Below are 115343 nucleotides of genomic sequence, written 5' to 3'. Positions count from 1 at the left end.
ATGGTGGCACACTCTTTCTTGATGAAATCGCTGAACTGCCCATTGCGATGCAAGTGAAATTATTACGGGCAATCCAGGAAAAAGCGATTAAGCCTGTTGGAAGCAACCAAGAGAAAAATGTCGATGTTCGCATATTAAGTGCCAGTCATAAAGATTTGATGCAAGCCATCCAACAAGGGAGCTTTCGTCAGGATTTATATTATCGAATCAATGTGATCACACTGTTTGTTCCCCCATTAAGAGAGCGTCAGGAAGATATACCATTATTAGCGAAATCGATTCTTGCCAAATTATGCAAGGGCGAACAACGTCCAATGGTTACTTTAGATGGCGATTGTGTTAATTCGTTAAAGAAATACCGCTACCCAGGTAATGTTCGTGAGTTAGAAAATATTTTAGAGCGAGCAATCGCCCTTTGTGAAAATAACACGATAACGCGAGATGATTTAGATTTGCCCGTTTTAGCCAATCGAGAAGAGGAACCTCTAGACCTTGACGGAACCCTTGATGAAGCGCTGAATGAAAGGGAGCGACATATGATCATCGAAGCATTAGAGAAAACCAAATGGAATCGAACGGCTGCGGCAAAATTGTTAGGATTAAGTTTGCGCACTTTACGTTATCGGATTCAGAAACTAGGAATTGAGTAATTTATGATTGCAAGTGCTCTATAATGTCTCAATCAGAACTTTGCCATATTTTTTTCTTTGCAACTTATTAATATATCAATAGAAATTCAAACATACTTCGTTTTCACGTTGAAAAACGCAGAACCGACGACTACGCTTTTATATAGGGAGTATATCAACTCAAAATCGGGCTGAATTAGGAGACGAGGATGAAAAGTGCAATGTTGTTTGCTGGTATTGGTCTAAGTGCTTTATTATTAGCCGCGTGTGAAAATCAAGCCGAAGAAAAGGTTGACCAAAAGGCTGAGCAATCTTTGGAGTATCAGGATAAATCCATGGGAACAGATAAACAACAAATGAATCAATCCCCCGGTGCTGAGAAGAGCAATGAGTCAAAAAGTAATGACGCCAAAAGCCCTGAAACACCACAGTCTGATGCTAAAATGATGGAAGTAAAACCTGCTCCATCAAGTGATAATGTGTCTAATTGATCAACTTAGATGACAACCTCAAAGTGAGAGATTCATACTTTCATTTTGAGGTTTTTATCATTTTAGTGCTAACAGCCCCCCATAGTTTCTATATTACAAAATTTTTTGATTCGGTCATTTAGTAAGCATTTCAGGCACTTGGTACCACACATCAGGATATAATTTCATTTCAAAAATCCCTCTCCCGCCCTTTGGGCACCCTAACCCCGTTTCCGGGGCGAGGGGAACAATGTGGAAAGTTATAGAGAAGTCCGGGCATATTACCAACGTTAAATGCGTGTTGCTAACAGGATATTTATTAATATTTAGCTTCTTACAATGACATACAGGCCACAATATGGACACAAAATTAAAAATATTGTCTATACTTTAGTTGAAATGCCTTGTCGTGTAAGTGCAAAAATATTTAATTAGAAAAAGTGATGTAACTGTGCTTTTTTAATTTGGACGTTGAGACTTTCAGTAAATCATGCTGTGTGCTGAAAACATGCATAACTGGAAAGTGGTAGAGGGATTTATGAGCAGATCACAAGTATCCTATCAAGTTGTTGCAAAAGCGGCAGAGCGAATAAAGAAAACAGGCCGTCCACCATCCTTAACAGATGTGAGTAAAGCCTTGGGATTATTGGAAGAACCGCCGGAACTTTCTAGCTTGTTGGAGGAGTGGTACCATAATCAGCCTGAGTTTAGGCGCTCAGCTAACCAACCATTAACCGATAATATTCATATTGACTCCACCTTTATCGTTGAAAAAAACATTGAATTAGAAAAGTCATTATCACTTGTTCGTGCTACGTTAGAATCAACCGCGGATGGGATCATGATGGTGAATGGTAAAGGACAAGTGGTTGATTGGAACCAGAAGTTTATTGATATGTGGCGGATCCCATCCCATATGATGGAAGTTGGTACGGAACGGATTAGTTTTGATTATATTTTGTCTCAATTACAAGATCCATCCTCACTCATATCCGACGTTCAATATTTGTATGAAAATCCTGAATGGCAAGGGGAATTACCCGAACTTCATTTTAAAGATGGCCGTGTTTTTGAACGATATACTCAACCTCAACGTATTGGTCATCAGATTGTTGGACGGGTATATAGTTTTAGAGATGTGACCGACAAACGACGCTCAGAAGACTTCCTACGCATTCGAGAAAGGGCGATTGAAGCCAGTTCACATGGTGTGGCGATTATAGATGTTGAATCGGAACCGAACGCTATCATTTATGTCAATAAAGCGTTTCAACGTATCACGGGTTATCGTGAGAAAGAAGCGCTTGGTAAGAGTTTAAAAAACTTACAAGGTTTTAGTCCCACAGATGCTAATTACAAGCGAATGAGCTTGGCGATTCGTGAACATAGAGAAGAGTTTCTAGAAATCGAGTGTCGACACAAAAATGGCAGTAAATATTGGTCTGAAATCAGCTTGTCGCCCGTTAATGAAGCGTCAGATAAAAGAATAAAGCATTTTGTGTGTATTTTAAATGACATCACCGATCGTCGCGAGCTGGAACTACAGTTATTACAGCAAGCAACCCATGACTCACTGACTGAATTGCCCAATCGGGTGCTACTGATTGATAGGGTTGAACAAGCCATTCTTCAAGCAAAAAAACAAAAGTCCATCTTGGCTTTTATGTTTGTTGATTTAGATAAATTCAAAATGACAAATGATACGCTAGGCCATGGTGTTGGAGATAAGTTAATACAACTAATCGCTAATCGGTTATTAATTGCCACTGATGAGTTTGATACGGTTGCTAGGCTAGGTGGGGACGAATTTTTTATCTTACTTAGCAGTGTCAGTACGGAAGAGGAAGCGAAAGAGAAAGCCAATGAGATTTTAAAAAATATTCAAAACCCTGTCCAAATTGACCAACACACTATTACCATCACCGCAAGCATTGGCATATGCTTCTATCCAAAAGATGGTGGGGATTTTGAAACGCTCATGAAAAATGCCGATTTATCCATGTATCATGCGAAGGATAGTGGTCGAAACATGTATAAAGTTTTTGAACCAGACATGAATAATCGTCTAATTAATGTTATGCAACTCGACAATGCCTTACGAGATGCTTTAAAAAATAATGAATTTACATTGGTCTATCAACCGCTCATCGATATTATTAATCACCGAATTATGGGTGTGGAAGCGTTGATTAGATGGCATAGTAAGATTTTAGGGCCAGTTTCTCCCATGGATTTTATTGGTGTTGCTGAAGAAAATGGATTAATTATTGATATTGGTCGATGGGTGCTTGAAACGGCTTGTATGCAATTAAAAGAATGGCATAAACTGGGTTTGAAAGATTTGATCATGGCGGTGAATATCTCTGAGCGACAATTTAAACAAAACAACTTGGTTAATATCGTGGATGAGGCACTGGAAAAAGCAAAGCTTGATTCAAGGTTTTTGGAATTAGAGTTAACTGAGAGTCTATTAATTGAAAATATCAACAGCATCGTCACCATTATGGGCGCTTTAAAAGACCGCGGTGTTGGTTTGTCGATTGATGATTTTGGCACAGGGTACTCAAGTTTATCTTATTTGAAGCGATTGCCAGTGGATAAGTTAAAAATCGACCGGAGTTTTATTAATGACATGGTTTCCGATAAAAATGATGCCGCAATAGCCAAAGCGGTTGTCAATTTAGGTCATAGTCTAAGTTTGACGGTGTTAGCTGAAGGGATTGAAACCAAAACACAATTAGACTTAATTCGAGAGTATTCCTGTGACTATGCGCAAGGATATTACTTCAGTAAACCATTACCCTCGAATGAGTTGATTGACTACATGATGAGTTTTAAAATAATAAAGGATGAGTAAGGAGGATCCATGCAATCTGTGACAATCATCGGTGGAGGCCTAGCGGGTTGTCTGATGTCCCTGTATTTAGCGCAAAGAGGATATGATGTCATTATTTTTGAATCCCGAGGCGATTTGCGACTAACTCCTCATGATTATGGTCGTTCAATCAATATGGCGTTATCTTGCCGTGGGATTACAGCGTTAAACTCGCTTAATTTATTAACAGAAATTAAGCCAATTATGGTGCCAATGCGTGCCCGAGCCATCTATGAACAAGACGGATCAATGACCTATCAACCCTTTGGCAGGACTGCCGATGAATATATCAATTCAATCAAACGAACGGATTTAAACCGGATGTTGCTTGATTGTATTGATGCAAACCAACACATTACTGTGTATTTTGATCATACGTTATCATCCATTGATTTTGATAAAAAATTGTGTCTTTTGAATCATCATAACCATGTCATAGAACACCACTACGACCATTTGATTGGTGCAGATGGCGCGCCTTCGATTGTCCGTGAGAGCTTAACACAGGCAGGAATTGCAAAAGCAACGCGAGAATTTTTACAGCATGGCTATAAAGAATTAACCATCGCAGGACCCGGTGATAAACGTTTTGTACGAGAACACTTACATATTTGGCCACAGGATCAATTTATGCTGTTGGGCAACCCAAATCCTGATCACTCCATTACCGGCAGCTTGTTTCTTGCTGTTGAGGGTAAGCAAAGTTTTGCTACCATTCAAACAGAATCACAAATCCACCAGTTCTTCCGTCAAAATTTCAAGACGATCTATCCGCATATGCCATCATTAGTGGATGAATTTCAAAGCCATCCTGTAGGTTATTTGAGCACTATCAAATGCGCCCCTTGGTTCTACCAAGATCAGTGTTTATTAATTGGTGATGCGGCCCATGGCATTGTGCCTTTTTTTGGACAGGGTATGAATGCTGCGTTTGAAGATTGTCGAATTTTGAATGATTTATTACATCAACATAACGACAATTGGTCAAAAGTACTACCTGCATTTTATAAGCAACGTAAAGAAAATACCGATGCGGTAGCTGCCATGTCCATGGATAATTATGATGAGATACGTCATGATGTATTAGATGACCAATTTGTGTTGCGCAAAGCATTAGAGCATGAGCTAATGAGGCGCTATCCGGAACATTATTTATCCAGGCATGTCATGGTAATGTTTACGAACTTGCCATATAAAGTTGCCCATGAGCAAGCAAAAAAACAACTCGATTTAATCGAGAGGCTGTGCGTTGGTAAGTTTTCAATCGAAGAAGTTGATTGGCAAAAAGTTGATAATTTAATTAAAGAAAATGTCCTTAATACCTATCAGCTTATCGATGCATATCAAACCAGTCATCGACAAGAGAAGCACTATAATTACAAATCTTCATGAGAGCGCTATCATGCTTAAAACCAATCCAGATGAACTCATCGACTACGCAGGTGATTTCAGTCGATTGCATTACCAGATTCCCATAGGTGTGTATCAGCCCAACTTGATTGGCGATTTAGTTAAGATTATTGATGATGCTAATCATTTTCATCATCCTCTCACAATTCGTTGTCAGGGTTTAAGCCAAGGGGGGCAATCAATCGCTCCCAATAACGGCTATGTCCTATCAATGTTGAATTTTAATCAGCTGGATGAAATCAGCGATAATCAAATTTGGGTGAGTGCTGCAAATACCTGGGAGCAAGTTTTAGCGAAAACGCTTCCTCTTCGCTTAGCACCGATGGCTCTACCTTATAATTGTCAGTTATCCGTTAGTGGCGTTCTTTCGGCCGGTGGTATGGGCGCGGGCGCTTTTAAATATGGCCCCATGATTGCTAACGTTTCAAACTTGGAAATAGTGGATGGACGAGGCATGCACGCTATCATTGATCGCCATGATGATCGATTTCATGCAATCCTTGGTGGCCAAGGTAATTTTGGTATCCTTGTTCGAGCCGGTATTCCTTTACGACCGGTCAAATCAAAGGTCAAAACTTGGTTTCTATTATATTATGAATTCAGTGACTTTTTAGCAGCAATCACCCTTGCTAGAGAGCATTTTGATTACATTGAGTCCTTTTGTAGTGCTTCGTCACAAGGTGCCATTGTTTACGACGGACAAAAGAAACCGCTTACTCATTGGCTATATGGTCTGCATGTTTCGCTTGAATATGAGGGTAATGAGCCAGACGATGAGGTGGTGTCAGTATTGAGTCCTTGCAAACGATTGCACCAACAATCAGAAACGATTGATCAATACTTTTTACGTCACAATCATCGTTTTGATGCCATGCAAAAGCAGGGATTATGGTCAATGATGCATCCTTGGTATGAATGCTATATTGATCAACACACGCTCACTGAAGTACTGCCAAATATATTAGCTAAGATTCCCACAGTAATCGCACCTTTAATCCATATTATTCCCATTAAGTTGATTCACTCCGGAATGCTAATGTTTCCCGAAAAAGGCCCCTTGTTTTCGTTTATGATTCTCAATCCGGGTCTGCCGCATTCTTATAAATCGGTTGCCATTGACACAATGAACTGGCTCAATGATATTTTTTTACCATTGGGCGGAAAGCGGTATCTGTCGGGATACCAGGGGGATTTTCTTGAGCCCAAGTGGTGGCAAACCCATTTTGGTGATAAGTTATCCACTTGGATAGCCAATAAACAAAAATATGATCCGAATCATATCTTCACTTCAAAACTATTTGAAAATATGCCCATTCGTTAATTTAGGCATAACTAACAGACTTTAACCACCTATAAATCGATAGCCCACATTAGCCGCAGGCGTAATGCGGGATTGTCTATGACAGTGAGTTGGAACTCACACAAAAACAACTGTCATAAAAATGACCAATATGATTAATTATACAATAATAAAATTAAAAATATAAAAAAATCAATTAGTTGATGGTCAAAAAATAGTCACATATGTTATCCGAAACGTCAAATAAATGACGAATATATGATCAGACTAATCAATAAGCGAGCAAATTACGGAAAATAGCAAGGTATTTTTGGTTAAAGTTGGCACGATATGTGCATTAATTTATACGAACGGTTTTTTTATGTTGGAGAATACCATGAAAAGTATACAAGTTTATATCGATTCAAAACAACAAGAATTTATGAATCATCCATTTTTTAAAGAGTTGGAGAAATTAGATAGCATTGAAGAAATTAGTTACTTTGTGCCAGAGTTAACATTTTGGGCGATGACGTTTCAAGATATTTTGCGTATCAATGAAGAAAAGGTCACCGATCCTTATCTGAAAAAGATTGCTCGCCATCACCGTTTAGAAGATGCTGGGCATGACAAATGGTTCTTGCATGATAAAGCATATCTCGGTAACAAACTAAATAATCAGTGCAAGAATGATGACGTTGCCTGGTTGTATAGCAACGAAACGCAACTAACTCGTGATGCTGCTTATGCCATTATGTCAGAAATCTACAAGTCAGAAGATGAGCGAATCAATATCGCATTGTTGTTAACCCTTGAGTCATCAGGCCATGTTTTCTTTGAAAAAGTGGTTAATCAAGTTAAAAAAACGGGCGAAAATGATAATTTGAAATACTTTTCAAGTACTCATTTAGACGTTGAATTAGCTCATGCAATTTTTGAGGAAGAAATGGAAGCAAAAATGTTCGCCATGAAGGTCCCTGTCGATGTACGTCGACAAGCCTTACAAATGGTAGATCGCTGCTATATTGCCTTCAATAAAATGTTTGATGGTTTATTAACAGCATTAACTCATCGACTCAATGTTGCGCAACAACAAGCAGCCGCAAATCATCCTTATGATGATAAAGTGGAGGTTAAACAAGAGGCTGTTTAATCACGACAACAAATCGATAAAAAAATGCCCCACAAGGGGCATTTTTTTTGATATGATATATGCCAACCTTTTGAAAAAGATTGGTATGAAACATTACTTGCCAAATTGGCTCACACTAACACGAATAACATGGCTTCTTGTGGTATTTTTTTTATTGCTATCAATCTGGCACTTGACGTCTTATGTGCAATACGGTAGAAATCCTAGCCTGGAAACAACATCAGTCAACCCAAATTTGGGTGCTGGTCATTCTATAAATCGAGAACGAATCGTCGCTAGCCCTTATTTTGGTCAATATTTACCGGAAGATGCCAAAGACATTCAGCAAGCCGATCTGGACTTTGTACTAGTAGGGGTGTTGTATTCAGAAAATGTTAAGGATTCTCAAGTGATTGTTCGACAAAGTAATCAAGAAGAAAAATTTTATCATATGAATGATTCGTTACCCGGTGGAGCGGTTGTGAAGAAAATTACAGAAAATTCCGTGATAATTTTGTATGATGGTAAATTACAACAGCTTTCATTACCAAAAGACTCACTGGCTTTTGAACCAAAACCCAAATCATTATTGATTAAGGAGTGAACGTGAAGCGCACATTCATAACGCTGATGACCGTCGTAGCTTTATCGTTACCTTTGTCGGCATGTTTATCGTCCCTTAATCTCGCTGAGGGTATTGCTAGTTTCAAAAAGCAAAATTATCGACAAGCATTCATTCGTTTATTGCCTGAGGCAAACAAGGGTAACCCTGAAGCTCAGTATGCTATCGGTTATATGTATTATTATGGCCAAGGAGTTACTGAGGATCGTGAACAGGCTTTAAAATGGATTCGCTTAGCGGCGCTTGCTAACCAACCTGATGCTATCGTTGCGTTAAATGCCATTAAGAAACAGCCCAAAATAGTTAAGCATTTTGATTAACCTCTACTAGCTTTAACAGACTGATCGATTTTCACATAATCGCATCAATGACCAACCCCATGATGTAGGCAAAATAAATGATTAGCAAAAACATGCCTTGCCAACGGGATAGGTGTTTTTGGTTAAACCAATTCATCGATAGCAAAACCATGGTGATAACAAACATCACGGGGATGTCTCGCCAAAGAACGGTATTGGAGAGATGTGCTGGCCTGATGATGCCAGGGAAAGACATCACTGCTACGAGATTAAAGATGTTAGAGCCTAATATATTTGCAATAGCAATATCATCATGTCCTTTATAACTGGCTATCAATGATGTTGCGAGTTCAGGTATGCTTGTGCCGATTGCGATAATGGTTAATCCAATCACCAATGGGCTAACGCCAAGTATATGAGCAAGGTTTGCTGCGCTGATGACTAGATAATGTGCGGAGATAGCTAGTAAGACTAACCCAATGATAAATGATAGGAAATAAAACCATTGGCGGTGGGTTTTAACAAGCGCTTGATGTTGTTTTTGCACCATTCGTGAGTGAATGGATGAATTTCTTTCCCGATAGACGATAAACACTAACGTGGCGATAAAGGCAATAATAAGCAACGAACCATCAATCACGCCGAGATAGCCATCAATTATCAATAAGTACGTGAACAACATAATGATAAAAAGCAGTGGGTATTCCCGACGAATGATGCCATGTTTTAAAGTTATTGGCTTGAGCAACGCGCTTAAGCCAAGAATCAGCCCGATGTTAGCTATGTTTGAACCAATAGCATTACCCACCGCCATTTCGGTATACCCCTGGCTAGCTGCTGAGATAGCAAACATAATTTCTGGCGCAGACGTCCCTAATGCAACCAGCGTGATGCCTACCATAAAAGGTGACCAATTAAAATGTGCAGCGATACCTGTTGCGCCGTAGATTAGCCGTTCAGCCGAAGCGATTAGCACAATAATACTAATTATCAGTATCGATAAGTTAATTAACATTTGGACGCCTTGTCTTGCAATTAGATTCTGGCTTTATCATACGAAAAATAACATTGAGGCACAATGAAAAGAAATTCATATCATGCTTTCTAGAGTAAATCGAGAAACAGTTGAATTTCATAAATGAATATCTATCCTCATGGTTTTTCGTCGCGGTATTAGTGAAAATCCTCAGAGGTAAAGGCATTCATCCAGGCAGTTGATGTGGACATCCTCTCATTAAATTTTCCGGAATGGTAAATACCTTGGCTCCCAAAACATCGTATTTATCTTTTCTTTCAAATTTTCGGGATGCTCTTGGGCATAACCAGAGTCGATAGCTACTTGAGCTACGGCAAGGGCAATGTCTTTGGCAACTTGTTTTGCATCGTTGAGAGAAGGTAACAGCGGTAAAAAACTATCCTTTTTACTTGGCGCAAATTCAGAAAGAGCCTGGGATGCAGCCCAAATCATTCCTTTGGTTAAACGAGATGCTTGCACAGCAAGAACACCCAGTCCAATCCCTGGAAAAACCAAGGCATTATTGCATTGTGCGATTTCTACAAGCCTATTTTGATACTCCACTGCGGGGAAAGAAGTTCCTGTCGCGATAAGCGCTTTACCATGGCTATATTTAAGGATGTCTGCTGGTGTTGCCTCACACTTTTCATCAGGGTTTGATAATGGGAAAATGATGGGACGATCACAATGTTGAGTCATTGTTTCAACGATGTGTTGTGAAAAAGCACCTGGTTGTGCTGAGCATCCAATTAAAATTGTCGGCTTGATATGTCGAACAGTATCAGTCAGAGAAGGATAGGAATGGGGGGCTTTGTGCCATTTTGAAATTTCTTTTTGTTTGCGAGCATAAGGTCGCTGGGCCCCAGTCAAGTCGGTATCGCTATCGGTGAGTAATCCTTGTTTGTCGATTAACCAAAAGTGGTCGAGGGCTTGCTTTTGCGTTAAACCAAGTCGAATCATGGCATCGACAATTTGATCGCTAATGCCAGTTCCCGCTGAGCCAGCGCCAAACACGACAATACGTTGTTCAGTCAAGGGTCTATTAGTTACGTCACACGCTGCTAGTAAAGCTGCCAATGTCACAGCGCCTGTTCCTTGGATGTCATCATTAAAGGTGCATAGTTGATCTTGAAATTGGTCAAGAATTTTTCGGGCATTGCCTCTTCCAAAATCTTCCCAATGTAAAAACGCCTTTGGAAAATGGCGTTGTATACTGGTAACAAAGTCTTTAATAAACGAATCATAGGCCTGAGAACCGATGCGATTATGACGGCATCCTAAGTACATTGGATCATTTAATAATTCTTGGTTGTTAGTCCCAACATCTAAAAAAATTGGTAACGTTCGGCAGGGGTCAATGCCACCACAAAGGCTATAAACCATGAGCTTAGCAACAGGAATGTCCATGCCACCAATGCCTTGGTCACCGATTCCTAACACCCCTTCACCATCGGTAACCACCACTAAATCAATCTCAGGATTAGAGCGATTATCAATAATATCATCGATGTGATTTTTATCAGAGTGCGCAATATACAACCCTCTTGGTTGGCGATATTCATGGCTAAACCGTTTAACAGCAGTTCCAACAATGGGTGTGTATATGGTTGGCAGCATCTCACCGAGATGGCGAGAAAGCAATTCATAGAATAAAACTTGATTTTTATCGTGTAAATTATTTAAGTAGATGTTCTGTTGAAGACGTGTTTTGTAGCTGGAGTATTGAAAATAGGCTCTTTTAACTTGTTCTTCGAGCGTTTCAACCCGGTTAGGAAGTTTTCCTAAGAGACCAAACTCCTTTCGTTCATCATGGGTAAATGCGGTGCCCTTGTTTAATTGAGGCGTGGTTAATAAAGGCTTTCCCGAAAGGGACGTTTCAAGGACATGTTCGCCAGTTTCTGGATTTTGCACAACTTTAAAGTCAAGCATGGGATAAACTCTGTCGTTTAGATTGAGATATTATATATCTTCTATATAACTTCTGTCATTCTTCCTTGAGCCCAGACAAGAGGTGAAGGTGCTAAAAGAGCGGATGAGGGGTTAATGATTCGAAGTTACAATTTGGATATGTCGCTTATTGTGCTTGAAATGCTAACGAGTAACAAGTGCTAGAGCATAAAAAAATTTGCTTGCAAAATGGTCGCAAGAGAGCATTAACAATGATAATATGGATATTTTTGGTAAACGGTAAGTAGTATGAAATATTGGCTATTAGGCTTCGTGGTTTGCTTGTTAGTAGGATGTAATAAAATAGACAGCCATTATTATTGGCGAAATCCATCTAAACTCAAACAGGCGATGTCCTCCTGCCCGAATAAGCAACCCGCAGGCGTTACATGCGATGAGTTAACGGTAATTGCGAATAAATTTAGTTATCTTGCAGCGGCACTAAAGCAAAATCCGCAGTTATTTGGTTTGCATATTATTGCAATGCAGCAGAATATTTCTGAACAGGAAAAGCAATTAACCAAGAAACACGATGATAAATTAGCGATGGATTTGAAACAAGACAAACAAACGCTAGCGGAATATTTAGCTGTGGTGAGTTATTATGAATCACCTATAGGAGTGAGAGATGAAGATTCTGGTCAGTAACGATGATGGTGTTAATGCCCCTGGTATCCATGCGCTTGCCAAAGAGTTGTCTACTCATGCTGACGTGGTGGTTATGGCACCAGACAGAAACTGCAGCGGTGCGAGTAGTTCGCTATCGCTTCATCAGCCATTAAGGGCACGTCAGCTAGAAAACGGCTATTATTGTGTGGAAGGCACCCCTTCCGATTGTGTCCATCTGGCTTTAACTGGCTTTATTAAACCAAATGCGGATATGGTAGTTTCTGGCATTAATGAGGGGGCTAATCTCGGTGATGATACCCTTTATTCAGGAACGGTAGCAGCCGCGATGGAAGGCCGTTACCTGGGGCTGCCAGCCATTGCTGTTTCAATGGTTGGCCGTGACATTAAACACTATGACACCGCTGCGAAAATTACGGCAAACATGGTGTTAAGGCTAAAGAATCATCGTTTACCATCGCAGACAATTTTGAATATCAATGTACCTGACATGCCAATAAAAGATATCAAGGGTATTCAGGTAACTCGTTTAGGAACGAGGCATAATTCTGCACCGATCATTGAAGATAACGATCCACGTGGGCGACCAATATATTGGATTGGTCCTCCTGGTAGTGAGGCAGACGCAGGTCCCGGAACGGATTTTTATGCGGTGAGTCAGGGCTATGTTTCCGTGACACCATTGCATTTGGACCTAACCAACTATAGCTTGTTTGATCAATTGGGATCTTGGTTGGAGAATATCAATTGGTAAGCTATTTATCCTTTTCAAATCTCTACGACAAAATGATTCAATGGTCGCAGTCCCCTAAAGCAGAGCCATTGCTTTGTATTATATCCTTTGCAGAATCCTCATTTTTCCCTATTCCGCCTGATGTCATGTTAATTAGTATGGGTCTTGCTAACCCCAATAAATCATGGCGATATGCCTTTTTAACATTACTATTTTCGTTGTTAGGTGGCTTATTTGGTTATATCCTCGGCTATTATGCGATGCACTGGATAGAACCATTTTTAATGACAACGCAATATTACGCTGTGTATCAAAATACGTCTCAATGGTTTACTCACTATGGAATATGGGTTGTTTTTGTCGCCGGGTTTTCACCTATCCCTTATAAAGTATTTACCTTGGCGGCGGGTGCTATGGCCATGCCTTTAATCCCATTTTTGGTTGCCTCATTCTTTGGACGGGGACTTCGATTTTATCTGGTTGCGGCATTGATTTATTTTTATGGGAGTAAAATTGATCGTCAAATTCGACAATATATCGATTATATTGGTTGGCTTGTGGTAATTTTACTTGTTATCGGGTATTTTATTTATAAATATTATTAAGTCACTAGCAGACCATGAAGGGCATAGTTCGCGCGATATTATTGCTGGGAGGGTGTGTTCTGCTATGGAGCTGTAGCGAGCAGCCAATGCCAGCGCCTGTTGAAGAGCTGAGGTGGATACCATTCGACAAAAACGCGCCATATCATGTTGTCCGCCAAAAAGATACATTATTCTCCATTGCGTTTAGATATGAAAAAGACTATCACCACGTTGCAAGAATTAATCATATCCAACCACCTTATGATATCAAGCCAGGACAAAGAATACGTTTAACAGAACCTTATCCATTGAAAAAAGCCATATACACGCGTATTGCTTCACAATATAAAAGACCTTTGCCAACAACCAGGCCTGTTAAAAGAACAAAGCAACCCGCCGCCTACCAACAAACCAATGTTGTTTGGCAGTGGCCTTTAAAAGGGAAATTGAGGCAATCTTTTTCGCTTGCCTCTGGTCAAAAGGGCATCGATATTATTGCGAACAAGACACAAGCTGTCAGAGCGGCATCGAGTGGTATGGTGGCCTATTCAGGAGATGGTATTCCCGGGTATGGGCATTTGATCATTGTTAAGCATAATCGACAGTACTTAACGGCCTATGGTCATAATTCGAAAAATCTTGTAAAAGAAGGTCAGAAAGTTACAAAAGGACAAGTTATCGCTTATACTGGTCTAATAAGCTCAAACATGCGTGGCGTGCATTTTGAACTGAGAAAAAATGGAAAGCCAGTTAATCCTTTGAATTATTTAACAAATGGTTGACAATCCATAGGTAAATCGTGCAAAAATATATATGACTGAAAAACTCTTGGCATGGTAGGTTAGGAAACATGGTAAAAAAGAAACAAGCATCAAAAGATAATCTGTCAAAAAAAGACGACGACGATGTTTTAGATCTTGATGACGAGTTAGACATGTCTTCCGACGCCGATGACGATATTGATTTAGAGAGCGATACCCAGGAACCAGAGGAAGTGGAAGCGGAAGCGGATTTCGACAATAAATCCATGTTTCCTTCCTATCAAAAAGGTCGTCAAGCCAGTAAAATAATGGACGCGACTCAAATCTATTTGGGCGAAATCGGGTTTTCTCCGTTATTATCAGCCGATGAAGAGGTCCACTATGCTCGCCTAGCGTTAAAAGGGGATGCTTCTGCTAGAAAACGTATGATTGAGTCCAACTTACGATTAGTGGTCAAAATAGCGCGACGATATTTGAATCGTGGTCTTCCATTACTGGATTTAATTGAAGAAGGTAATTTAGGATTAATGAAGTCAGTTGAAAAATTTGATCCCGAAAGAGGATATCGTTTTTCAACCTACGCAACGTGGTGGATTCGCCAAACGATTGAGCGTGCCATCATGAATCAAACACGTACTATACGATTGCCTATCCATGTTGTGAAAGAGTTAAATGTATATTTACGAGCAGCTCGCGCTCTTACACAAAAATTGGATCATGAACCAACGGCTGAAGAAATTGCTGATATGGTTGATAAGCCTCTCGAAGATGTCGAAAAAATGTTGGGCTTAAACGAAAAAGTTGCCTCTGTTGATACGCCAGTTGGCTACGATGAAAACAAATCACTTCTGGATACCATTGCTGACGAAAATAGCATTAACCCGGCGGAAATGCTGACGGACGAAAATCTCAAAGCGCATATGGAAAAATTATTGGATGATCTCCCTGAAAATCAGCAACAAGTCATTGCACGACGCTTTGGCCTTCGCGGTTTCGAAAAATCCACCCTTGAAGATGTGGGTAAAGAAATCGATCTGACCCGTGAACGAGTTAGGCAGATTCAGGTAGAAGCGCTTAAGACTTTGCGGCAGTTATTAGAAGATTTAGGGTTGAATCAAGAAGATCTATTTTAATTAGCAAGTGTCACCAAACTTGGATGATTCTGATCGCAACGAAAATCGAAAAACCAGTATCCGAGAAAAATGTTTATGCCTCGACCTTGGAATTTTTTGTAAGTCCTTTTTTTCTGCTTAACAGGATGATCCATCGTTCTCAACAAATGTAGCGGATACATGCATAAAGAGTTACCAATATGGTAGATTTGTGATTATAGGTATAGACCCTAATATCACCGTCTTTGGGCTCTCTTCATTAAGACTGTCTCATGGTCTGTCATGACTTCAATTCTTGGACTATGCACATTATTCAGTGTTAGAAAATACCGGTTTGCTTGAGTATGAGTAAGGTGAAGTGGTGGAGTGATAGTTTAACAAGAGAACCTCTCGCTATTATTGGGAAAATAACGAGAGGTCTACTCATTATTCTTCTGTAAGGCGGAAATAGCGTGTGCCAAAATAGCGTTGCAATTTTTTGCGAATTGTACCACGACTGATACCAAGCATTTTGGCTGCTTGAAGTTGGTTGCCGCGTTTCTTTTCCATAACTGCTTGTAATAATGGGGGCTCAACTTCAGAAAGAATCATATCATATAAGTCGGTAACAGGCTTTCCTTTGTTTTCGGATAAGAAATTATTGACTAGGGAATAAACCATATCTTGCAAGCCTTGTTCTTGCGTGGATGTGGTTTGATTATGGGTGTCAATTACATTCATCTTAACTTCCTTATTTTGGTTAAATCATTAAATCCAAATTACTTTCATGGACGAAAGTTACGACAATTGTACACCAAGCCCTTTTGATTATCTAGACTTTTTCTGTATTTTTATCCACTTCGTATTCTTGAGGATCAGGGAGTAAATTATCAATAATTGACTCGATTGTGCAATCGGCAGCTGTGCTTGAAAGTGTCGAATACAAGGCGTTAAATTGTTCAACTTGATTTTCTCTGAAAGCTTCATCATAGACTAGAAAATGCACCATATTACTTAAGGAAGTTGGTTCACAATCGTCTTGAATTAATTCAGGCATTATCATTTTCCCACTGAGAATATTTGCTAAACCAATATAGGGTATTCGTACGAGTTGTGTCGCCGCGCTGTATGTTGCAGCAGAAATTTTATAAACCAAGCAACTAGGTCTACCCAACAAGGCACATTCAAGTGACGCCGTCCCAGATGCAACCACTACTGCTTCAGATAACATCATGACATCAATGGCATGACCATATACTAAGCTTACAGGGAGATTGCCAGGAAGAAGGGATTTTACATAATCAAAATTTAGTGACTTTGCAACAGGAATAACAAAATGAATACTGTCATCTTCTTGCTGGAATTGTTTGATCGTTTCGATAAATACTGGTAATAGCCGTTTTATTTCATTTCGCCTACTGCCAGGCAACATGGCTACTAAGATTTTATTGTCGGGGAGACCAAGTGATTGCTTATCCAATAACGATTTCATCTTTTCTTCCAATTGCCTGATAATAGGGTGGCCGACAAAAGAGACAGGCACTTCTGCCTGCTGATATAGTTCTTTTTCAAATGGCAAAATCACGGCCATATGACTGATGTATTTCTGGATGGTTTTTAGGCGTTTAGGTTTCCATGCCCAAATTTGTGGTGCGATATAGTACAGGATTGGAGTTAATGAAAATCGTCTAATTCTTTTAGCCAATCTTAAGTTAAATCCAGGGTAATCAACCAGTATAATAAGATCCGGGTTTTCAGTTTTAATATGGTTGATGATAAGGTTAAAGGCCTTCTTTATGATAAAAAAGTATCGGAATACTTCGGTTATGCCTGTCACACCATAGGCCGATAAATTAAACAACAATTTCATACCGGCGCGCTGTAAATGGCGGCCGCCTATGCCGGAAAATTTCCAGTCAGGATTTTGCTGTTTTAAAAGACGAACAAAACTAGATGCATGATAGTCGCCTGATTCCTCTCCAGCAATGATGACAATCTTTTTAGGCATGTTCTGTTCGTTCACGAAGTAGCAGCTCTTGGTTAATAAAATGGGTTATTTTATCGGCTGTTTCTAGGGCTGCTCGACCCTCTTCACCAGATACTAGGGGTTTCTTCCCGTGTTCGATGCATTCTAAGAAGGAGCGGATTTCTTCTAATAATGCATCTCCATTCTCAAACGTAGATTCATGCCGTACAATCTCTGGAATACCGGGGAACATTTCGCCTGTCCCTTTTTCAAATACTGCAAATTTCTTATTTTGGAAATCAATTGAAATATAAGTGTTGGCTTGAAAGATACGTGTTTTTCGTTCTGATTTATAGCTGATACGGCTTGCAGTGACATTTGCGACACAATGATTGGCAAAACGAATCCGTGCATTAGCAATATCAATGGAAGGGGATAAAACAGGCGCGCCTTGCGCATCAATGTTAGTGATTGGACTGTCAACGATACTTTGAATGATATCAATATCGTGGATCATCAAATCAAGCACAACATTAACATCAGCACCCCTTGGTTTGTAGGGTGCAAGTCGATGAGACTCGATAAAGAGGGGGTTATCCAAATGGTTATCTAACGCAAGGCGAGCGGCATTAAAACGTTCCATATGGCCGATTTGTAATACGCACTGGTGATGTTGGGCAATTGAGATTAAAGCGGTTGCTTGCTCAATTGTTTCTGTCATGGGCTTTTCAAGTAGCACATGAATGCCTTGCTCTAAACAACTTTTCGCGATTTGATAATGTTGCTTCGTCGTCGCAGCGATGCTAACTGCATCCACTTTACTAAATAAAGTGCGATAATCCACCGTGTAGGGTACGTTTAATTCTTGGCCCACTGCTGCAGCTGTTGTTGGGTTTACATCACACACAGCTACCAGTTCAGTTTTATCCAAAAGTTGATATTTCTGGGCGTGAAATCGTCCTAGGTAACCTACCCCGATGACTGCACAACGAATCATGGTTTTCTCTTTTATTTTTCAGAAATAGCAGATATGATCGCACGCCTATAATAATAAATCAATTATAACCTTTCTTATCAACCGCAGGCTTTGGAGAAGGCCGAAATTATTAAGAGAGGGCAAATAACAAAGGAAGCAGGATGATAGTTGCCGGTGTGGATGAAGCTGGGCGGGGCCCTTTAGCAGGGCCGGTTGTAGCAGCTGCTGTTATTTTACAGACTCAAATTGATGGCATTACCGATTCAAAAGCATTAAGCCATGCAAAACGAGAACATTTGTATCAATTAATAATTGACAAAGCCCTTTCATTTGCACTGGGTATTGTTGAAGCCGAAGAAATTGATCGAATTAACATCCATCAAGCAACGTTGCTTGCGATGAAACGAGCGATAGAAGGCCTATCAATTCAGCCAACAAAGCTATTGATTGATGGTCTTTATGCACCTCAAACATCGATTCCAAGTGAGTGTATTGTGAAAGGTGATTTGAAAGAGACGCTGATAGGTGCAGCTTCAATTATTGCCAAAGTTGAACGCGATCGAATGATGAATAATTTTGATCAGCAATTTCCACAATATGGATTTTCTAACCATAAAGGGTATGCTACAAAAGAACATAAGCTTGCATTGATGAAGCATGGCCCATGTCCAATCCATCGTTACAGTTTTGAACCGGTTATCTATGCTAAAGAGGCGCTATAACTGGCAGAGAGCTAATTCTATTTCGGTATTATCTTTGTGCATCTCACGCATCGACTCAACATCAAAAAGTCGTATGCTTAATCCAAAGTGACCTAGATTGATTTTAGGAATGGCACCATAGTATTTCGCTAATTTAACGGCGATCAAATGGCAATTATTTGCAGGTGGTAGTGCTTGTTGATAGAAACCTCTATCCAATTTAATGACAGAAGATAATGCTGTTTGGCGTAAGATAGATAAGTAGGTTTTTACGGTTTTATGTAAAGGGTGCAGTGCATTTATCCATTTTTCAATCATTTCACGGCGAATGATAGGATCTGCCTCCATCCAAAACTGAAACTGCGGACAAAAATCATTTAAACTCTGGTTATTCGCTGTTAAATTTTGGCGAATGGCGAGCAAGAATAAATCTTCATTCAGTCGGTTGGCAAAATTATGATTCATATTACTGAGATATTGAATCTGTTGAAAAAGTAAGTCGTATAATTCATTGCATATCTTTGTTTGACAGCGATTAAGTAGGTGTTCAACCCGGAGAAACTCTTTCAAAAATCGGCTTTTAAGCTCTGGCTTGTCGACAATGTTTAATACTTCGTTACAATTTAATAAAGCATGATGGTGAATAACGGGGTGTGATTCATTTTGACTGTCCATGATAGACTGGATATAAGATTCGAGTTTCAGCGAAACTTTTGGCAAGAAGTGGGTTGCCAATTCGAATGTCATCATCTCTTTATGCATCAGCAAATCCTTGCTTTGTACTTTATAGTTAGATGTGGCCTATCGATTGAATCAAAACTAGCATAACTGAAACTTCCAGTTTGATGCCTAAACTCTTCGTTCTATCCGATAAATTGTTTCAAAATTTACTTGTCTTTAAACTATCTAATAAAATATAACTCATTTGCCCACTGAACGAGCAGATTTGGTAATCTTTTTATTCAATTTGAAATCTTACCATAAACTATTTGGGGCTTCAAATCAATTATTCATAAAATCAAGGATTTATTGTGTTTTTGTAGTAGACTTCATTTCGATGACGCATTATTTTAATTGCGCAAGAGCGCTGTATTGTTGGTGTAATTGGTTGAGTTGTTCATGCAATGCATCGGTTGATTGATTATTGGTAATAATATCATCGGCTAGTTGGCGTTTAACTGAGTTTGGCGAATGGTTTTTAAGAACAGCCGCGGCCTGTTCATAGCCACAATGGTCTCGTTGCATAATTCGTTTTATTTGAATCGACGGATCGCTTTCAAGCAGTAAAACACGATTAAGATAGGGATAGTCACTGCGTGACTTGAGTAAGGGAATCTCAATGACAACATAGCGTCCTGTAGCGGAAGCTAACTGATCTTGCATTTTATTTCGAATGATTGGGTGAAGCAAATCTTCTAACCATTTTTTTTCAACGGGGTTAGAGAAAATCACGCTGCGTAAAGCTTGTTTGTTCAAATGTCCCTGTTCGTTTAGGATAGACTTGCCAAAATGTTTAGCAATGGCTAAAAATGTTGGCGTGTTTGGCTCTAACAAGGATCGATTAATTTCATCAGCACTGATAACAGTTACGCCTTTGTTAGCAAAAAAATTTACAGCAGTTGATTTTCCGCTAGCGGTGGAACCCGTTACTGCAACGACAAAGGTCATAATTATATTTTCTCGCAAGTAAAAAGTGGAACATTACAGCTTGAAGGCAACTTTGACAAGCGGCGGCATAAATATTCTGCCTTAAGGGTCGATTGATATTGATTGGAATAGGGGCCAGATGGGTATTTTTCACCGTTTGAATCATATGCAAAACATTGCCAATGAGTATTATGCGGGTTGCTCTTGGCAATGCGTTGACAATAGGCACGCTCTACTAGACAACTTGCTGGGTCAGCACTTTTGTGTTTGCAAAGATCCATTGATTTGGAGACAGCAATTTTTACAAATATGTTTTTGACGGAGTAAAAATATCCAAATTTATCCACAGCTGGGCATTCCCACGCCGCATAGACAGCGTTAACTGGTATAAGGCATATCATCAGGATTAAGCGGCTTATCATTAACATCCTTATCGACGAGTTTGTAGGATGGTCCCAAGTAACAGGTCAACAGTACTACCTTCGTTTTTCACCCTCATCACTACGCATACAAACGTTAGAAAAAAGACCTGAAAAATCGTACTAGGTTAATTATAGCATTTAGATGAATGCTTGTGCTTTGGCTTGATTGCGGACAGCATTAATACTTTTTTCAGTAATATCAGCAAGTTGTGCAATAATGTCGCTGGGTGAATTTAAGGGCGGTAACCAATATATTGTCTTTCCAAGTGAACGCATCAATGCTCCTTGTTGTAGTGCTTTTTGGAAGACTTGAAAACCGGGTCGATCAATGGCGATATCTTCTATATCAGCAGCAACCATTGCGCCAAATTGGCGAACATTCGCTAAACAGGCCGTTTTTTCAGCAACATGTTTCATTGCGTTTGCCATTTGTAACCCTAATTCGTTGACATGATTAAATATACCTTCAGATTTTATCGTTTCAATAGTTGCCAGCGCTGCTGCAATGCCAAGTGCATGCCCACTATAAGTATGGGAATGGAGAAAGGACTTGCCGGATTGGAAGTCATCATAAAAACATTCAAAAATAGGATGAGATATTGCCACGCAACTCATGGGTATGGTGCCGGAGGTTAGTCCTTTGGATAAGCAAATCAAATCCGGTTTGATATCCAAATAATCAAACGCCAACCAGCTGCCTACACGCCCAATGCCAGTCATGATTTCATCGGCTATGATGAGAATATCATTTTGTTTTGCCCATCGACATAATCGTGAAAGAAAATCAACCGTATATAATTTCATACCACCAGCTCCTTGAAGAAGTGGTTCGAGAATTAAAGCAATACAGTCCTTTTCGATGGCTTTCAATTGAGGGAGTACACGTTGCCACAAAGTATCACTTGACTCATGTAAGCAGTCATTTTGACTAGTCACATAAGGGATGTCTTCGATGGTGAATGTTGGCAATGATACATGATGAAAAGCAGATTTATACAGTCCAAGATCACTGACAGCTAGGGTGGCTAACGTTTCCCCATGGTAGGCATTGGCTAAATTAACAAACAGTTTTCTTGGATTTTCACGCATTATTTGTTCTTTCTGCATGGCAAGTTTCATGGCGATTTCAACGGCACATGACCCATCACTGGCAAAAAAAACGTGTTGTAAACCTGTAATTTCTTCGATAGTCTGACCAAATTCTGCCAATAAATCATGTGTGCAGTTAGCACTAATGATATGCTCAAATATAGCAAGTTGTGCTTCAATGGCTGATTTAACTCTTGGATGTTGATGACCAAGTGATTTACACCACCAGCTCGATTGAGCATCGATTAACCGACCGAGATTTGTCTCCAAATAGATACCCTTGGCATGATGAACGACGATCGGAGGACATTGTTCGAAATCTTTCATCTGCATGCAAGGATGCCATATATGCTTTAAGTCTCGTTCAATTGTATTCATTGGTAAACCCGGCGAAATTTTTAAGTTGACAAAAAATATTGGCAATTTATCATGCCAAGAACGTAATGCAAAGGAAAAATCATGATTTTCAATGAATCCCAGATAAAGGCAAAAATTACACATTGGTTTGATTTGCCCTTGAATGATTTGCTATTAGAAGCTCAGCTTACACATCGTAATAATCATCGTGCAAATGAAGTAGAATTAGCTACTTTGATGAGCATCAAAACGGGTGCATGTCCGGAAGATTGTGGTTATTGTTCTCAAAGCGGCCATTATAAGACGACCATAGAAAAAGAGAAGTTATCGTCGTTGGAACGTGTGAAAGAGCAAGCTCAGGCGGCAAAAGCGAATGGCGCCACCCGTTTTTGTATGGGCGCTGCTTGGCGACATCTTCCTGATAAAGCCATGCCAGAGCTGATTGACATGATTCAAACGGTAAAATCGCTTGGTTTAGAGGCATGCATGACACTCGGGATGCTTAAATCGGAGCAAGCACATCAGTTAAAAGAGGCTGGACTCGATTTTTATAATCACAATATTGATACGTCTGAAAATCACTATCAAAAAATTGTGACAACGCGAACCTATCAAGACCGGTTAGATACGTTGAAATTGGTGAGAGATGCAGGTATATCTGTTTGCTGTGGTGGCATCATGGGGATGGGCGAAAGCCGCCAAGACAGGATAGATTTTATTACCACACTAGCCACTATGGCCCCCCCACCAGAAAGCGTTCCTATCAACCGTTTAATTCCAGTACCTGGCACACCTCTGGCTAATGCAAAACCACTCGAGAATTTTGAACTGGTTCGAACGATTGCTTGTGCCCGATTAGCCATGCCTAACGCAGTGATACGCTTATCGGCTGGGCGGACTGAAATGAGTGATGAGTTGCAAGCACTTTGCTTTTTTGCAGGCGCAAACTCTGTATTTCTTGGTGAAAAATTGTTAACGTGTAGCAATCCTGAAAAAGAGAGCGATCTCTCATTGTTATCGAAACTTGGATTGGAAGCGAAAGATGGATGTTGTGCAGTCTAATATTGCTGATTTAATTGAAAGTCGGCAACAAAGTGGGCTATATCGGCAACGTAGTATTGCTAATACTAATCAAGGTGGCTTATCGTTTATGACAAATGATTACTTGTCTTTGTCAAAGAATGAGGCTTTAAAACACCATTATGCCCAAGCCTATTTGGATTATCCAACAGGCAGTGGCGGATCACCGGTCAATGGTGGTCGAAGTGAGGCTCATGAACGGTTGGAAAATCGCATTGCGCAATTGACGGGATGTGATACGGCTGTTTTATTTAATTCTGGCTACCAAGCGAATTTAGCGATTTTATCGCTGCTTGGTCGATTAGAAATACCTGTGGTAATTGATAAGGCAATCCATGCTTCTGTCTACGATGGCATTCAATTGGGCAAAGTGGCCTATAGCCGTTTTCGACATATCGATGCTGAGCATCTTGAGAGCAAGCTTTCCCCTCACAAGATGGTCATCACCGAGGGAATGTTCAGCATGAGCGGATTGGTGCCGCCCCTCGATCGTTATCGTGATTTAGTGGCAAAACATCAGTGTGGGTTAATGGTGGATGAAGCGCATTCCTTTGGTGTGCTTGGGCAAAACGGGATGGGAGCTTGTGAACATTTTCAAATCCATCAACATCAAGTACCACTAAGAATGATCTCTTTTGCAAAATCCGCTGCGTCAATGGGAGCTGCCGTTGTTGGGCAAAGTCAATGGATTGATGCGTTAATTCAATTTGCCCGCCCTTATACCTATTCAACAACCATGAGCTCCGCACTCGCACAGGGATTAAACCATACGCTGGACGCAATTGTGGAGGCATGTGATGCGCGTCAACACCTTCGCGCTCTAAGTGAATATTTTAAACAAAAAGCACTCGACTCGGGAATGGCCTGGCGATTTACACTAACCCCTATCAAACAACTTCAACTAGGGTGTGCTGAAACGGCCCAAAAATTTAAAAACTATCTTCACAACCATGACATTCATGCCCAATTAATTCGTAGTCCCACAGTCCCAGTCAAAGAATCAGGCCTTCGCATCAGCTTAAATGCATGCCATAAGATGGCGGATATCGATCGCTTATTTGAAGCTTTGGCTAAGGCGAATGCTTTGATATGATACAACTCTACCAATATGGAAAGGGATTATCTGTTTTATGCTTACATGGCTGGGGGTTTGATCATGCGATTTGGGATTGTTTAAAACCCATCTGGCCTTCTAATTGGCAAATGCTAACCGTTGACCTGCCAGGGCATGGTCTTACACCTTCCATGCCGATGGATTTGTTTACAAATAATCTTCTAAATATACTCCCTCAGTCCTTTTCAATCATTGGTTGGTCGCTGGGCGGCTTATATGCTTTCCATGTCGCCAATCAAGGTGGTAGGCGTATCAACCACCTTGCCGCAGTGGCAACATCCCCTTGTTTTCTAAAGCATAACGACTGGCCTGGCATTGAGCCGGCTGTGCTAACGCGATTTTATCGGCGATATGCCTATGATCCAATAAAAACCGTGCATGATTTTATCGAATTACAATTCCTAAATCATAGCCATCGTCCAATATATCAATATGCCCCCGCTTTACCAACGGATGCAGAATTAGGGTTAACCCTATTAAAAGAAATGGATTTTCGCCATCATATCCAGGGCTATGAAGGCAATGTGTCATTTTTGTTGGGAAAGCAAGATGCGATTGTACCGTCCTCATTAGCCAATGTATTATCTGGAAAATTATGTGTCAATGATGTGAGCATCATCAACCATTGTGGTCATATGCCATTTTTGACACATCCGGATATCTTTATAGACCATATGCAAGAGAGATTAACATGACTACATTCTTCATCACCGGCACGGATACAGGCTGTGGAAAAACGTATGTGACCCGATTATTAATTCACTATTTCCGCAGTTTGCACTTCCGTTGTGTTGGTTTAAAGCCGATTGCCTCCGGTTGTGAGTGGTTGCAAGAGCAATGGGTCAATGAGGATGTTCAGATTCTCATGGGGGCAAACCAATCGAATATGAGTATCAATCAATGGTTATTTAATCAGCCCATAGCCCCGCATTTGGCTGCTCAAGCGGAAGGCATAACAATCAACGCTAAGGATATCCATGCTTTCTTGAACCAGTCACAATATCAAACCTTTCAATTGCGTCTGATAGAGGGTGCTGGGGGATTGATGGTTCCATTGAATGAATCCGAAACATGGATTGATGTTGTTAAATATAGCCAGTTACCCATGATAATCGTTGTGGCTATTCGATTGGGTTGTATCAACCACACACTCTTACTGAATGAGGTTATCCACAAGTACCAATTACCAGTTGCTGGCTGGATTGCTAATAAGGTTGACCCCCAAATGAGCCATGTTGAGGATAATATCCAAGCGATTCAATCGCGAATAAATATACCTCTGATAGCTACCGTTAACCATCACAGCAAACAAATTGATGTGACGCGGATGATGGAGAAAGTCGTTAGTTTAATCTAAAAAACTTGCAAAATGCTATAATTTATATCAACATAGACAGCCTTTTTCTCTAAGTTTTAATCCATGATTGATTTGCATTGTCACAGTACCTATTCGGATGGTTTTTTGAGTGTAACTGCTCTTTCCCAACAAGCATTGTCTCGATCCGTTACCATGTTGGCATTAACAGACCATGATACAGTTGCAGGTGTTTCTGAATTACAACAAATAACCCAAGATAAACCGATAACAATCATCCCTGGGATCGAGATTAGTATTCGCTGGAATAAACACGATATCCATATATTAGGCTTACAGATAGATATTGACAATCCATTGATTAAAGAGGTGGTTGTTGAACAAAAATTGAGACGACGTCAACGAGCTAATTCAATTGCAGAGTCATTAGCTCAACTGGGTGTTCCTGATCCATTAAGAGCGGCCATTGAATTAGCCGGCCATGATCACCTCGCACGTCCACATTTCGCGCAAGTGCTCGTTAATGCTGGGTATGTGAAAGACAGAGCGCAGGCATTTAAGCGTTATTTGAAAAGAGGGCGGCCAGCTTACCATGCATGCCAGTGGATAAGCTTAGCGGAAGCTGTTCATGCGATCAAAGGCAGTGGCGGCATTGCTGTGTTAGCTCACCCGCAAAAATATGGATTGACGCAAACTAAGTTGCGCCAACTCATTGAGGAATTTAAGGATGTCGGTGGTGAGGGGATTGAGGTTGTGTCAGGGAATCAAAATATCGAAGGAATTAAACTAATTGCTGCCTTTTGCCAAGAATATGGTATGCTTGCTTCTTCAGGGTCAGATTTTCACGGTGGACCAGAAACCCAAGTTGGTTTAGGAGGGCAACCAAAGCTACCTGAGAATATACAACCAGTGTGGTCATTGTGGACGACTTAATAGGGGACATGAATGAGTCAATTTTTTGCCATCCATCCGGATAATCCACAGGCAAGATTGTTACGCCAAGCAACTAATCTTATTGAAAATGGGGGATTAGTAGTATATCCGACCGATTCAGGGTATGCGTTAGGGTGTCGGTTAGGAAATAAGAAGGCGCTAGAACGGATTCGTCGTATCCGTCATTTAGACAAACATCACAATATGACTTTGGTATGCCGGGATCTGTCCGATCTTGGAACTTATGCAAAGGTGACTAACCCCATCTTTCGATTGTTAAAAGCTTTCACACCGGGTGCCTATACATTTATCTTAAACGCCACTTCTGAAGTGCCTCGCTTAATGCTTCATCCGAAAAGAAAAACCTTGGGCTTGCGAGTTCCCAAAAATGTAGTGACGCTAGCTTTGCTGGACTGTTTGGAAGCACCTCTTATGAGTACCACATTAATTTTGCCTGGCGCTGAAGTTCCACTCAGTGAACCAGAGGCAATAAGAGATGTTTTAGGAAACCAAGTTGATTTAATCATTGATGGCGGCAATGTGGGTAATGAACCGACAACGGTGGTTGATTTAACAGGGAATTATCCTAGTATCATTCGAGTAGGGGGCGGGGATCCCTCACCATTTAGTTAATCATTAAGCGTAATAAGAGCTAGAAAATAATGTCATCTTTATATTCTGAAAATAAGCGTGTTGTTTCTGGGATGCGAGCGAGTGGTCGTTTGCATCTGGGCCATTATCATGGTGTTATAAAAAATTGGATTGACTTACAAAACCAATATGAATGTTTTTACTTTGTAGCGGATTGGCATGGATTGACGACGAGGTATGATGAACCAGGTTTTATGAAACAAATAATCTGGGATATGGTGATTGATTGGCTGGCTTGCGGCGTGAATCCTGGGCTGGCAACCTTATTTATCCAATCCTGGGTGCCTGAGCATGCCGAATTGTTTTTGCTATTGTCTATGATCACCCCCTTAGGCTGGTTAGAGCGAGTTCCCACCTATAAAGATCAACAAGAAAAGCTGAAAGATAAAGATTTATCAACTTACGGATTTTTAGGTTATCCCGTATTGCAAAGCGCTGACGTCCTTATATATCGCGCTGATCATGTACCAGTTGGCGAGGATCAGGTTTCACATATTGAATTAACGCGAGAAGTTGCAAGACGATTTAATTATATGTATGGAAGGGAGCCTAATTTTGAGCAGTTAGCAATGGATGCTATCAAAAAAATGGGCAAAAAGAATGGCAAATTATATCAAAATTTGCGAAAACAGTTTCAACAAGAAGGTTGTCATGAAAGTTTAACGACAGCCCAAGCCTTATTAGCTCATCAGCATAATCTTTCGATTGGTGATAAAGAACGGCTTTATGGCTATTTGGATGGTACAGGTAAAATAATTTTGCCAGAACCACATCCATTATTGACCGCAAATGCCAAGGTGCCCGGCATTGATGGTCAAAAAATGTCAAAGTCTTATGGCAATACCATTTCGCTACGAGAAGAACCGGCTATTGTTGAACAAAAAATTTTAAAAATGCCAACGGATCCAGCACGTGTGAAGCGAACGGATCCGGGTGAGCCACAAAAATGCCCTGTTTGGGATTTTCACAAATTATATTCCGACGATTCTACGAAAGATTGGGTGCAGACTGGTTGCCGCACAGCAGGCATTGGTTGTATAGACTGCAAACGACCGATTGTTGATGCTATTAACAAAGAGCTGGCTCCCATCCAGCAACAAATAATCGAGTTAGAGCAAGATCCTGGATCGGTAAAAAAAGTCATTGCAGAAGGAAGCGAGTCTGCTCGTGATGAGGCAAATAAGACGTTAAATGACGTGCGTGAGGCAATGGGCATTGATATCTGAACTTGCATTGACTGAGGCAGTTTATATCGATGGTGAGCTCGTTGAAAACTTGCCGTCTGACTTATACATACCACCGGATGCGATGCGCGTATTGCTGGATAGTTTTTCCGGCCCTCTGGATTTGTTACTTTATCTTATACGTAAACAAAATATTGATATACTGGATATTCCAATCGTCAAAATAACAAATCAGTATCTAAACTATATTGAATTGATGGAAGCGCATCGATTTGAGTTAGCGGTTGATTATTTATTGATGGCAGCAACGCTTGCTGAAATCAAATCTCGTTTGCTTTTGCCCAAGTCGCCTTATGAAGAGGAATCGGAAGATGACCCGAGGATGGCGCTGGTTAAGCAGCTTCAAAATTATGAAATAATTAAGCGTGCGGCTGAAATCATCGCTAAACTTCCATGTCAAGAGTATGACTTTCATGCCGTGGATGTTAAAGGACAAGGATTAAGCGACTGGGTGATTCATCCAAACGTCGTATTACCTGCGTTGCAGGAAGCCATGCGAGATGTGTTGCAAAGGCAATCCCATCGAGTGAGTCATCAGATTGTCCAAGAGCCATTGTCAGTAAAGGATCGAATGCAGAGTATTTTAGAAAAAATTAAAACGTCTAAATCACTCTCATTCTATCATTTGTTTACAGCATCAGAAGGGCTTCAAGGATTAGTCGTTTCCATGTTAGCTATCCTTGAATTAGCAAAATCAGGTAGTATACTTATTGAGCAAGAAAGTCCATATGCTCCTATCACAATACAGGCGAGTTTATGATCGAAATCGATATCAAAGCCGTCATTGAGGCTATTTTAATAACCGCTTCTCAACCAGTTAGCGAAGAGACGCTATTAACTATTCTACAAAACAATGGGTCGATATCGCCTGAGCAGATAACACTTGCATTACATCAACTAAAGAGGGATTATAGCGATCGCGCATTTGAGCTGGTTAAACTAGCGAGCGGCTGGCAAATTTTGACAAAAGAGGCCTTTGCACCTTGGATAAACCTGTTTAGGGCTGAAAAGCCGCCAAAGTACTCTGCTGCAACGCTGGAAACATTGGCAATTATTGCCTATAAACAACCAGTGACTCGGGGAGACATCGAAGCAATACGTGGCGTGAGTGTTAGCAGCCAAATATTGAAAACACTCGTCGATAGAGAATGGATTCGAATTAGCGGCTATCGAGATGCCCCTGGTAAGCCAGCATTATACCGCACTACTAGTCAATTTTTAGATTATTTCAAATTACCTTCTTTGCAGGATTTACCTGTAATCGAGGGGATAAATGGGATAGTTGAAGCTGATCAAATTGAAGAAATATACTTATGAGTGAAAAGCAACGATTACAAAAAGTCTTAAGCATGGCGGGGTTAGGCTCCCGTCGAGAAATGGAGAAGTGGATTGAGCAGGGGTGGATTAAAGTCAATGGGACAGTTGCCTCGGTTGGCGACTCGGTTGGTCCAAGAGATAAGATATCTGTTAAAAGCAAGCGCATCAATAATCCATTAGCACGAACCATTAGAACGCGTGTTATTTTATATCATAAATCTGTCGGTGAAATTTGCTCTCGCCAGGATCCAGAGCACTCTAAAACCGTATTTGATAATTTACCAAAATTAAGACAAGGAAGATGGGTGCAAATTGGACGTTTAGACATCAACACCTCGGGTCTCTTATTACTCACAAATGACGGAGAGCTTGCTAATTACTTGATGCATCCCTCTAGGCAGTTTGAACGTGAATATGCCGTGAGAGTTAATGGCGAAGTGACAGAGCAAATGATCAATGAAATGCTTAAAGGGGTTGAGCTAGAAGATGGCCTTGCGCAATTTAAAACAATTACTTATCAAGGTGGTGAAGGTAAGAATCAATGGTATCACGTGGTGCTATGTGAGGGGCGAAATCGAGAGGTAAGGCGCATATGGCAATCACAGGGTGTTGACGTATCCAGGCTAATTAGAATTCGCTATGGGGATATTCAATTGCCAAGAAACTTATCAAGGGGCAAAATGGTCGAACTTGAGCAAAGCCGTGTTGAGAAATTAATGGCTCAGCTGTCAAGTCAGTGATTGTTGTCTTCCTAACTAACGCGATTAAATCACTTTATTCAAAGCATCTTGTAAAGCTAACTTTTCTTCATTGGACAATGGCTTACCATCTGCATTACTGATATGAAAGGTATCTTCAACGCGTTCCCCGGCAGTTGCAATCTTGGCATGATGTAGCTGAATATGCTGTTGATAAAAAACATGGCTAATTGCTGCCAATAAGCCTGGTCTGTCCCCAGTGACCAAAAACAATAAGGTTTGATTCTGCTTTGGATGTAAACTAAATTCAAGGCTGGGCTCAACATTAAAATGGGCTTGTGTGCGGGTTTGTCTGCGTTTAATAATGGATGGGAGGCGCTCCTTCGATTTAAGATAATATGTAAGGCTGTGCTTGATTTTATCTGTTTTTTCCTTCGAGGTTATTTCACGATTTTTTTCATCCAAGATGACGAATGTATCAAGATCAAATTGGTTTTTTCCTGTTGAAATAAATGCTTCTTGAATGGTGCAATGCAGGTTGTTCAAGACAGTTGAAATAATAACAAATCTGTCCTCGCGATGAGGCAGATAAGTGAATACTTCCGTGCCGCCTTGACTATGGTGAGGCATAATCATAACGAGCGGGTATCGCTCACAATCTAATATGGATCCGGTATGTCTTGTTATGATTTCTGGGGATTCATGTAAAAAGTACTTCGTTTTGATTGATTGCCAAAGTGTAAGGATAGCGCTTTTTTGATACCCCATTGCGAGTAACTGGGATAGAGATTGTTGCTGTCTTTCTTCGATAATCACGGATTCATTAATCAATGCGCGTTCATCATGCATCACTTGTTTAGCTGACCGATATAATTCTTTAAGGAGCGAATCTTTCCACGCGGTCCACAAAGCAGGATTTGTTGCACAAATATCTGCGACAGTCAGTAGGTAAAGATAGTCTAAGTAGTCAGGTTTGGGTAAATGTTGACAAAAAGCATGGATGATTTGTGGGTCATAAATATCCGAGCGCTGGGTAGTTTGAGACATCAACAGATGGTTTTCAACCAGCCAAACTAATAAGTCTATTTTGTCATTTTCGAGGGAATGGGATATCCCAAAATCGCTTGCTTCTTTTGCGCCAATTTCGGAATGATCGCCGCCCCTACCTTTGCCAATATCATGGAACAGTGCTGCTAAATAAAGGATGTCCTTGTTAGGCAAATCTGACATTAAACGATAGGCTAGGTTGAATTTACCCTCATAGGCTGGGTCTAGAAATCGTCCGATATTTCGAATGACAAAGAGCGTATGTTGGTCAACAGTATAAACATGGAATAAATCATATTGCATCTGGCCTGTTACATGAGAAAAGCTCTCCAAATAACGCCCGAGCACGCCATATCGATTCATTTGATGGAGTGTTTCATAGGGTGAATTATCTTGCTGGAATAGGGCTAAAAATAATTTTTTTGCTTCGCTCATATTTTTAAAACGACGATTGATCAAATAGAGATTTTGTCGAATTAGGCGAATTGTATTTGCACGTATACCACGTATAGAAGGATTCTTTGCCATGGTATAAAATAAACGTAATAGTACGATCGGGTGTTGGTGGAAGATGTGGGGTTTACAGATTTCAATGTGTTGGTTAGACACTTGTAAGCAATCGTCTATTGGTTTGATTTTCTGTTTTTGATGAAATACGATTGTTTCATTGAATAGTTGTAATAACATTTCGTTTAGCTCACGAGTTCGTTTGATGACATTGAAATAAGTTTTCATTAGTTGCTCAATGGCTAAATTTGCATTGTTGTCTTGAAATCCAAACAATCGAGAGAGTTTAATTTGGTAATCAAATAAAAGCCTTTCTTCCGCTTTTCCAGCTAAGAAATGGAGGCTATTACGTATTTGCCATAGAAAATGTTGGCATTGAACCAATTCTTCATATTCCTTATCATTAAAAAATCCGCAATTAATTCCATCAGCTAATTTTTTGATTCCAAAATGGCGTTTACCAATGCTTAAAATGATTTGCAAATCTCTCAGACCACCTGGACCATATTTGACATTTGGTTCTAAGTTATAAGCTGTTTCACCATATTTTTCATAACGCTTTTTTTGTTCAGACAGTTTTGCCTGAAAAAACGTCTCACTAGTCCACATTTGACTCGGGTGGGTTTGGAAGGCAAGTGAATCCATTAAGTCCCCTTTTCCAGCTAACATTCTCATATCGAGAAGAGAGGAAATCACACTCAAATCGTTTGCAGCCAGCTCAGCAAGTTGTTTTACAGTTGTTATTTGATGACTAATCGTTAAGCCCAAATCCCAGCAATCCTGGATAAAAAGTCCCGCCTTCTGTTTGCCAGTTTCGGATAGATTTTTGCTGCTAAGAATAACCAAATCAACGTCGGAATAGAGCTGCAATTCGCGACGACCATAGCTACCAACTGCCAGTATGCCTATCGCATATCGATTGAGTTGATGTTTTTGGTAAAGAGATACAATCAAATTATCGATATAATTAACCAATTTGGTAGTAAATTGGGGCACTGACAACTGGTGGATTTTTTCTCCCAATTGTTGCTTAAATTGACTGATATGCTTGCTTGGGGATGTTGAGGGCATTGTTTTTTAAAATTATAAACGGTTCATAAAGGATAATAGCTTGGCGAGTTGTTAGCAGCAAGTCTTTGCAACAAAAAGGATAAACAAAATTAAAGCTTCTCCCGGGCTTGATAAGCCCGGAAGTAAGAAAATAATTATATACGCATGGGCGCTATTTTACTGACCATATACTTTTTCCATCTCTTTCAATCGTGCCTGCATCATTTGATCCATTTTTGTTTTTTGATCGGGCGTGAGAACCATATAGATGTCATGCTTCATCTTTATTTCTTGACGCATCATCTTTTCTGAAATGGTATTCATATCAGAAATTAATGATTTCAATTTCTGTTCGTCAATTTCTTTGTTATGGCTCATCATGACCATTTTTTTGTATAGCCCCCATTTTTGCACACGATATTCTTTCATATCGTCATAGCTTGCGTCTTTAATTTGTTTGATTTTATCTGTTTGTTCAGTGGTTAAACCAAGTTCTTTTTGCCAATCCATCTTAGCCGTTTGACCTGATTGAGATGCGTCAGGTTGGGAATGTACCAGTGTTGGTTGCATAAAGAAAAATAATAAAAACAACATTGCGATTAATGTGGGACGCTTATTCATAATAATTTCCTTATTTTGATTTTTTTATCAATACAAGTATAGAAGCTGTTAATTAAAATGCAATGACAACTGATAGGGCTATATACATTCGAGAAATAGATGAATTTAATTGCTAAAAATGCTGTGTTGTGATATAAAAGCGGGGCATTTAACGACTCACACGTTTTCGAAACATGTGGTTGGGTCCTGAAGATTTGACATTCGGGTATCACATGGGGAGCGTGGAAGCATAACCCAGGAGTAATTATGTCTGTAAGCATGAAAGAACTGTTAGAAGCGGGCGCGCATTTTGGTCACAGAACGCGCTACTGGAATCCAAAAATGGCTGAGTATATTTTTGGTTCACGCAATAAAATACACATTATCAACCTTGAAAAAACAATGCCAATGTTTCAAACAACATTGGATTATATTGCTAAGCTAGCTGCTAATAAAGCAAAGATTTTATTTGTTGGTACAAAACGTGCGGCACAAGAAAGCATTCGCACTCACGCAGCGCGATGCGGTATGCCGTTTGTCGACCATCGTTGGCTTGGTGGGATGCTAACCAACTATAAAACAGTCCGACAGTCTATATTTCGATTAAAAGAATTGAAAGACATGCGTGATCGGGGTGATTTCGATAAAATGATTAAGAAAGAAGCCTTGATGCTAAATCGAGAGCTGGACAAACTAGAGCGTAGTTTGGGTGGTATAGAGAACATGGGCGGCTTGCCTGATGCTCTTTTTATTATTGATGTTGGATTTGAGAACATCGCTGTCCAAGAAGCACGACGTTTGAGAATTCCAGTTATCGGCGTTGTCGACACCAATAACGACCCTGATTTGGTTGATTATGTCATTCCTGGTAACGATGATTCAATGAGAGCAATTGATATCTATGTTCGTGCCGTAGCTGATACGATTCTAAAGGCAAGAAAATCGAGCCCAGGACAAGAAGATTCCAGTGAATCAGAATATGCCGAAGAAAGTGAAAGTGATTCGGGTGCAAAACCGAAGTCAAAGGCTAAATCTGAAGAACAGGTTGCTGAAAAACAGGCTAAGAAGTCAGAAGCTAAGGTAGAAGAAAAGCCTAAAGCAAAAGCTAAAGTAGATGTTGAGGATGAACAAGCTGAAGAAAAGGTTGCAAAGGCCAAAACAAAAGCGAAATCTGAAGCCAAGCCGAAGGTAGAAGAAAAGTCTAAAGCTGAAGCCAAACCAAAAGCAGCAGCTAACCCAAAGGCGGCCACTAAGGCCAAAGCGGAAGCTAAGCCTGTAGCCAAAGCTGAAAAAAAGACTGAAACTAACGCGAAAAAAACATCCACAACAAAAGCAAAAGACACTAAAAAGTAAGCAAGTGAATAAACTATGAAATGAATTAAAGAGGGGGCTGTCGATGGTGTTAAAACCAGAACAAGCCCCCTTTTTAGTATCTCTGGAGGAATAATCGAATGGCTATTTCAGCAAAACAAGTTGCCCAACTCCGTCAAATGACCGGTGCAGGTATGATGGAATGTAAAAAATTCTTAGAAATTACGGATGGCGATATCGACAAAGCAATTACTGAAATGCGCAAAGCTGGCCAAGCTAAAGCAGATAAAAAAGCAGGTCGTATTGCAGCGGATGGTGCTGTAGTTGTTGCATTATCAAATGATAAAAAACAGGCTATGATGATTGAGGTTAACAGTGAGACTGACTTCGTTGCTCGAGATGAAAACTTTGTTAGCTTTGCAAACAAAGCTGCAACGGTTGCACTAAAGCACAACGCAAGCTCAGTTGCTGAGCTAAGTGGCTTGCCAATAGCCGATGGTCAAACGGTTGAAGAAGCGAGACAACAGCTCGTCGCTAAAATTGGAGAAAATATCCAAATTCGCCGTATGGTAAGTATGAGTGCTGATAGCGTCATTGGCTGTTACTTACATGGTAGCCGAATTGGAGTCTTAGTTGGCATGAATTCAGGAGACGAAACATTAGCAAAAGATCTGGCGATGCATGTCGCGGCTAGTAAGCCAATGGTCGTTAATTCCAACCAAGTATCAGCAGAAGCTATTGAAAATGAGCGTGAAATATATACTGCACAAGCGCGTGAAAGCGGTAAGCCAGAAGAGATCATTGCAAAAATGATTGAGGGCAGATTGAATAAATTCATTGATGAAGTCAGTTTATTAGGACAACCTTTTGTAAAAGATCCTAATAAGAAAGTCAGTCAGCTTTTGAAAGAGAAAAATGCTGATGTAGCGCAATTTATTCGTTTTGAAGTGGGCGAAGGCATTGAAGCAAAAGAAGATAATTTTGTTGAAGAAGTCATGGCACAGGTTCGAGATCAATGAAGAATGAGTCAACGTTGAAATATAAGCGAATACTACTTAAATACAGTGGTGAAGCATTGATGGGTCAATCTCAATTTGGTATTGACCCAGCTGTTTTAGATAAAATAGCTAATGAAGTCGCTGAGCTTGTTAGCATGGGTGTCGAAGTTGGATTAGTTGTTGGAGGCGGTAATTTATTCCGAGGTAAAGCATTATCAGCGGCGGGTATCGGAAGGGTGACTGGCGATCATATGGGTATGTTAGCAACTGTTATGAACGCACTTGCCTTACGTGATGCACTTGAACGAATTGATCTACCTTCACGAATTATGTCGGCTATTCCAATGTTGGGTGTTGTTGACCCCTATCATCGACGAAAGGCAATCACGCATCTTAGAAATGGCCATGTGGTAATATTTGCAGCTGGTACGGGGAATCCTTTTTTTACAACTGATACAGCAGCCTGCCTACGGGCAATTGAAATTGGTGCTGACCTAGTTATTAAAGCCACGAATGTTGATGGTGTGTATACCGCTGATCCAAAATCAAACCCAAATGCAACAAAGTACGATTTTCTTACGTACAATGATGTGCTGCAACAAGGGTTGCAAGTTATGGATTTAACTGCTATTTGTTTATGTCAAGAGCAAAATATGCCTTTGCAAGTATTTGATTTACATACGGATGGGGCATTAAAAAAGATTGTTCAGGGTGAAAAAATAGGAACCATTGTGGGAGCAAACAATGATTAAAGATATTCAAAAAGACGCAGAAGCGCGTATGAAGAAAAGCGTTGAAAACTTATCCTCTGAATTAACTAAAGTAAGAACGGGCCGTGCAAATGTTGGTTTATTAGACCACGTCGTAATTGATTATTATGGAAATCCAACGCCTCTTAATCAGGTCGCCAGTGTCACAGCATCCGATCCCAGGACATTATTGATAACCCCGTGGGAAAAGGCATTGGTCGCTACGATTGAAAAAGCAATTATGGATTCCGGTTTGGGATTAAACCCTTCGTCAGCAGGTTCGGCGATTCGTGTACCCATGCCGCCGTTAACCGAAGAAAGACGCAAGGAACTTATAAAAGTTGTGCGCTCTGAAGGTGAGCAGGGTCGGGTTGCGATTCGAAACATTCGTCGGGATGCGAATACCCAATTTAAGGAATTGGTAAAAGAAAAAGCGATCTCTGAGGACGAAGAAAGGAAAGCCACAGAGGATATGCAAAAATTAACAGACAAATACATTCACCACGTTGATGAAGTATTAGCTTCTAAAGAAAAGGATTTGATGGAAATCTAGGTGATGTGCAATTGTATGGGCGACCCTACAATTGCACACCTGCGTTCATTTCTAGAGCTGCTTGAATCGTATTTTCAAGTAAGCATACTACTGTCATAGGTCCCACACCACCCGGAACGGGTGTGATTGCTGCGACACCCTTCGAAACCGCCTTTTCAAAGTCAATATCGCCACATAATTTTCCCGAAGGCAGCCTGTGTATACCGACATCGATGACTATTTGCCCCGGTTGCAGCCAATCACTGTTTACTGCTTCTCGGTTCCCGGTTGCACTGATGACAATATCCGCTTGCTCTATGTGCCTTTTTAAGTTCTTTGTTTTGCGATGACATATGGTAGGCGTTGCATATTCTTTAAGTAACTCCCATGCCATTGGACGACCGACAATATTAGATGCACCAACAATAACGGCATTCTTACTTTTTACCAATAAATCATAGGCTGATAATAATTCCATGACACCTTTGGGGGTGCAGGGTCTTAAGCATTTAAGTCCTTGAGCAAGTAGTCCGGTATTATAAGGATGAAACCCATCGACATCTTTATTGACTGAAATTGATTGAATGATTTTGTCTTTGCTGATATGACTGGGGAGGGGTAATTGCACGAGAATGCCGTGTATGGTTGGATCATGGTTTAATGAGTCAATAACCGAAAGTAGTTCAGCCTGACTAATATGACTGTCCAGGCTAATAAATTTTGATGATATCCCAACAGCTTGGCATGCTTTTTGTTTATGGTTCACATAAATTGAGGAGGCAGGGTCATTTCCAACTAATATAACAGCCAAAGTAATCGACTTGTGGTAGGTCGTTTGAAAATTGTCAACGTCTTGCTTGAGCAAAACCTTCTTTTTTTCAGCTAATAACTTTCCATCTAAAATAACTGTGGACATAGTTGATTCCAAATATAAAATCTGGATTTTAGCAATTTCAAACACGTAAAAACAGTTATTAATCGAATGAAATTGCCATTTTTTTATCATTCTGGTTTAAAACTTGATTCAAATACAATAAGTTAGCTTGAAAAAGCATGGTCTGCGTGCTATGTTAAAAAAAAATAATTTTATTTTTTTCACCAGGGAGCCAGGCTTGAAATTCAATTTTATAAATGTGGCGTTATTGTCTTTCTCTGCAAGCGCATTTTCTCTTGGTATGGGTGATTTGCAAATAAAATCTTATCTTAATCAGCCTTTTTATGGTGAAATTAAACTAATTGATGTGGGAGATGTACCTCTCACTGGTATCCAAGCTGCTGTCGCATCCCTCGCCGATTTTGAACGGATTGGCTTAAATTACGATGATGATTTAGATAAGTTAAATCTCAAAGTTAGAAAAAATGAAAAGGGTGAGCCCGTTATTGTCATCACATCGACTGAAAGAATTAATGAACCTTATCTTGAGTTAGTCGTTGACTTAGCGTGGTCCAACGGTCAATTATATAGGGCCTATACTTTGCTCTTAGATCCTCCCAAATATGAGATCAAGGCGGAGCTAGGACACCGCACTTCATCGCTCCCATATGGAAAAAAAGGGAAAGAAAGAGGGGTGGTGGAAAAAGAAGTTTACGTCGATAAGACAGTTTCTCCAAGCCAAGATGATATCAATCGGCCTGAGTCATCCTATGGCCCAACCACAGGTAAAGAAGACATTTATCAAATCGCTCAACGGTACGTAACTGCTAACACAACGTTACAACAAGTGATCCTTGCAATCAATGGTGCAAATCTAACTGCGTTTAAACAAGGTAATATCAATGGACTGATGGCAGGAAAAATACTCAAAATACCCTCTAATGATGATGTAACACAAATTCCTAAAGATTTGGCCGCTAAGGAAATCGCGGCACAAGATAAAGCTTGGGCAACTAAGCAGCCTATCGATCATGTACTTATCCCACCCTATACAAAAGGGATTGTTATTGCGCCTGATAGTAAGTTGGAAGAAATATCTAAACCTAGTAAGCCATTGGATGAGACAGGGAAGGAACAACCAAACGAAGATCAGTCATCCGATAAAGCAGACAATCAGCCTGAACAAGAGGAGCAGGGCATTACTGATGACAAGACTTCAAAAGGAGAGCAAACTGCTCAGGAAGGCCAATCAAAGTCTGTGATTTCGCAAAAACAAGAAAAAAGTGCGCTTTTATTTAATTTGTCGCCTGATTCCATACTGCCCACAATCGCTGGCCATTCTAATCAGCCTCAACCTGAACCTGAACAACCCAAGTTAGTTGAGAAGAAATCAGCGAAATTTGATGGTGCGAAAGTGAAAGACAACCAAGCTCCTTCAAAGCAACTCGATTCTACTCAACCTGATAAAGCGGTAAATGAGAAGGTAAGCCCCGAGATTGTTCCTGACTCAGTTTCAGGACTGAAGCAACAATTAACGGTGCTTAAGGAATCAAATAATCAGCTGCAACAAAAAATGGCGCAGAGAGATCAAGACATTGCACAATTAAAACAACAATTGAGCCTTCTTATCAAGACGAGGCAGGGAATTGCTGGGCAAACATCCAGTCCTGTTGGTGTAGAAAGTGAGTTTCCTTGGTTATGGATCTTTCTTCTATTAATTGCCGCATCTGCTGGTGCTGGTGGTTATTATTATCGAGAACAATTACAAGCATTATACTTGCGTCGAAAACATGGTATCGAAAAAGAACTGCCCAGGATTAAAGAAGAAATAGAAGAACCAATCCCACAACCAAAAGCCGAAGAGCCAGTTAAAACAAGTGAAGAGGGTTCAGAAACAGGTTCTCAATCTGGCGCTACTAAGTCACCTATCCGCAAAATTGATACGCCTGCTACAGTAATTTCACCAGAGGATATCGATCGTGAATTAGCTCAAATCAAACAAGGGGCTAGAGATGAAGCGTTAGATGAAGTGGAGCCTGATGAAGAAGTATCTGTTAAAATCAGTCGAAAATCTGCAAACGAAGAAGCGCCAAAACCCGAAAAAACCACCGAAAAAAAGGTGTCTAACAATATAGGCCAAAAAACGGAAAAATCCCCAGCAGGTACAGTGGCTTTATCCGAAAATCAAAAAGAGCCCGAAGAAGATAACCCCTCGCCCATTAGCAAAGAATCAAGTGATGATAGCCTGCAATTATCAGAAGAATTAAGTGCCTTAGAAAAGGATTTGGCTGAACAACAAGCCAAAATTGAAGAAGACACATTAAAACAAACTCCTCAAGCGGAGAAGGAAGCTGAAGTCCAGGCAGAACAAGAACATGCTGAAAATCTTCCAGACGTACCACAAGCTCAAATCACAGAACCAACAGAGAGTGAAAGTGTCGAATCAATCGAGTTTGAATCGACCCCAATTATCCCCGTAGCAGCTTCATTAGATAAGGGGGATGTTGAACAGCCAGACCATGCCAAAGAGGATGAGCGTGATGACGAAGGCCTGACATTTGAAAAAGTAGCAATTGAAAAATCAAAATCTCAGAAAGAAAAAATTGAGGAGGCTCCCGCTGAAGAGGATGAGAATCTTCTTGAGTTTGATATTGATACAGATGCTATTTTTGCGGCTAGTAAATCAAAAACTGAAAAGGATAATTTGTCTAAAGAGAACAATGAAGCGGATAAGCTGATAACCAAAGAGCCAAAAGCAGAAGCGAAAGAGCCAAAAGCAGAAGCGAAAGTGCCAAAAGCAGAAGCGAAAGAACTAAAAGAAGAACCCAAAGAGCCAAAAGTAGAAGCGAAAGAGCTAGAAGAAGAGGCGAAAGAGCCGAAAGAAGAAGTCAAAGCGCCAAAAGTAGGGGCTAAAAAATCAAAAGAAGAAGCGACAGAACTAGATGAAGATAACATACCCGTTTATGACATCGATGAAGAGTTCAATATTGATAATGAATTTTCTCTTGCTGATTTAGTCGAATCAGCAACTGGTCACTCAGCAGATAAACAAAGCGCTGCGGACAAGAAAAAGTTAGTTAAAAGTAAAAAAGCAATGGAAACATTGTTATCTTTAGCTGAAACCTATATCACGATGGGTGACAAAGAATCCGCGCGGCAATCACTAGAAGAGGTTCTGGAGTATGGTGATGATGCCCAAAAAGAAGCTGCCAAAAAGCTGATAAAAAATCTATAAGAAATAGAAAATAGATTTCGCTACATGATATTCAGTGATAATCAGTTGTAGGTTCAGCCCCGAGGGAAAAACAGAGAGTGTTCATCTAACTGTGTCACCTCATTGATTATCTAAGTCTCAGGTTCATACGGTCTTCAAAATAAATATGAAGCTGGGACGCGATAAGCGCCCAATTGTGCATGGGTTGATTCCATTTTTCCAGTACTTTTTGGCAAGTACAATAAATAAGCTTTATCAGGGCATTTTCGCTAGTAAAAGCGCCTTTGTTTTTGGTGTACTTGCGAAGGAGTTATTGTCAAATCTGGTGTATGACCAAAATAACATCAGGCGGCCTTCCTGTCTGATTGTTCAACCACCTGCACTCCATCTTCAAATTTAACATTATTAACCACAAGCGTTAATAAGTTAAACCCCCTAATTTTAATCCACCGCTTCTGAGCGGATTCCATTAGCTTAAATACCATTGCCAATATACTATCTCTTGAGCCACAGTTGTGAGACTTTTTGGTACGCAACCACACGGTTGCGAAGACCGATTCAATTGGATTTGTTGTTCGAATATCAATCCAATGCTCTGCTGGAAAATCGTAAAATGCAAGTAATTCCTCGTGGTCCTTTTTCAAGCACTCCATTGCTTTTGGATACTTGGGTGTAAATAGCTCCAATGCGTTGTCAAATGCCGTATAGGCATCTTTGCGCGTTGAAGCCATCCAGATTTCGTGTAGTGCTGATTTCACCTTTGGCTGCACAGACTTCGGTAGCTTATTTAGTACATTGGCTGTCTTATGCACCCAGCATCGCTGATGACGGGTATCAGGGGACACTTTGCTAATAGCATTCCAAAAGCCCAGCGCACCATCTCCTACAGCAAGTTTTGGCGAGTGCGAAAGTCCTCTTTGCCGTAAGCTCGTTAACAGTTCTTCCCAACTAGCTGAGGACTCACGGAACCCATCACTCACAGCGACCAACTCTTTTTGACCGTGCTCAGTAACGCCCATAATAACCAGCAAACACAGGCGATCATCCATTCGCACTTGGCTATAAATTTCATCTGCCCACCAATAAACATAACGCTTTCGACTTAGATCTTGGCGTTGCCAGCTTTGATGCTCTGAAAGCCATTGGCTTTTCAACCGAGATACCGTGTTCGCAGATAAGCCTTTTGCATGCTCACCTAATAGCGAGCCCAAGGCTTCAGTGTAATCACCTGTTGATAACCCTTTTAAATACAACCAAGGAATCAGTTCCTCAATACTTTTTGTACGCCTCAGATACGGTGGTAATAAATGGGTTTGAAAACAAATCCCAGAGCCACTGCGGTCTCGAACTTTAGGCACTTTTATTGTCACATCTCCAATACCCGTTTGAATCGTTCGTTCAGGAAAATAACCATTACGCACGATAGCTTGCCTGCCATCGATTAATTTTTAATCCTCATATTCAGACAACATGGCACCGAGTTCCGCCTCTACCGCTTGCCTAATTAAATCACGAGCCCCATTACGTTATAATTCAGTTAATGGATCGGCGATTTTTTGTTCTGGTGTAGTGACTTCTTTCAGATTACAATCCTTCATGGCGTATTTCCTTTTGTTGATTAATGTTCTTGGCGAACAATCAACAGGATACGCCACCTAATTTATTTTTCCCATACACCAGATTCGAGCATAACTCGTTAATCGTATACGTTCGGCTAAATACACCTACCGTTTAACTAAAAAATGCATAGACTGAGCTTTCTATTATCATTTTTGTAACTCCTCGTTTGTGAAATTAAGGGAACCATGCCTCAAACAAAGTGAAGTGCCATCATGATAAATGGTTTCCCGCCTGCGTGGGAACGACATGAATTATGAGCACTATTATCATTCATAATTCTAGTTACTTACAAAATGCCAGGATTCCTCAGCGCGCAGGCGGGGAGCCATCCCAAATTCAGCGTAGCGTTTGGGATTGCGTGGGCCGTTACACATTGTATTGTTTCATCCGATGCCTAGTTATCTGTGCCTTGCATGGCTTTAATTATCCGTTGCATGTCTTCATCATTGATAGCAATTAGACCAAAACGAAACGCATATCCCCAGTTTTTCTTATTGTTTATAAATCCAAGTTGACCTATCAAGGGCTGTATCGCTGCCACTTGTGACGTAAGCCAGTTTACATCCCTGCGAAATGGACAAAAGCCATTGCCCATATCGACTTGATAGGGATCGCCCTCTTTAATTTTTCCTAATGCGGTAAACGATTGTAGCTTGTCTTTACCTCCAAATGTGATGGTAGGAGAATAATAGACGACCCAATCATTGGGTTTCATACGTTGTAAAGGAGCGCACTTACCATGACAAACTTGCATAAATCCTTCTTGCCGACCTATTTGAACATGCTCTGCTGAGGCAATAGCTATCCAATTTGGCATGATAAAACTCCTTTATACAAGGGATTAATGAGATGAGACAGGATACCGGTATATAGTGACAGTTTTTGTCAGTATAGATAGCATTGTGGCTACCGGTGGTTATTTTAAACAGTTGCGGAGCTCATTACAGAAGCTGTCTACTTCAGACTCCATATTAAAGTAATGTAAAAAGGCGCGAACTAATGCAGGTAACTTTCTTTTTGCCAGATCTAATCTCGCTTACTCCCAAATTGCTCCTCATATATTGAGCTAAATGTTGGATTCTCTTCCGCATAAGTAGTAGAGATAGTTCAAGAGCACACCTATTGTCAACACAGCCTAATATTTCCTTAATTTTTATTCTGTATAATAAACGCTCATTTGTCGAATTAGTAGGTGTTATTCTATGGCTACTCATGTAATTATTGGCGCGGGTTTAGGCGGTCTGTATGAAGCAACTCGGTTATTAAATTTAGGGGTTAACGCTAAAAATATAGTAATTATAGAAAAGCGTCCGGAAAATAATTATACTAGACCAGGCCATTTGAATCATGAAACATTTGAAATAGTTTCTTATAATACAGGTATCGAAACGCCCCATTCGGAAGCGCATCACATCAAAGAATTAGAGCGCGAGCTGTACAGAAACTTAAAAGATTTAAAAGTTTCCTTTATTGATGAAGAATTTATCGGATTGCAAGCCGAAACCGAAACTAAAGTCAAAGGGGTAATCACTCTTAAAAAGGATAATTCATTTGGCGTATATCCTGCTGATTATGTTTTTGATTGTTCAGGAAGAAAAGCCGCTGTAGTGCAAGCGGTCAATGAATATCAGCAATCAATCAACGCTGGCCCCGTTTTTGAAACACAATCATTAGTTGCTATTAATCCCATACCAGATCATATAGTGGCACATGTAATAATTCCTAATAATGATTCTTTGTTAACTTATGTGCCTATACAGGACACGAGCATGCCGCTGAATGTTCAACGTAGCTCATTACAAAGGAACATCGAAATAAGAGAAAAATTGCTAGCATTAGGATGGTATTATGAGACGTTTCCAACGTTTTATACCTACAGTCAAGGATCGAAGGTATGCCTCTATATGGAGGCACCAGCTAATTTAGATCAAAATCAACAGCGAGATTGGATGAAACTGCTGTTGGATATATATAGCGATGGTAAGATTAACGATTATACTGAGTTGAAACCCTCAAGAAAATATGGTGTGAAACCTCGGATAGTAGGATTCCAAAGTATACCTTATGTATTAAACAAAGTAATTCATGAATCTAAGTGCTTACCTACCGTAATTGTAGGTTTTGATGCACTAAAAGGTTTTGATTATCGTCTTGCGCACGGTGTAAATTCAGGAATAACGTGTTTCGAACACGTAATTCAAAATATAACAGTTAAAGACGGAAGCATACAATCTATTGATGCACTTGCTATTGAAAACAAAACATTTGAATTTATTAATGGGCAATATAAAGAATCATTAACCAGTATGTTAAGAGGAAGAGAAAAATGCATATCAAGTGGCATCGATTATTTTAGTGACATTTATGAAAAAGCAGCTACAACATTGCCCAATTTAAACGAAGATAAGAAAAATGAGTATCAACTGATCGCGGGCAACTTAGCTTACAAAGGAGTTAAAGAACAATTTTCTCAAATAGCGACCAGAGAACGCTCTCCCGTATTGAGTCTCGAGGCTCTAAATATATATTGGTTGGTTAATAAAAGCTCACAATATGATGCCAGTTACTTTTACAAATGAGCATAAGGATGTAAATGATAAATTGTTGTTTGCCATTAATACTATTATTTTAGAAATAAGCACTTTTAATATTATACAAGCTCTTCTCCAGACTAAGTCCAACTCCAGCAGAATACGCTCTTTATTTGAAAGTATCGAAAAAAAATTTCAACGATTAGAAGAGAGTTCTGAAAAAAATGAAGCATTAAGTAAAATAAAAGAAATAATTGAGTCAATTCCTCAATCGCAAGTTAAGGATACTGTGCCATCAACATTTTTTAACTTACCAATTTTGGATAATTCTGATTTGTTATTGCTTCTACTTTTAGCATCTAATATCGAAACTACATCTATATCTAAAGTTGGCAATAATGGTTTCTTTAGTAACAGCAATAACCCTCCGCAACGATTAGAAACTTTAGGTGAGGATGAGGAGTTAAAACCAAACTCGAAGAATTGGTGAGAAGACGGGGCTGAAAAGCCCAGCATGAAATCTTGATTCTTTACAAGGAATAAGGACAAATTAGTGGAGGAATGACTCCGCAGAAATATCCGTGGGATGCCATGTTCAACCTTAGATTTCACATATTAGTGGCGGATGGTACGGTAGAATCAAGATGGATATAAAACTGAGCTGTATTGCAAAGAGAAAGATTTAACCCGCAATTTTTCATTTTAGAGAGTTCATCTAACTGTGTCACCTCATTGATTATCTAAGTCTCAGGTTCATACGGTCTTCAAAATAAATATGAAGCTGGGAAGCGATAAGCGCCCAATTGTGCATGGGTTGATTCCATTTTTCCAGTACTTTTTGGCAAGCACAATAAATAAGCTTTATCAGGGCATTTTCGCTAGTAAAAGCGCCTTTGTTTTTGGTGTACTTGCGAATTTGGCGATGGAACCCCTCTACGATATTTGTGGTGTAAATGATGCGTCTTAGTTCCTCAGGGTATTTGAAGAATTGAGATAAAGCTTCCCAGTTATTATTCCATGACTTCATAACTGCTGGGTATTTCTTGCCCCATTTCTCCTCTAGCTCAAGCAGATGATGCTCAGCTAAATCTTTGCTAGATGCTTTATACACAAGCTTTAAATCAGCCATAAATGCCTTACTTGTGACTTTGCCCTCAACGCGTACTTTAAAATGCATGGCGTCTAAAAAGGCAATAGGATATTCAGACTCTAATGACCTATTGCGCCATTCGGTAATCATAGGCAACAATTTATCCGTGATGAGACTGATTTTAGCTGATGATACGTCAAGGCCATACATTTCAGCCAGGTGCTCACTTATAGCTTCATAGCTCATACCTAGGGCATATAACGCCAGCACTTTAGTGTCTAATGACTCATTTAATACCGTTTGACGCTTCTTAATAATTTCAGGCTCAAAAAGTCCTTCTCTGTCACGTCGAGTCTCTAATTCAAAAGCACCTGTTGTAGATTTCATTAACTTGGATGTTTTGCCATTGCGACGATTGCTAAGGCCCGACTCATGACAATCAGAAATATGAGCCTTCATTTCACCTTCCAAGGCTGCTTCAAGAAGCTCTTTAGTCAGAGGGGTTAAGATACCGTCTTTACCAGTAAGGGACTGGCCAGACTTTAATTGAGTTAAGGCCTCTGCCTTAAAATCGTTGAAATCAAAATTGGATAAATCTATCTTTTTATTCTTATTCATGATCACCTCTTTTAAGTGTTGAAATTATAACAAGTTCAAAGAGATGACACAGTTATTTAAACACTACCGAAAACCACTTTTTATTTAAAAAATTCCATATAATCCATGGGTTTTATGTTTAACCCAACGTTTCATTGATTATTCCATATGCTTGGGATTGGCTCTAATAAAGCGTCGGATCAGTAAATCATCGTTCCTAACCTTATCTTCGACAATGTGATGCTCCATCAGCACAAAATAGCTTTACAGTGACTAATACAGATTCTCTTCCACATCGCTTTGGTCGAATTGATCGTTGACAGGTGTGTATCCTGTATCATCATTCGGCTTTTCATTTTCGCGGAAAAATTCAATGATTGTGTGAGGTTGGTTAGCTTTCGCAAGTTGCCCTGTATTCTCATCGATTGGAATCGCAACGACATTTGCAGGAGGCGCTAGATCTCTGATAGGCAGTTTATCCATAATGCGTTTCATAAAATCCACCCACATCGGAAGAGCCAGCTGGGCAGCATACTCATGAACTGAACGAGGGTTGTCATACCCAACCCAGACAGTGCTAACTAAATCAGGGGTGTACCCTGAAAACCATGTATCGACTTGTTCGTTGGTGGTTCCTGTTTTGCCAGCAATATCCTCTCTTTTAAGTGTTTTGGCTGCTCTGGCTGTCCCTTTTTGTACGACATCGCGTAGAGCGGTAGTCATCAGGAAGGCCAAATCATTCGGTATGACTTGTTTTGCTTTCGTTTTCCTTTTATCACAGTCTAATGCACAAGCAATTTCGGGATTTGCTTTGAGGATGATGTTGCCATCAGAGTCTGTAATTTTTACGATAAGATAAGGATCCACTAAATAGCCACCATTAGCAAATACCGAATAAGCCGTCGCAATTTGTAAAGGACTCACCGATAAGCTGCCTAATGCGAGCGATAATGAATAAGGTAAGGAATTTTTATCAAATCCAAATTTTGAAATAAAGTCGATGGCGTAGTCTATGCCGATATCGTTTAGGATTCGTATTGAAACCAAGTTGCGTGATCGAATTAAACCTTGTTTTAGCCGAGTTGGGCCACCAAAGGTACGGTTAGCATTATGAGGGCGCCATAAACCCGCTTGGGACGGATCTTGCATAACGATAGGGGCATCGTTTACTAATGTGGCTAAGGTATAACCCTTATTTAACGCTGCAGCGTAAACAAAGGGTTTGAAGCTTGAGCCTGGCTGTCGCTCCATCTGGGTAACCCGGTTGAATTTGCTTTTTTGGAAATTAAACCCACCGACAAGTGCTTGGATGGCGCCGTCATTTGGACGCATCGCAATTAAAGCACCTTCAATTTCAGGAAGTTGTGCCAACTCCCACTCATCGCCAATTTTGCGCACATAGACGACATCGCCTACTTTTAATATTTCATTGGCGGTTTGAGGTGATTTTCCTACCCATCCATGGCGTAGAGTAGGGCGTGCCCAGCTCATACCTGACCAATTTAATTGAATATTTGTTGACTGTCTTGAAAGCAATTTGGCTTGCTTATTTTGGACTGACACGACGACCGCAGGTGTTAAATCTTGTATGATTGGATATTGCTTTAAAATGGTGTAAACACTATCCATTTTTTCTTCATGGACATCGCCAACATTGGCAATTGGTCCGCGATATCCATGTCGTTTATCATAAGCGATAAGTCCATCCTCAACTGCTTGATTAGCAGCTTGCTGCATTTTACTATCAATGGTGGTGTATACTTTGTATCCTTTTGTGTATGCATCTGGTCCGAAATGTTGGTACAACGAGTTACGTATCATCTCCGCCACATAGGGTGCTTCGACGTCAATGGTTGTTCCGTGGTATTTTGCGGTGATAGGCTCGTTGATGGCTTCGGCATAGGCTTCTTTTGTGATGAACCCTTCTTCTAATAATCGTTCTAATACATGATTCCGGCGTTTTTTGGCGGCCAGTGGATTAGCAATTGGGTTTTGGGTCGAAGGTGCTTGAGGGAGTCCCGCAATCATCGCTTTCTGGGCGAGGGTTAGTTCTTTAAGAGACTTACCATAATAGACCATCGCTGCAGCGCCCACGCCGTAGGCACGGTTTCCTAAATAGACCTTATTAAAATACAACTCAAGAATTTTTTCTTTACTTAATTCACGGTCGATTTTGATGGCTAATAAAATTTCATTAAATTTTCGAAAATAGGTCTTTTTGCGGCTGAGGAAGAAATTTCTAGCAACTTGCATGGTAATGGTACTACCACCTTGCGATTTACTGCCGGATTGGATGACGCTAATCGCAGCACGACCAAGACCCATGATGTCGACACCAGGATGTTCAAAAAATCGCTGGTCTTCGGTGGCCAGAACGGCATGGACAAGATCCTGCGGAATGTCTTTATAATCGACAGGAATACGTTTTTTTTCACCGTATTCCTGGATTAATAAACCATCTTTAGTATAAATGCGTAATGGCACTTGCAACTGAACCGTTTTTAACGACTCAACATCTGGTAATTGGCTTGAGGCATAGATATATAGAATGATGACCATCAGCAAAATCGCAAATGATAAGCTAATAAGCGCCCATAAACCAGTTCGCCAAAAGTATCCAATTTTTTTCATGATGTTAGCACATTAAGTAAATTACCCGGTATTATACCGGCAAATGAATATTATTAGCTAATTTTTCATATAAGTACACGGTTAAGCATTCATTAAGTGTCACCAATGTCTTTAACCACTATAACCACTTACTCATAGTTACAGTTGTTTTTTGTGACTCTGATGAGGTTTTGGTCGAGTCTTTTAGCAGCCCAAGCTGTGATGGTAAGGCCTTGGAAGTGTTTGCTGAGGCTTCTTGTTGAGTTCGCAGCTGTTGTTCATTTAATTCTTTTAATTGTTGGTATTCTTGTTGGAGGCTTTTCAAAGCTAACTGGGTTTCTTCCAATTCTTTGTTAGGTTGTGGTATTTCTGCTTTTGTATCAGACGATTTATTGGCTAACTTTTCAAAAAAGTTATAATGATCATCTAAAATTGCTTTAACATCTTCTTGTTGTTTATATATCGGTTTTATTGTTTCAAAAAAAGATGTGATTGCAATATTGCCACGACTCGCTTTAGTCCATGATGGTTTTAAACCTATCAAAGAATAGTGACCTAGCTGTTCAGAATCAATTTCAATGCTATTGCTGTTAGAAGTTTCTAATAAAAGTGATAAGTTTGCTAACAATTCACCCATTGATTTTTCGAGTTTATCCCGATTTTGAGTAAATTTGTCAATGTCGTAGGCACTCTCACGCCAATTGCAAATCGCTTTGACAACATACTCAATTAATTGCATACGAGCGCTGCCATATTTCTTAGCTTCTTCATTAAACTGTGCAAAACGATTTTCAATGTATTTTGAGTCTGTTTTATATGAATTAAATGATGTAAAGTCAGCTTCCGAAATTGAGCACCCAACTTGTTTGAGATAGTTGAGAGGAAAACGTGTTAATTCATTGATAAATAGCTGAAAATCAGTCATGCAAAACTCCTGTTTTAATGCAATCAAAGACAACTAGAGTAAAACATTACCAAACCGATGATGCAAGACTTTTTTGCAAAAATTATCTAATAGATTAATGTTATTATCTTTTTGGACCATCCATACCAATAAATTAAACGTATCTATTTCTATTTATTAAACTTTCAGCTAACATGAAAAGATTAGGGTACAACCCTATTTAAGAATAACAAATATAAAAAGGGAGTTGCGAGTCGTGCTGAAATGGTTTGGCCCCAAATCACAATCGATGCTCGGGATTGATATCAGTTCGCAGTCCGTTAAAATCTTAGAGTTAGAAAGAAACAATGACCAATATTCTGTGAAGGGTTTTGGCATAGAGCCTGTGCCTGAAGAAGCCTTTGAAGAAGGGATGATTGTTAACCATCAAATGGTTGCCGATGCGATACGTCGCGTTATTTCAAGGGAAAAGCTAACCTCTAAGCAAGCCGCTTTTGCAATTCCTGATTCGGCTGTCATCACACGTGTCATTCAGCTAAATGAAGGACTCAATGAAGACGAAATGGAAGAGATTGTTATTCTAGAAGCAGACAAATATATTCCTTATTCAATTGATGAAATTAATCTAGACTTTCAGGTGATAGGACCTTCGGCAAAAAATGCCTCCATGCTTGATGTGTTAATGGTTGCCTCACGCGCCACCAATGTTGATAATCGCGTTGAAGTAGCTCATCTCGCCGGTTTAACAGCGATGGTGATTGATGTGGAATCTTATGCCGTTGAAAGAGTGGTTGCTGAGGTGTCCCAGCAGCTTCCTGCAGAAGGTGTTGATAAAGTTATTGCGATTGTCGATATCGGCGCTAAGAACACCCATTTATTTGTCCTAGATGGAATGAAAATTATATTTTCTCGTGAAGAAGAATTTGGTGGAAATCAGTTAATTCAATCGATCATGAAAGTTTATAAAGTGAACCAATATGAAGCCGCACAAATGTGTATCCATGGGAAACCCGATGATTTTGACAAAAAGGTATGGCAACCATTTCAAGAATCACTCATGGTACAAATTAAGCGGACGTTACAATTTTTCTTCTCAACTAGTTCTCATCAATATATCGACTACATTCTATTGGCTGGTGGGGTGTCATGTTCCCCTGGATTAGATAAAGCAGTAGAAGCGTCTGTTAGCGTTCCAACTGCTCACCTTAATCCTTTTAAAAATATGAATGTAGACCCACCTTCAAAACAGGCTGATCTGGAGCTAAATGCACCCGCTTTATTGGTTGCATGCGGCTTGGCCTTAAGGAAGTTGGACAAATGACAGAAATTAACCTACTTCCCTGGCGCGAACTTAAACGCGAACAAGAAAAGAAACAATTTACAACGCTTATCGCTGGGGTCCTTGTTGCTGCGGTTGGTGTGGTTGTTTTAGCGAACTATTATATGAATACGTTAATTGACAATCAAACACAAAGAAATCACCGTATAAAACAAGAAATTAATCGCTTTGATCGTCAAATTTCAGAAATCAAAAAGCTAAAAGAAGTCAAGCAGGCTCTGATTTCAAGAATGAATATCGTTCAAAATTTACAAGCCACTCGACCGCTGACAGTGCATCTGTTTGATGAGCTGGTAGAGGTTATGCCCAGTGCTATTTATGTCACCAAGGTCGAAAGAAAAGATAATTATGTAACCATTTATGGCTATTCTGAATCAAATTCTAACATTTCGTTGTTGATGAGAAAAATTGAAAAGGATAAGTGGATTCAATCACCGGTTTTAACGGAAATTAAAAAGAGAAAAAATCAAAAAATCCGGGAAAAGAATGAGTTTGTATTAAGTTTCTACCTAAAATCACTTTGATATGAGATAGCGATAATGGCAGATATTAACATTAATGAGTTAACACTTGATAACATTGGTCAATGGCCGGCTCCCGTCAAGTATGCCATATGCTTACTTTGTGCGATCTTTGTTATTGCCATTGGTTATTGGGTTTTAATTAAGCCAAGTCAGGAACAATACGGTCTCTTGCAACAGCAAGAAACAGAACTAAAACGAGAATTTGAGCGCAAACAACGCCAAGCGGTCAATTTGACAGTGTATAAAGAACAATTGGTTGAAATGCAAAAACGATTTGGTCAAATGTTGCAACAATTACCAGCGAAACATGAAATGCCTGGTTTATTAGAAGATATTTCTAAAACGGGATTACAAAGTGGTCTGTCTTTTGAATTATTTGCACCACAAGCAGAACAACAATTTGATTTCTATATTGAGTTACCAATTAAAATTACAGTCGTAGGTTCCTATCATCAATTAGCCATATTTTTAAGCCGAATTGCCCAATTAAGCCGAATTGTTACATTACATGACTTTGTGATTGAAAAGCGCATTAAAAGGGATAATAACCAAGGTGAGCTATTAGTTATGAGCATCACCGCTAAAATCTACCGGTACCGTGCGATATGATTAACTACAATAAGATAAAAAAGGTCTGTTTGTTTAGTGTTATCTTAGCCACGTTGACTTCGTGCAGTGATAGTCATGATGATTTAAATCGTTATATTTTTGATGTTAAGAAACGTAAAGGGGCACCTGTCGAACCAATTCCTGAATTTAAAGTGCCCGATCAATTTAGTTATCCTGAGCATTTAAAGCGACGCAGTCCATTTACGCCAATGAGAGAGGAACAGAAAGAAAAGGTTGATGTTAATGCCCCTGATCAATCAAGGCCTAAACAGCCTTTAGAAAACTTTGCACTTGATTCCCTTAAATTTGTCGGTACACTAGATGATAGTCAGGCGAGATGGGGACTAATTCAAGCACCGAATGGTCGGATTTTCCGGGTAAAAGTTGGCGACTTTATGGGCAAAAATTATGGCCGAATTATCCAGTTAACTGATGAAACTTTAAAGCTAGAGGAAACCATTAAGATTGTTGGAAAATGGGAAAAGAAAATCATCACTTTAAAATTAAAATAATTTGAAGGAGTGTCCTTTGCGAAAATTAATCAGTGCCGTTATGTTAATACTCATGATGAGCCCAGGCCTGGCTTTAGCCAAGGAAAACGCATTGGTTGGTGTTAAGGTGATACCATTGCCCGATAATCGAGTGCGCATGGATTTTAAATTTAGTCAACCGTTAACGCAAATGCCGGCAAGTTTTATTACGCAAAAGCCATCTAGGTTAGTGCTTGATTTTATCAATTCTGAAAATGAATTGCCTGGCAATATCCGCACGCAAGATATTAAATTAGCAACATTACTTAAATATCGAGTTGTAGGTGTGGGTAATCGAGTTAGGGCGATTCTTGATTTATCCGATTCAGTTGCTTATACAGGCCATCGTCATGGTAATACATACTCGTTAACAATCAGTGGAAAAATCGATCGAATATCGCAACCTTCAAAGGAAGTGTTTGTTGCGAATGGTCCCGTTAACGCGCGATATCGTGTAACTGACCTTCGATTTAGAGGTACTGGCAAAAAGGGTGGTCGCTTAATTATCGATCTGTCTCAAAGTGGTACGCCGGTGGATGTTACTCAGGTGGGTAATAAAATTAATATTGATATGAAGAGCACACGTTTGCCAAGTCAATTGTCACATAAATATGATGTCAGGGATTTTCATTCGCCAGCGGAAATGTTTATTGCCCGACAAGTGGGTAACAGTACTGAAATTGTTGTGGAAAACAAAGGTGATTATGGTCATTTCGCCTATCAGGTTGATAATCACTTTATCGTCGATGTTTTTCCACTTACAGAAGAAGAAATTAAGGCTGCTAAGTTGAAGAAAAAAGTATTTACAGGCAAGCGAATTTCTCTAAACTTCCAAGATATACCGGTCAGATCGGTTCTACAGCTATTAGCTGACTTTACAGGTATTAATATGGTTGTTTCGGATTCTGTTTCTGGAAATATCACTATCCGTCTTAATGAAGTGCCTTGGGATCAAGCTTTAGATATCATTCTCACCACGCGATCATTAGACAAACGAAGAAATGGCAATGTTATGTTAATTGCCCCTGCGACTGAGATAATGGCGAGAGAAAAGAAAGAACTTGAATCGCAAGAAGAAGTTAAAAAACTAGCACCCTTGCGATCGGATTTAATTCAAATCAACTATGCAAAAGCTTCCGAAATAGCAGGTCTTATTAAAGATAAGAGCAATTCATTGTTATCCGACCGAGGCACAGTCAGTGTGGATACTCGAACGAACACCATTTGGATTCAAGATACCAGCTCTAAAATTGAAGAGATGCGTGAACTCATTTCAAAACTTGATATCCCTGTTAAACAGGTTTTAATCGAGTCAAGAATTGTGACAGTTACCAAAGACTTTTCTCAAGATCTGGGGATACGTTTTGGTATATCACGCCCGACCCACTTAAGTGGTACACTGGCTGGTGCTAACCAGTTAGAGCAAGGGATTGCACCCGCAAACGTTGCGCCGTTGACAAACCGGTTAAATCTCGATCTGGCTGCAGCACCGGTTACGGGTACTCCCGCCTCGGTTGGTATTGCATTGGCTAAGTTAGGTGATGGTATATTGCTTGATTTAGAATTATCGGCACTTGAAACAGAAAGTAAAGGTCAAGTGATAGCAAGCCCTCGACTCATTACGACCAATCAACAGGCGGCAGTCATTGAATCAGGTCAGGAGATCCCCTATCAACAAGCAACCTCAAGTGGTGCAACAGCGGTTGCATTCAAAAAGGCTGTATTAAGCTTAAAAGTGACGCCACAAATTACGCCGGATGGAAAAATCATGATGGATTTACAAATTAATCAGGATATCCCATCCACGCAAACATTTAATGGCGTGCCAGCTATTAACACCAAAGAAATTCAAACAAATGTTTTAGTTAATAATGGACAAACAATTGTACTTGGTGGTATCTATGAGCAAGAGAAAAATCAAGCGGTTAATCGTGTCCCATTTTTAGGGGAATTACCGCTAGTTGGTCACCTCTTTAGAAATCGAACGGTCTCTTTTGAAAATGAAGAACTCTTGATTTTTATTACGCCAAAGATTATAACAAACACCCTAACTATTACGACGGTTGAGGGAAGAGGGAAGGCGAATTATGCAAAAGTTGAGCTGGATAAGTTTGGCAAGCCAGTTAAACATAATTAATTAATTCGAAAACACCTATTCATAAAAATAGGGCTTTGATTGAATTAACAAGCTGATGCATTTTCAGATATCAGGGTTAAATTAATCAAATATTTTTAAAAATATGGATAATCGATTCAGAAACTGAGTCATTGCGACGGAAAGTTTATATTAAATTATGCCTGGTAAAAGCATGCCTCTTTTATCAGTAAATTATAGGGTTTTATAAACATGAGTATAATGAAAGTTCGCAATATTTTTCTCATTGGCCCCATGGGGGCTGGCAAGAGCACTATTGGACGTACTTTAGCGAAGGAATTGAAGTTGGAGTTTTATGATTCCGACGAAGTTATTGAACAGCGCGCAGGCGCAGATGTTGCCTGGATTTTTGATATCGAGGGTGAAGAAGGATTTCGCCGGCGCGAACAAAAAGTGATAGAAGAGCTCACTCAGTTAAATAACATTGTATTAGCGACTGGCGGTGGGGTAATTATGACTCCTGAAAACCGCAACTGTCTAGCAGCAAGAGGCACGGTAATTTATTTGAAAACCTCCTTGCAACAACAATATGAACGAACGAAAAGGGATACCAAACGGCCTCTCCTACAAACACCTGATTTAGAGACAAGGCTTGAAGATTTGAGATCGGAAAGAGAGCCTTTTTATGAAGAGCTCGCTGATATTAGTTTTGAGACGGATAAACTAACCGTTAAGGCTGTCGCAAATAACATCATAAAATACTTGTATGGCGAATCCTAATCCCAAAATAACGCTTTCTATTGATTTGGCACAACAATCTTACCCGATTTATATTGGCCATAATTTGTTAGTCACAAAAAATATTTCGCCATTTATTGTAGGACGGCAAGTATTGATTGTTACTAATGAAACAGTCGCACCATTGTATTTAAAAGATCTCGATTTCCTGCGAACGCAATACGAATGTAAACATTTCATTTTACCAGATGGTGAAGTTCATAAAACACATGAAAATTGGTACGCAACCCATGATTTTTTAATTAAAAACCAATACCATCGTGACTCGACAATTATTGCTTTAGGCGGAGGTGTCATTGGTGATTTAACAGGTTTTGTGGCAGCCACTTACCAGCGTGGGGTTAACTTGATTCAGATTCCTACCACGCTCTTATCCCAAGTAGATTCATCGGTAGGGGGCAAAACTGCCATTAATCATCCTCTGGGCAAAAATATGATTGGCAGTTTCTACCATCCAAGTGTTGTTTTCATTGATCTAACTACACTGAAGACACTGCCGATGAGAGAAATTAATGCGGGTTTTGCAGAAATCATAAAATATGGTTTATTATCAAGTGATGAATTTCTTGCCGCCATAGCGAACTTACTCCAGGATAATGATTATTTCGCTTCGGGTAAGTTATCAGAGATTATTGGTCGTTGTTGTCAGATTAAGGCAGAGTTTGTCAACAAAGACGAGAAAGAAAAAGGATTAAGAGCGCTGTTAAATCTTGGCCACACATTTGCCCATGCAATTGAAACTTATACTAATTATGATAAGTTTCTGCATGGTGAGGCAGTGGCGATTGGTTTGTATTGTGCCGCTGTTTTATCCCACTTGTGTGGCTATGCCAACAAGGCGTTAATAACAAAGGTTGATGGGCTGTTAAAGCTGGCTAACTTACCAAGAAGAATTGAGCCTGAATGGTCGCCTGAAGCCTTGCTAAAGGCTATGAAGCAGGACAAAAAGATTAAGGATAATCATTTAAGAATGATTTTAATGAAAGATGTGGGACAATGTTTTATTGATGAAGCAGTGTCAGATGAGCAAATACTAAAAACGTTGTTATTGGCAACTGAAGGAGTGAACGCATGAGTCAGGATACAGTGAATAAGCAAAGCGATCATCACGCTAAACAGTCTTTGTTAAAACCTGTTTCATGGTTAGCTCAACTTGATTTTGTTAACCACTTGCTGTTATTTAATAACGTGATGTTAGTTGCGTTCGCCGAAAAGCAGGGCGGCAAATCAACGTATATGCAGTTTTTGCAACAGAATTTGTCCGATACGTTTGATACATACACGACTCAAAGCAAAGTCCCTCATGATGAGGGAACAATTGTTGCAGGTCTTGCTAATCATCTTAACCTAGTTAAGCCAAAACAGGCCACCATGGCTGATATATGTCACCAAGTCAATGAAAGAGGGCATCATACACTTCTCATTATCGATGATGCGCATAACTTACCCCAGAAGCAAGTCGAAGCATTATTAGATATCGTAAAATCTCAACCACAAACCCCCTATTTCCATGTATTATTGTTAGCAGACTATACTTTGCTACCTTTACTAAATCAATTAAGCAGTAAAGATGCCGAAGATGCGATACATAGCATCGAACTGGGTCCTTTTGCCAAAGATGAAATTAAAACATACCTCTATCAAAAAGTAACAGATGAACGTTTACGTACAAAAATAAATGCTAAAACTTGTGATCGCTTTTATCAGCTGACAAAGGGACAGATTGCAACCATGAATCATGAAATGGCGTCATTTTCTTCCTCTGTTACAGCAAATAAAGGAAAGCTTTTTAACCGCGTTAAGCAATTCTCAGCTTTAGCCGCCGTGCTCTTACTTGGATTTATTTCCATCCAACTATGGCAAGGTTTTGATTTACGACAAACGCTGACGTTAGTAAAGCAAACACCGACACATCCAAATATTGCAAGCAAAAATGCTAGTTATCCTAACTTGGCCAAAGCGCAGGTGTTTGAAGACACATCCTTCCCACTGACTAGCCGACTAAACAAAATCAAGGTGCCTTATCAAGAACCTGCGGTTGAGTCACATTTAGCGATGGTCAAAATGGAACAATTGGCTGATGGTACTAAATTGACTCAACCTTCAACTCATATGCTTGAATCGACTTTGCATGCAGCCATTAAAGCGCCCAGCATCGATGAACACACGAAATTTAAACCGGAAACTGAAAGCAAACCGACGTTAGTTGTGAAAGCTGGGGTAAGCCAGCAACCTGAAAAGGCAACAGTGACCCAACCAATTGATAGCAAGTTAGTTAGTATTCAGTTTGCTAAAGCGCCACCACAAAAGTCGAAATTGCCACCCAAATACACCATCCAGCTTGTGGCAACGCACCAGATTAAGTTTCTAAAAGCACTGAGTGTTAAATTTCCAGTGACTTCCCTAAAAATATACACTTACCCAATTAAACAAAACGGGGAGCAATGGTTTATTCTTACGGCAGGGCAATTCACCACATGGTCTGAGGCGCATGATGCCTTATCGAAATTGCCAGCTGAATATCAAAAATTTCAACCTTGGATTCGACCAATTGATAAGGTTTGACGACGTTTTATAATTCTTTTAGATGGCATTATGGATTCTCGAAGAGGCTATTATTTGCAGCAAATGGGCATTACCGTGTGGCAACAACGAAAAAAAAATGTGATTTCGCCTTGCCAATGTAATATCGCCAACCACAACCTTGATCAGGCAACATTGTTATGTTGCCTTGAAAACGAACTGACAAAGTCTGAGAAAGATTTGTGGGTTTTTATGTCGATGGCTTTTGATTTTAGTCAGAAATATTATCAAATAGTTCCGCCCATTGAATCGTCGGAAAATACGGTTTGCCCAGCGTGCATTGACAATTGGCTAAATCAGTCGATCCATCATCATGCGATTATTTTTGGTCATGGTAAATTCATTGAGGACATAGCACATAAAAAAAATTGGTTGTTTGTTCCTAGCTTAATGGACATGATAGCTAATCCAACATTAAAAAAGCAGTGCTTTAAGGATATTCAGCATTTTTTATGTCAAGAACATCTCGTAATCTAAAAGGTTGGACGATCATTGAGTTATGTGTCGTTCTAATGCTGGTCGCAATCATCGTATGCATCGCCCTACCAGAATGGCAACATCATTCTCAGTTAAAACAACTTAAAGCGGTGAAAGCAATGCTGGAAACTGCCATAAACTACACACGTACTTCAGCGATAATCAATCAACAAGCCTTAGTGCTATGCTCACCTGACAATCGTTGGGCAAAAGGGTTTCGGGTTGTCATCAGTAAACCCAAATATAATTGTCAGCAATCGAAAATAATACGGCAATGGGTATTCAATTATTCTGATAAACTCGATGTGAATTGGCATGGCTTTGATAAGCATCAGCAGTTACTATTTTCGTCTGATCCAAACCATTGGGCTGTTAATGGACGATTTACATTATCATTGGGGAATCAAAAGCCAATTGAGCTTCTTGTTAATCGAATAGGGGGAGTTACTGTTCGATAAAAGACCCAATTTATGCACTCTCTTCACTTTCAAGCTGATTCATACTGTGAAATATCTCCGCTATAATTAAATTATCTCTTATCCGAAAGTTTGATTGATAAGCAGGATTAATAAAGGAATCGATTTATGATGTGCAAAAATGGATTTACATTAGTTGAAATGATGATAACCCTCGTGGTTGCAGCGATTCTAATCGGGTTGGCTGTCCCTAGTTATTTTAATATGGTACAAAATAATCATATTACTGCAACAGTTAACAAGTTATCTGCAAGTCTAAACTATGCCCGGCTCGAGGCGATTAAACGCGGAGAACAAGTCAGTGTGTGTGCCGCATCCTCTGCAGCACTAAATGCTTGTGGCACCAATGCGCAATGGGCACAAGGATGGGTTGTGTTTGTCGATGAAAACGACAATAATGTGATTGATGTAGGGGATACATTAATCCGTGTGAATGAGCAGCTACCACCAGGCATCACTATCACCACTGTATCATCGGTTGTGTCGTATGATGGAACCGGGTTTTTAAATAGTAACGCAACTAACTTTACAGTCAGCGCTAGCGGTTGTACAGGCGATAGTGGTAGACAGTTGGCTATTGCTGGTTCAGGACGTCTCAGTTTATCTAATGTCAATTGCCCATAACGAAAGTCTGTCTTTAAGACGTGCAAAACTTGCTTTTTTAAGTGGCTTAGGTATAAAGTAGCTATTTAATTTTGACTTGATGAAACATGACTAGATCAATAAGCCAGAGTCATGATGCCCCCGACTATTTATTTCCATTTTTAACTGATTCGGGATCGTTAACAAAAAAATTACATCAAATGACGGGTTCTGCTGTTGTCAAAGTAATGTCGGGTAATCTTACAAACCCGGACTGGTGGTGCCAACACTATTTGAAACTAACCTGTGATCAATTATTTCAACGTGAAATCCTCATGTTATCTGGCAAATATACTTGCTGGTATGCGCGAACCTATATCCCCGCTAGCACGTGGTATCTGCATTCTTCGTTTTTCGAACAACTTGCCGATAAAAACCTAGGCGACATGTTATTTGATAATCCTCATGTGAAGCGTGTGAGCTCGACTTTTCGTACAATTGATAGGTCGGATATCGCTTACTACTGGCCTCCAAAAGAGCTTGTTTTAGAAAGTGAGCGATTGTGGTTACGCTTATCGCTTTTTTCCTTGTACGAAAAAGCTAATTTTTATTTAACAGAACTATTTTTACCGGAGTTAGAGCCTTGCCTTCTGCAAATTGGGTTGCCTATTGGCGATTAATGCGTTTTGATAAGCCGATAGGCACAGCGTTACTGTGGTATCCTGTTGCTTGGTCGTTATGGTTGTCATCGCAAGGGTTGCCGTCGTTAAGGCTTTTCACATTGTTTCTATTAGGTACGATCACCATGCGAGCCGCTGGGTGTGTTATCAATGATATCGCAGATAGACAATTGGATGCGCATGTGGCGAGAACGAAAAAACGGCCATTAGCGACGGGGCAATTAACACTACAGAACGCCCTAGTATGCTTTTCGATACTCCTTAGTATAGCGTTATTTATCTTAATTCATTTGCCGCCTTATTGCTTCTTAATTGCATTGATAGCGGCTTTATTCACAGCACTTTACCCATTTACAAAGCGATGGTTTGACATGCCGCAATTAATCCTTGGATTAGCATTTACCAGCAGTGTGCCAATGGTTTTTGAGGCGGTGGAAGGGCAGTTTTCTTTGATAACAGGTTTGTTAATGGCGTTAAACATATGCTGGGTTGTGGCTTATGATACAGCCTACGCGATGGTTGATAGAGACGATGATCTGTTAATGCAAATGCACTCCAGCGCCATTCTTTTTGGCCGGTCCGATCGCTATGTAATCGGCGTGCTGCAAATAATAACCCATGGCTTATGGCTGCCAATTGCTTGGCTATCACATTTTGACTATCGCTTCTATATCATCTGGTTTGTAGCCAGCTTGTTTTTTATTCATCAACAACGGTTGCTCTACGATCGACGCGGTCCTAACTGTTTTGCGGCATTTTTGAATAATCATTGGTACGGGTTGGTTATGTGGGTTGCATTAATTGTGGCCTTTATTTAAAAGGTGGCCGCTTTAGATTCCACGAGTAAGCGGCAAATCACTGTCTAGATAATCAAGATATAACGGATCCCGAACAGCGGGGGATTTTGTTGGCAGCTGTGTTTGAAATTTGACTTCCTCATTAGCAAATGCCCATCGATACAAATAGCCACGTTGAATCTGTGCTTGTGATAAAGCTTGTCTTTTTAATTGTCCTGCTTGTTCGTCAATAAAATTTGCAGACAATGTGATTGAATCTGCAATTTTTAAACATAGCCATCCGATGGTTGGGTCTGTGGCATAGGATATTCCAACGAATAGATAACCAAATGTGAACGCTAATAATTTACAAATTTTGTTGGTGATGCTTAGTGCTAGTCGCAACGAGAAAGACGCCATATCTGCTAGCGCTAAAACAATATAATCCTTTAATAAAAAAAACGGTGTGTAAATTATTTTGATAAACAGATTGGTAACTTGGTTAATGGCTGAATTACTATCGCTATTTTTGATTGGCGGGTTATAGCCGTATAGCGGGGATGATCGGAATGAGGTCAGTGGATCAAATTGATTTTTGGAGAACTGGATTAAGCTCTGTCCAATAGTATTTACATGGCCGAATAGAGCGATAGCATTGGATAATAAACTGGTTATTCCACGGAAAGGGACATTCAGCAACAAAGACGTTCCATGTTTGAACAACATGATGCCAATCAAAAGCATGCTATCAACTAAACTAGCGATGATTTGTTTGAGGGCATTTAAAATATCCGCTTGGCTTTTACGTAGCCCAGCTATAAACCCATTTTCCCAACCATAATAGACTCCTTCAATAACGGGTGCCACTAACACGATTGCGAATAATCGGATCCCTTTGAGTAACCATTTTATGGTGCCAAGAAGCCAATCATCACCCGGATGCATCACTGTGTCATAACACGCTGCTCCCCCTTTAGCTCCAACAGCGGCATAATTTGTGTATGGAAATTTGCCCATTTCGTTACGAAGATAGGGTATTAAATTACATAAGCTATAGCCTAATCCCATAGCAAATGACGCGACAAGTATGATTTCTGCAGGGTTTTCTTTAATGGTTGATAATGCAACAGTTAGGGCTTTATCAAACTGCCCAGATAGCATGGTTGCTTGCCAAAGTGTCATCGATGCTGAAATGGTTTGCGTAACTGGACCGTTACTCATTGTTTCCCCAATCGCTTTAGCAATGGGAATTAAATGAGTGAGACCCTGTGCATGCATACTTTTCAAAAAGCTTTCTAAGGCAGTTGGTGCAAGAATTGACATGCCACCAAATAAATATGCTAATAACGCAAAGGATCCCAGTATTGGATTTCGTTCATTTAAGCCGACAAAAAAGGATGCTGCATGATCGCCGATATTTAACACTCGATGGATAGGATCGGTGTATAAACTAGGTAAAGTTGACTGAGCTGGAGCAGAAAACACATAGTGATGATCATCGAGGTATTCCGATAACCACATTTGAAAACTCATATTATTTGGGAGCGATTTTTCAAACTCTTTTGTAATGTTCCCTAATACATCGCTAGGCTCTCGTGGTTTAATATTTGTTTCGTGGCCACGATGGACTTGTTCAACGATTTGATCATAGACCTCTTCTATCGCTATGCGCTTGGTCTGCTGACCGAGCCATTTTATCCAGGCAGGAATATGATTAAAAAATAATTTAAAATGAATCCATGCCCGTTCTGGCATGTAGAGATGCCTTTCACTAGCGCGAGTAACTGCTTTTAAATCATCGAGACTTGGCAATAAATGAATGAGATCTTGATCAATAAAACAACGATATGAAAGGATGTATGAACGATTATCGATATCCTTCAATTTGACAAAAATGCGTGATTTATCGTTAGAAAAGCATGCACTATTGTCTTCTTGTGTGGCTAATAGTTCATTTGCTGTTTGTCCATTTTCTAGAACAGGGAGTTGGCTTGCATGGCGGGTTTTCAAATTCGTTAGAATATCGGGGGATTGGAATGTGTAATAAGGATCAATGTATGTTTTTTGAATATTATCGGAATTGACAACATGACTCGTTTGTTTGGGTTTGTTCGGTAACATGCAATAGTCAACGATGTCATTGGCGTCCTGATTAAAGGCTTCGAAGGTTTGCTTAAAGCGGTTAAGACGGCAAGGATGCTTCGGGTTTGAGCTGACGTTTAGCTGGTAATGACTTGCAATCGTTTGTAAGCAATCGTCAATAGAAAAGTTTGATCCGGATAAATGCGACAAGCTATCCCAAACAAAACATGTCTGACCATCACTTTCATATTGTTCTTGATCCGCTTTGCTAACCTGTTTAAATGGATTGAATTCATAATCTTCTGCTTGGCGTTTGCATTGATATAGTATATACCCCAACTCCCCAGTTGATACGTAGGGATGGTTTGCGATACGTAAATTCTCATGGCTAGCCGATTCAATTAACGAAATCACGCGGTTTCGAAAAATCTCTCTTTCTTCTAGGTTTTCTGCCGGGATGTTACGTTCATCTTCATAGAGTTGGCGGAGTTTCTTTAGTAGATTATTTGCAACGGCTTGCTTTTGATCTTGCCAGGTTGTTAAAGGGCTAGGGTAGTGCTGGCTATGAGTAATATACAGTTGGACCTGGCTAACCATTTTTGCCACAAGTGAACAGTCTCGTTTACCAGGCATTTTATGAATAAGGTCAACGTCATGTGTTAACAGGATGATCTGAGGATTTGGCTTTTTATGGCTAGCAATGATGACTAATTTATCGGTATCACTTAATTCGTACGACGATATTTCAGCGCCAAAATGATAGACATCCGCATACGGCCCAAGCAACCGTCCACTGCAGGAAGGTACAGAATGGCTCAGAGGTGGTAAGTCAACCGGAATAGCGGTTTTGTATTGTGATCCTTCACGAATAACTGACGGCATAACATGAACTGCTGGTCGATAATAGCCCAATTATAACGAAATTTTTGGTGAAATTAAAGCGAGAGAATAGGGGCATCATCAATAAGTTGACAGAGCGTTTTATGGTCTATCCATCGCTAAGGTGTTGTTTTCAGGATGATGTGTCATAAACATTTTACGAGCATGAATGGGTTGGTAATCAACAAGATAATCGATGGCTTGGCGCATGATCCGCTTGGCGACAGACAACGTTGTTTTGTCGGCTAAGCCATTTTGAGCAATTGATAGCAGGGTTTGGCCAGAAAATCCCTGTGGGCTAGGGTAAAATCCATAACCTGGTTGGAATAGATAATTGAGGGTTATATCGATAGCTGTTTGTTGATCTCCTTCCAATTCAAACGAATAACTATGGCCCTGACTCACTAGCAGTGACCATTCAAATTGGCGTAATAAGCGTTCAATTTTTGTTTGCTCTTGTGTTTGTTGTAATGAAAGCAAACTTTGTTCATAAACCGTGTACAGATGGTTATCAATTTCGGGTTGTTTTAAGGTTTTATAAATCAGCTCATTAATGTAATAGGCGCAGGATAAGGCTAAGTTTGATAATACTGGCGGTTGAGATTTAATCTCAATTGATTGACAATAATGCATCTGGCCGCGTTGTTGAAGTTCAATCCAAAGCGGGGTAAATAATTGTAAGTTCATTTTCCGCTTACGACTTTGCCCGCCAGGATAACGGGTTTGGATTAATCCTTTTTCTTCTGTTAAAATACTCAAATAGCTGGCCGTTTCACCGCTAGGCTGAGCATGAATAAGCCAACCACTTAAGGTTCTACTGGTCATATCCTAATTGCCTCAACATACGAATGTTATCAGCCCAACCTGATTTTACCTTTACCCAGCACTTTAACATAATTTTTTTATCGAGCAGCCGTTGCATGTCCAAACGTGCCTGAGTGGCCATTTCTTTCATTTTTTCCCCTTTGTTGCCAATGAGCATCCTTTTATGATTTTCTTTATCGACAATAATTAACACATGCATGGTTATCAGTTTATCATCTTCTTTAAAGGATTCAATTTCAACCGACGTTGCATAAGGCAGCTCTTGACCACAAAAGCGGAAAACCTTTTCGCGCATGATTTCAGAGCATATAAATTTAGTTGAACGATCGGTCACTTGGTCGGCTGCAAAAAAGTGGGGGCTTGCTGGCAGGAATTGCTGTAGCTGATTTTCTAAATTATCAACTTGAACACCGGTGCGAGCAGATAGGGGAATAATTGCGGTAAATGTGTGCTTTTCCTGCATGGTTTGAATAAGCGGCAAAAGATTTTCTTTATCTTTGATGCGATCGACTTTATTGATAACCAAGATAGTTGGCTTTGAAGTTTGCTTTACCAAAGTTAAGATATCTTCGTCTTCTGGCTGCCAATGGTGGGCATCCATTATCATCACAGCGACATCTACATCGTCTAAAACACGTTTAGCGGTTTGATTCATCATTTTATTCATCGCTTGATGTTCTTCACGGTGGATACCGGGCGTATCAACGTAAATAAATTGGTAATTATCTTTCGTATGAATGCCTAATACTCGGTGCCGTGTCGTTTGTGGTTTTCGAGAGGTAATACTGATTTTTTGTTTTATTAAACGGTTCATTAAGGTGGATTTGCCCACATTGGGGCGCCCAATTAACGCAATATAACCGCAATAAGTATTCATGATATAAAAGCAACCATTAAAATAGAACTATGCTAACAGTATGTAAGTAAATTGTACATAATTATTAACTGACTCTGGTATTTTCGTTATTCTTAGGTATAGTATAGTCCCCTCGAAGTATCATAAGGATCCTAACATGGTAAAAACAATTTATTTGGGTGTGAATATTGATCATATCGCTACTATACGCCAAGCAAGAGGTACAAACTACCCGGATCCAATAAAAGCAGCACTCGATGCAGAAGAAGCCGGCGCCGATGGGATAACGATCCATTTGCGAGAAGATAAGCGTCACATTCAGCCACATGATGTTCATCGCTTAAGCCAAGTATTACAAACCCGTATGAATCTGGAAATGGCTGTGACTGATTCAATGATTGAGCTTGCGCGGCAAGTTAAACCCGCCCATGTTTGTTTTGTTCCTGAGAAACGAGAGGAGCTAACCACCGAAGGGGGATTAGACGTCATTAAAGGGTTCGATAAAATTAAAAAAGCAACACAAATGCTCAATGAACAAGGGGCCGAGGTATCGCTTTTTATTGATGCTGATATTGGCCAAATCGATGCAGCCGTTGAAGCAGGGGCTCCTGCTATTGAAATACACACGGGCGCTTATGCAGACGAGACCCATGATGAAGCTCAGAAATCCCTGCTTGCGGAAATCAAAAAAGCAGCAGAATATGCCGCATCCAAAGGGTTGATTGTCAATGCAGGTCATGGGCTACATTACCACAATGTGCAGCCGATTGCGGCAATAGAGGTGATACACGAGCTTAATATTGGCCATGCTATTGTTGCACATGCATTGTTTGTTGGCTTTAAGCAAGCCGTTAAAGAGATGAAGGAATTAATGAACCAAGCCAGGTATTGTCGTTTGTTTTAAATTGATGCAATAACTAACGTTAGTGTTAACCCCGCATATCAAGAATCGGTCGGGTAGGCTTATGGTCTTTTTTTGCATGCCATAGATCCCACGATGTTTGCAGATTCATCCAATATTCTGCTGTCGTTCCTAATGCTTCAGAAAATGATAGTGCTGAGTCTGCTGTGACGCCTCGTTTGATATTGATAATTTCATTTAATCTTGCATATGTCCAACCTAAATGCTCAGCAAAAGCTAGTTGCGTAAGACCATTCGGTTCTAGATATCGTTTTAATAAAATTTCGCCAGGATGTGGGGGAGTTTTTTCCTTTGTCATTCATACCCTATTTTATCTTGAAATCTATGATAGATATTAAACCTTAAATTTCGAGCATTTTCAAAAACTATTATAGGATTATTTTAAATTGCCTGGCTATACTGTGTATCGGTATATGATATAATTCGATAGTGGTATACCAATCAAGACAATAGGGAGATTGGAATGATTAGTAGAGCAATCCTAAAAGATCTAATCGCTGGATTTAGTGTTTTTTTACTGGCTTTGCCTTTGTGCCTCGGTATTGCATTAGCAAGTCACTTCCCCCCCAGTGCAGGCATTATTTCTGCAATTTTGGGAGGAGTTCTTACTTTTTTTTTAGGCGGTTCGCCATTAACAATTAAAGGTCCTGCTGCTGGTTTAATTGTCATTGCGCTCGGGGCTGTCCTAGAGTTAGGCCATGGCAATTTTCAATTAGGCTATGAAAGAGCACTAGCTTGTGGCTTTTTTGCAGCAATCATTCAAATTATTATTGCTTACAATAAAAAAGCGACTTTCGCTGAAATCATGCCACCATCCGTTATACACGGGATGTTAGCAGGCATTGGAATTATCATTGTGGTAAAGCAATTTTATGTCCTAACTGGTACCCATCCTATTTCTACTAGTTTAATTCAACTTATCATGAATGCTCCTATGGCAATTATCAAAGAAAATCCAATCATATTCGCAATAGGCTTGATTGCACTTTTTATAGCTATTTTTTGGTCGAAAATAAAATATTTAAATAATATACCCTCAACAATTGTCGTTATCATTACCGTGATACCTTTATCCTTGTTATACGATATTTCCCATGAGCATATCTATCGATTTGGTGGTACAGAATATAACCTAGGTCCCGGCTACTTAGTCCATTTGCCACTCAATTTTCTAGAAGCGATTCAATTCCCTGATTTTTCAGTCGTTTTTTCATTTTCTAGTATCAAATACACGATTATGTTTGCGTTAGTTGGTTCCATCGAATCATTATTAACGGTATGCGCAGTAGATACACTTTCTAAAGTGAAGAAGCCCTCTGATCTCAATAAGGATCTCATGTCAGTGGGTGTTGGCAATCTAGCTTGTACTCTCCTTGGAGGATTACCTATGATTGCTGAAATTGTGCGTAGTAAAGCGAATATTGATTACGGAGCCCAATCTAATAAAGCAAATTTATTCCATGGCATATTTATGCTTATTGCCGTCTTAGCTCTTGCGCCGGTTATAAACCTGATTCCATTATCTGCATTAGCCGCTTTACTCATTTTTGTTGGCTTTAAACTGGCGTCTCCAAGAACATTCATCCATGTGTATAGGATTGGGCTCGATCAAATTGTTTTATTCTCAACAACGTTGATTATTACGTTAGTTGAAGATTTATTGACAGGGGTCATTGCGGGCTTAATTTTAAAATTAATATTCCACAAGTTACGCGGATATAAATTTAAAGATTTATTTAATCCTTTTATTAGTGTTTCAATCCAAGAAGACAGGGCATTTGTCACTGTGAATGGGCCGCTTACGTTTGTCGCTTATACTAAGCTTAAGAATTTAATCATGCATGAGTTAGACGAACATCATACGGTTATTCTTAATCTTGCCAAAACCCATTTTATAGACCACACGTTGGTTCAAAAATTAAACGATTTAGAACATGAAATTGGAGCGTCCTTGTTTATTGTTTTAGGGAAAGAGCATCTTCAACCTATCTATAACCATGACTTAGCAGCAAGAAAGGCGAAATGATGAGCAGTGATTTAATTAGTGATGTAATTAATAAAGTCTTTCACGCTATTCCGGAACAAGGGCCGCTAGAATTCTTTGTTCACCACAACACCTTGCATCATTACGAACATTTAAATTTTTTTGACGCTGTGAAAAAAGCAAGCCAGGATTTTAAATCGCGGGCGTTTATGCCTGAGATTTATTATTGGCAACAATATCATCAACATCGAATTGAGAAAAAAGACATCGATGCAGCAATTAATGAATTTCTGCATCGACGAGAACTAAAGGTTCCACCATCAATCATTTATAACCTATTAATGCGAGCTAACACGAATAATTCATTTTCTTTTTCTCAAGATGTTAAAAATTTGAAAAATCTGTCAAAGATTAATAAGACGGCATTCTACAAACATGCCATTAAGTCTGAGTTTCACGTCAATATTGATTATATTATCAGTCCACATATCTATAAATTTTTTGCATGTTATTTTGATTTTGGATCAGCCTATTGGCCAATGGCTTCAAGAGAAAAAGGGATGTGGCATTGTTTTAAAGCATTATATAGTAACCCCTTTCCCTTAATCGGGCATTATTTAGAGACACTCATTAACATAGTAAGAAATTACCAGCATCTACCTATAAATGATGTGTTTAACCAGCTGTTAGAAAGATTACAAATAGACAAAGAACTTTCCATACCGTATTTGTTTGATTTGACTTATCGTTTTAAAGGTTGGGCAGGTATGTTAAAAAGCTTAAAAAACCACCCTGAATGGATAAAAGAGCCATCAATTGTAGCCAGCGAAGTGGAATTCATGCTTATCTTAATGATTTGCGAATTTGCCGCTATTGAGATGATTACTCCTAACCCTCCCAAAATACCAATAGCAGTTTCATCCTATCAGCATTCTGAATCATTTATAAATACATTTGTCTATCAATGCAAAAAATATCCTGAACACAAGGAGAAATTTGAAAATATTTTTCATCATTTAACTGATCTGGATCGGGAAGAAATTCTTCATCGAGCCTATGAGAAATCATTTTACACCAATTTTTTAGATGCTTATGCTAGTCAAACGCATATCTTTCCTGGTGAAAATACAAGTAGCAAGATTGATTATCAAGTGATTTGTTGTATTGATGAGCGTGAAGAGTCTTTGCGTCGATATTTAGAGATCGATCCGCATTGCGAAACATATGGTACCGTCGGGCATTTTGGACTTCCTATCCGATTTAAAGGGTATTTTGATAAGAATCCAAGGGCCTTATGTCCGATCAATGTCAAGCCAATTTATGAAATTGTTGAAGTTGGTGAGGTGAAAAATTACTTTAAATTGAAATCATTATTCATTTATGGTGAATTACAATGGATAGCTGCATTAAGCTCAAAGTCATTACTTCGGGGAACCGTGGCACTTCTTTTTGGTTTTTTTACTAAGTTGTTTCCAGTTTTATTAGACATTTTTTCTCCTAAAATAGCTCATAAGATTAAACAAACAGCTAAAAGCCATATTAATAAAGCCATCAGCACAATCCTGGTTTATCGAAAAGAAGATACCCCAACAGGTATTCCTATAGCAGAACGTATTAATTTGGCAGCAAGTTTTTTAAAAAATATGGGATTGTCTAAAAATTTTAGTCCTTACATTTTTATTGTGGGGCATGGATCGTCCAGTTTGAATAATCCCCATGAGGCTGCCCATGATTGTGGGGCTTGCGGGGGAGGCAGAGGGGGAGCAAATGCTCGTTTAATGGCATTGATATTAAATGAGAGTATTGTTCGTGACGCTTTAAGAAAAACAAAGCATATCACTATTCCTGAGCAAACGCAGTTTATAGGTTGTTATCATAATACTTGCGATGATAATCTTGAATTATATGATTTGCCTAAACAAGTAGATCCTATTTTTAATCTGATTATAGAAAAACTGCATAACGCATGTCATATTGATGCGGCCGAACGATCTCGACGTTTTACTTCCTTGCCTTTTAATCACTCACCAAACTATTACCATCAAAAAGTACGGGAAAGGGCTATTGATTTTCGCCAACCAAGACCAGAATATGGTCATGCAACCAATGCTGTTTGCATTGTTGGGCCTAGAATAATGACCAGGAATTTATTTCTTGATAGACGTGCTTTTTTGCTTTCATATGATGAAAAAGAAGATCCGAGTGGCTGTATTCTTAATGTCTTATTAAACACGGCTGGACCAGTTTGTGCAGGCATAAATTTAGAATACTATTTTAGTTATATTGATAATGAAAAATATGGTTGCGGTACAAAATTGCCACATAATATCACTTCTTTGTTAGGGGTGATGAATGGATATCAAAGTGATCTACAGCTTGGTTTGCCATGGCAGATGGTTGAAATCCATGAGCCAGTTAGGCTGATGGTATTGATAGTATGTCGCTTAGATATCATAAAGCAGCTTTTAAATCGCGAATCAAATTTTAGTGTTTTGGTCATTAACCAATGGATTGAATTAAGCATTCATGACACGGATACCAATGAAATATTTCAATATCATGATAAATCTTTTCACAAAGTAGCTGTAGCTAACTATCCACCAAGCTACTTAAGGATTGATCAAGATATTTTGAATTCCAGAAATGCTGTACCTTTCGGGCATATCGTATTATGAACCAATGGTTATCTGAATATTTTTTTTATTATTATTCAATCTCAGCAATTGTGAGATTCCTATTAATTTTAATGTTTAGTTTACAATTTCCAATTAAGACATCTGAAAAAAAAGCCAGATATCTTGTGAATATTGGAATTGTGGTCGATTGTATACATCTCGTAGCGTTATTGGCATTTTACCAATACTTGAATAACACCATCGTAACAGAGTTTCTTTACTTAACGATAGACCTCCATATCATTTGGAATTTTTATTCAATTGTTTTTTTCGTTTTTTCTATCATTTTGTTGTCAATTATTGCTAAGTTTTCTGTATTTTATCTACATCGAGATAAATATTTTTTCAAATTTTTCAGTTTATTTTATATTTTGGAGTTGGCCATCTGTTTTTTAGTATTAACGGAAAATTCAGAAAGCTTATTTATTGGCTGGGAGCTCCTGGGATTATCATCCGTACTTTTAATAGCTTTTTATGAACATAGACCCCAAGTGTTAAAAAATGCATTAACCATCCTTGTCATTTATAAACTATCAGATGTCATTTTTTATTCTGCATTGATATATGGCGCATTTGTTGGCAATCACTCTTATCTTCAAGGCGAGGGAACGTTAACACTTAGTTTTATTTTGATCTCTTGTTTGATTAAATCAAGCATTTTCCCGATAATATGGCTGCCACGTGCTATGGAAGGTCCTACACCTTCAAGTGCAGTTTTTTATGGAGGATTATCAACACATCTTGCATGCTTTATTTTTCTATCCGCATGGTCACATGCCGCTGAACATAATATTTATCTCATTATAATAGCAACAGCTTTGACCTTAAGCTTCTCAGTTATCGCAAGCTTGATGAGCAAGCAAACACCTGACATTAAAAATGCGATTGCCTATGCCTCGATAGCGCAGCTAGGTTTAATATATATAGAGACTCTTTGGGGTTATTATACCTTCGCCCTGATGCATTGTGTTTTAAATGGGCTTTATAGAACCATCGAATTTTTAAAATCACCGTCCCTTTTATATCAGCACCATTCTATTGAACAAAATAGGAATAATAGACAGGAAAATGAGCGTTATTTGATTGAATCCCGCTTTCCTCTGAGAATTAAACAGCGACTATATTTTTTCATCTATCATGAATTTATATTTCCTCGATTTTTGATAAGCACAATTCAAGGATTTTTAGGACTTCATACGACAAGTCTCAGCACCAAAAGCCTGATTAATTATTTCTTAACAACATTGTCTTTTTTTATCATTTTCGAAATATTCATTTATTTCTTGTTTAGAATACCAATCAGTTTTTTTGATGAACTTCTTTTTATGGTTGCTTTTGGATTCCATATTATTGCTATTATTCATATAGTTAATCCGGTTCGATTTTTTATTTCCTTAAGCGCATCAACTTTAGCTGTATTCCAGGTTTTGCTTCAACATACATTTATTGAGATACATCCCATCAGTTTTTTATATTTTTTATTATTAGGCTATTTTATAATGGAGCTTGTTATATCAAGATTTACAAAACATTCTAGAGAAGTTAGGGATATCCAATCTTCACGGTCTAATTTTTTTAAGATATGTCTGCTTGCCGTTGGTATATCTTTAGTCGGTATTCCAGGCCTTTTAAGTTTTATTGTTTGGGAAAACCTAGAACATGTTTTACTAAAAAAGGCACCAGATATTATAACAGATGGTTTCTCCATTATGGCGTTAAACACGATTTTGTTTTTTAGATTCTATTTTATTAATTATTTAGGTTCAAATGGCGATAAAGAAGTATTTCATCTTGTAGAAAGAGAGTAACGCACTTGGTATAAATAGCCTGTTGTGGAGTTATGGTAACGCATAAGTATTTTAATTTATTGTCGATGGTTAATCATCATCTGATAATATATTAAACCAACTAATCTATAGTGATAACAAATGATCAAAAAATAGTCTAATCTTATAGTATCCTCGCAAAATAATGGAGTTTGAATGCGCGCATTACTGCTAGCGATATTCATGCTATTTAGCCAACTCATCCACGCTGATGAGTTTATCGGGTTCTCTGCCTATGAATCAGGTGATTACTCCACTGCTTACACTCATTTAGTAAAAGCAGCTGAGCAGGGAAATGCTGAAGCGATGTACTTGGTGGGTCGAATGTATCATCAAGGACAAGGTGTTAATCAAGATACGGCTAAAGCCAGTGAGTGGTATCAAAAAGCAGCAGACGCTGGCAATGCACTTGCACAGTTAAGTTTGGGGCACATGTATGATACGGGTGAAGTGGTTCCTCAAAGTTATGAAAAAGCGTTGGCTTTATATAAACAATCAGCCAAACAAGGTAATGCCGTTGCCCAACGAAATGTTGGTTTGATGTATATGAATGGTGATGGAACGAAAGCCGATCCCAACATCGCGCTTCAATGGTTTTTAAAATCAGCCAAACAAGGGTATAGCAAAGCGCAAGTGAATGTTGCTTATATGTACATCAATGGTGAGGGCGTTAAAAAAAATATCCGTAAAGCGCAATATTGGTATCAACAGGCTGCGTTACAGGGTGATCCAAAAGCGGAATACAGTCTAGGATTAATCGATAATGGAAATTATGGATTGCCCCCCAATAAAGCACGTGCTTTAAAATGGTTTAAACGTGCTGCATCAAGAGGGCATGTGAATGCCCAAGCCTTTTTGGGGTATTACTATGAAATGGGTTTTGGAACCCAAGCGAATCCAAAATCAGCAGCGTATTGGTATCAGTTTGCTGGGAAGAAAGGCCACCCCCTTGCACAATTACATCTTGGGCAATTATATTTAAGTGGCTCGGGTGTCGATAAAAATTATGAAAAAGCAGCCTATTGGCTAGGTCTTTCAGCATTACAAGGTAACTCCGATGCGCAAGCAAGACTGGGGTATTTATATATGACAGGCCTTGGCGTTACTAAGAGTAATACGAAAGCCTATGTTTGGTTAACCATTGCTAGTGAAAGTGATAATCCAATGGCAGTAAGGCAACTGGCTAAGCTTAAAAAAGCAATGAGTCAGGCTGAAATGAAACAAGCTAAAAGTATGGTCAATGAATACCATAAACGGATTCAAGCCACAGAATAGGGGACATCCCCAATTAGATGAATCGAATAATGGGGCTTAAAGCGCGTGATAACTCACATAAACCACATTAAGTTTCACTTTCTTTTTTTCCTTTTGTTGTGTTCGCTCAATGATTGTAAATTGCTGTAAGTCTTTATCGAGATAGCTTACCTTGGCGACAACTAAAAAATAATTGCTTTGCACCGTCACTTGATTGGCTGGAATATTATATTGCTTGAGAAGCTCATCTAGTTTTGATTTATTGTGGATTTGTCCACTACTACGCAGTTCTATGATGCGATTAACTTGATTATCTTTTAAACCATCACCTAAGATTTTAATTAACTCTGGTGGTGCTGTCGCAATATTAATCGGTGTAAGATTGGGTAAGGCGATGATCGATGGCATTAATTTTTCAGCGATTTGACTGGATACGCCAGGAATCAAACGGATTTCTGACGGACTGGTAAACAGTTGGTATCCCGGATAATAGGGTGGCTTTTGGGCTAAGAATTCGCTTAACAAGGGATCATGGCCTCTTTCGAGACGGTGAGGTTGTGTCCAGTAGTGGCATAGTTTAATAATTTTCTTGGCTGTATTGGCTTCAATGCCCTGATTCATTAGCAGTTTTTGAAACGGTTTGTGGTGGTTTTTATTTTCGAGATTGTTAATGTTGAAACGACTTTGTAAATCGATTACTTTTCCCGATACTTGCCAATTTTTATCGTTTGTCAAATGGGTAAATTCAACCAGTGTCGCTGGGTTGTTATTTCGTTTTGCTGCTGGTAGTCGAGATTGTCGTAACCATTGAATGCCTATTAACGTGGGTAGCTGGGCCTTGTTTTTTAAAGCGCTTGCTTCAACAGTAATTTGCATTCTAGCAATGTCTAATTTTAGTCGCAATGTCATTGCTGTGGCGGCAATGGCGACTAAGGTCATAATAAATAAAGCCGTTAGTAAGGCGCTACCTGCTTGTCTACTTCGATAGTAAATTTGCATAAGCCGCCTCAGGAATGATAAATAGGGGTTGCATTTCCCCCCAGTCTTTGAATTTTAAATGAACGCGTATTGCCTTTGGTAGTAACTCTGGTTTGAGTAACCTCTCGCGGATAGAACGTTGGGGGCGCCATTCATTTAATGTATCCAACGTGCGATTGATGTATTCAAAACGGCAACTTGATAGGTTTGAGAGAATGGCCTTTTCATGAAACCGATTACGATTTGTTGTGTCCAGCTCAAGCCAACGTTTGCGATACAGTTTGCCATTATCACAACGATAAGCGACTCGTTGCATCGATGAGCTATGTTCTTGTTGTTTAGGATTGAGCAAGCCTGAACGAGTAAATTCAATATAGTTTCCTTGCCCAACAAAAACGGGGAAATAGCGAAGATCATTACCACGAACTGAACGAGGAATTGCTTGATAGCTGTCTTGCTGCAATAAGGCCATGGCGATTTCAAGTTGATTTAATTTATCGGCCATTAAATTGACTTTTTCGCGCGCATTGAAAGCATGATACAGTGTGGCACTGGTAATTGATGCGATGACGGCAAATATTACCAAAGCAACGAGGATTTCGATTAAAGTAAACCCTTTTAAACGAATCATGATAGCATCCAATACCCGGTTAAGGATGGCCTAAATGGTCCAGAGCGTTTCGTGCTTGTCAAAATAGTGATTGATTTGATGCGACTAGAGTCTGTTTTTTTGAGCTGGACTTGCCAGAACCAATCTTTATTAAGCCATCTTGTTTTATAGGTCGTAAAAGTTCGATTGGTGGGAGTAAAAAGCCCCAGCCGAATTTCATTCATTGCTTGTTCTGCCACCCAGTGACTGACCATTGTTTCTTTCAGACGTTGGGTTTGCTGAATGTCCTGACCGGTTGTGACGAGTAACGCGGTTAACGCGATGGATAAAATGGCGAGTCCGAGTAATACTTCTATCAAGGTAAATCCTTTAGGATTGGGCATGAATAGATAGTCCTCCATTTGCTTTGCCATGTACCTGAATCATCTTCTTCTTATTGGTATCTGCAATATAGATGTCAAATGGAGTGATGTCGCCAGATGTTTGAATAACAATATTGACAGACTCGTTCATCGATTTGCTAAGTTGGAACTGTAACCCATTTGGCAAGGGTTGTTCTTGGTAGACTCGGCTGTTGTTTATCGTTTGCCAACCTTTTGAAGGGATATATTTTTTTGCTTGATAACCGTTGGGATGGATTGTGATTCCCAGGAGGCGATTTTCTAATATTGCCTTTTGTTGTAACAAGGAGATGTATTGCACCATCTGTTCAGCAGCGGATTTTGCTTGTTTTGATTTTCCAAAGTCGCCAAAAGATAGGACGGCAAAGGTAGCGGCGGTGCCAATAATAATTAGCACCACCATAATCTCAATTAATGTAAACCCTCGTTTATCGCGCATTCCAATTACCAATTTCAGCGTTTTTGCCACTACCGCCTGGTTGACCATCCGCGCCATAGGTAAAGACATCGATTTCACCGTGTTCACCTGGATTCATATAAAGATAGTCGCGATTCCAAGGGTCTTTGGGAATCGATTTTAAATAGACTTTCCAATTCCTAGGCTCTGGGCTTGTTGTTGGTTTTTCAACAAGGGCCACCAAACCTTGCTCAGTGGTTGGATAAAACCCATTGTCTAATCGATAAAGATCCAGTGCATTTTCAATAGCTAATACATCATGTTTGGCTTTAACTGCCCTGGCTTCATCGGGCCTTGACATGATTTTTGGAACCACAAAAGAAGCCAAAATGCCTAAAATAACTACGACAACCATAATCTCAATAAGCGAAAATCCGCGCTGTTGTTTCATCATAACCTCTCGTTAACTAATCAATTGTTCCATCGAAAAAATAGGCAGCAAGGTTGCAAGTACGATAAACAAAACAACTGCGCCCATAAATAAAATCACCATGGGTTCAAGCAGCGTTAATGCCGTGTCAATTAATCGTTTGAGCTCATTGTCCATATGTATCGCTGCTTTTTCCATTAATTCTGCTACTTGACCTGAGCGTTCTCCACTGCTGATTAAATGGATTGCCATTGGGTTAAGAAACCCTGTTTCTTTTAGGCTTTGGCTAATGCTCGTTCCTTCTTTCACTTTAATTGCTGCTTGATCGAATGCCTTTCGCATCACGACATTGCTAATTAATTGGCTGCCAACGCGCATGGTTTCTAGCACCGAAACGCCGGCAGAAAATAAAATTGCAAACGTGTGAATATAGCGTGCATTATTACTGGAAAGGATTAAATAGGATGTAATTGGTAATCGAAGTTTTAGGTGATGCCAACGCCACAACCAGGATTCATAGGTGAGGGCATAGCGGCATAAAAGGGTTATTCCAATTAGCCCAACCAACAAAAATATACCATAATGTTGTAAAAAATGGCTTAGATCAATCAGTACTTTGGTCATTGTTGGTAACGATTGACCACTGCTAATGAAGACATCGATGATCTTTGGAACGACATAAGCAAGGAGGAATCCAATGATGCCAATTGACACCAAGATCATTAAACTTGGATAAATTAACGCTTGGATTGCCTTTTGGCGGTTTGCTTGTTGTTGCTCGGTGTATTCGGCAAGCTTAAGCAAGACAAAATCGAGTTGCCCGGTTTGTTCCCCGGATCCAACTGTTGCACGATAGAGTTCGGGGAATGCTGCTGGATACTCACCCATTGCTTGGGCTAAGCTATATCCTTGAACCACTTTGGCTCTTAATCCAATTAATATTTCAACAACTTTATTCTTTTCGGTTTGCTCAATGACACCTTGCAAGGCCTCATCGATTGGAATTCCCGCTGATAGCAGCGTTGCCATTTGTCGAGTGAGTAAGGCTAAATCAGCCGTGTGTAAACGATTGGACCGTCCAAACCCTTTACGGCCTTTCACAAGTTGGATTTGGGTTGGAATAAGGCCTTGTTGACGAATACTATCACGGGCTTGTCGTTCAGAATCGGCTTCGATAATCCCTTTTTTTGATTCGCCCGAGTTATTCAAGGCATGGTATTGAAATGCGGTCATAATTTCTATTTAACTACGGTTTTGCAGATATTTTACTTCGAATTCGTTTAATCTACTAGTTTTCTATTTAATTCACTACGCATGTTAAAGAAAAAGATAATCCATTTACAGCTGTTAGCCGAATTATTAGCAGGCTTTAGTATACGATTTTTATATTAAGGTTTCCTTAGATACAACGATATATCTTAGCCGCACTTTGTACCGGACAAAAACAAAAAAGAACTAATACGAGCCCGTGCCCGAATCTGAAGAATTGAAAGATAAACTTTGATCTTGAAGCAGCCCACCGAAAAATAGTGAACTGTGCCCATTAAAAACCGGGTACGGGCACGGGCTCGGGCGCGGGCACGTACTAGATATTAGTTTTTGTCTTGTACAGAGTAGATTGCAACTAGGTATATGCGCTAGAATGGGCGTTATTTGAAAAAAGGTTATTGTAACTAGCTATGCAAGCATTTAACAAACGTAGAACGTTTGCCATCATCTCACATCCCGATGCAGGTAAAACCACTGTCACTGAAAAATTGTTGTTATTCGGGGGCGCTATTCAATTGGCTGGAACCGTAAAAGGTCGAAAGTCAGACCGTCATGCGAAATCAGATTGGATGGAAATGGAAAAGGAAAGAGGCATTTCCGTCACGACTTCTGTCATGCAATTTGTGCATAAAGGCTATACCATGAATTTGCTGGACACCCCGGGGCATGAGGATTTCTCAGAAGATACCTATCGAACTCTCACAGCTGTTGATTCAGCAATGATGGTCATCGATGTGGCAAAGGGGGTTGAAGATAGAACGATTAAATTGATGGAAGTTTGCCGCTTGCGTGATACCCCTATTATGACCTTTATCAATAAACTCGATAGAGAAGGTAAAGAGCCCATTGAATTGATGGATGAAGTTGAGTCGGTGTTGGGGATACGGTGTGCGCCTGTAACCTGGCCAATTGGCATGGGAAAGCGGTTTAAAGGTATTTACCATCTAGAAAAAGATAGAATTTATCTGTATCAACCTGGCAAAAATCAGCAAACACAATCTGGTAAGGTCATTGAAGGACTTGATAACCCTGAGTTGGATGCGCAACTGCCTGACATGGCAGATGAATTAAGAAGCGAGATTGAATTAGTTCGGGGCGCATCACATCCGTTTAACTTGCACGACTATCTTCAAGGAACGCTAACGCCTGTTTATTTTGGCTCAGCCATCAATAATTTTGGTATTGAAGTCATGCTCGATGATTTTGCAGAATTTGCACCGGGACCTCAACCTCGACAAGCGGAGCAACGCATAGTCAAACCAGAAGAAGATAAATTTTCAGGCTTTGTCTTTAAAATACAAGCGAATATGGATCCCAAGCATCGCGATCGAATTGCATTTTTGCGTGTGTGTTCTGGCAAATTTGATAAGGGGATGAAACTAACCCATTTGCGAATTGGTAAAACTGTTCAAATTAGTAATGCGCTGACGTTTATGGCCGGCGATCGTTCGCATGCGGAGGAAGCATTGCCAGGAGATATTATTGGTTTACATAACCATGGCACCATCCGTATTGGCGATACTTTTTCCGAAGGTGAGATGCTTAAGTTTATTGGAATTCCAAATTTCGCACCGGAATTATTCCGCTTAGTTCGTTTAAAAGATCCGTTAAAATCAAAATCGCTCGTCAAAGGGTTAATCGAACTATCCGAAGAGGGCGCGACGCAAGTATTTCGCCCCTTAAACAGCAATAATATGATTTTAGGTGCTGTTGGAATATTGCAATTTGACGTCGTAGCCCATCGTTTAAAGCATGAGTATAAAGTCGATTGTGTCTATGAATCTGTTAATGTCAATTGTGCTCGATGGGTCTACAGTGACGATGAAAAAGCGATGGCTGAATTCAAGCAGAAAGCGCACGATTATTTGGCCTTAGATGCAGCTGATGCGCTACTGTATCTCGCGCCAACGCGTGTTAATTTGACAATGGCGGAAGAAAGATATCCAAAAATTACATTTTGTTCTACGCGTGAACACTAGGGCTTTCAGCTAGGTTAGGTAAACTGTGTGGCATAATTCTATATAAAGGGCGTTCCTTAGTTAAATACGGCGCCCTGTATCATATAATTCCTTGGATTTCTGGACGTCATCTCGAAAACTTGCGTTGTTCCAGCCCTTTGCTACACTTCTATATGAGATTGATATATACTAATAAATCATAATAATAAATCGGATAATTCCATGAACGACAACATAGTCGAGATACGATCGATGTGTTTTTCACGTGGTGAAAGAATGATCTTTAATCAGGTCAATTTATCCATTCCCCGTGGAAAAATTACTGCCATCATGGGGCCAAGTGGATCGGGTAAAACCACGTTGTTGCGTTTAATTGGTGCTCAATTAACACCTGATCAAGGCACAGTGTTTGTTGATGGAAAAAATATACATCAATTAGGTCGAAAAGAATTATTCCAAGCACGACAAAAAATAGGTCTTTTATTTCAGAGTGGTGCGCTCTTCACCCACCTATCGGTGTTCGATAATGTGGCATTTCCTTTAAGAGAGCATACTAACTTAAGCGACCATATTCTTCATGAAATTGTTTTAATGAAATTGCAATCGGTGGGTTTACGAGGCGCGGCACATATGATGCCTCATGAGCTATCTGGGGGCATGGCTAGACGAGTGGCACTGGCGCGATCGATTGCATTAGATCCCCAATTAATGCTTTATGATGAACCGTTTACTGGGCAAGATCCGATATCAATGGGGGTCTTAATGCGGTTAATCCAACGTTCAAATGAACTACTCGATTTAACTTCGGTCATTGTGTCTCATGATGTAAATGAAGCGTGCAGCATTGCTGACTGGGCTTATTTGACTGTCGGTGGACGCATCATTGCTGAGGGCCATCCTAAATCGCTCATGGATTCTGATGATCCTCGCGTGAGACAATTCATGCATGGCGAAGCAGACGGAGCCGTACCGTTCCATTATCCTGCTAAACCCTACGAAGAGGAGTTGCTGAATGATTAATTGGATTGAAAGAACCGGTCAACGTGGCATCTCATTTGTTCGATTAACGGGTCAAAGCGGCCTTTTTTTGTTGTCGATTCTGTTTCGTAGGCCTCAATTTAAAAAATTATCCGTGGAGTTTCGCAATCAACTGTATTTTATCGGGGTCCTATCCTGTTTAATTATTGTTGTATCAGGATTATTTATTGGCATGGTTGTTGGCTTGCAAGGGTATAACACCCTGCAGAAATTTGGTGCGGGGACTCAATTAGGACAATTATTGGCATTGAGTATTGCACGTGAATTAGGACCAGTGATTAGTGCGCTGTTATTTGCTGGTCGTGCTGGTTCGGCTTTAACGGCAGAAATAGGCCTAATGAAAGCCACCGAACAGCTTGCCAGTATGGACATGATGGGGGTTGACCCCATCGGTCGAGTTGTGTATCCCCGATTCATTGCAGGACTTATTTCATTACCATTATTGGCAATGATATTCTCTGCTGTTGCGATTTATGGTGGGTATTTTGTCGGTGTTCAATGGTTGGGTATTGATGCTGGCAGTTTCTGGTCAAATATGCAATCAGCTGTTAATTTTCACTTGGATGTATTAAGCGGTATTATTAAAAGCGTTGTTTTTGCGTTTGTGATGATCTGGATAGCGGTATACCAAGGATTTAGCTGTGTACCAACGGCGGCAGGGATAAGCCAAGCAACCACAAGAACAGTTGTGTATTCATCGTTAGCCGTTCTTGGTCTGGACTTTTTGCTAACGGCAATGATGATTGGAGGATGGTAATGAAAAAACAAAAGTTAATAGATATCAGTGTTGGATTGTTTATGTTAGCAGGTTTATATGGCTTTTCCGTGATGGCATTAAAAGTCAGCGGATTAACCGACTGGGAAGCGCCACCTTCCTATTATGTGACGGCTAATTTTGCTGATATTGGCGGGCTGAAAGTTCGAGCGCCTGTCACGGTGGCTGGTGTTCGCATTGGTGAGGTGACAAAAGTTGAACTTCAGCCAGACCAATTAAATGCCAAGGTGACCATGCGATTAAATCGTAATAAGCAAATCCCATATGACGATGTCTCCGCTCGCATTTTAACGGAAGGTTTGCTTGGATCCAACTATATTAGTATCGTACCAGGCTTTGATGATAAAGATAGCGATCATCCCTATCTAGTCAATGGCGATCAAATTGGCAAGACACAAGAAGCTATCATTTTAGAGAATTTAATTGGTCAATTAGTTTTTAATATCAATAAATAAAAGGGGAATTCTATGATCCGTTTATATCGGTGCTTAATGGCATCAATCCTATTGCTGTTTTCATTTTCGGTTATGGCTCAAACCTCCCCCGTACCGATGCTTGAAAATGTTGCTCAAAAAATATTAGTGACCTTAAAAAATAATAAATCTGAATTAAAGAAAAATCCTGAGATTATCCGTTCGGCTGTCCAACGGTATTTACTGCCGGTTGTTGACACACGGGGTATGGCGCGATCAGTGTTAGGACGACAAGCCTGGAACAAAGCAACCCCTGCTGAAAGAGACCAGTTCATTCGTGCGTTCACAAAATTAGTGATACGTACTTATGCGAACCCCTTAGCAGAATATACCGATGAAACCATTCAATTTTTACCGATTAGAGGATCAGTGGATAGTCGTTTTCTCCGGGTAAACAGTGTTATCAAACGCTCAAATGGACAAAATGTTCCATTATCCTATAGTCTCGTCTCCAAAGGCGCTAATTGGAAAATATATGACTTAAGTGTCGAGGGTGTTAGTTTGCTCCAGAGCTTTCGCTCTCAATTTGCTCAAGCACTTCAATCCTCATCAATGAAAAAATTAATTGAACAATTAGAGAAAAAAGCGAGTGCTGCCTAATGGACGCGATTACATTTAAACCAGAGGGTGCTTTATCATTTGGCACCATTGCTGTTTTACAAGATGAAATCAACCATATTTTAAAGTCGCTTGACAATAAACCGCTTATCTTTGATTTGAGCGCAATTGTTAAGTGCGACAGCGCCGGTTTAGCTTTGTTAATTGATTCCATTTCACAATTAAAAAAGCGAGAGTTGAATTATCAATTTAAGGGTGTTTCCAAAGAGATTCGTTCCTTAGCGAAGTTTTATGAAATTGATAACTTATTAACAGATGCTGATTAGAGATAGTTACATGATTGAGAATGATGAAATTAAGTCACTTTTAGAAAAACAGCCAGATATCCAATTTGCAAAAGTGGAAGGCGATGGATATCACTACCAAATCACGGTTGTTTCACCATCATTTCAAAACTTAAGCATCGTTAAGCGGCAGCAAAAGATATACGCTTTATTAACAGAGTGGATAGCTGAAGGTAGCTTGCATGCAGTATCCATGAAGACATTGACCCCTGAAGAATGGGAGAAAAAAAATGGATAAACTAATTATAAAAGGTGGTACCCCCCTCGATGGTGACGTCACAATTTCGGGTGCTAAAAATGCCGCTTTGCCTATTATGGCAGCTACCTTACTTGCTTCTGATAATGTGACTATTTCAAACGTACCTCATTTACGTGATGTAACCACCATGATGGATTTGATAGGCCAACTGGGTGCTAGCTTAACCGTCGATGATAAAATGCATGTTCAGGTAGATTCAACCAAGGTTGATAATTGGGTAGCACCTTATGAGCTTGTTAAAACGATGCGTGCATCCATTGTTGTTTTGGGACCTTTGCTTGCTCGATTTGGGAAAGCAGATGTTTCATTACCTGGTGGCTGTGCTATTGGAAGTCGTCCCGTCGATTTGCATTTAAAAGCGCTAAAGAATATGGGGGCCCAAATTGAAGTTGAAAATGGCTATGTGAAAGCGCGTTGTCCGGAAGGTCGATTAAAAGGGGCTTTAATTGTATTTGATACAGTGACAGTCACAGGGACCGAGAATGTCATGATGGCGGCAACCTTGGCCAAAGGAAAAACAATATTGAAAAATGCAGCGCGAGAACCTGAAGTCGTCGATCTTGCCCATTTTCTCAATTTGATGGGTGCTAAAATTACAGGCGCAGGCACTTCCACGATTGAAATTGAAGGGGTCGAAGCGCTAAAAGGTGGAAGTTATTCTGTTATGCCAGACCGAATTGAATCAGGAACCTATTTAGCGGCAGCAGCTATTACACGAGGTCGCATCACCATACGAAAAACGAAACCAGATACCTTGTTATCTTTATTGTGTAAGTTTGAGGAATGCGGTGCTGAACTTAGTATTGGTGAGGATTGGGTGACACTCAATATGAATGGCAAACGACCTGAAGCAGTGGATATTAGTACGGCTCCATATCCAGGATTTGCTACCGATATGCAAGCACAATTGATGGCAGTCAATTGCATTGCCAAGGGAAGTAGCGCAGTCATCGAGAATATTTTTGAAAATCGATTTATGCATGTCCAAGAATTACAGCGCATGGGTGCAAAAATTCGTTTAAATGGCAATACGGCGTTCATTCAAGGCGTTGACAAATTAACGGGGGCGCCTGTGATGGCTACCGATTTAAGAGCTTCAGCAAGCTTAATATTGGCTGGCCTTGCTGCCAAAGGTGAAACGGTTGTGCAACGTGTTTATCATGTTGACCGAGGATATGAACGAATAGAAGAAAAATTATCCATGGTTGGTGCTGACATAAAGCGGAGTTCATAAACACGATGAGCGTTGGCCGTGCACAGTTAGTCACCTATTTAGATGAGCTATTATGTGTTGATCTGTTTCATGATTACACATCAAATGGTTTGCAAGTTGAAGGAACGGATCAAATTAACGTTCTATGCACGGCTGTCACTGCTTCGTTAGATGCGATTAACCAAGCGATTAGTTATCATGCCGATGCTTTGTTGGTACATCATGGCTATTTTTGGAAAGGTGAGTCGCCTGTTATAACTGGCATGAAGCGCGCGCGTATGGCGAGTTTGATTACCAACAATATCAATTTAATAGCCTACCATTTACCTTTAGACGCCCATGAAAATTATGGCAATAATGTGGGTTTAGGGAAAGCATTAGGATTAACCAAAATTCAATCTAAAGCCGCAATGGGACAACCTGATTTGTTATGGAGTGGCCAATTTAAAGGGCCTGTGTCAGCGCAAACTTTATCCAATCAACTAGAAAGGATTTTACAACGTAAGCCGCTTGTCTTTAATGCGAGAAATGCTGATATTTCCAAGGTGGCTTGGTGTACAGGTGGTGCACAAGATCTCATCGAATTGGCCCATCAAGTGGGTGTCGATGCATTTATTAGTGGTGAAGTATCTGAAAGAACATATTACATAGCAAATGAACTAGGAATTGATTATTTTGCCTCGGGTCACCATGCAACAGAACGTTTTGGTGTACAATTATTAGGAGAGCATTTGAAAAACCAATTTTCTGTTACACACCAATTTATCGATAGTGCTAACCCAGTATAAACTATGATACAGATACATTTACATTTTTCACATGCCTGGGGCGGACCCACATCACCCGGGTTTATTAAACAATCGCCAGAAGACTTTCGCGTTGAAGAGTTGTCAAATATTGAATTTAGTGATTCGGGTGAACACCTCTATCTGCAAGTTGAAAAAACCAACCTAACCACAGAGCAATGCAGTCAATCGCTTGCCCGCATTATTAAAAAACCAGCCAACGTTGTTTCCTATGCAGGGCTTAAAGATAAATTTGGTATTACAACGCAATGGTTTTCGATCCATTGTCCCGGCGAGGATGTCAGCCCTCTAATTCCTGATCAACACGATGGGTGGCGAATTTTACAACGTCGCCGACACCACAAAAAACTAAAAATTGGATGGTTGAAAGGCAACCGGTTTCAGTTAATAGTCAGAGATGTCACGCGAACGGATATGTTAGATGATCAATTAAAGCATATTCAGCAGCAAGGATTGCCCAATTATTTTGGGCCACAGCGTTTTGGTAATCAGGGAAATAATATATATCAAGCATGGCAGTGGTTTAATGGCCATAAAAAAGTAAAAAACCCGTTTATGAAGGGGATGCTTTTGTCTGCTGTGCGTGGATATTTGTTTAATCAGCAGTTGTCCTTAAGGGTGCAACAGCAAAATTGGCAAAAAGCAATTCCTGGGGATGTGCTTCAATTAAGTGGAACCCACAGTGTTTTTGTTGCTGATAAAATAACACCTGATATCCAGCTAAGAATTTACGAACACGATCTGAGTCCTTGTGGACAATTAGTAGGCAAAGAGAGAATTATGTCTAATCAGGAAGCATACCAGATTATGCAAGATGCACTGAATCCGTATCAAGCATTTGTTGATGCGTTGATTGAGAAAAATGTGAGCGCTGCCTGGCGAGCCTTTATATTAAAACCGGTTGCTTTTGAATGGGAATGGCTGGCCGAGAATCAAATTAAATTGAATTTTGAACTCCCGGCAGGCGCCTATGCCACGACTATACTAACTGAGGTGTTTCAGATTCAGGAACGCTTGTCTCCTTAGTAACCTTTTCACTCGTCTCCGTCTCAAGTGTTTCAGTAGGCTTTTTGGTTGCCAATCTTTCAGAGATTTTTGATTTGATCTCTTTAACAAGCTCCGACTCATTGAGCATATTCGGATCGATTTCTTGAACCACCTCAAGCTTTTCCATCTCTTCGAGAGAGAGTTTTTTAGCTTCAATCAGTTGTCCTGATGAATACCATTGGCCGTTGATTAAAGACACACCTTCGTTGGGTATTTTATCCGATCCTTTACTAGTCGCCATATCGAGTGCCGCAGATGCCGTTAAACGGGCAAATTTTAAAATGAGATCTAACGGCAGCCCGAGCAATGCACCAATAAGTTGGCCAGTATATTCAAACGTTTTTCCCATCACATAAGCGGAAGATAAACCCATAACATTTGTTACTGCCTTGCTTGCGATTGTTGGTGCTAATAGGGTGATTCCTGCTGTTGGCCCCATAACCATATAGATAAATGATCCAACAGCGGCTGTTATCGTCCATTGGGTGTTTTGCATGCCAGTGGATCTACTGACTGCTTCACCGACTAATGCGCCTATTGAATAGCCCACTAAACTGGCAGGCCAGGCAAATGAGACAGAAAGGATGCGGGCAAATGGGAATGTACCGAAGGTAGACTGACATTTAATCAATTCTTCTTTGGCAAAATCATAGAACCCGGCAAAATAGGTAAAGTCGATACCATGTAAATCATAAGAACCATATTGTCTGGTATTGCCATTTATCTGGTTAAAGTAGTCATGAACAGCATTCAAACAATAAGCGCGAGATTCTGGATCAAGTTTATTAACGGTATTGATCCCCAAGGACTCTTCGAGCATTTCCTTGAGCTTACCCGATTTGTTTGTTTCCATAATATGGATGCAGGCGCCCGTTAAAACTCGTAATGCCATTAATCGTCTATTCTGGATCTCTTGGACAATTTCTAAGTCACTCTTTCCCTTTTTAAAGTTTTCGGGAAGTTTATAATTGAGATGATCGTGGAAATGATGATGTAACCAAACTAAAGCGTTGATTTGTTTGCTCCGCATCTCGGTATTATGATAACCAACTGACTTGTAAAATGAGGATGGGGAAGGATTGTTGAGCTTTGCTCCTGTTCTCCCCTCATATTCCTTGGTGAGCTCAGAAACACTATTAATTTTTTGTAAAAAGGCTTTATCGTCAAGTATAAAAGGTGTTGAAGACATTGGACCACTCCCTGTGAAACATGAAAACCTAGGACATTCGATCAATGTAAAGAAATGCAGAGAAAAACACCATCATTGTGCGAATATCCTTTACGATAAATCTTAGTTTACGCAAATTTGCAAGAAATGCAATCACATTTGATTTATTTATACGATCAGATAAAATCCTATTTATTGGCAGTTAGTCTATGAATTATTGATAATTTTTATAATCAGGCGTTGATTTTGGGTGTGTTGTCTTGGTTTATTGATAGATAATTTTACTTTGATATATTAATTGAGGTTATAAAGTGGTAAACCTCCCTTTGATTGATCAGTATTGCTTAATTACACAGAGAGCATTGTTTGGCAACTATCCTATTTAACATGCTTAAGAGTCCCTATATAAGACTATTACGCCCTGAACAGTGGACGAAATCCCTTTTTGTTTTGTTGGGTGTAATCTATTCCCATTCATGGATGAAAATAGGGGATGCAATGTTGGCGTTTGTTGCATTTTCTTTGGCGGCAAGTACGGTCTATGTTTTTAATGATATTCACGACAGACAAGCAGACGCCTTGCACCCCAATAAATGCCAACGCCCAATTGCCTGTGGTCAAGTCGCTATCAAACAAGCGTATTGGTTGTTAGCGTCCCTTTTAATAATGACGCTTTTGATCAGTTTATTTATTTCGTATAACTTAATTGTCATCATACTCATCTATTGGCTTATCAATTTTGGCTATAATATGGGCTTAAAGGGGCTGCCAATCATTGATGTATTGTCGATTGCGAGTGGATTTGTCTTAAGAATGTTAGCTGGAACACTCGGGATTGGTCTAAAATACTCGCGTTGGCTATTGATATCGGTGACTTTTTTGAGCTTACTGATTGCATTATCAAAACGATATTTGGAGAAAAAACGAGACCTTGTCGAACCCATACGTCCGGTATTGTCTTATTATAGTCTTTCTCTATTAAAAGCCTTTATCATCATCAATGCAGTATTTGCGATGTTGTCATACCTTGTGTATATTACAGCTGTTCATCGGCAAAACCTGTTTTTTCTGTTAACGACAGTCTTTGCTTTATTGGGGATGGTGAGATATATCCAAGTGATTTTTCAATCCAACCGACAACAAGATGATCCAATTCTGGTAATGATCGATGATCGAACCATAATAATTTATCTAGTTGGATTTGCCATCTGTACCATGTTGGCTTTTTTAGGGATCTAGTGAATGACAACATTCATGAAAAAATTTATTCGCAAAATGCCAGTCTTGTCTACGGATCTAAGCCTTTGTCTATTCGCCTGGTTTATAGCCTACTGGTTCCGTTACAACTTAGACACAATGCCCCGAGAAATTTTTACTGCTCCCATTGTTGCAGCATCTTGCTTGATGTTGTTAGTTCAAACTGCAACCTATTATTACTATCGTGTCTATCGGGGCTTTTGGCGTTTCGTTTCATTAAATGATGTCTCTCGCATTGTGCAAGCGACTATCTCCGCTGCAATCCTTGTTCTACCCGTGCTGTATTGGACACATTTGTTAGCATTTGTACCGCGTTCCGTGCTGCCATTATATTGCTTCATCTATATAAGTACTCTATGTGGCACACGATTTATTTGGCGATTATTATACGATAATCGCAGTCGTAACCCAGTGACAGGAAACAATGAACGAATTTTAATAATCGGTGCTGGTAGCTCGGGTGAGAGTTTATTGCGAGATATTAAACGAACGACACGCCACACTGTTTTAGGTTTTATTGATGATGACATCCGTAAAAGAGGGCTAGAAGTACATGGTGTGCCTGTGTTATCTGGCATTAACAACATAGCCACAATTATTGCTAAAAAACAGATAACATTGGTATTTGTGGCAATTCCTACTGCCAGCTCAAAGACAATGCGTCAAATAATCGAACAATGCGATCGTTTTGATATTCCTGTCAGAACGTTACCCAGTTTATCAGCACTTGCTGCAGGTCAAGTCAATACGAATGCGTTAAGGCCTGTTAAGCTTGAAGATTTGCTTGGACGTGATGAAGTGGCATTGAATTGGCATTTGATTGAAAAAAATATTCAGGGGAAGAGGGTGCTTGTCACAGGGGGAGGAGGGTCAATCGGCTCCGAGCTTTGTCGTCAAGTTTTGCGCTTGGCACCTGCCCAACTGATGATCATTGATCACAGCGAATTCAACCTCTATGAGATAGAAAGAGAGTTACAAGCCACTTATAAACACATTCCGATGCATTTTATATTACAAAGTGTGAACGATCAGATTGGATTGTCCCATACGTTTGAACACTTTGCGCCAGACATAGTATTTCACGCAGCTGCGTATAAGCATGTGCCAATGTTGCAAAATCAAATTCGAACAGCCGTGTTAAATAATGTCATTGGTACGCAAATTGCTGCGGAATGTGCTGTGAATGTTGGCGTTGATAAATTCATATTGATTTCGAGTGATAAAGCGGTGAATCCCACTAATGTCATGGGGGCGACCAAACGAATTGCTGAACTATATTGTCAAAATTTAAATCAACGAGTACCAACACAATTTATTACTGTCCGCTTTGGCAATGTCTTAGGATCAGCAGGAAGTGTTGTTCCATTATTTCAACAGCAGCTGGCGACAGGAGGGCCCTTAACGGTCACTCACCCTGACATCGAACGATTTTTTATGACCATTCCCGAAGCTTGTCAATTGATTCTACAGGCAATGATCAATGGCTTAGGCGGTGAAATATTTGTATTGGATATGGGATCACCGATTAAAATTAAATACTTGGCTGAGCAAATGATCCGTCTTGCTGGTAAAAAGCCTGGGGAAGATATAAAAATTGAATATACAGGTTTACGTCCTGGGGAAAAATTATTTGAAGAGTTATTCCATGATCAGGAAAAGCTTGGCCAAACTGCACACGCTAAATTGTTTAAAGCAAAATATCGCTTGATGGACTGGTCTATTTTGAACGATTATATTTTGCAAATGAAACAGCATTGCCAGTTTAATCAAGAAGCTGAATTATTACTGCTTCTCAAAGAGTTGGTGCCTGAATTTCGAGATAATGAAGTCATTTTAGTGTGACAAACTGTGTTAATGGTCCACGTTTCTATTAAGCAATATTAATTTTTTGTCCAATGCGCAAGGCATTTCCTTTAATGGAAGGATTCGTTTGCTTTAAGCGCTCAATAGTGGTGTTAAAGCGCTTAGCCAAGTGAGATAGCGTGTCTCCCTTTTTCACTTTATAGCCGGTTAGTTGTGAATTTTTCTTCCATATAACCAGTTGTTCACCGGGTTGTAGTTTCCGCTTTGTTTTGATTTGGTTCCAATATTTGATTTCTCCCGTTGAGACACCATAACGACTTTTAAGAATCGCATAAGAGTCACCTGGTTGAACAATATGAATTATCTTAGTATGAGTAGCCGATGTGGAGCGATCGATCAGATTATTTTTTTGGATTTTTGTCGCCAAATTCGTTGGAATTCGATTAATGGAAGGGATTAAAAGCGTTTGTCCTTCTTTGACATTTTCGGTCTTCAAGTGGTTTAGTTCTTTAATTAATGTTACCTGCGTCTTATGATTTCGGGCAATCACACTTAAACTTTCATTTTTTGCAACCGTGTGTTTTGTCCAATTGACCAGATCATCATTCGAGGATTTTTTAATTTTTTGTTTAAAGCCATCCACTTTTTCAATGGGTATGTTGAGGTGATAAGGAGCATAGGGAGGTGTAGCCCAACGATTAAACCCAGGGTTAAGTTGAATGAGTTCTTTATAAGAAATATCGGCAAATTGCGCGGCTTGGGCAAGATCAATTTGGGAGCCTACATCCACTGTTTCAAAAGCGGGTGTATACGGGATATTGGGCAAATGGATTCGATATTGCGGGGCATATTTAATAATCTCAGCTAGCGCTAGCAGCCTAGGCACATAGACTTTTGTTTCTCGAGGCAACTCTAAAGACCAAAAATGGATTCGATTAGGCTTTTGTTTACTTTGGCGGATAGCTTTTGTAACCGTCCCTTCGCCAGAGTCATACGCGGCAATGCTTAATATCCAATCCCCGCTGAAGTATTTAATTAAATACTCATAATAGTTAAGTGCCGCTATGGTCGATTGTTGAATATGTCGACGGCCATCAAACCACCAATCTTGCTTTAACCCAAGCCCGCTTCCTGTTCCAGGCATTAATTGCCAAAGGCCTGCTGCGCCAGCACCGGAGTATGCAAATGGGTCATAGGCACTTTCTATCATTGGTATTAAGGCTAATTCCCCGGGTAAATGACGTTTTTTAATTTCTGCAACAATATGATAAATATACGGTTCAGATTGTTGTGCAAGTTTCTGTATGTAATGAGGTCTTGATGCTAGCCATTGGATTTGTTTACGGACTTCTGCTTGGTTAACTTCATGATTTAATCTGAATTGGGATCGTAAAACATCCCAAACATTTTGTTGAACCGCAAAACTTGGTTTAACAACGATCCAGAATGAAAAAAATAGCAAATGTAAATTCAATATCCGTTTAAGAAACGTCAAACCATAAACCTACTTTCTAGCGATAGGAAAAGTCATCATACTAAAAATTCTGCTAAAGGGGAAGGCAAAGAATTGTTTATAATAGGGCTTATGCAGGGACCTATTCACGGACACAAGTGTTCACCTATATGTCCAAACAATGACTTATAAATAAATATCCACATCGGCTGCCAAGATTTTAAAAATCGTCTTTTAAAAGCCGCAAGTGCTTAAACGTATCATAAGCAGATAAATCCTGATATGCGGGGGAGCTTAATGATTTCGATATCGCCCTTAAAAAAGGGTTTATTTTTTTTTCAGTCGCTAAGTCGCTTGGAAGACTACAGGTTTGCGGTTGGGTACTTAAATGTTGAATTTTTTCGATAACTTTCTGATTGGAAGGTTCAATAGAATGAGCGAAGCGACAGTTATTTAAAGTATATTCATGGGCACAGTATATTTTGGTATCGATAGGTAGCTGATTAATTTTTTCTAGCGAATGAAATAATTTTTCCATAGTGCCATCAAAGACACGACCGCAACCCGCTGAAAAGAGTGTGTCGCCACAAAAAAGCATGGGACTATTCGGGTTAAAGTAAGCAATATGGGTCGATGTATGTCCAGGTATCGATAGAATGGTGAAATCTATGTCTAAAACATTGATTCGATCCCCTTCGCTTAGTGCGTGAGTCACTTGAGGAATACGGCTATCATGCGGACCATATACTGGAGTCCCGGGATATTGTGATAACAAATCACTGACTCCGCCAATATGATCAAAATGATGATGGGTGAGGACGATAGCAGTCAAAGAAAGCTGATGTTGGCGAATATAGTCCAAAACAGGTTTGGCATCGCCTGGGTCGACGCAAACGCACTGCCTTTGATTGTCAACTAACAGCCAAATATAGTTATCTTGAAACGCTGATAATGGTATGATTTTCATGGGTTGATTATATCATTAGCTTTGTATTGGACAATTTTAAAAAATCCGTCGATGCAAACGTAGTGAATCAATCCAGCACGGTTTTTTTGTTCAGAGATTGAACTGGATTGCTTCGCAAAGCTCACAATGACGGTGCTTTTAAGGATTTCTCCAGTACAAAGATCAATTCGTTCTATACGAACTATAGCTTACATTACGTTCATATAACAAATTTCTTCGTACTCGATAGTTTCCTTTAACCCATCGTCATTGCTGTCTTTATGAGGCAATCTAGTCCAACAGCTGAGAATAGTTTTCTATCTATTAAAGTATGCCGGATACATGATATAAATCCACTAGTTATTTGGTTTGAAGTGCTATTTTGTTTATAGACAATTTAAAATACTTTGGGCATAATAAACTCGCTCCTTAGATAAAAAGAAGAGAGGATTGGTTTGCTATATATTAAACGGGCGCCAAACGGCCAAATCATGGCCTTATCTCATACGAAACAGCCAGGGTTTGAATCTGTCAAAGAAGATTCAGCTGAAGTATTGACCTACATCCATTCGTTATACAGTGATGATGCGCTTGAGATACTTCGTGCAGACCTTAATTTTATCCGGGTTATTGAAGATGTGATTGATATACTGATGAAAAAGAATATCGTGACCATCACTGACTTTCATCCTGCTGTTATTGAGAAACTTCTTAAAAGGCAAACCATACGTCGGCGTCTGTCGGGTTCTATTAGTATGGATTTTGATGAGGATGAAGAGTCGTTATGATCAAGCTTTTTAGAATGCTAGGTTTCGTTTTCTGTGTCACTAACTTTTCTTTCATTTGGGCTGAAGCAATTGAAAATCTATTACCAGAAGAACGAACAACCGTATCTATCTTCCAAAAAAATGCCCCAAAAGTAGTTTTTGTCCATCGTCTAGCCAGGGTGGTGAACCATTCATACGAAATGATGCATGTTAGTGCTGGCGCAGGATCAGGAATTATCTGGGATGATGAAGGGCATATCGTCACCAATTTTCATGTGATTAATAATGCCCAAGATATTGCCGTCACTATTGGTAAAATGACTTATCCTGTCGAAGTAATTGGTACAGAACCAAGAAAAGATTTAGCTGTTTTGAAACTCAAATCAAAAAAAGCGATTGAGTCTCTAAAGGGCTTTGAACCGTTTAAATTGGCTAAATCTGAAGACCTTTTAGTTGGTCAAAAAGTGATAGCTATTGGAAACCCCTTCGGATTGGATCATAGTCTGACAACCGGTGTTATTTCTGCTTTAGGCCGTCAAATTAAAGGCATTGCAGGGAATACAATTCGAGACATGGTGCAAACTGACGCAGCCATAAATCCAGGTAATTCCGGTGGACCTCTATTGGATACTCAAGGACGACTAATTGGTTTAAACACCGTAATTTATTCAAGTTCCGGCTCGTCTGCTGGTGTTGGTTTTTGTATACCCTCAGATGACATTGAACGAATCGTTACTCAGATTATTAAGCATGGGCGGGTCGTTCTAGCTGGTATTGGCATCCAACGGGTTGAACCTAAAATTGCCCAACAGCTCGGTGTTGAAAAGGGCGTGCTCGTCGCATCAGTCCTTCCGGGGACCCCAGCTGAAAGCCAGGGTCTCAGAGGGACCTATCGTGATCGACTGGGTCGAATTGTTCTCGGTGATATTATTGTTGCTGTGAATGGACATACAGTGAATAATTATGATCAACTATACAATTTTCTTAGCGGTATTCCTGTTGGTGACAAGGTAACAGTGACAGTGAAAAGAGGTGACAAGCAAATTGAGAGCCAGATGAAAACAATCGACATAGCGGCTTATTAATATGTTAAGTCGGGATATTAAAATCACATTGTTGATCAAATTGCTGCTTTTGTTTTTGCTTTGGTTTATTTGCTTTAGAGGCCCTAGGCCAACTATTGATTTAGGTCAGCATCTCTATTCAATCGGTACGACCGATGACAATATGCTATCGACAAAAAGATCGTAATTTTATGTTAATTTAGACTTATAGGTAACCATTATGATTCCAGCTGAATCAGTCGTTGATTTATCCCGTTTACAATTTGCAATAACGGCTTTGTATCACTTTTTGTTTGTTCCATTAACGCTTGGCTTGTCCGTTATGATAGCGATTATGGAAACAGTCTATGTCATGACAGGACGCTCTATATGGCGAAAAATGGTCAAGTATTGGGGTGTTTTATTTGGTATTAATTTTGTACTCGGTGTGGCTACTGGTTTAACGATGGAATTTCAGTTCGGTACAAACTGGGCCTATTATTCTCATTATGTTGGAGATGTCTTTGGTGCACCGTTAGCCATCGAAGGTTTGATGGCCTTTTTTCTTGAAGCTACGTTTGTTGGATTATTTTTCTTTGGATGGGAACGCTTAACAAAACTTCAACATTTAACGTGTACTTGGCTTTTAGCGTTGGGAACTAATTTATCTGCTTTATGGATTTTAATTGCTAATGGATGGATGCAAAACCCTGTCGGCGCTTTTTTTGATTTCAAAACCATGCGTATGGAGGTTTCCTCCTTTTATGATGTCATGTTTAATCCTGTTGGTCAGGCAAAGTTTGTTCACACAATCAGTGCTGGCTATGTTACTGGGGCGATATTTGTCTTGGCAATCAGCGCTTATTTTATGTTACGCGGTAGAAATTTTGAAATGGCTAAACGATCAATGACCGTTGCTGTTACCTTTGGCTTGGCTTCGGCATTGTCAGTTGTTGTTCTCGGGGATGAAAGTGGTTATGTTGCTAACAATAACCAAAAAATGAAGTTGGCCGCTATGGAAGCGATGTGGCATACGGAGAAAGCACCAGCTGGTTTAACACTGTTTGGCATCCCTGATGAGAAAACGAAAACAACCAAGTATGCTATCGAAGTGCCTTATGTGCTTGGCATCATTGCCACCCGATCCTTTTCCACCCCATTGGAAGGCATTGATGAATTGATTGACGAAGGTCGTACAAATATTAAAAAAGGGATGATTGCCTATGGCCTATTAGAGCAACTTAAAAAAGATCCTGATAATTCGGCGGTGGTTGAACAATTTAGGCAAGTGGAGCCTTTTTTAGGCTATGGATTGTTATTAAAAAAATACACAGAGAAAGTAACCGATGCGACGGATGAGCAAATCAATATGGCAGCGAACGATCTAGAGCCGCATATAGCTCCTTTGTTTTTCTCTTTCCGCATCATGGTTGCCTGTGGGTTCTTTTTTATATTGTTATTTGCTACGGGTTTTTATTTATCGATACGACACACGTTGCACCTTTCAAAATGGTTTTGGTATATCGCCTTTTTTTCGCTTCCCTTGCCATGGATTGCTGCAGAATTGGGTTGGGTAGTAGCAGAGTACGGCCGCCAGCCATGGGTTGTTCAAGGTGTGCTTCCAACCTTTTTGGGAACTTCCACGTTATCTAACGCTCAAGTTATAACATCGTTGTTAGGGTTTGTGTTTTTTTATAGCATTTTAGCGGTGGTTGAAGTTTATTTGATGGTTAAGTATATTCGCCTGGGGCCAGAAGGCATCGATTCGGTTAAGAGGGGATAATCAAATGCCAATTGATTACGAAACATTGCGTGTGATTTGGTGGGTGTTATTAGGCATATTATTGATTGGTTTTGCCATAATGGATGGGTTTGATTTAGGTGTTGCAAGTTTATTGCCTTTTTTAGGAAAAAGTGACATCGAAAGACGCATTATCATTAATAGCATCGGCCCCACTTGGGAAGGAAATCAGGTTTGGTTTATTCTGGGGGGTGGTGCTATTTTTGCTGCCTGGCCAATGTTATATGCCCTTTCTTTCTCAGGCTTATATCTAGCTATGTTGTGTTTACTACTGGCATTAATTTTACGCCCGGTTGGCTTTAAATATCGATCAAAGCTGGCATCCCATCATTGGCGTAACTGTTGGGATTGGGCTTTATTCATCGGCGGGTTTGTACCAGCTTTGTTATGTGGTGTTGCGGTTGGTAATGTCATTCAAGGTGTACCATTTACAATTGACGATAATTTACGTGTTTTCTATGAAGGTACGTTTATTCAATTATTAAACCCATTTGCATTACTGTGTGGGCTTTTATCTGTCTCTATGCTGGTCATGCATGGAGCATGTTTTTTAAACATTAAAACAGAGTCGTCGATTCAGCAAAGAGCCATAATAGCAGCCAAATATTTTGCAATTATAACGACGTTCCTGTTTATTCTCGGTGGTATATGGGTGTATTTTGCAATTCCAGGATATGATTTTATCAACCCAATGATACACGACGGACCTTCCAACCCGTTAATGAAAAAAGTGGCCATTGTCCAAGGCGCGTGGTTATTTAATTATAAAACGTGGCCAGTACTGATGTTAATTCCGCTAATTGGTGTGTTGATGCCTCTTTTTGTCCTTACATTGGCTGATAGATATGCTAAAAATGCATTCCTTTGTTCATCGCTAGCTATATTTTCAATTATCGCAACGGTTGGTGTTAGCATGTTTCCTTTTATTTTGCCTTCATCGTTAGATGCAAGCGCCAGCCTGACTGTTTGGGATAGTAGTTCAAGTCAATTGACGTTGTTTATAATGTTAGTAGCAACTGTTGTGTTTTTGCCAATTGTGTTGCTATATACAGCCTGGGTATATAAAGTTCTATCAGGTAAAGTGACAGCAGCTATTATCGAAGAATCATCCGATTCCGTTTATTGAGGTAGATTATGTGGTATTTTTCTTGGATATTAGGTACGGGTTTAGCATGCACATTGGCAATTCTAAACGCAATGTGGCTTGAGCTGCGCGAAAGTGATGGAAAAAGCAATCATCCCAAGGATGATATTTAATCTCCTTAGGACTGTTTCTAGCAACCGTATTCCCGTCGATACGCTTCCATGGCGTTGACATTACTGATTTGATTGGTTTGTTTCAAAAAATCAATCAGATGATTAAGGGTAATAATCGAAGCCACCTTAATACCTTGCTGCTGAATTTCTTTCAGTGTTGACGTTTGGCCTTTTCCGCGCTCACATCGGTCTAAGGCAATGATGGAACAGCTTACTTCACCACCTTGACTCTCGATTTGTTGTTTTGCTTCGTAAAATGCGGTACCTGCAGTAATAACATCATCAATAACGAGCGTTTTTCCCTTGAGTGGCGCGCCTATTAAATTTCCACCTTCACCATGATCTTTCGCTTCTTTACGATTGAATGTTAACGTTTTATTGATTCCTTTCTCGCTTAAAGCTATTGCTGTGGCTGAGGCTAGCGGTATGCCCTTATAAGCAGGACCAAAGATATGATCAAAATCAAACTGATTATCTAGAATTGCTTGGGCATAGAAAGAGCCAAGTCTGCTTAATGCATAGCCATCGTTAAATAATCCTGCATTGAAAAAATAAGGGCTTTGCCGTCCTGATTTAAGGGTAAACGATCCAAATTTCAAAACATCATATTGGATAGATAGCTCAATAAATTCTCGTTGATAATCAGCAAGCATTTGTATTCCTAATATTCATAAAATTGAATGATTATAAGCTTTGATCTTTCAAAATTCTAGGTTAATGGTGGAATATAGTGTATTTTTACAGATTCAAAAGGTTCTTAAGGATTCGTTATGATGCATCGATGTGACTGGGTTGGTCAAAATAAACCTCATTATGAAAGTTACCATGATAATGAGTGGGGAAAGCCATTGCATGATGATAACCAACTTTTTGAAATGTTAATACTGGAGGGGGCTCAAGCAGGTTTAAATTGGGAGACTATACTCCTAAGACGAGAAGGTTATCGAAAGGCGTTTCATCAATTTATTCCAAATAGAGTAGCGATGATGGCGGATGATGAACTAGAAGCCCTATTAACGAATGCCAGTATTATTCGTAATCGCCTCAAAGTGTGGTCAGCGCGAAAAAATGCGCGTGTCTTTTTAGACATTCAACAACAATATGGTTCTTTTGATCGATATCTTTGGAATTTTGTTGATGGAAAACCAATCATCAATCGTCCAAAAGCCATGAAAGATGTTAAAACAACCTCAGCAGAAGCGATAGCTTTATCCAACGATTTAAGAAAGAAAGGAATGAGCTTTGTTGGGCCAACGATTCTGTATGCCTATATGCAAGCAACAGGTTTGGTTAATGATCATTTGCAAACGTGTTTTCTTTGCCCTTCATCAGGGGTTTAGTAGACACAAGGCAATGGCTAGGCTTAGCACAATCGTTCCAGTTAGGCGAAATTTAAGATAATAAGAAACCCCCAATTTATTAAAAAATCGCCAGTCAATAAACAAGCTTAGCCAGATTAGAAGTAAATATTGGCTCCAGAGAATTCGACTGCCATAATGAAAGCAAATAAATTCGGCAATGATAGCTAATGGCAGCATGGATAGTACAATGCTCCAGATTAGGAAAGCGCCTTGCTGTTCTTCAATGGCTATAATCCAATCAATGCCAGCAATAAAGGCAATAACGATGCTGACATACAAATAGCCAAAAATATACAACGGTTCGTTCGGTGCTGGTGCAATATAAACAAATGCGAATATAGGAAATGCACCCAGGGCTGTTAACAACGGAGCGAGAATTCGCCAACTAATCATATATATACTCTTTCGTGCTTACATTAAAGATCAGTTTACGTGTTTACTAACATTGACGCAATTTAAAAATCAGTAGGATTGGATTGTTTTGATACACCCTCACAAGCCTTGAATTTATTGTAAATTCACAGGGTAATCCACAAGGTTATGCACAGAAAATGGGGATAACCCAATCAAGACTGGATCGCATTTATTTTAGGCAGCCCTTATTTTTCAAGGGTTTTGTAAGAATTTGATTATACGGCGGATATTGTGTATAAATAATTTCACTCGAAGTTATCCACAATGAAAAAAATCCTAAATATCTTAACAAGGCATAGGTCTTTGTAGATATTGCCATAATTTTTACAATTTCAAAGATAATACCTGTTTTATGTTTCGCAATGGCAGGTGAATCTTATATTATTTGGCGTCTTCCATACCCCCACGTTAATTTAGCTTCTTGTTCTTCTTGTTTTTCTTGTTTTTCTTGTTTTTCTTGTTCTTCTTCAAAATCTTGAATTCTTGAAGGGACGCTTGCTTTTTTATAGCAATACACCACAATTAAAAGTGCTAAAAATATCAGCCCACCAATGGCGACACCCGCAAAAATCATTTGGCTATTATTTTCAGAACTTGGAGTTGTTCCGGCTAACAAGGGTGTTTGAGAGTTAGTAATGGGTAATCGATTTGCTGCTGTTGGTTGAAATAAAAATAACCTATTTTCATTTTCTGCTGCGATGGCGCTGGGTTGAGGTTGGACGTAAATGGGCTCGTCATGTTCATTGCTAAATTCATCTAACAACTCAGAGCTATCTTTGATAGAGTCGTCTAATAATATCGGATGATCGATGGGGGACTCATCAGTAATAATCACTGTATTTGGTTGATGGGCTATCAAAAATTTTGGTTTTTCAGGCATTGGCAAATTCATCAATTGATGTTGATTTATGCGCCAATCATATATTGCGCTCAGCAATTGATTCACTTCGTGTTTTGCATACAGCAATTTATTATCTTGTGTCATCTCAAACGAACGCAGCTGGTTTACGGCGCCAGACAGTAAGTCGGTTACTTTTTTACGTCGTGTATCTAAACTGTTTTTGTTAATTGAATGACGATTTAACTTTTCTTGATTGGCGATATAGGAGTCTAATAGTAGCTGACGATTGGAGGTAATGTGCTTCCACCAAGAAAGTGTTTGGCGTTGAATAATACTTTCATGGTAGAGCGCTTCATTGTCATCAAGGAGGTTTGACATTGACTGATGCATTTGAATAAAGTATTGATCGATTTGATCGAATAAATTTAATAACTCCTGTCGAAACATCATAATTGTGAATAACTCACCGGTTTGCTCCATTAATTTTTGTACTTGTAATAGCATCTGTTTAAAATGCACTAACTCTTCCAATTGTTTTAAGTTTTTTAAATACAATTCTTTTTGCTCAACAGTTAGATCGGGATGAAAAGGAAGGTCCGGGCATTTCGGTAGCGCTGTCGTGTAATAGGTTCTATCGGCAAAATCGTTATTATCTAGGATTTGTAATGCGTTTTCTGATAGACAATCTTGACCAATGGATGTCGGAAAAAGATGCTGGCTGTCAGGCTTTTCATGATCTTGAAACAGCTCGAAATAGGGATGCTCATTCACTTTCTGCGTATTGATATGCCAATAAGGTTGATCGCTTAAAGGCTTGTTACTCATGTATGAGAAATGAAGAATGGTGTGATAGTCTTGCCCTAAACTCTGAAGAGCCGTTTGTGTCTGAGATAAAATATTGTTAAGTTTTGTTGAGTCGATTACCTTTGCGATATCATTATTTAGTACGTTATTGATATGTATTCGGCAGTCATCGATAAATAGTTTATCCGCACCATGATGGTTAGGGATTAGGCTGCTAACTTGTACGATATAATGACTAATTCGCGGCAACTGAGCGCCGACATAGTCAGCATCATTGGATAACGCTAAGCGTTCTAATATTTGCATTAAATCCAGGTAAAAAAAATGGATGGGTTCATTTAACATGTATTCGGGATGAGATTGACTTCTGTCTATCAAAAAATCAGCTATTCTACGCCTCAGAACGATTAATGATTGCCACGATACTTTGGGGGTCGGTGATTTTGCAATGAATTTGTCCAATGTAATATGGCTTCGAGGTCGATAGGTGGTTTCTAAGAACCAGGCGTTATTATTGTCGATTTCAAAAGCCAACTCAGGATCTTCTGAGAACCAAGGTTCATTCGTTTCTAATAAGTTTTTATCAAGACCAGATGCCTCTCTTAGGGTTAAGATTTTAGAACGAAATCTTAACTCATCTTCGCTATAGGCAAGCTTATTGTAGAGCATACGGTAGAAGAAACTTCGTCTTGGATTTGGTGGATTGATCTGCCTTGCTCTAGCTTCCTTACCCATAATGCAACTTCCTTTTTACGACAAAATTACAAGTTAGAATAAATATTATTCAATGTAAAGCCCATATCCAGTTAGTTTATTTCTCCCCATCTTTTTACAATGTTCGCATCGATATCAAATAAATCCAACACTCGCCCAACACTATGATTAATAATATCGTCTAACGATTGAGGCTTGTTGTAAAAGGCAGGAGCGGGTGGTGCAATAATACCGCCCATTTGCGTGACTTTAAGCATATTCTCAATATGCGCTGCAGTCAGTGGTGATTCTCGAGTCATCAACACTAATTTGCGGCGTTCTTTTAAAATAACATCCGCCGCCCGAGTTAATGCATTACTTCCCAAGCCGTGCGCAATCTCAGCAAGCGTATGCATCGAACAGGGTGCAACCACCATACCTAATGTATGGTAAGAACCACTTGCAACAGCACAAGCAATGTCTTCAAATTTATAATGCTTATCCGCCAGTTCATGCAATGCTTCAGCGCTCAAGTCACATTCATGATGCCTGACCTGTTGTGCTGCTTTACTGACAATTAAATGTGTTTCAATGGCTTCTTTTTTTAATATCTCAAGCAAGCGAATGCCGTATTGGATTCCACTTGCACCGGAAATACCTATAATTAGGCGCTTGGGTTTAGTCATTACTTTCCTTTATATAGTCTTTGAAGGTCATAGAGTTTTCAACCACCTAAGCACTTGGCGTGTTGATTGCTTGTTTGGGTATCCCGACATAAAATTCGGATGGTCCATCAATATACGTAGTCGTATCAATACCGACTTTAGAGCTCAGCCCACGTTCCTTGAGTGTTGAGCCCAGTGCTCCGTGAATCACAATTAATTAATAGTATTTTTTCAAAGTCTAGATCTAATCCTGCAAACATTCAATCTTAACTCTGACATTTCAAGGAGAATGAAAAAGGAAGTTGGATAGTTAGAAGTCCTTTTTAAAACAACAATATGACAAAAAAAGATATAAAGTGACCATATGCGTCACACTAATGATTTCCTTTGATATACTTAATTTATAAGGACTTGAAAATATATAGTTTTTATTTTTGGCACAAAATTTGCGCAGTTATAAAGGGCAGTATGTGAGAGTATCGTAACAATGCACTATAAGATACAGGGATTTACCCTGATTGAACTGTTAATTGTGGTAACAATCGTTGCCATATTAGCCGTTGTAGCGATATCAAGTTTTCAGAACTATAGTATCCGTGCCAGGGTTACTGAAGGCTTGGGGTTAGTGACGCGTGCGAAAATTGCTGTCTCGGAGGTTGTCTTAGCCACCAGCGCACTACCTGCAAACCAGGCGGCAACGGGTTATGAATTTCCAGCGCCTACGGACAATGTGTCAGATATTAGTATTGGCGCTAATGGTTTAATCATCATTACTTTTACGGTACAAGCGGGCAATGGCACCATCAATTTTCAGCCCGCTGTTGTGGGTAACAGCGGTGTTACTTGGGATTGTACGGGGGGGACGTTGCAGGACCAGTATCGTCCTGCGATTTGCCGATAACCTATAATTTTCACAATATTGCCCCTTTTATAGTCGATTATTTCTTCCTTCATCAAAAAGTATTCAATCCACAATGACAAAATGATTGACAACAGTCCAAGTATCTTTTATGATGTTATCATGTATTAGCGTAATAGAACATTATATCATGAAGGAATCTCAAATTTATCACGAAGAAAAGTATACTCATCTATTTCAGGCAATTAGTTCAATCAAAAATGATGAGGAAGCACGTCTATTTTTCATTGACTTGTGCACCCCTACCGAGTTGGATGCAATGGCTGATCGCTGGGCAGTCATCCCTTTACTTAAACAAGGGGTTCCCTACAGAGCCATTCATGATCGTACGGGTGTCAGTGTCGCCACCATCACGCGTATTGCACGATGCTTAGTTTATGGTGAAGGCGGATATGATTTAATTTTCAAAAGAGTAAAAAAGCATGAATGATCGATTAAGAATTGCCATACAAAAGAAAGGGCGGTTGTTTCAAGATTCAATATCTTTGTTAAAACGGTGTGGTTTAGCTTTTCGAGTCGAGGATAATAGTTTGCTGGTCAAAGTTGAAAATATGCCCATCGATTTATTAATGGTTCGCGATGATGATATTCCAACACTCGTGTTTGATAGGGTGTGTGATGCTGGGATAGTTGGCGAAAATGTGCTTGTCGAGCAATTCTTATCGAAACCAACAAAACGGTATCAAAAAATAATGGGACTCAATCTATGCCAATGTCGATTATCCATTGCGGTTCCGTATGAATTTGAATTTCAAAATGCCGGTTCGTTAGAAAATAAAACCATTGCAACGAGCTATCCAAGATTATTACAACGATATTTAGATGAGAACCGTGTCAATGCTAATGTATTACCCATCGCAGGGTCAGTTGAGATCATTCCAAAATTGGATATGGCCGATGCCATTTGCGATCTCGTTTCAACGGGTCGTACGTTGGCCGATAATCACCTTATTGAGGTTGAGCAAATATTTGAAAGCGAGGCGGTATTTATTAGTGCTGACAAAGAATTTACCGGGAATCAGCAAGCGATATTCGAGTTGTTAACCAATCGTATTAAAGGGGTAAATATGGCTCGGGATAGCAAATATATCATGTTTCATGCCCCAAAATCAGCGTTACAAGCAATATGTCAAGACTTGCCAGGGATTGAAACACCGACGATAGTCCCTTTGAATCAAGAAGATAAGGTCGCTGTCCATGTCGTCTCTACAGAAGGCGCTTTCTGGCAAACGTTAGAAACAATCAAAGCGAAAGGTGCCAGTTCTATTTTAGTGTTACCAATTGAGAAGATGTTGGGGTAGTTATGAACGTTATTTGTTGGCAAGATCTATCAGAAATTGAAAAAAACAACGTGTTACAAAGGCCTATAGTATCACAAGATAAGCAAGTTTTAATTCAAACAAAAGCGATTGTTGAAACAGTAAAAAAGCAAGGTGATTCCGCATTGTTAGATTATACGCAACTGTTTGATGGCGTTGGATTAAAATCATTAACCTGCAACACGCAGGTTAAATCACCAATTGATACACTGTCTCAGAAAGCAATTGAAACAGCGATACAGACTATCCGTACCTACCATCAAGCGTTAAAACCAAGTCCCGTCACAGTGATGACTGCGCCGGGTGTTTGCCTAACAAAAGCCTATCAGCCGATCGATAGGGTTGGATTGTATGTGCCTGGTGGGAATACGCCACTCATTTCTTCATTATTAATGTTGGCTATTCCTGCACAAATTGCGGGTAACCCGATGCGAGTGGTTTGCACACCACCGATGAGTCATGGTGAAATCCATCCAATGCTAATGGAAGCAGCGCGCTTATGTGGTATTGAAACGATCTATAAAGTCGGTGGCGCTCAAGCCATTGCAGCGATGGCTTATGGGACGGAATCGATTCCTAAAGTGGATAAGATTTTTGGTCCTGGAAATCGGTATGTTACGGCAGCAAAGTCCCTTGTTGCGCAAGATTCAACCGGTCCTAGTATTGATATGCCAGCGGGTCCCTCTGAAGTGATGGTCTTAGCGGATCAATATGCTAATCCAGCTTTTGTGGCAGCAGATATGCTTTCTCAAGCGGAACATGGTCCTGATTCCCAAGTAATTTTGGTGAGTACCAATCAAAAACTTATTTATTCAGTCATGGAATCGATCAATCAACAAAAACAAACATTGTCTCGATTGCCGATAATCAATGAGGCTTTAAAAGTAAGCCAATTTATTTTAGCTGGTAATGACGAAGCGATGGTAACGATTGTTAACCGTTATGCACCAGAGCATTTAATCCTAAATTGCAAAAACGCAGAATCAATCGTACCCAAAATACGATCCGCTGGAACCATTTTTGTTGGCCCCTGGGCGGCTGAGTCGTTAGGGGATTATGTCACAGGCTCAAATCACGTGTTACCCACGTATGGGTATGCAAAAAGTATGAGTGGCTTGGCCACGATTGATTTTATGAAAGCCATTAGCATTCAACGAGTCGAGCCTTGCGCAATCATGGATATTGGCCGTCAAGCGCGCTATTTAGCGAAGGCGGAGGGATTGAATGCACACGACAACGCCATTACTGTTCGGGAGGAGTATTTATGTCAATCAAACAACTAATGCGGCCTGATTTGGTCGATCTATGCGGTTACCCAACAGGACGTTCCGACAAGCAAAATGTCCGATTACATGCGAATGAATCGGCATGGGATCCCTTGTTAGACTATGGATGGCAGCTAAACCACTACCCGCCAAAGTATCCTGTCGAATTAATCAAGCAATTGAGTCAACGGTATAAAGTATCCTCCGATCAGTTGATATTAACGCGCGGCAGTGATGATGGGATAGATATCCTAAGCCGGCTATTTTTAATTCCCTCTCAAGATTCAATTATTACATGCCCACCAACGTTTGTGATGTATAGCATTTATGCAAGAATACAAGGGGCGGGCATTATTGAGTGTCCTCTTAAGACAAACGATTTTAGTTTAGATGAATCGGCAATTGCTACGGCAGTCGAGGTGAAGACGAGTAAGCTGCTATACCTTTGTCGCCCAAATAATCCAACAGGCAATACGATTCACCTCGATCGTGTTGCAACCATTTGCCATCAAGCAAAAAACAAGGTGATGGTGGTTGTCGACGAAGCATACATTGAATTTAGCAAGCAAGAAAGTGCGACACGTTTGTTGGATCAGTTTGATAATCTCATTGTATTACGAACATTATCGAAAGCATATGGCTTAGCTGGATTGCGCTTAGGCGTGGTGATAGCCAATAATGAGGTTATTAACCGAATTGAAGCGATATTGCCCCCATTTCCTTATTCAACCCCTGTCCTAGAGTTGGCTAGAGAATCCTTTGAGCAATGCCAGAATTTCACCGCGAAAATTGAATTGGTTTGCCAGCAAAGAGAATGGCTCTCACAAGCACTTTCTCAATTATCACTTATCAAAAAAATATGGCCGAGTGATGCTAATTTTGTGCTTATACAAGTTGATAACAGCCAGTTGGTGGTTGACTACTTAGCAGAGCAGAGGATGCTGGTAAAAGCGATATCACCTACGTTGATAAGGTTAAGTATCGGTACTGAAGAGCACAATCAAAATTTATTCAATGCACTAGCGAGGTATCGATAATGGATAAAGTACTATTTATCGATCGCGATGGAACGTTAATTCAGGAGCCGCCGGATTTCCAAGTTGACAGTTTGCAGAAAATTCGTTTAGTCGAAAAAGTCATACCTTCCTTGTTATTATTGCAAGAAGCGGGATTTAAATTAGTCATGGTCTCTAATCAAGATGGACTAGGCACAGCTTGCTTTCCGCAAAAAGCATTCGATGATTGTCAGGACTTTATCGTGGAACTATTTCAATCTCAAGGGATTCAATTTGATGATATCCGAATATGTCCACATTTTGAGGAAGATAACTGTCATTGCCGCAAGCCAAACATCGGGATGGTGATGGATTATGTGAAAGAACGACGATTTGATTTAAATCACTCTTATGTCATAGGCGACCGCAAAACGGATTTAGCATTAGCACAAAACTTGGGAATAACTGGTTATAGGCTGAGTGAGAAAATGACCTGGTCAGATATGACTAAATTGATTTTATCTAAACCAAGGATGGCACGCATCAATCGGAGCACGCAAGAAACACAAATTGAACTGATGGTAAATTTAGATGAAAAAGCCAACACAACCATTAATACGCCGTGTCAGTTTTTAAATCATATGTTAGCACAAATTAGTAAACATGCGGGGATCCAAATAGAAATACATGCCACGGGTGATATGGATGTGGATGATCATCATTTGGTAGAAGATATCGCTATCTGCCTTGGGCAAGCAATCAATCAGGCATTAGCTGATCGCAGAGGGATTGAACGTTATGGCTTTACATTACCCATGGATGAAAGCTTGGCGAGGGTTGCAATTGATTTAAGTGGCAGAGGAGGGCATGTCTTCGAAGGGCAATTTAGCTGCGAAAAAGTTGGTGATTTATCAACTGAAATGGTTCCGCATTTTTTTAAAACACTGAGCCAGAATATGGCGGCTACTATCCATGTGCGCGTTGAAGGGGAAAATACCCACCACATGGTTGAAGCATGCTTTAAAGCCTTTGGACGTGCTCTCAAACAAGCGATACAACAAAGCGGCTATGGAATTGCCTCCACCAAGGGGTGTTTATGATTGTTATTATTGAGGCAACCGGAACAAATCTAACATCTATCAAAACAGCGATTGAACGCTTGGGGCATGTCGTTGTGATTAGCAATGAAAGAAAGATAATCAATAAGGCAAGCCATGTCATTTTGCCGGGTGTTGGCACAGCTCAAATGGGGATGCGCCAATTACAACAATGTCAATTGACTGAATTCATTCCACAATTATCTTGTCCGGTACTTGGTATTTGTTTGGGCATGCAGTTGTTATTTGATTATTCCAGCGAAAATGATGTGGCGTGCTTAGGCGTGATTCCAGGTGGAATAGACCCACTGCGAGCAACCCCTAGCCACCCTGTCCCACACATGGGATGGAATCAAGTGCAATGGGTAGTCAAATCTGCGCTTTCCCAGGGAATTGATAATAGTGACTACTTTTACTTTGTCCATAGTTATGCCGCAAGTATTACCGATTCATGCATAGCCCAGACAGAATATAGCACTGCCTTTGCATCGATTGTGCAAAAGGATAATTTTTTTGGGGTGCAATTTCACCCTGAAAAGTCTGGGAAGGTGGGAAGCCAGTTATTAAGAAATTTTTGTTCTATAAATAACTCTAACATTTTTCCTTCTCCCCAGGCATGGGGAGAAGGTGCCCGCAGGTCGGATGAGGGGTTGTTGAATCGAAGTGACTAATTTATGAGTCGTACCTGATGTTTAAAATGCTAATGAGGTTGTAAGATGAAAGTGATACCCGCAATTGATTTGATCAATGGTGAATGCGTTCGATTGTACCAAGGTGACTATGAACGAAAAACATTTTATCCAGGCGATGCGGTTTCGTTAGCAAAAAAATATCAACAGCAAGGTGCTCAGTCTCTGCATTTGGTTGATTTAGATGGGGCAAAACAAAAGCGATTGGTTCAACAGCCCTTAATTTCGAAAATCATTGAAAATCTGTCGATTCCTGTTCAAATAGGGGGCGGTATCCGAACGTCTGCTGATGTGGAAACGTGTTTAGCGATGGGCGTTGATAAAATCGTCATTGGTAGTTTAGCAGTGACCAATAAGGATCAATGTGAAGCTTTACTAAAGCAGTTTGGTTCGGATCGGTTTATCATCGCGCTGGATGTATCCCTCGTTGATAATATCCCAATCGTTGTCAGTCATGCCTGGTCAATTAAGACAGGATTTATGCTTTGGGATATAGCACGGGAATATGAAGTGTTAGGCGTTGATACAATTCTATGCACCGATATTGCTTGTGATGGCACATTAAAAGGCCCGAATTTATCGTTATACGAACAAGCTTTGTCCAGCTTTCCGACTATCCATTGGCAAGCCTCAGGTGGCGTACGAAATAAAAATGATTTGGTTGCATTGGCAGAGTGTGGTGTTTCTGCTGCTATCGTTGGCAAGGCGCTGTATCAAACGGATGTTGATCTGCCACTCTCTGCTGGAGAAAAGATATGCTAGCCAAACGAATTATCGCTTGTTTGGATGTACGAGATGGCGTGGTTGTCAAAGGCATCCAGTTTCAAAAGCATCAAGTGGTTGGCGATATCATTGATTTAGCGACACGCTATTCGGAAGCGGGAATTGATGAACTCGTATTTTATGATATTACAGCGAGTAGTGATAGACGAGTCACTGATAAAAAATGGATAACTGAAATTGCTAAGCAGATTGCTATCCCGTTTTCAGTGGCTGGGGGGATTTCATCCCTCGAGCAAGCCAGGTCCATTTTATATGCGGGGGCTGATAAAATTTCAATAAATAGCCCGGCTTTGGCTAATCCTGATCTTATTAATCAACTGAGTCATGAATTTGGCCAACAATGCATTACTGTGGGCATTGATTCGAAATGGTTAGGCGATGATTTTTATGTTTTTCAATATACCGGGGATGTGAGGAAATCGTTTAATAGTCAAAGAACAACAACAGCTTGGCTCGCAGAGGTTCAAGATCGGGGAGCAGGGGAAATCGTTTTAAATTGCATGAGCTCAGACGGTGTACGCAGGGGTTATGATTTACCTCAATTAGCTTTAATGGCCAAGCACTGTCAAGTTCCATTGATAGCTTCGGGTGGCGCTGGATCAATTTCACATTTTATCGAGTTATTTAATCAAATTGCTATTAGTGGTGCCTTAGCCGCTAGCGTATTTCACCATCATGTGATCGAGATAAATGATCTAAAACAAGCATTAAAACAAGCTCGAATTGAGGTAAGAGATGAATAAATTAAATTGGGAGAAAGTCAATCATCTAATGCCAGCCATTATACAGCATGCCGACACGGGCCAAGTGCTTATGTTGGGGTATATGAGCGTTGAAGCATTAGAAAAGACAAAAGAATCTGGGCTGGTCACGTTTTATAGTCGGACAAAAAGACGATTGTGGGTCAAAGGTGAAGAAAGCGGTAATGTCTTATCGGTTGTTTCAATCCAATCGGATTGCGATGAAGACAGTCTTTTGATTCTTGCGCTGCCGAACGGTCCTACTTGCCATAAAGGACCTGTTAGCTGTTTTAAGGACAGTGATGGTTTTACGATGGCGATGATGTCAAAACTCGGTGATGTTATCCGCGATAGATTACAATCCAATCAACCTAATAGTTATTGTCGCCAAATGGGTCAGCAAGGCATCAAGCGTATAGCCCAAAAAGTTGGTGAAGAAGGGGTTGAAGTCGCCCTAGCGGCTGTGAGTCATGATAGGGATGAGATATTGAATGAAAGCGCGGATCTGATTTTCCATCTTCAATTATTATGGCAGATGGTGAACATCCAATCGGCTGATGTCATGAAATTGCTTGCAGAACGACATAAAAGCTGATCACCCTACGTGGTTATCAATCACTATTTTATTATCAATTACTTTTATGTTATAAGTAAAATGCCACTGTTGTGATGCTGTAAAAGGAGTTTACTATGTGGAGTTATTTAAAAGGATTTTCAAAATCAACGCTTGGTATTTTCCAACATGCCTCTCAATGGGCATCATTGGATTTTAACGATATTGACATTCCCCTGAAGGAGACTTCCCTAAAAGACGAGGGTGTGTCTTCAGGAGACGAAGCAAGTGTCGGCGTCTATTTTATCCATGGAACAGCCGACCATGCCTGTTCCTTTAAAGCAATTGCAACCCGGTTAAAGAAGCTTGGTTTAACTAAAGAAGTGACATCCATGCATCTCGTCTCCTTCGATGGGCGTTATCAGGGGAAAGGCATTGATGATTATGGACGCCAACTCCTTGAAAAAATTGAAAAAAATGGCCATAAGCAAGTGATTCTTTGTGGTCACTCGCGTGGGGGTGTGCTGGCAGCATGGTTTAATCAGTACCTTGCAAAGGATGCAAATATTAAAGTATTACATTGCATCAGTATCTGCGGACCATTCCGAGGCTCTTATCTTGCTCAAGCACCGGTCAGTTATTTTTCAAGCTCTGTCGAGCAAATGAGTAAAAATAGTTCATTTTTACAAGAATTGAGGGATAAGATCAATTCAGAACCTAATTCACCTTATACTTTTGTCATTGCCGGGTTGGATGATATCGTACCAAATCGATGTGGTTATGTTTTGGAATATGTAGACAATAACACTGATTCATTATTCAAACTAGACGATCATGGTCATTTATCCGTGATGACTTCTACGCGATTGACCAATCATTTGCAAAGTGTTATCAACCAATCTGCTAGGCCACCACAACCTCAACAGCTAGTTTCTCACGAACTAAGCCGATGAATAGTTAAAATATGAGTTTTTTAATGTCAACAATGCTGTAAAATAGTGCTCCTCTAGAGGGAGCATACTGCGTAATTTTAGAAAAGGACTGACAATGACAATCAAGGATTGGCCGGCTGATGACTATGCCATAGGTGCTTATATTCAAGCAACGGTTGCGAATATGTATTTAAAGCATTTTAAACCGAAAGCAAATGCCCGTGTGCTCGATATTGGCTGCGGTGATGGTAGCTTTAGTACGACTCTTTTGAAACTCATTCCTGAAGGCCATATGCTGGGCATTGATGCATCTGAAAACATGCTGAGTCTTGCTCGTGAAAAAGCCCGACAATTTAACAATTTTGCCGTCCAAAAGTCTGACGTTTTAACGATGACATTCACCAATGAGTTTGATGTGGTTGTATCGTTTTGGTGCTTGCAATGGACGGATGATATTACTAAGGCTTTTAGTCATATTTATCAAGCGCTAAAACCGGGTGGTAATGTATTTACATTATTTCCAAGCGGTGATGATCCGTTTATGTTGAGTTACCAAGCGGTACGAGATTCGGGACAGTTTAAAGAGCTTAATCATTTTGACCCACCCATGCATTATTCTGCCTTAGAGAACCTTGCTGAAAAACTGAAGAAAACGCCATTTTCAAAACTGAAAGTCGATAGAACAGCGCATTCTATCGAGCTACCTAATTTGGATACATTTCGCCGATTTGTTTATGGTATTGGATTTTATCAGGGTTATTTTTCACCAGAAAAAATTGTTGAAATTAATGAGGCGATGATTAATTGGTATGATGCATATTGCCAATCAGAATTCAATGGCAAGTTTTGTTTTCAATTCTCGCCTTATTGGGTGACTGGTGAGAAGTAGTCGATAGAAAAATCTGCCCAAACAGTATAGAAAAAATGTTTGGCTATGCATCTTCGTCTGATGAAGATCCGCGCATTTTGGTGGATATAAATTATACTTACTATGATCAAGTGGATTCTTGAACAATCATGAGGGATTGACCCTAAGCAAGTCTAAATTTTAAGGAAAGCTATGCATAAGCGATCAATGTGGCTTATTTTTTTGATCTATATCATCACTGGATGCGGATTCGCCAAAAACGTTAATCCAAGCGGAGAAGCTCAAATGATCATTTTTGAGAATGTTCGCGTGGATAGGGTTTATGCCACTTTAACTGTTAGAGGGTTAAACAGTGATAATAGCA

Annotated in this window: 113 protein-coding genes and 2 pseudogenes (2 of these 115 only partly in view); 81 read left to right on the top strand and 34 right to left on the bottom strand. The window is 39.8% G+C overall.

Annotated features, from left to right (window positions below):
- The 8 genes from AB3348_RS01915 to AB3348_RS01880 form a co-directional block, all read left to right on the top strand.
- On the top strand, positions 1-650 hold the final stretch of the coding sequence (locus AB3348_RS01915) for a sigma-54-dependent transcriptional regulator (RefSeq protein ID WP_367605845.1). Its footprint begins 670 nt before the window's first position; the window shows 650 of its 1320 coding nt (coding positions 671-1320); the start codon falls outside the window, past its left edge; the stop codon is at positions 648-650.
- A gap of 188 nt (positions 651-838) precedes the next feature.
- Positions 839-1120 (top strand): hypothetical protein, encoded by a 282-nt coding sequence (locus AB3348_RS01910; protein ID WP_367605844.1) that lies wholly within the window; start codon positions 839-841, stop codon positions 1118-1120.
- Between the two features lie 517 nt (positions 1121-1637).
- Positions 1638-3956, top strand: a complete 2319-nt coding sequence (locus tag AB3348_RS01905; protein ID WP_367605843.1) for an EAL domain-containing protein — start codon at positions 1638-1640, stop codon at positions 3954-3956.
- 9 nt (positions 3957-3965) lie between these two features.
- Positions 3966-5366, top strand: a complete 1401-nt coding sequence (locus AB3348_RS01900) for an FAD-dependent oxidoreductase (RefSeq protein ID WP_367605842.1) — start codon at positions 3966-3968, stop codon at positions 5364-5366.
- Positions 5367-5376: 10 nt separating this feature from the next.
- Positions 5377-6705, top strand: a complete 1329-nt coding sequence (locus AB3348_RS01895; RefSeq protein WP_367605841.1) for an FAD-binding protein — start codon at positions 5377-5379, stop codon at positions 6703-6705.
- Positions 6706-7060: 355 nt separating this feature from the next.
- Complete coding sequence (locus tag AB3348_RS01890) at positions 7061-7816, top strand: hypothetical protein (RefSeq protein ID WP_367605840.1); 756 nt, start codon at positions 7061-7063, stop codon at positions 7814-7816.
- Positions 7817-7901: 85 nt separating this feature from the next.
- Complete coding sequence (locus AB3348_RS01885) at positions 7902-8399, top strand: type II secretion system protein N (RefSeq protein ID WP_367605839.1); 498 nt, start codon at positions 7902-7904, stop codon at positions 8397-8399.
- 2 nt (positions 8400-8401) lie between these two features.
- Positions 8402-8737, top strand: a complete 336-nt coding sequence (locus AB3348_RS01880; RefSeq protein WP_367605838.1) for a tetratricopeptide repeat protein — start codon at positions 8402-8404, stop codon at positions 8735-8737.
- 31 nt (positions 8738-8768) lie between these two features.
- Here the strand turns inward: AB3348_RS01880 and AB3348_RS01875 are convergent, their stop codons facing one another.
- Entirely contained in the window at positions 8769-9731 is a 963-nt protein-coding gene (locus tag AB3348_RS01875) for a calcium/sodium antiporter (RefSeq protein WP_367605837.1), read from the bottom strand.
- A 219-nt stretch (positions 9732-9950) separates the two neighbouring features.
- Positions 9951-11660 (bottom strand): NAD-dependent malic enzyme, encoded by a 1710-nt coding sequence (locus AB3348_RS01870; protein WP_367605836.1) that lies wholly within the window; start codon positions 11658-11660, stop codon positions 9951-9953.
- Between the two features lie 267 nt (positions 11661-11927).
- On the opposite strand from AB3348_RS01870, the gene AB3348_RS01865 reads away from it, so the two are divergent.
- The 5 genes from AB3348_RS01865 (at position 11928) to rpoS (ending at position 15516) form a co-directional block, all read left to right on the top strand.
- Positions 11928-12326 (top strand): hypothetical protein, encoded by a 399-nt coding sequence (locus AB3348_RS01865; RefSeq protein WP_367605835.1) that lies wholly within the window; start codon positions 11928-11930, stop codon positions 12324-12326.
- On the top strand, positions 12307-13059 hold the full coding sequence (gene surE, locus AB3348_RS01860) for a 5'/3'-nucleotidase SurE (protein WP_367605834.1): 753 nt from the start codon (positions 12307-12309) through the stop codon (positions 13057-13059). Before AB3348_RS01865 ends, surE begins: the two co-directional genes overlap by 20 nt.
- Positions 13053-13643: a YqaA family protein gene (locus AB3348_RS01855; protein WP_367605833.1), complete on the top strand. Its 591-nt coding sequence runs from the start codon at positions 13053-13055 to the stop codon at positions 13641-13643. Before surE ends, AB3348_RS01855 begins: the two co-directional genes overlap by 7 nt.
- Before the next feature lie 14 nt (positions 13644-13657).
- Complete coding sequence (locus AB3348_RS01850) at positions 13658-14404, top strand: peptidoglycan DD-metalloendopeptidase family protein (protein WP_367605832.1); 747 nt, start codon at positions 13658-13660, stop codon at positions 14402-14404.
- A 68-nt stretch (positions 14405-14472) separates the two neighbouring features.
- Positions 14473-15516 (top strand): RNA polymerase sigma factor RpoS, encoded by a 1044-nt coding sequence (rpoS, locus tag AB3348_RS01845; RefSeq protein ID WP_367605831.1) that lies wholly within the window; start codon positions 14473-14475, stop codon positions 15514-15516.
- A 405-nt stretch (positions 15517-15921) separates the two neighbouring features.
- On the opposite strand, the gene AB3348_RS01840 is transcribed toward rpoS, so the two are convergent.
- The 3 genes from AB3348_RS01840 to AB3348_RS01830 all read right to left on the bottom strand — a co-directional run bounded on the left by AB3348_RS01840 (position 15922) and on the right by AB3348_RS01830 (position 18437).
- Positions 15922-16215: a helix-turn-helix domain-containing protein gene (locus AB3348_RS01840; RefSeq protein ID WP_367605830.1), complete on the bottom strand. Its 294-nt coding sequence runs from the start codon at positions 16213-16215 to the stop codon at positions 15922-15924.
- Positions 16216-16306: 91 nt separating this feature from the next.
- The gene (gene lpxB, locus AB3348_RS01835) at positions 16307-17482 is read right to left on the bottom strand and encodes a lipid-A-disaccharide synthase (protein WP_367605829.1); all 1176 of its coding nucleotides are present in this window, start codon (positions 17480-17482) and stop codon (positions 16307-16309) included.
- Entirely contained in the window at positions 17475-18437 is a 963-nt protein-coding gene (locus AB3348_RS01830) for a Gfo/Idh/MocA family protein (protein ID WP_367605828.1), read from the bottom strand. Before AB3348_RS01830 ends, lpxB begins: the two co-directional genes overlap by 8 nt.
- A gap of 140 nt (positions 18438-18577) precedes the next feature.
- Here AB3348_RS01830 and AB3348_RS01825 point away from each other — a divergent pair, with 140 nt between their 5' ends.
- Positions 18578-19138 carry a ribonuclease HII gene (locus tag AB3348_RS01825; RefSeq protein ID WP_367605827.1) on the top strand — a complete coding sequence of 187 codons (561 nt, stop codon included), beginning with the start codon at positions 18578-18580 and terminating at the stop codon, positions 19136-19138.
- Here the strand turns inward: AB3348_RS01825 and zapD are convergent.
- The 3 genes from zapD to bioA form a co-directional block, all read right to left on the bottom strand.
- The gene (gene zapD, locus AB3348_RS01820) at positions 19133-19879 is read right to left on the bottom strand and encodes a cell division protein ZapD (protein ID WP_367605826.1); all 747 of its coding nucleotides are present in this window, start codon (positions 19877-19879) and stop codon (positions 19133-19135) included. The two genes, AB3348_RS01825 and zapD, sit on opposite strands and share 6 nt — an antisense overlap.
- Before the next feature lie 303 nt (positions 19880-20182).
- Positions 20183-20785, bottom strand: coding sequence for a dephospho-CoA kinase (coaE, locus tag AB3348_RS01815; RefSeq protein WP_367605825.1), 603 nt, complete (start codon positions 20783-20785; stop codon positions 20183-20185).
- A 539-nt stretch (positions 20786-21324) separates the two neighbouring features.
- Complete coding sequence (gene bioA, locus AB3348_RS01810) at positions 21325-22653, bottom strand: adenosylmethionine--8-amino-7-oxononanoate transaminase (RefSeq protein ID WP_367605824.1); 1329 nt, start codon at positions 22651-22653, stop codon at positions 21325-21327.
- An 81-nt stretch (positions 22654-22734) separates the two neighbouring features.
- Here bioA and bioB point away from each other — a divergent pair, with 81 nt between their 5' ends.
- The 10 genes from bioB (at position 22735) to rluB (ending at position 31026) form a co-directional block, all read left to right on the top strand.
- Positions 22735-23694 carry a biotin synthase BioB gene (gene bioB, locus AB3348_RS01805; protein WP_367605823.1) on the top strand — a complete coding sequence of 320 codons (960 nt, stop codon included), beginning with the start codon at positions 22735-22737 and terminating at the stop codon, positions 23692-23694.
- On the top strand, positions 23675-24805 hold the full coding sequence (locus tag AB3348_RS01800; protein ID WP_367605822.1) for an aminotransferase class I/II-fold pyridoxal phosphate-dependent enzyme: 1131 nt from the start codon (positions 23675-23677) through the stop codon (positions 24803-24805). Before bioB ends, AB3348_RS01800 begins: the two co-directional genes overlap by 20 nt.
- Positions 24802-25521: an alpha/beta fold hydrolase gene (locus tag AB3348_RS01795; protein ID WP_367605821.1), complete on the top strand. Its 720-nt coding sequence runs from the start codon at positions 24802-24804 to the stop codon at positions 25519-25521. Before AB3348_RS01800 ends, AB3348_RS01795 begins: the two co-directional genes overlap by 4 nt.
- Positions 25518-26183, top strand: a complete 666-nt coding sequence (gene bioD / locus AB3348_RS01790; RefSeq protein WP_367605820.1) for a dethiobiotin synthase — start codon at positions 25518-25520, stop codon at positions 26181-26183. Before AB3348_RS01795 ends, bioD begins: the two co-directional genes overlap by 4 nt.
- Before the next feature lie 63 nt (positions 26184-26246).
- Positions 26247-27074, top strand: a complete 828-nt coding sequence (locus AB3348_RS01785) for a PHP domain-containing protein (RefSeq protein ID WP_367605819.1) — start codon at positions 26247-26249, stop codon at positions 27072-27074.
- A gap of 12 nt (positions 27075-27086) precedes the next feature.
- On the top strand, positions 27087-27707 hold the full coding sequence (locus tag AB3348_RS01780) for an L-threonylcarbamoyladenylate synthase (protein ID WP_367605818.1): 621 nt from the start codon (positions 27087-27089) through the stop codon (positions 27705-27707).
- Between the two features lie 29 nt (positions 27708-27736).
- On the top strand, positions 27737-28951 hold the full coding sequence (locus AB3348_RS01775; RefSeq protein ID WP_367605817.1) for a tryptophan--tRNA ligase: 1215 nt from the start codon (positions 27737-27739) through the stop codon (positions 28949-28951).
- Positions 28926-29729, top strand: a complete 804-nt coding sequence (locus tag AB3348_RS01770) for a ScpA family protein (RefSeq protein WP_367605816.1) — start codon at positions 28926-28928, stop codon at positions 29727-29729. Before AB3348_RS01775 ends, AB3348_RS01770 begins: the two co-directional genes overlap by 26 nt.
- Complete coding sequence (gene scpB / locus AB3348_RS01765; protein WP_367605815.1) at positions 29726-30286, top strand: SMC-Scp complex subunit ScpB; 561 nt, start codon at positions 29726-29728, stop codon at positions 30284-30286. The genes AB3348_RS01770 and scpB overlap by 4 nt, the downstream gene beginning before the upstream one ends.
- Entirely contained in the window at positions 30283-31026 is a 744-nt protein-coding gene (gene rluB, locus AB3348_RS01760) for a 23S rRNA pseudouridine(2605) synthase RluB (RefSeq protein ID WP_367605814.1), read from the top strand. Before scpB ends, rluB begins: the two co-directional genes overlap by 4 nt.
- A 24-nt stretch (positions 31027-31050) precedes the next feature.
- Here the strand turns inward: rluB and glnD are convergent, their stop codons facing one another.
- Both glnD and AB3348_RS01750 read right to left on the bottom strand, forming a co-directional pair.
- Positions 31051-33609 (bottom strand): [protein-PII] uridylyltransferase, encoded by a 2559-nt coding sequence (glnD, locus tag AB3348_RS01755; RefSeq protein ID WP_367605813.1) that lies wholly within the window; start codon positions 33607-33609, stop codon positions 31051-31053.
- A 156-nt stretch (positions 33610-33765) separates the two neighbouring features.
- Positions 33766-34209 (bottom strand): Spy/CpxP family protein refolding chaperone, encoded by a 444-nt coding sequence (locus AB3348_RS01750; RefSeq protein ID WP_367605812.1) that lies wholly within the window; start codon positions 34207-34209, stop codon positions 33766-33768.
- Positions 34210-34452: 243 nt separating this feature from the next.
- Between AB3348_RS01750 and rpsB the strand changes: the two are divergent.
- From rpsB to frr, 4 genes and pseudogenes are all read left to right on the top strand, one after another.
- Positions 34453-35211 (top strand): annotated as a pseudogene (gene rpsB, locus AB3348_RS01745) (30S ribosomal protein S2); the annotation flags it as partial.
- 428 nt (positions 35212-35639) lie between these two features.
- Complete coding sequence (tsf, locus tag AB3348_RS01740; protein WP_367605811.1) at positions 35640-36518, top strand: translation elongation factor Ts; 879 nt, start codon at positions 35640-35642, stop codon at positions 36516-36518.
- Complete coding sequence (pyrH, locus tag AB3348_RS01735) at positions 36515-37249, top strand: UMP kinase (RefSeq protein ID WP_367605810.1); 735 nt, start codon at positions 36515-36517, stop codon at positions 37247-37249. The genes tsf and pyrH overlap by 4 nt, the downstream gene beginning before the upstream one ends.
- Positions 37242-37799 carry a ribosome recycling factor gene (frr, locus tag AB3348_RS01730; RefSeq protein ID WP_367605809.1) on the top strand — a complete coding sequence of 186 codons (558 nt, stop codon included), beginning with the start codon at positions 37242-37244 and terminating at the stop codon, positions 37797-37799. Before pyrH ends, frr begins: the two co-directional genes overlap by 8 nt.
- A gap of 25 nt (positions 37800-37824) precedes the next feature.
- Here the strand turns inward: frr and folD are convergent, their stop codons facing one another.
- A complete protein-coding gene (gene folD / locus AB3348_RS01725; RefSeq protein ID WP_367605808.1) occupies positions 37825-38694 on the bottom strand; it encodes a bifunctional methylenetetrahydrofolate dehydrogenase/methenyltetrahydrofolate cyclohydrolase FolD in 870 nt (289 codons plus the stop codon).
- A gap of 196 nt (positions 38695-38890) precedes the next feature.
- Between folD and AB3348_RS01720 the strand changes: the two genes are divergently transcribed.
- Positions 38891-41887, top strand: coding sequence for a FimV/HubP family polar landmark protein (locus tag AB3348_RS01720; RefSeq protein WP_367605807.1), 2997 nt, complete (start codon positions 38891-38893; stop codon positions 41885-41887).
- A 323-nt stretch (positions 41888-42210) separates the two neighbouring features.
- On the opposite strand, the pseudogene AB3348_RS01715 reads toward AB3348_RS01720, so the two are convergent.
- Both AB3348_RS01715 and AB3348_RS01710 read right to left on the bottom strand, forming a co-directional pair.
- Positions 42211-43464 (bottom strand): annotated as a pseudogene (locus tag AB3348_RS01715) (IS256 family transposase).
- A 416-nt stretch (positions 43465-43880) separates the two neighbouring features.
- Entirely contained in the window at positions 43881-44303 is a 423-nt protein-coding gene (locus AB3348_RS01710) for an EVE domain-containing protein (protein WP_367605806.1), read from the bottom strand.
- 385 nt (positions 44304-44688) lie between these two features.
- Here AB3348_RS01710 and AB3348_RS01705 point away from each other — a divergent pair, with 385 nt between their 5' ends.
- Entirely contained in the window at positions 44689-46065 is a 1377-nt protein-coding gene (locus AB3348_RS01705; protein ID WP_367605805.1) for an NAD(P)-binding protein, read from the top strand.
- Positions 46040-46507 carry a hypothetical protein gene (locus AB3348_RS01700; protein WP_367605804.1) on the top strand — a complete coding sequence of 156 codons (468 nt, stop codon included), beginning with the start codon at positions 46040-46042 and terminating at the stop codon, positions 46505-46507. Before AB3348_RS01705 ends, AB3348_RS01700 begins: the two co-directional genes overlap by 26 nt.
- Positions 46508-46753: 246 nt before the next feature.
- Here AB3348_RS01700 and AB3348_RS01695 read toward each other — a convergent pair whose 3' ends face one another.
- The 3 genes from AB3348_RS01695 to AB3348_RS01685 form a co-directional block, all read right to left on the bottom strand.
- A complete protein-coding gene (locus AB3348_RS01695) occupies positions 46754-47725 on the bottom strand; it encodes a transposase (RefSeq protein WP_367605803.1) in 972 nt (323 codons plus the stop codon).
- 252 nt (positions 47726-47977) lie between these two features.
- Complete coding sequence (locus AB3348_RS01690) at positions 47978-50335, bottom strand: penicillin-binding protein 1A (protein WP_367605802.1); 2358 nt, start codon at positions 50333-50335, stop codon at positions 47978-47980.
- 118 nt (positions 50336-50453) lie between these two features.
- Complete coding sequence (locus AB3348_RS01685; protein ID WP_367605801.1) at positions 50454-51239, bottom strand: hypothetical protein; 786 nt, start codon at positions 51237-51239, stop codon at positions 50454-50456.
- A 235-nt stretch (positions 51240-51474) separates the two neighbouring features.
- Between AB3348_RS01685 and pilM the strand changes: the two genes are divergently transcribed.
- From pilM to AB3348_RS01620, 13 genes are all read left to right on the top strand, one after another.
- On the top strand, positions 51475-52539 hold the full coding sequence (gene pilM, locus AB3348_RS01680; RefSeq protein ID WP_367605800.1) for a type IV pilus assembly protein PilM: 1065 nt from the start codon (positions 51475-51477) through the stop codon (positions 52537-52539).
- Positions 52536-53081 carry a PilN domain-containing protein gene (locus AB3348_RS01675; protein ID WP_367605799.1) on the top strand — a complete coding sequence of 182 codons (546 nt, stop codon included), beginning with the start codon at positions 52536-52538 and terminating at the stop codon, positions 53079-53081. The genes pilM and AB3348_RS01675 overlap by 4 nt, the downstream gene beginning before the upstream one ends.
- Positions 53082-53096: 15 nt before the next feature.
- Positions 53097-53690 carry a type 4a pilus biogenesis protein PilO gene (locus AB3348_RS01670; RefSeq protein WP_367605798.1) on the top strand — a complete coding sequence of 198 codons (594 nt, stop codon included), beginning with the start codon at positions 53097-53099 and terminating at the stop codon, positions 53688-53690.
- Positions 53687-54202 (top strand): pilus assembly protein PilP, encoded by a 516-nt coding sequence (locus AB3348_RS01665; protein ID WP_367605797.1) that lies wholly within the window; start codon positions 53687-53689, stop codon positions 54200-54202. Before AB3348_RS01670 ends, AB3348_RS01665 begins: the two co-directional genes overlap by 4 nt.
- 16 nt (positions 54203-54218) lie before the next feature.
- Positions 54219-56357: a type IV pilus secretin PilQ gene (gene pilQ, locus AB3348_RS01660; RefSeq protein WP_367605796.1), complete on the top strand. Its 2139-nt coding sequence runs from the start codon at positions 54219-54221 to the stop codon at positions 56355-56357.
- 210 nt (positions 56358-56567) lie between these two features.
- Positions 56568-57095, top strand: coding sequence for a shikimate kinase AroK (aroK, locus tag AB3348_RS01655; protein WP_367605795.1), 528 nt, complete (start codon positions 56568-56570; stop codon positions 57093-57095).
- Positions 57082-58188 (top strand): 3-dehydroquinate synthase, encoded by a 1107-nt coding sequence (gene aroB, locus AB3348_RS01650; RefSeq protein WP_367605794.1) that lies wholly within the window; start codon positions 57082-57084, stop codon positions 58186-58188. Before aroK ends, aroB begins: the two co-directional genes overlap by 14 nt.
- Entirely contained in the window at positions 58185-59678 is a 1494-nt protein-coding gene (locus AB3348_RS01645) for an AAA family ATPase (protein WP_367605793.1), read from the top strand. The genes aroB and AB3348_RS01645 overlap by 4 nt, the downstream gene beginning before the upstream one ends.
- 30 nt (positions 59679-59708) lie before the next feature.
- Positions 59709-60173 (top strand): DNA polymerase III subunit psi, encoded by a 465-nt coding sequence (locus AB3348_RS01640; RefSeq protein ID WP_367605792.1) that lies wholly within the window; start codon positions 59709-59711, stop codon positions 60171-60173.
- Entirely contained in the window at positions 60149-60631 is a 483-nt protein-coding gene (locus AB3348_RS01635; protein WP_367605791.1) for a GspH/FimT family pseudopilin, read from the top strand. The genes AB3348_RS01640 and AB3348_RS01635 overlap by 25 nt, the downstream gene beginning before the upstream one ends.
- A gap of 126 nt (positions 60632-60757) precedes the next feature.
- Positions 60758-61273 (top strand): GspH/FimT family pseudopilin, encoded by a 516-nt coding sequence (locus AB3348_RS01630; RefSeq protein ID WP_367605790.1) that lies wholly within the window; start codon positions 60758-60760, stop codon positions 61271-61273.
- Positions 61274-61359: 86 nt separating this feature from the next.
- On the top strand, positions 61360-61911 hold the full coding sequence (locus tag AB3348_RS01625) for a chorismate lyase (RefSeq protein ID WP_367605789.1): 552 nt from the start codon (positions 61360-61362) through the stop codon (positions 61909-61911).
- On the top strand, positions 61875-62729 hold the full coding sequence (locus tag AB3348_RS01620) for a 4-hydroxybenzoate octaprenyltransferase (protein ID WP_367605788.1): 855 nt from the start codon (positions 61875-61877) through the stop codon (positions 62727-62729). Before AB3348_RS01625 ends, AB3348_RS01620 begins: the two co-directional genes overlap by 37 nt.
- Before the next feature lie 12 nt (positions 62730-62741).
- Here AB3348_RS01620 and AB3348_RS01615 read toward each other — a convergent pair whose 3' ends face one another.
- The 3 genes from AB3348_RS01615 to era all read right to left on the bottom strand — a co-directional run bounded on the left by AB3348_RS01615 (position 62742) and on the right by era (position 67353).
- Positions 62742-65651 carry a hypothetical protein gene (locus tag AB3348_RS01615; RefSeq protein WP_367605787.1) on the bottom strand — a complete coding sequence of 970 codons (2910 nt, stop codon included), beginning with the start codon at positions 65649-65651 and terminating at the stop codon, positions 62742-62744.
- A 99-nt stretch (positions 65652-65750) separates the two neighbouring features.
- Complete coding sequence (recO, locus tag AB3348_RS01610; protein ID WP_367605786.1) at positions 65751-66473, bottom strand: DNA repair protein RecO; 723 nt, start codon at positions 66471-66473, stop codon at positions 65751-65753.
- Complete coding sequence (gene era / locus AB3348_RS01605; RefSeq protein ID WP_367605878.1) at positions 66463-67353, bottom strand: GTPase Era; 891 nt, start codon at positions 67351-67353, stop codon at positions 66463-66465. The genes recO and era overlap by 11 nt, the downstream gene beginning before the upstream one ends.
- A gap of 133 nt (positions 67354-67486) precedes the next feature.
- Here era and pdxJ point away from each other — a divergent pair, with 133 nt between their 5' ends.
- Complete coding sequence (gene pdxJ / locus AB3348_RS01600; RefSeq protein ID WP_367605785.1) at positions 67487-68233, top strand: pyridoxine 5'-phosphate synthase; 747 nt, start codon at positions 67487-67489, stop codon at positions 68231-68233.
- Positions 68234-68258: 25 nt separating this feature from the next.
- Here the strand turns inward: pdxJ and AB3348_RS01595 are convergent, their stop codons facing one another.
- Positions 68259-68549 carry a HigA family addiction module antitoxin gene (locus AB3348_RS01595; RefSeq protein ID WP_367605784.1) on the bottom strand — a complete coding sequence of 97 codons (291 nt, stop codon included), beginning with the start codon at positions 68547-68549 and terminating at the stop codon, positions 68259-68261.
- A gap of 165 nt (positions 68550-68714) precedes the next feature.
- Here AB3348_RS01595 and AB3348_RS01590 point away from each other — a divergent pair, with 165 nt between their 5' ends.
- From AB3348_RS01590 to AB3348_RS01575, 4 genes are all read left to right on the top strand, one after another.
- Positions 68715-70277: a SulP family inorganic anion transporter gene (locus tag AB3348_RS01590; RefSeq protein ID WP_367605783.1), complete on the top strand. Its 1563-nt coding sequence runs from the start codon at positions 68715-68717 to the stop codon at positions 70275-70277.
- Positions 70274-72910, top strand: a complete 2637-nt coding sequence (locus tag AB3348_RS01585; protein ID WP_367605782.1) for a putative inorganic carbon transporter subunit DabA — start codon at positions 70274-70276, stop codon at positions 72908-72910. Before AB3348_RS01590 ends, AB3348_RS01585 begins: the two co-directional genes overlap by 4 nt.
- 71 nt (positions 72911-72981) lie before the next feature.
- A complete protein-coding gene (locus tag AB3348_RS01580) occupies positions 72982-74718 on the top strand; it encodes a proton-conducting transporter membrane subunit (protein WP_367605781.1) in 1737 nt (578 codons plus the stop codon).
- Positions 74719-74892: 174 nt separating this feature from the next.
- Positions 74893-76011, top strand: a complete 1119-nt coding sequence (locus AB3348_RS01575) for a tetratricopeptide repeat protein (RefSeq protein ID WP_367605780.1) — start codon at positions 74893-74895, stop codon at positions 76009-76011.
- Positions 76012-76047: 36 nt separating this feature from the next.
- On the opposite strand, the gene gspK is transcribed toward AB3348_RS01575, so the two are convergent.
- The 6 genes from gspK to gspF are packed head-to-tail and all read right to left on the bottom strand — an operon-like array spanning position 76048 to position 80039.
- Positions 76048-76989 carry a type II secretion system minor pseudopilin GspK gene (gene gspK / locus AB3348_RS01570; RefSeq protein ID WP_367605779.1) on the bottom strand — a complete coding sequence of 314 codons (942 nt, stop codon included), beginning with the start codon at positions 76987-76989 and terminating at the stop codon, positions 76048-76050.
- Positions 76967-77599 (bottom strand): GspJ family T2SS minor pseudopilin variant LspJ, encoded by a 633-nt coding sequence (lspJ, locus tag AB3348_RS01565; protein ID WP_367605778.1) that lies wholly within the window; start codon positions 77597-77599, stop codon positions 76967-76969. Before lspJ ends, gspK begins: the two co-directional genes overlap by 23 nt.
- The gene (gene gspI, locus AB3348_RS01560) at positions 77596-77961 is read right to left on the bottom strand and encodes a type II secretion system minor pseudopilin GspI (RefSeq protein ID WP_367605777.1); all 366 of its coding nucleotides are present in this window, start codon (positions 77959-77961) and stop codon (positions 77596-77598) included. Before gspI ends, lspJ begins: the two co-directional genes overlap by 4 nt.
- Entirely contained in the window at positions 77948-78418 is a 471-nt protein-coding gene (gene gspH / locus AB3348_RS01555; RefSeq protein WP_367605776.1) for a type II secretion system minor pseudopilin GspH, read from the bottom strand. Before gspH ends, gspI begins: the two co-directional genes overlap by 14 nt.
- Positions 78408-78827 (bottom strand): type II secretion system major pseudopilin GspG, encoded by a 420-nt coding sequence (gene gspG / locus AB3348_RS01550; protein ID WP_367605877.1) that lies wholly within the window; start codon positions 78825-78827, stop codon positions 78408-78410. The genes gspH and gspG overlap by 11 nt, the downstream gene beginning before the upstream one ends.
- A gap of 12 nt (positions 78828-78839) precedes the next feature.
- Complete coding sequence (gspF, locus tag AB3348_RS01545) at positions 78840-80039, bottom strand: type II secretion system inner membrane protein GspF (RefSeq protein WP_367605775.1); 1200 nt, start codon at positions 80037-80039, stop codon at positions 78840-78842.
- 446 nt (positions 80040-80485) lie between these two features.
- Here gspF and AB3348_RS01540 point away from each other — a divergent pair, with 446 nt between their 5' ends.
- The 10 genes from AB3348_RS01540 (at position 80486) to truD (ending at position 88525) form a co-directional block, all read left to right on the top strand.
- A complete protein-coding gene (locus tag AB3348_RS01540; protein ID WP_367605774.1) occupies positions 80486-82054 on the top strand; it encodes a peptide chain release factor 3 in 1569 nt (522 codons plus the stop codon).
- Positions 82055-82255: 201 nt separating this feature from the next.
- Entirely contained in the window at positions 82256-83053 is a 798-nt protein-coding gene (locus AB3348_RS01535; protein ID WP_367605773.1) for an ATP-binding cassette domain-containing protein, read from the top strand.
- Positions 83046-83828 carry a lipid asymmetry maintenance ABC transporter permease subunit MlaE gene (gene mlaE, locus AB3348_RS01530; RefSeq protein WP_367605772.1) on the top strand — a complete coding sequence of 261 codons (783 nt, stop codon included), beginning with the start codon at positions 83046-83048 and terminating at the stop codon, positions 83826-83828. Before AB3348_RS01535 ends, mlaE begins: the two co-directional genes overlap by 8 nt.
- Positions 83828-84301 carry an outer membrane lipid asymmetry maintenance protein MlaD gene (gene mlaD, locus AB3348_RS01525; RefSeq protein WP_367605771.1) on the top strand — a complete coding sequence of 158 codons (474 nt, stop codon included), beginning with the start codon at positions 83828-83830 and terminating at the stop codon, positions 84299-84301. Before mlaE ends, mlaD begins: the two co-directional genes overlap by 1 nt.
- Positions 84302-84316: 15 nt before the next feature.
- Positions 84317-84919, top strand: coding sequence for a phospholipid-binding protein MlaC (locus AB3348_RS01520; protein WP_367605876.1), 603 nt, complete (start codon positions 84317-84319; stop codon positions 84917-84919).
- Entirely contained in the window at positions 84919-85203 is a 285-nt protein-coding gene (locus AB3348_RS01515) for a lipid asymmetry maintenance protein MlaB (RefSeq protein WP_367605770.1), read from the top strand. Before AB3348_RS01520 ends, AB3348_RS01515 begins: the two co-directional genes overlap by 1 nt.
- Before the next feature lie 13 nt (positions 85204-85216).
- Positions 85217-85459 (top strand): BolA family protein, encoded by a 243-nt coding sequence (locus AB3348_RS01510; protein WP_367605875.1) that lies wholly within the window; start codon positions 85217-85219, stop codon positions 85457-85459.
- Entirely contained in the window at positions 85452-86714 is a 1263-nt protein-coding gene (murA, locus tag AB3348_RS01505) for a UDP-N-acetylglucosamine 1-carboxyvinyltransferase (RefSeq protein ID WP_367605769.1), read from the top strand. Before AB3348_RS01510 ends, murA begins: the two co-directional genes overlap by 8 nt.
- 5 nt (positions 86715-86719) lie before the next feature.
- Complete coding sequence (locus tag AB3348_RS01500) at positions 86720-87481, top strand: Nif3-like dinuclear metal center hexameric protein (protein WP_367605768.1); 762 nt, start codon at positions 86720-86722, stop codon at positions 87479-87481.
- Between the two features lie 3 nt (positions 87482-87484).
- Positions 87485-88525 carry a tRNA pseudouridine(13) synthase TruD gene (gene truD / locus AB3348_RS01495; protein ID WP_367605767.1) on the top strand — a complete coding sequence of 347 codons (1041 nt, stop codon included), beginning with the start codon at positions 87485-87487 and terminating at the stop codon, positions 88523-88525.
- Here the strand turns inward: truD and AB3348_RS01490 are convergent.
- The gene (locus tag AB3348_RS01490) at positions 88479-89735 is read right to left on the bottom strand and encodes a hypothetical protein (RefSeq protein ID WP_367605766.1); all 1257 of its coding nucleotides are present in this window, start codon (positions 89733-89735) and stop codon (positions 88479-88481) included. The genes truD and AB3348_RS01490 overlap by 47 nt on opposite strands.
- A 366-nt stretch (positions 89736-90101) precedes the next feature.
- Between AB3348_RS01490 and AB3348_RS01485 the strand changes: the two genes are divergently transcribed.
- The gene (locus tag AB3348_RS01485; protein WP_367605765.1) at positions 90102-90953 is read left to right on the top strand and encodes a UbiA family prenyltransferase; all 852 of its coding nucleotides are present in this window, start codon (positions 90102-90104) and stop codon (positions 90951-90953) included.
- A gap of 15 nt (positions 90954-90968) precedes the next feature.
- Positions 90969-92813, top strand: a complete 1845-nt coding sequence (locus AB3348_RS01480; RefSeq protein ID WP_367605764.1) for a polysaccharide biosynthesis protein — start codon at positions 90969-90971, stop codon at positions 92811-92813.
- 28 nt (positions 92814-92841) lie between these two features.
- Here the strand turns inward: AB3348_RS01480 and AB3348_RS01475 are convergent, their stop codons facing one another.
- Together AB3348_RS01475 and gloB are read right to left on the bottom strand one after the other, a co-directional pair.
- Positions 92842-94269, bottom strand: a complete 1428-nt coding sequence (locus tag AB3348_RS01475; RefSeq protein ID WP_367605763.1) for a LysM peptidoglycan-binding domain-containing protein — start codon at positions 94267-94269, stop codon at positions 92842-92844.
- A gap of 178 nt (positions 94270-94447) precedes the next feature.
- Positions 94448-95194, bottom strand: coding sequence for a hydroxyacylglutathione hydrolase (gene gloB / locus AB3348_RS01470; protein ID WP_367605762.1), 747 nt, complete (start codon positions 95192-95194; stop codon positions 94448-94450).
- A 470-nt stretch (positions 95195-95664) separates the two neighbouring features.
- Here gloB and AB3348_RS01465 point away from each other — a divergent pair, with 470 nt between their 5' ends.
- From AB3348_RS01465 to cydX, 6 genes are read left to right on the top strand one after another with little or no spacing between them, the layout of a single operon-like run.
- On the top strand, positions 95665-95961 hold the full coding sequence (locus tag AB3348_RS01465; RefSeq protein ID WP_367605761.1) for a hypothetical protein: 297 nt from the start codon (positions 95665-95667) through the stop codon (positions 95959-95961).
- Positions 95958-97025 (top strand): S1C family serine protease, encoded by a 1068-nt coding sequence (locus AB3348_RS01460; protein WP_367605760.1) that lies wholly within the window; start codon positions 95958-95960, stop codon positions 97023-97025. The genes AB3348_RS01465 and AB3348_RS01460 overlap by 4 nt, the downstream gene beginning before the upstream one ends.
- Position 97026: 1 nt before the next feature.
- Complete coding sequence (gene cydP / locus AB3348_RS01455; RefSeq protein WP_367605759.1) at positions 97027-97191, top strand: cytochrome oxidase putative small subunit CydP; 165 nt, start codon at positions 97027-97029, stop codon at positions 97189-97191.
- A gap of 33 nt (positions 97192-97224) precedes the next feature.
- Positions 97225-98766, top strand: coding sequence for a cytochrome ubiquinol oxidase subunit I (locus AB3348_RS01450; RefSeq protein ID WP_367605758.1), 1542 nt, complete (start codon positions 97225-97227; stop codon positions 98764-98766).
- Between the two features lie 4 nt (positions 98767-98770).
- Complete coding sequence (cydB, locus tag AB3348_RS01445) at positions 98771-99910, top strand: cytochrome d ubiquinol oxidase subunit II (RefSeq protein ID WP_367605757.1); 1140 nt, start codon at positions 98771-98773, stop codon at positions 99908-99910.
- A gap of 5 nt (positions 99911-99915) precedes the next feature.
- Complete coding sequence (gene cydX / locus AB3348_RS01440; RefSeq protein ID WP_367605874.1) at positions 99916-100041, top strand: cytochrome bd-I oxidase subunit CydX; 126 nt, start codon at positions 99916-99918, stop codon at positions 100039-100041.
- Positions 100042-100058: 17 nt separating this feature from the next.
- Here the strand turns inward: cydX and pyrE are convergent, their stop codons facing one another.
- A complete protein-coding gene (pyrE, locus tag AB3348_RS01435) occupies positions 100059-100694 on the bottom strand; it encodes an orotate phosphoribosyltransferase (protein WP_367605756.1) in 636 nt (211 codons plus the stop codon).
- Positions 100695-100814: 120 nt separating this feature from the next.
- Between pyrE and AB3348_RS01430 the strand changes: the two genes are divergently transcribed.
- Positions 100815-101381 carry a DNA-3-methyladenine glycosylase I gene (locus AB3348_RS01430; protein WP_367605873.1) on the top strand — a complete coding sequence of 189 codons (567 nt, stop codon included), beginning with the start codon at positions 100815-100817 and terminating at the stop codon, positions 101379-101381.
- Here AB3348_RS01430 and AB3348_RS01425 read toward each other — a convergent pair.
- The 4 genes from AB3348_RS01425 to AB3348_RS01410 all read right to left on the bottom strand — a co-directional run bounded on the left by AB3348_RS01425 (position 101370) and on the right by AB3348_RS01410 (position 105030).
- On the bottom strand, positions 101370-101795 hold the full coding sequence (locus AB3348_RS01425) for a hypothetical protein (protein ID WP_367605755.1): 426 nt from the start codon (positions 101793-101795) through the stop codon (positions 101370-101372). The two genes, AB3348_RS01430 and AB3348_RS01425, sit on opposite strands and share 12 nt — an antisense overlap.
- 397 nt (positions 101796-102192) lie before the next feature.
- The gene (locus AB3348_RS01420) at positions 102193-104196 is read right to left on the bottom strand and encodes a hypothetical protein (RefSeq protein WP_367605754.1); all 2004 of its coding nucleotides are present in this window, start codon (positions 104194-104196) and stop codon (positions 102193-102195) included.
- 71 nt (positions 104197-104267) lie between these two features.
- Positions 104268-104840 carry a UbiX family flavin prenyltransferase gene (locus AB3348_RS01415; protein ID WP_367605753.1) on the bottom strand — a complete coding sequence of 191 codons (573 nt, stop codon included), beginning with the start codon at positions 104838-104840 and terminating at the stop codon, positions 104268-104270.
- A 46-nt stretch (positions 104841-104886) separates the two neighbouring features.
- Entirely contained in the window at positions 104887-105030 is a 144-nt protein-coding gene (locus AB3348_RS01410; protein WP_367605752.1) for a hypothetical protein, read from the bottom strand.
- Positions 105031-105306: 276 nt separating this feature from the next.
- On the opposite strand from AB3348_RS01410, the gene AB3348_RS01405 reads away from it, so the two are divergent.
- The 13 genes from AB3348_RS01405 to AB3348_RS01345 form a co-directional block, all read left to right on the top strand.
- Positions 105307-105720 (top strand): pilin, encoded by a 414-nt coding sequence (locus tag AB3348_RS01405; RefSeq protein ID WP_367605751.1) that lies wholly within the window; start codon positions 105307-105309, stop codon positions 105718-105720.
- Positions 105721-105868: 148 nt separating this feature from the next.
- Positions 105869-106168 carry a YerC/YecD family TrpR-related protein gene (locus AB3348_RS01400; RefSeq protein WP_367605750.1) on the top strand — a complete coding sequence of 100 codons (300 nt, stop codon included), beginning with the start codon at positions 105869-105871 and terminating at the stop codon, positions 106166-106168.
- Positions 106161-107039: an ATP phosphoribosyltransferase gene (hisG, locus tag AB3348_RS01395; protein WP_367605749.1), complete on the top strand. Its 879-nt coding sequence runs from the start codon at positions 106161-106163 to the stop codon at positions 107037-107039. The genes AB3348_RS01400 and hisG overlap by 8 nt, the downstream gene beginning before the upstream one ends.
- Before the next feature lie 2 nt (positions 107040-107041).
- Positions 107042-108340, top strand: a complete 1299-nt coding sequence (gene hisD / locus AB3348_RS01390; protein WP_367605748.1) for a histidinol dehydrogenase — start codon at positions 107042-107044, stop codon at positions 108338-108340.
- Positions 108322-109359 (top strand): histidinol-phosphate transaminase, encoded by a 1038-nt coding sequence (gene hisC, locus AB3348_RS01385; RefSeq protein WP_367605747.1) that lies wholly within the window; start codon positions 108322-108324, stop codon positions 109357-109359. Before hisD ends, hisC begins: the two co-directional genes overlap by 19 nt.
- Positions 109359-110417 (top strand): bifunctional histidinol-phosphatase/imidazoleglycerol-phosphate dehydratase HisB, encoded by a 1059-nt coding sequence (gene hisB, locus AB3348_RS01380; RefSeq protein ID WP_367605746.1) that lies wholly within the window; start codon positions 109359-109361, stop codon positions 110415-110417. Before hisC ends, hisB begins: the two co-directional genes overlap by 1 nt.
- Entirely contained in the window at positions 110414-111085 is a 672-nt protein-coding gene (gene hisH / locus AB3348_RS01375) for an imidazole glycerol phosphate synthase subunit HisH (protein WP_367605745.1), read from the top strand. Before hisB ends, hisH begins: the two co-directional genes overlap by 4 nt.
- A gap of 45 nt (positions 111086-111130) precedes the next feature.
- Entirely contained in the window at positions 111131-111865 is a 735-nt protein-coding gene (gene hisA, locus AB3348_RS01370) for a 1-(5-phosphoribosyl)-5-[(5-phosphoribosylamino)methylideneamino]imidazole-4-carboxamide isomerase (protein ID WP_367605744.1), read from the top strand.
- On the top strand, positions 111859-112629 hold the full coding sequence (gene hisF, locus AB3348_RS01365) for an imidazole glycerol phosphate synthase subunit HisF (RefSeq protein WP_367605743.1): 771 nt from the start codon (positions 111859-111861) through the stop codon (positions 112627-112629). Before hisA ends, hisF begins: the two co-directional genes overlap by 7 nt.
- Positions 112622-113221, top strand: a complete 600-nt coding sequence (gene hisIE, locus AB3348_RS01360) for a bifunctional phosphoribosyl-AMP cyclohydrolase/phosphoribosyl-ATP diphosphatase HisIE (protein WP_367605742.1) — start codon at positions 112622-112624, stop codon at positions 113219-113221. Before hisF ends, hisIE begins: the two co-directional genes overlap by 8 nt.
- 95 nt (positions 113222-113316) lie before the next feature.
- Complete coding sequence (locus AB3348_RS01355) at positions 113317-114132, top strand: esterase/lipase family protein (RefSeq protein ID WP_367605741.1); 816 nt, start codon at positions 113317-113319, stop codon at positions 114130-114132.
- 94 nt (positions 114133-114226) lie between these two features.
- A complete protein-coding gene (locus AB3348_RS01350) occupies positions 114227-115000 on the top strand; it encodes a trans-aconitate 2-methyltransferase (protein ID WP_367605740.1) in 774 nt (257 codons plus the stop codon).
- A gap of 264 nt (positions 115001-115264) precedes the next feature.
- Positions 115265-115343 carry the beginning of a hypothetical protein gene (locus AB3348_RS01345; protein ID WP_367605739.1) on the top strand. The gene runs 275 nt beyond the window's last position, so 79 of the gene's 354 nt are visible here — the first part of the coding sequence; it begins with the start codon at positions 115265-115267; the stop codon falls past the right edge of the window.

Origin of the sequence: Legionella sp. W05-934-2 (assembly GCF_964199965.1) — a bacterium.
Taxonomy (GTDB): domain Bacteria; phylum Pseudomonadota; class Gammaproteobacteria; order Legionellales; family Legionellaceae; genus JAFIFT01.
The sequence above is the reverse complement of the archived record's forward strand: the minus strand, read 5'-3'. Positions and strand labels throughout refer to the sequence as shown.

What these genes read in the sequence shown, in the direction of transcription:
- AB3348_RS01910 (WP_367605844.1), top strand. Translation starts at nt 839, where the DNA reads ATGAAAAGTGCAATGTTGTTTGCTGGTATTGGTCTAAGTGCTTTATTA.
- AB3348_RS01905 (WP_367605843.1), top strand. Translation starts at nt 1,638, where the DNA reads ATGAGCAGATCACAAGTATCCTATCAAGTTGTTGCAAAAGCGGCAGAG.
- AB3348_RS01900 (WP_367605842.1), top strand. Translation starts at nt 3,966, where the DNA reads ATGCAATCTGTGACAATCATCGGTGGAGGCCTAGCGGGTTGTCTGATG.
- AB3348_RS01895 (WP_367605841.1), top strand. Translation starts at nt 5,377, where the DNA reads ATGCTTAAAACCAATCCAGATGAACTCATCGACTACGCAGGTGATTTC.
- AB3348_RS01890 (WP_367605840.1), top strand. Translation starts at nt 7,061, where the DNA reads ATGAAAAGTATACAAGTTTATATCGATTCAAAACAACAAGAATTTATG.
- AB3348_RS01885 (WP_367605839.1), top strand. Translation starts at nt 7,902, where the DNA reads ATGAAACATTACTTGCCAAATTGGCTCACACTAACACGAATAACATGG.
- AB3348_RS01875 (WP_367605837.1), bottom strand. Translation starts at nt 9,731, where the DNA reads ATGTTAATTAACTTATCGATACTGATAATTAGTATTATTGTGCTAATC.
- AB3348_RS01870 (WP_367605836.1), bottom strand. Translation starts at nt 11,660, where the DNA reads ATGCTTGACTTTAAAGTTGTGCAAAATCCAGAAACTGGCGAACATGTC.
- AB3348_RS01865 (WP_367605835.1), top strand. Translation starts at nt 11,928, where the DNA reads ATGAAATATTGGCTATTAGGCTTCGTGGTTTGCTTGTTAGTAGGATGT.
- surE (WP_367605834.1), top strand. Translation starts at nt 12,307, where the DNA reads ATGAAGATTCTGGTCAGTAACGATGATGGTGTTAATGCCCCTGGTATC.
- AB3348_RS01850 (WP_367605832.1), top strand. Translation starts at nt 13,658, where the DNA reads ATGAAGGGCATAGTTCGCGCGATATTATTGCTGGGAGGGTGTGTTCTG.
- rpoS (WP_367605831.1), top strand. Translation starts at nt 14,473, where the DNA reads ATGGTAAAAAAGAAACAAGCATCAAAAGATAATCTGTCAAAAAAAGAC.
- AB3348_RS01840 (WP_367605830.1), bottom strand. Translation starts at nt 16,215, where the DNA reads ATGAATGTAATTGACACCCATAATCAAACCACATCCACGCAAGAACAA.
- lpxB (WP_367605829.1), bottom strand. Translation starts at nt 17,482, where the DNA reads ATGCCTAAAAAGATTGTCATCATTGCTGGAGAGGAATCAGGCGACTAT.
- AB3348_RS01830 (WP_367605828.1), bottom strand. Translation starts at nt 18,437, where the DNA reads ATGATTCGTTGTGCAGTCATCGGGGTAGGTTACCTAGGACGATTTCAC.
- AB3348_RS01825 (WP_367605827.1), top strand. Translation starts at nt 18,578, where the DNA reads ATGATAGTTGCCGGTGTGGATGAAGCTGGGCGGGGCCCTTTAGCAGGG.
- zapD (WP_367605826.1), bottom strand. Translation starts at nt 19,879, where the DNA reads ATGCATAAAGAGATGATGACATTCGAATTGGCAACCCACTTCTTGCCA.
- coaE (WP_367605825.1), bottom strand. Translation starts at nt 20,785, where the DNA reads ATGACCTTTGTCGTTGCAGTAACGGGTTCCACCGCTAGCGGAAAATCA.
- bioA (WP_367605824.1), bottom strand. Translation starts at nt 22,653, where the DNA reads ATGAATACAATTGAACGAGACTTAAAGCATATATGGCATCCTTGCATG.
- bioB (WP_367605823.1), top strand. Translation starts at nt 22,735, where the DNA reads ATGATTTTCAATGAATCCCAGATAAAGGCAAAAATTACACATTGGTTT.
- AB3348_RS01800 (WP_367605822.1), top strand. Translation starts at nt 23,675, where the DNA reads ATGGATGTTGTGCAGTCTAATATTGCTGATTTAATTGAAAGTCGGCAA.
- AB3348_RS01795 (WP_367605821.1), top strand. Translation starts at nt 24,802, where the DNA reads ATGATACAACTCTACCAATATGGAAAGGGATTATCTGTTTTATGCTTA.
- bioD (WP_367605820.1), top strand. Translation starts at nt 25,518, where the DNA reads ATGACTACATTCTTCATCACCGGCACGGATACAGGCTGTGGAAAAACG.
- AB3348_RS01785 (WP_367605819.1), top strand. Translation starts at nt 26,247, where the DNA reads ATGATTGATTTGCATTGTCACAGTACCTATTCGGATGGTTTTTTGAGT.
- AB3348_RS01780 (WP_367605818.1), top strand. Translation starts at nt 27,087, where the DNA reads ATGAGTCAATTTTTTGCCATCCATCCGGATAATCCACAGGCAAGATTG.
- AB3348_RS01775 (WP_367605817.1), top strand. Translation starts at nt 27,737, where the DNA reads ATGTCATCTTTATATTCTGAAAATAAGCGTGTTGTTTCTGGGATGCGA.
- scpB (WP_367605815.1), top strand. Translation starts at nt 29,726, where the DNA reads ATGATCGAAATCGATATCAAAGCCGTCATTGAGGCTATTTTAATAACC.
- rluB (WP_367605814.1), top strand. Translation starts at nt 30,283, where the DNA reads ATGAGTGAAAAGCAACGATTACAAAAAGTCTTAAGCATGGCGGGGTTA.
- glnD (WP_367605813.1), bottom strand. Translation starts at nt 33,609, where the DNA reads ATGCCCTCAACATCCCCAAGCAAGCATATCAGTCAATTTAAGCAACAA.
- AB3348_RS01750 (WP_367605812.1), bottom strand. Translation starts at nt 34,209, where the DNA reads ATGAATAAGCGTCCCACATTAATCGCAATGTTGTTTTTATTATTTTTC.
- tsf (WP_367605811.1), top strand. Translation starts at nt 35,640, where the DNA reads ATGGCTATTTCAGCAAAACAAGTTGCCCAACTCCGTCAAATGACCGGT.
- pyrH (WP_367605810.1), top strand. Translation starts at nt 36,515, where the DNA reads ATGAAGAATGAGTCAACGTTGAAATATAAGCGAATACTACTTAAATAC.
- frr (WP_367605809.1), top strand. Translation starts at nt 37,242, where the DNA reads ATGATTAAAGATATTCAAAAAGACGCAGAAGCGCGTATGAAGAAAAGC.
- folD (WP_367605808.1), bottom strand. Translation starts at nt 38,694, where the DNA reads ATGTCCACAGTTATTTTAGATGGAAAGTTATTAGCTGAAAAAAAGAAG.
- AB3348_RS01710 (WP_367605806.1), bottom strand. Translation starts at nt 44,303, where the DNA reads ATGCCAAATTGGATAGCTATTGCCTCAGCAGAGCATGTTCAAATAGGT.
- AB3348_RS01705 (WP_367605805.1), top strand. Translation starts at nt 44,689, where the DNA reads ATGGCTACTCATGTAATTATTGGCGCGGGTTTAGGCGGTCTGTATGAA.
- AB3348_RS01700 (WP_367605804.1), top strand. Translation starts at nt 46,040, where the DNA reads ATGATGCCAGTTACTTTTACAAATGAGCATAAGGATGTAAATGATAAA.
- AB3348_RS01695 (WP_367605803.1), bottom strand. Translation starts at nt 47,725, where the DNA reads ATGAATAAGAATAAAAAGATAGATTTATCCAATTTTGATTTCAACGAT.
- AB3348_RS01690 (WP_367605802.1), bottom strand. Translation starts at nt 50,335, where the DNA reads ATGAAAAAAATTGGATACTTTTGGCGAACTGGTTTATGGGCGCTTATT.
- AB3348_RS01685 (WP_367605801.1), bottom strand. Translation starts at nt 51,239, where the DNA reads ATGACTGATTTTCAGCTATTTATCAATGAATTAACACGTTTTCCTCTC.
- AB3348_RS01675 (WP_367605799.1), top strand. Translation starts at nt 52,536, where the DNA reads ATGACAGAAATTAACCTACTTCCCTGGCGCGAACTTAAACGCGAACAA.
- AB3348_RS01670 (WP_367605798.1), top strand. Translation starts at nt 53,097, where the DNA reads ATGGCAGATATTAACATTAATGAGTTAACACTTGATAACATTGGTCAA.
- AB3348_RS01665 (WP_367605797.1), top strand. Translation starts at nt 53,687, where the DNA reads ATGATTAACTACAATAAGATAAAAAAGGTCTGTTTGTTTAGTGTTATC.
- aroK (WP_367605795.1), top strand. Translation starts at nt 56,568, where the DNA reads ATGAGTATAATGAAAGTTCGCAATATTTTTCTCATTGGCCCCATGGGG.
- aroB (WP_367605794.1), top strand. Translation starts at nt 57,082, where the DNA reads ATGGCGAATCCTAATCCCAAAATAACGCTTTCTATTGATTTGGCACAA.
- AB3348_RS01645 (WP_367605793.1), top strand. Translation starts at nt 58,185, where the DNA reads ATGAGTCAGGATACAGTGAATAAGCAAAGCGATCATCACGCTAAACAG.
- AB3348_RS01640 (WP_367605792.1), top strand. Translation starts at nt 59,709, where the DNA reads ATGGATTCTCGAAGAGGCTATTATTTGCAGCAAATGGGCATTACCGTG.
- AB3348_RS01635 (WP_367605791.1), top strand. Translation starts at nt 60,149, where the DNA reads ATGTCAAGAACATCTCGTAATCTAAAAGGTTGGACGATCATTGAGTTA.
- AB3348_RS01630 (WP_367605790.1), top strand. Translation starts at nt 60,758, where the DNA reads ATGATGTGCAAAAATGGATTTACATTAGTTGAAATGATGATAACCCTC.
- AB3348_RS01625 (WP_367605789.1), top strand. Translation starts at nt 61,360, where the DNA reads ATGACTAGATCAATAAGCCAGAGTCATGATGCCCCCGACTATTTATTT.
- AB3348_RS01615 (WP_367605787.1), bottom strand. Translation starts at nt 65,651, where the DNA reads ATGCCGTCAGTTATTCGTGAAGGATCACAATACAAAACCGCTATTCCG.
- recO (WP_367605786.1), bottom strand. Translation starts at nt 66,473, where the DNA reads ATGACCAGTAGAACCTTAAGTGGTTGGCTTATTCATGCTCAGCCTAGC.
- pdxJ (WP_367605785.1), top strand. Translation starts at nt 67,487, where the DNA reads ATGGTAAAAACAATTTATTTGGGTGTGAATATTGATCATATCGCTACT.
- AB3348_RS01595 (WP_367605784.1), bottom strand. Translation starts at nt 68,549, where the DNA reads ATGACAAAGGAAAAAACTCCCCCACATCCTGGCGAAATTTTATTAAAA.
- AB3348_RS01590 (WP_367605783.1), top strand. Translation starts at nt 68,715, where the DNA reads ATGATTAGTAGAGCAATCCTAAAAGATCTAATCGCTGGATTTAGTGTT.
- AB3348_RS01585 (WP_367605782.1), top strand. Translation starts at nt 70,274, where the DNA reads ATGATGAGCAGTGATTTAATTAGTGATGTAATTAATAAAGTCTTTCAC.
- AB3348_RS01580 (WP_367605781.1), top strand. Translation starts at nt 72,982, where the DNA reads ATGTTTAGTTTACAATTTCCAATTAAGACATCTGAAAAAAAAGCCAGA.
- AB3348_RS01575 (WP_367605780.1), top strand. Translation starts at nt 74,893, where the DNA reads ATGCGCGCATTACTGCTAGCGATATTCATGCTATTTAGCCAACTCATC.
- gspK (WP_367605779.1), bottom strand. Translation starts at nt 76,989, where the DNA reads ATGCAAATTTACTATCGAAGTAGACAAGCAGGTAGCGCCTTACTAACG.
- lspJ (WP_367605778.1), bottom strand. Translation starts at nt 77,599, where the DNA reads ATGATTCGTTTAAAAGGGTTTACTTTAATCGAAATCCTCGTTGCTTTG.
- gspI (WP_367605777.1), bottom strand. Translation starts at nt 77,961, where the DNA reads ATGCCCAATCCTAAAGGATTTACCTTGATAGAAGTATTACTCGGACTC.
- gspH (WP_367605776.1), bottom strand. Translation starts at nt 78,418, where the DNA reads ATGCGCGATAAACGAGGGTTTACATTAATTGAGATTATGGTGGTGCTA.
- gspG (WP_367605877.1), bottom strand. Translation starts at nt 78,827, where the DNA reads ATGAAACAACAGCGCGGATTTTCGCTTATTGAGATTATGGTTGTCGTA.
- gspF (WP_367605775.1), bottom strand. Translation starts at nt 80,039, where the DNA reads ATGACCGCATTTCAATACCATGCCTTGAATAACTCGGGCGAATCAAAA.
- AB3348_RS01540 (WP_367605774.1), top strand. Translation starts at nt 80,486, where the DNA reads ATGCAAGCATTTAACAAACGTAGAACGTTTGCCATCATCTCACATCCC.
- AB3348_RS01535 (WP_367605773.1), top strand. Translation starts at nt 82,256, where the DNA reads ATGAACGACAACATAGTCGAGATACGATCGATGTGTTTTTCACGTGGT.
- mlaE (WP_367605772.1), top strand. Translation starts at nt 83,046, where the DNA reads ATGATTAATTGGATTGAAAGAACCGGTCAACGTGGCATCTCATTTGTT.
- mlaD (WP_367605771.1), top strand. Translation starts at nt 83,828, where the DNA reads ATGAAAAAACAAAAGTTAATAGATATCAGTGTTGGATTGTTTATGTTA.
- AB3348_RS01515 (WP_367605770.1), top strand. Translation starts at nt 84,919, where the DNA reads ATGGACGCGATTACATTTAAACCAGAGGGTGCTTTATCATTTGGCACC.
- murA (WP_367605769.1), top strand. Translation starts at nt 85,452, where the DNA reads ATGGATAAACTAATTATAAAAGGTGGTACCCCCCTCGATGGTGACGTC.
- AB3348_RS01500 (WP_367605768.1), top strand. Translation starts at nt 86,720, where the DNA reads ATGAGCGTTGGCCGTGCACAGTTAGTCACCTATTTAGATGAGCTATTA.
- truD (WP_367605767.1), top strand. Translation starts at nt 87,485, where the DNA reads ATGATACAGATACATTTACATTTTTCACATGCCTGGGGCGGACCCACA.
- AB3348_RS01490 (WP_367605766.1), bottom strand. Translation starts at nt 89,735, where the DNA reads ATGTCTTCAACACCTTTTATACTTGACGATAAAGCCTTTTTACAAAAA.
- AB3348_RS01485 (WP_367605765.1), top strand. Translation starts at nt 90,102, where the DNA reads ATGCTTAAGAGTCCCTATATAAGACTATTACGCCCTGAACAGTGGACG.
- AB3348_RS01480 (WP_367605764.1), top strand. Translation starts at nt 90,969, where the DNA reads ATGAAAAAATTTATTCGCAAAATGCCAGTCTTGTCTACGGATCTAAGC.
- gloB (WP_367605762.1), bottom strand. Translation starts at nt 95,194, where the DNA reads ATGAAAATCATACCATTATCAGCGTTTCAAGATAACTATATTTGGCTG.
- AB3348_RS01465 (WP_367605761.1), top strand. Translation starts at nt 95,665, where the DNA reads ATGGCCTTATCTCATACGAAACAGCCAGGGTTTGAATCTGTCAAAGAA.
- AB3348_RS01460 (WP_367605760.1), top strand. Translation starts at nt 95,958, where the DNA reads ATGATCAAGCTTTTTAGAATGCTAGGTTTCGTTTTCTGTGTCACTAAC.
- cydP (WP_367605759.1), top strand. Translation starts at nt 97,027, where the DNA reads ATGTTAAGTCGGGATATTAAAATCACATTGTTGATCAAATTGCTGCTT.
- AB3348_RS01450 (WP_367605758.1), top strand. Translation starts at nt 97,225, where the DNA reads ATGATTCCAGCTGAATCAGTCGTTGATTTATCCCGTTTACAATTTGCA.
- cydB (WP_367605757.1), top strand. Translation starts at nt 98,771, where the DNA reads ATGCCAATTGATTACGAAACATTGCGTGTGATTTGGTGGGTGTTATTA.
- pyrE (WP_367605756.1), bottom strand. Translation starts at nt 100,694, where the DNA reads ATGCTTGCTGATTATCAACGAGAATTTATTGAGCTATCTATCCAATAT.
- AB3348_RS01430 (WP_367605873.1), top strand. Translation starts at nt 100,815, where the DNA reads ATGCATCGATGTGACTGGGTTGGTCAAAATAAACCTCATTATGAAAGT.
- AB3348_RS01425 (WP_367605755.1), bottom strand. Translation starts at nt 101,795, where the DNA reads ATGATTAGTTGGCGAATTCTCGCTCCGTTGTTAACAGCCCTGGGTGCA.
- AB3348_RS01420 (WP_367605754.1), bottom strand. Translation starts at nt 104,196, where the DNA reads ATGGGTAAGGAAGCTAGAGCAAGGCAGATCAATCCACCAAATCCAAGA.
- AB3348_RS01415 (WP_367605753.1), bottom strand. Translation starts at nt 104,840, where the DNA reads ATGACTAAACCCAAGCGCCTAATTATAGGTATTTCCGGTGCAAGTGGA.
- AB3348_RS01405 (WP_367605751.1), top strand. Translation starts at nt 105,307, where the DNA reads ATGCACTATAAGATACAGGGATTTACCCTGATTGAACTGTTAATTGTG.
- AB3348_RS01400 (WP_367605750.1), top strand. Translation starts at nt 105,869, where the DNA reads ATGAAGGAATCTCAAATTTATCACGAAGAAAAGTATACTCATCTATTT.
- hisG (WP_367605749.1), top strand. Translation starts at nt 106,161, where the DNA reads ATGAATGATCGATTAAGAATTGCCATACAAAAGAAAGGGCGGTTGTTT.
- hisD (WP_367605748.1), top strand. Translation starts at nt 107,042, where the DNA reads ATGAACGTTATTTGTTGGCAAGATCTATCAGAAATTGAAAAAAACAAC.
- hisC (WP_367605747.1), top strand. Translation starts at nt 108,322, where the DNA reads ATGTCAATCAAACAACTAATGCGGCCTGATTTGGTCGATCTATGCGGT.
- hisB (WP_367605746.1), top strand. Translation starts at nt 109,359, where the DNA reads ATGGATAAAGTACTATTTATCGATCGCGATGGAACGTTAATTCAGGAG.
- hisH (WP_367605745.1), top strand. Translation starts at nt 110,414, where the DNA reads ATGATTGTTATTATTGAGGCAACCGGAACAAATCTAACATCTATCAAA.
- hisA (WP_367605744.1), top strand. Translation starts at nt 111,131, where the DNA reads ATGAAAGTGATACCCGCAATTGATTTGATCAATGGTGAATGCGTTCGA.
- hisF (WP_367605743.1), top strand. Translation starts at nt 111,859, where the DNA reads ATGCTAGCCAAACGAATTATCGCTTGTTTGGATGTACGAGATGGCGTG.
- hisIE (WP_367605742.1), top strand. Translation starts at nt 112,622, where the DNA reads ATGAATAAATTAAATTGGGAGAAAGTCAATCATCTAATGCCAGCCATT.
- AB3348_RS01355 (WP_367605741.1), top strand. Translation starts at nt 113,317, where the DNA reads ATGTGGAGTTATTTAAAAGGATTTTCAAAATCAACGCTTGGTATTTTC.
- AB3348_RS01350 (WP_367605740.1), top strand. Translation starts at nt 114,227, where the DNA reads ATGACAATCAAGGATTGGCCGGCTGATGACTATGCCATAGGTGCTTAT.